This window comes from Bradyrhizobium pachyrhizi (assembly GCF_029714545.1).
In the GTDB taxonomy this organism is placed as follows: domain Bacteria; phylum Pseudomonadota; class Alphaproteobacteria; order Rhizobiales; family Xanthobacteraceae; genus Bradyrhizobium; species Bradyrhizobium pachyrhizi.
On the sequence record NZ_CP121667.1, the window covers coordinates 4,997,442 to 5,110,699 of the forward strand.

At 64.9% G+C, this 113,258-nt stretch carries 106 protein-coding genes, 2 pseudogenes and 1 riboswitch (1 of these 109 only partly in view); of the genes and pseudogenes, 43 read left to right on the plus strand and 65 right to left on the minus strand.

Annotation, left to right across the window (positions count from 1 at the left end; translation table 11 throughout):
* Positions 1–189: 189 nt before the first annotated feature.
* From dctP to QA639_RS23465, 3 genes are read left to right on the plus strand one after another with little or no spacing between them, the layout of a single operon-like run.
* A complete protein-coding gene (dctP, locus tag QA639_RS23455) occupies positions 190–1,212 on the plus strand; it encodes a TRAP transporter substrate-binding protein DctP (protein WP_057016540.1) in 1,023 nt (340 codons plus the stop codon).
* A complete protein-coding gene (locus QA639_RS23460; RefSeq protein WP_028334072.1) occupies positions 1,209–1,763 on the plus strand; it encodes a TRAP transporter small permease in 555 nt (184 codons plus the stop codon). Before dctP ends, QA639_RS23460 begins: the two co-directional genes overlap by 4 nt.
* A complete protein-coding gene (locus QA639_RS23465) occupies positions 1,760–3,118 on the plus strand; it encodes a TRAP transporter large permease (RefSeq protein WP_028334071.1) in 1,359 nt (452 codons plus the stop codon). The genes QA639_RS23460 and QA639_RS23465 overlap by 4 nt, the downstream gene beginning before the upstream one ends.
* Before the next feature lie 39 nt (positions 3,119–3,157).
* On the opposite strand, the gene QA639_RS23470 is transcribed toward QA639_RS23465, so the two are convergent.
* Complete coding sequence (locus tag QA639_RS23470; RefSeq protein WP_283087496.1) at positions 3,158–3,295, minus strand: hypothetical protein; 138 nt, start codon at positions 3,293–3,295, stop codon at positions 3,158–3,160.
* A 62-nt stretch (positions 3,296–3,357) separates the two neighbouring features.
* On the opposite strand from QA639_RS23470, the gene QA639_RS23475 reads away from it, so the two are divergent.
* Positions 3,358–3,582, plus strand: coding sequence for a hypothetical protein (locus QA639_RS23475; protein WP_283087497.1), 225 nt, complete (start codon positions 3,358–3,360; stop codon positions 3,580–3,582).
* 20 nt (positions 3,583–3,602) lie between these two features.
* Here QA639_RS23475 and QA639_RS23480 read toward each other — a convergent pair whose 3' ends face one another.
* Positions 3,603–4,727 (minus strand): SMP-30/gluconolactonase/LRE family protein, encoded by a 1,125-nt coding sequence (locus QA639_RS23480; RefSeq protein WP_283087498.1) that lies wholly within the window; start codon positions 4,725–4,727, stop codon positions 3,603–3,605.
* Positions 4,728–4,750: 23 nt separating this feature from the next.
* On the opposite strand from QA639_RS23480, the gene QA639_RS23485 reads away from it, so the two are divergent.
* Positions 4,751–6,970, plus strand: coding sequence for a lytic transglycosylase domain-containing protein (locus QA639_RS23485; protein ID WP_283087499.1), 2,220 nt, complete (start codon positions 4,751–4,753; stop codon positions 6,968–6,970).
* Between the two features lie 136 nt (positions 6,971–7,106).
* Here the strand turns inward: QA639_RS23485 and QA639_RS23490 are convergent, their stop codons facing one another.
* The 13 genes from QA639_RS23490 to eno all read right to left on the minus strand — a co-directional run bounded on the left by QA639_RS23490 (position 7,107) and on the right by eno (position 19,350).
* Positions 7,107–8,075, minus strand: coding sequence for a tripartite tricarboxylate transporter substrate binding protein BugD (locus QA639_RS23490; protein WP_283087500.1), 969 nt, complete (start codon positions 8,073–8,075; stop codon positions 7,107–7,109).
* 79 nt (positions 8,076–8,154) lie between these two features.
* Positions 8,155–9,396 carry a threonine synthase gene (locus tag QA639_RS23495; protein WP_028334068.1) on the minus strand — a complete coding sequence of 414 codons (1,242 nt, stop codon included), beginning with the start codon at positions 9,394–9,396 and terminating at the stop codon, positions 8,155–8,157.
* A gap of 146 nt (positions 9,397–9,542) precedes the next feature.
* Entirely contained in the window at positions 9,543–10,964 is a 1,422-nt protein-coding gene (gene lpdA, locus QA639_RS23500) for a dihydrolipoyl dehydrogenase (RefSeq protein ID WP_283087501.1), read from the minus strand.
* A gap of 17 nt (positions 10,965–10,981) precedes the next feature.
* Entirely contained in the window at positions 10,982–11,224 is a 243-nt protein-coding gene (locus QA639_RS23505) for a hypothetical protein (RefSeq protein WP_028334066.1), read from the minus strand.
* Positions 11,225–11,401, minus strand: coding sequence for a hypothetical protein (locus QA639_RS23510; protein WP_198400081.1), 177 nt, complete (start codon positions 11,399–11,401; stop codon positions 11,225–11,227).
* A 12-nt stretch (positions 11,402–11,413) separates the two neighbouring features.
* Positions 11,414–12,769: a pyruvate dehydrogenase complex dihydrolipoamide acetyltransferase gene (locus QA639_RS23515; RefSeq protein ID WP_157341215.1), complete on the minus strand. Its 1,356-nt coding sequence runs from the start codon at positions 12,767–12,769 to the stop codon at positions 11,414–11,416.
* Positions 12,770–12,771: 2 nt separating this feature from the next.
* Complete coding sequence (locus QA639_RS23520) at positions 12,772–13,077, minus strand: DUF5076 domain-containing protein (RefSeq protein ID WP_018271806.1); 306 nt, start codon at positions 13,075–13,077, stop codon at positions 12,772–12,774.
* Positions 13,078–13,082: 5 nt separating this feature from the next.
* On the minus strand, positions 13,083–14,477 hold the full coding sequence (locus QA639_RS23525) for a pyruvate dehydrogenase complex E1 component subunit beta (RefSeq protein WP_283087502.1): 1,395 nt from the start codon (positions 14,475–14,477) through the stop codon (positions 13,083–13,085).
* A gap of 45 nt (positions 14,478–14,522) precedes the next feature.
* The gene (gene pdhA / locus QA639_RS23530; protein ID WP_157341211.1) at positions 14,523–15,542 is read right to left on the minus strand and encodes a pyruvate dehydrogenase (acetyl-transferring) E1 component subunit alpha; all 1,020 of its coding nucleotides are present in this window, start codon (positions 15,540–15,542) and stop codon (positions 14,523–14,525) included.
* Positions 15,543–15,708: 166 nt separating this feature from the next.
* Positions 15,709–16,020: an FtsB family cell division protein gene (locus QA639_RS23535; protein WP_028334062.1), complete on the minus strand. Its 312-nt coding sequence runs from the start codon at positions 16,018–16,020 to the stop codon at positions 15,709–15,711.
* Positions 16,021–16,159: 139 nt separating this feature from the next.
* A complete protein-coding gene (locus tag QA639_RS23540) occupies positions 16,160–16,711 on the minus strand; it encodes an NADPH-dependent FMN reductase (protein WP_028339709.1) in 552 nt (183 codons plus the stop codon).
* Positions 16,712–16,882: 171 nt separating this feature from the next.
* Positions 16,883–18,019 (minus strand): zinc-binding dehydrogenase, encoded by a 1,137-nt coding sequence (locus QA639_RS23545; RefSeq protein ID WP_283087503.1) that lies wholly within the window; start codon positions 18,017–18,019, stop codon positions 16,883–16,885.
* Positions 18,020–18,066: 47 nt separating this feature from the next.
* The gene (gene eno, locus QA639_RS23550) at positions 18,067–19,350 is read right to left on the minus strand and encodes a phosphopyruvate hydratase (protein WP_028334059.1); all 1,284 of its coding nucleotides are present in this window, start codon (positions 19,348–19,350) and stop codon (positions 18,067–18,069) included.
* Positions 19,351–19,526: 176 nt separating this feature from the next.
* On the opposite strand from eno, the gene QA639_RS23555 reads away from it, so the two are divergent.
* Positions 19,527–20,519 (plus strand): Vgb family protein, encoded by a 993-nt coding sequence (locus QA639_RS23555; RefSeq protein ID WP_157341205.1) that lies wholly within the window; start codon positions 19,527–19,529, stop codon positions 20,517–20,519.
* A gap of 70 nt (positions 20,520–20,589) precedes the next feature.
* Positions 20,590–21,051: a preQ(1) synthase gene (gene queF, locus QA639_RS23560; RefSeq protein ID WP_157341203.1), complete on the plus strand. Its 462-nt coding sequence runs from the start codon at positions 20,590–20,592 to the stop codon at positions 21,049–21,051.
* Positions 21,052–21,081: 30 nt separating this feature from the next.
* Here the strand turns inward: queF and QA639_RS23565 are convergent, their stop codons facing one another.
* The 3 genes from QA639_RS23565 to kdsA all read right to left on the minus strand — a co-directional run bounded on the left by QA639_RS23565 (position 21,082) and on the right by kdsA (position 24,690).
* A complete protein-coding gene (locus QA639_RS23565) occupies positions 21,082–22,386 on the minus strand; it encodes an adenylate/guanylate cyclase domain-containing protein (protein WP_051376125.1) in 1,305 nt (434 codons plus the stop codon).
* A 222-nt stretch (positions 22,387–22,608) separates the two neighbouring features.
* Complete coding sequence (locus QA639_RS23570; RefSeq protein WP_028334056.1) at positions 22,609–23,817, minus strand: MFS transporter; 1,209 nt, start codon at positions 23,815–23,817, stop codon at positions 22,609–22,611.
* A gap of 15 nt (positions 23,818–23,832) precedes the next feature.
* The gene (gene kdsA / locus QA639_RS23575; RefSeq protein ID WP_157341198.1) at positions 23,833–24,690 is read right to left on the minus strand and encodes a 3-deoxy-8-phosphooctulonate synthase; all 858 of its coding nucleotides are present in this window, start codon (positions 24,688–24,690) and stop codon (positions 23,833–23,835) included.
* Positions 24,691–24,855: 165 nt separating this feature from the next.
* Between kdsA and QA639_RS23580 the strand changes: the two genes are divergently transcribed.
* On the plus strand, positions 24,856–25,191 hold the full coding sequence (locus QA639_RS23580) for a PAAR domain-containing protein (RefSeq protein ID WP_157341196.1): 336 nt from the start codon (positions 24,856–24,858) through the stop codon (positions 25,189–25,191).
* Positions 25,192–25,249: 58 nt separating this feature from the next.
* Here the strand turns inward: QA639_RS23580 and QA639_RS23585 are convergent, their stop codons facing one another.
* Complete coding sequence (locus tag QA639_RS23585; RefSeq protein ID WP_157341194.1) at positions 25,250–25,576, minus strand: NIPSNAP family protein; 327 nt, start codon at positions 25,574–25,576, stop codon at positions 25,250–25,252.
* 168 nt (positions 25,577–25,744) lie between these two features.
* On the opposite strand from QA639_RS23585, the gene QA639_RS23590 reads away from it, so the two are divergent.
* From QA639_RS23590 to QA639_RS23600, 3 genes are all read left to right on the plus strand, one after another.
* Positions 25,745–26,419, plus strand: coding sequence for a response regulator transcription factor (locus QA639_RS23590; RefSeq protein WP_028334052.1), 675 nt, complete (start codon positions 25,745–25,747; stop codon positions 26,417–26,419).
* A complete protein-coding gene (locus tag QA639_RS23595) occupies positions 26,416–27,795 on the plus strand; it encodes a sensor histidine kinase (protein WP_157341192.1) in 1,380 nt (459 codons plus the stop codon). Before QA639_RS23590 ends, QA639_RS23595 begins: the two co-directional genes overlap by 4 nt.
* A gap of 194 nt (positions 27,796–27,989) precedes the next feature.
* On the plus strand, positions 27,990–28,652 hold the full coding sequence (locus QA639_RS23600) for a class I SAM-dependent methyltransferase (protein ID WP_157341190.1): 663 nt from the start codon (positions 27,990–27,992) through the stop codon (positions 28,650–28,652).
* 23 nt (positions 28,653–28,675) lie between these two features.
* Here QA639_RS23600 and pyrG read toward each other — a convergent pair whose 3' ends face one another.
* Together pyrG and secG are read right to left on the minus strand one after the other, a co-directional pair.
* Positions 28,676–30,307, minus strand: coding sequence for a CTP synthase (gene pyrG, locus QA639_RS23605; RefSeq protein ID WP_028334049.1), 1,632 nt, complete (start codon positions 30,305–30,307; stop codon positions 28,676–28,678).
* 167 nt (positions 30,308–30,474) lie between these two features.
* Positions 30,475–30,864 (minus strand): preprotein translocase subunit SecG, encoded by a 390-nt coding sequence (gene secG, locus QA639_RS23610; protein WP_028334048.1) that lies wholly within the window; start codon positions 30,862–30,864, stop codon positions 30,475–30,477.
* Positions 30,865–31,068: 204 nt separating this feature from the next.
* Between secG and QA639_RS23615 the strand changes: the two genes are divergently transcribed.
* Positions 31,069–31,635, plus strand: a complete 567-nt coding sequence (locus QA639_RS23615; protein ID WP_157341188.1) for a helix-turn-helix domain-containing protein — start codon at positions 31,069–31,071, stop codon at positions 31,633–31,635.
* A 3-nt stretch (positions 31,636–31,638) separates the two neighbouring features.
* Positions 31,639–32,169 (plus strand): GNAT family N-acetyltransferase, encoded by a 531-nt coding sequence (locus QA639_RS23620; RefSeq protein ID WP_157341186.1) that lies wholly within the window; start codon positions 31,639–31,641, stop codon positions 32,167–32,169.
* A 112-nt stretch (positions 32,170–32,281) separates the two neighbouring features.
* Here the strand turns inward: QA639_RS23620 and tpiA are convergent, their stop codons facing one another.
* Positions 32,282–33,034, minus strand: a complete 753-nt coding sequence (tpiA, locus tag QA639_RS23625) for a triose-phosphate isomerase (protein ID WP_157341183.1) — start codon at positions 33,032–33,034, stop codon at positions 32,282–32,284.
* A 241-nt stretch (positions 33,035–33,275) separates the two neighbouring features.
* On the opposite strand from tpiA, the gene QA639_RS23630 reads away from it, so the two are divergent.
* The 5 genes from QA639_RS23630 (at position 33,276) to QA639_RS23650 (ending at position 40,520) form a co-directional block, all read left to right on the plus strand.
* Positions 33,276–35,177, plus strand: a complete 1,902-nt coding sequence (locus QA639_RS23630) for a peptidylprolyl isomerase (RefSeq protein WP_198400080.1) — start codon at positions 33,276–33,278, stop codon at positions 35,175–35,177.
* A gap of 70 nt (positions 35,178–35,247) precedes the next feature.
* Complete coding sequence (trpD, locus tag QA639_RS23635) at positions 35,248–36,261, plus strand: anthranilate phosphoribosyltransferase (RefSeq protein ID WP_028334043.1); 1,014 nt, start codon at positions 35,248–35,250, stop codon at positions 36,259–36,261.
* Between the two features lie 15 nt (positions 36,262–36,276).
* Positions 36,277–37,098: an indole-3-glycerol phosphate synthase TrpC gene (gene trpC, locus QA639_RS23640; protein ID WP_157341179.1), complete on the plus strand. Its 822-nt coding sequence runs from the start codon at positions 36,277–36,279 to the stop codon at positions 37,096–37,098.
* A gap of 4 nt (positions 37,099–37,102) precedes the next feature.
* Positions 37,103–37,630, plus strand: a complete 528-nt coding sequence (moaC, locus tag QA639_RS23645; protein ID WP_157341177.1) for a cyclic pyranopterin monophosphate synthase MoaC — start codon at positions 37,103–37,105, stop codon at positions 37,628–37,630.
* Positions 37,631–37,787: 157 nt separating this feature from the next.
* Positions 37,788–40,520: a bifunctional diguanylate cyclase/phosphodiesterase gene (locus QA639_RS23650; protein WP_157341175.1), complete on the plus strand. Its 2,733-nt coding sequence runs from the start codon at positions 37,788–37,790 to the stop codon at positions 40,518–40,520.
* Between the two features lie 295 nt (positions 40,521–40,815).
* Here the strand turns inward: QA639_RS23650 and QA639_RS23655 are convergent, their stop codons facing one another.
* The gene (locus QA639_RS23655; RefSeq protein ID WP_050384517.1) at positions 40,816–42,174 is read right to left on the minus strand and encodes a S41 family peptidase; all 1,359 of its coding nucleotides are present in this window, start codon (positions 42,172–42,174) and stop codon (positions 40,816–40,818) included.
* 153 nt (positions 42,175–42,327) lie between these two features.
* On the minus strand, positions 42,328–43,521 hold the full coding sequence (locus QA639_RS23660; protein WP_244978396.1) for an NADH:flavin oxidoreductase/NADH oxidase: 1,194 nt from the start codon (positions 43,519–43,521) through the stop codon (positions 42,328–42,330).
* Positions 43,522–43,988: 467 nt separating this feature from the next.
* Here QA639_RS23660 and QA639_RS23665 point away from each other — a divergent pair.
* Positions 43,989–44,174: pseudogene (locus tag QA639_RS23665) on the plus strand (hypothetical protein); the annotation flags it as partial.
* 110 nt (positions 44,175–44,284) lie between these two features.
* Here QA639_RS23665 and QA639_RS23670 read toward each other — a convergent pair.
* The 3 genes from QA639_RS23670 to QA639_RS23680 form a co-directional block, all read right to left on the minus strand.
* Positions 44,285–44,434 carry a hypothetical protein gene (locus QA639_RS23670; protein WP_018271828.1) on the minus strand — a complete coding sequence of 50 codons (150 nt, stop codon included), beginning with the start codon at positions 44,432–44,434 and terminating at the stop codon, positions 44,285–44,287.
* Positions 44,435–44,844: 410 nt separating this feature from the next.
* Complete coding sequence (locus QA639_RS23675) at positions 44,845–45,756, minus strand: amino acid ABC transporter substrate-binding protein (protein ID WP_283087504.1); 912 nt, start codon at positions 45,754–45,756, stop codon at positions 44,845–44,847.
* 129 nt (positions 45,757–45,885) lie between these two features.
* Positions 45,886–46,821, minus strand: a complete 936-nt coding sequence (locus QA639_RS23680) for a DUF3280 domain-containing protein (protein ID WP_157341171.1) — start codon at positions 46,819–46,821, stop codon at positions 45,886–45,888.
* Between the two features lie 237 nt (positions 46,822–47,058).
* Here QA639_RS23680 and QA639_RS23685 point away from each other — a divergent pair, with 237 nt between their 5' ends.
* The 11 genes from QA639_RS23685 (at position 47,059) to QA639_RS23735 (ending at position 56,980) form a co-directional block, all read left to right on the plus strand.
* On the plus strand, positions 47,059–48,486 hold the full coding sequence (locus tag QA639_RS23685) for a sensor histidine kinase (RefSeq protein WP_157341169.1): 1,428 nt from the start codon (positions 47,059–47,061) through the stop codon (positions 48,484–48,486).
* Positions 48,483–49,145 (plus strand): response regulator, encoded by a 663-nt coding sequence (locus QA639_RS23690; RefSeq protein WP_157341167.1) that lies wholly within the window; start codon positions 48,483–48,485, stop codon positions 49,143–49,145. Before QA639_RS23685 ends, QA639_RS23690 begins: the two co-directional genes overlap by 4 nt.
* A 210-nt stretch (positions 49,146–49,355) precedes the next feature.
* Positions 49,356–50,048 carry a winged helix-turn-helix transcriptional regulator gene (locus QA639_RS23695; protein ID WP_157341165.1) on the plus strand — a complete coding sequence of 231 codons (693 nt, stop codon included), beginning with the start codon at positions 49,356–49,358 and terminating at the stop codon, positions 50,046–50,048.
* Between the two features lie 101 nt (positions 50,049–50,149).
* Positions 50,150–50,596 carry a YybH family protein gene (locus tag QA639_RS23700; RefSeq protein ID WP_028334032.1) on the plus strand — a complete coding sequence of 149 codons (447 nt, stop codon included), beginning with the start codon at positions 50,150–50,152 and terminating at the stop codon, positions 50,594–50,596.
* Positions 50,597–50,885: 289 nt separating this feature from the next.
* A riboswitch (ZMP/ZTP riboswitch) is annotated at positions 50,886–50,971 on the plus strand.
* Positions 50,972–51,007: 36 nt separating this feature from the next.
* Positions 51,008–52,279, plus strand: coding sequence for a serine hydroxymethyltransferase (locus QA639_RS23705; RefSeq protein ID WP_157341163.1), 1,272 nt, complete (start codon positions 51,008–51,010; stop codon positions 52,277–52,279).
* 79 nt (positions 52,280–52,358) lie between these two features.
* The gene (locus QA639_RS23710) at positions 52,359–52,514 is read left to right on the plus strand and encodes a hypothetical protein (protein ID WP_198400079.1); all 156 of its coding nucleotides are present in this window, start codon (positions 52,359–52,361) and stop codon (positions 52,512–52,514) included.
* A 599-nt stretch (positions 52,515–53,113) separates the two neighbouring features.
* Positions 53,114–53,746 carry an HAD family hydrolase gene (locus QA639_RS23715; protein WP_028334030.1) on the plus strand — a complete coding sequence of 211 codons (633 nt, stop codon included), beginning with the start codon at positions 53,114–53,116 and terminating at the stop codon, positions 53,744–53,746.
* Positions 53,747–53,765: 19 nt separating this feature from the next.
* Complete coding sequence (locus QA639_RS23720) at positions 53,766–54,977, plus strand: molybdopterin molybdotransferase MoeA (RefSeq protein ID WP_028334029.1); 1,212 nt, start codon at positions 53,766–53,768, stop codon at positions 54,975–54,977.
* 243 nt (positions 54,978–55,220) lie between these two features.
* Positions 55,221–55,925, plus strand: a complete 705-nt coding sequence (gene lexA, locus QA639_RS23725) for a transcriptional repressor LexA (protein WP_028334028.1) — start codon at positions 55,221–55,223, stop codon at positions 55,923–55,925.
* A 256-nt stretch (positions 55,926–56,181) separates the two neighbouring features.
* The gene (locus QA639_RS23730; protein WP_026192810.1) at positions 56,182–56,610 is read left to right on the plus strand and encodes a hypothetical protein; all 429 of its coding nucleotides are present in this window, start codon (positions 56,182–56,184) and stop codon (positions 56,608–56,610) included.
* A 145-nt stretch (positions 56,611–56,755) separates the two neighbouring features.
* Entirely contained in the window at positions 56,756–56,980 is a 225-nt protein-coding gene (locus QA639_RS23735) for a hypothetical protein (protein ID WP_028334027.1), read from the plus strand.
* On the opposite strand, the gene QA639_RS23740 is transcribed toward QA639_RS23735, so the two are convergent.
* A complete protein-coding gene (locus QA639_RS23740; protein ID WP_283087505.1) occupies positions 56,977–59,262 on the minus strand; it encodes a ComEC/Rec2 family competence protein in 2,286 nt (761 codons plus the stop codon). The genes QA639_RS23735 and QA639_RS23740 overlap by 4 nt on opposite strands.
* A 433-nt stretch (positions 59,263–59,695) precedes the next feature.
* On the opposite strand from QA639_RS23740, the gene QA639_RS23745 reads away from it, so the two are divergent.
* Positions 59,696–61,024, plus strand: a complete 1,329-nt coding sequence (locus QA639_RS23745) for an MFS transporter (protein ID WP_028334025.1) — start codon at positions 59,696–59,698, stop codon at positions 61,022–61,024.
* Positions 61,025–61,346: 322 nt separating this feature from the next.
* Here the strand turns inward: QA639_RS23745 and QA639_RS23750 are convergent, their stop codons facing one another.
* The 3 genes from QA639_RS23750 to QA639_RS23760 form a co-directional block, all read right to left on the minus strand.
* Positions 61,347–61,709: an SPW repeat protein gene (locus tag QA639_RS23750; RefSeq protein ID WP_028334024.1), complete on the minus strand. Its 363-nt coding sequence runs from the start codon at positions 61,707–61,709 to the stop codon at positions 61,347–61,349.
* Positions 61,710–61,996: 287 nt separating this feature from the next.
* Positions 61,997–62,383 carry a YybH family protein gene (locus QA639_RS23755; protein WP_028334023.1) on the minus strand — a complete coding sequence of 129 codons (387 nt, stop codon included), beginning with the start codon at positions 62,381–62,383 and terminating at the stop codon, positions 61,997–61,999.
* 45 nt (positions 62,384–62,428) lie between these two features.
* Positions 62,429–64,108: a glutamine--tRNA ligase/YqeY domain fusion protein gene (locus QA639_RS23760; protein ID WP_283087506.1), complete on the minus strand. Its 1,680-nt coding sequence runs from the start codon at positions 64,106–64,108 to the stop codon at positions 62,429–62,431.
* Positions 64,109–64,285: 177 nt separating this feature from the next.
* Here QA639_RS23760 and gltX point away from each other — a divergent pair, with 177 nt between their 5' ends.
* Complete coding sequence (gltX, locus tag QA639_RS23765; protein WP_283087507.1) at positions 64,286–65,707, plus strand: glutamate--tRNA ligase; 1,422 nt, start codon at positions 64,286–64,288, stop codon at positions 65,705–65,707.
* A gap of 160 nt (positions 65,708–65,867) precedes the next feature.
* Positions 65,868–67,169: a citrate synthase gene (gene gltA / locus QA639_RS23770; RefSeq protein ID WP_028334020.1), complete on the plus strand. Its 1,302-nt coding sequence runs from the start codon at positions 65,868–65,870 to the stop codon at positions 67,167–67,169.
* Positions 67,170–67,203: 34 nt separating this feature from the next.
* Here the strand turns inward: gltA and QA639_RS23775 are convergent, their stop codons facing one another.
* From QA639_RS23775 to lpxA, 5 genes are all read right to left on the minus strand, one after another.
* Positions 67,204–67,539: an ArsR/SmtB family transcription factor gene (locus QA639_RS23775; protein ID WP_028334019.1), complete on the minus strand. Its 336-nt coding sequence runs from the start codon at positions 67,537–67,539 to the stop codon at positions 67,204–67,206.
* A gap of 6 nt (positions 67,540–67,545) precedes the next feature.
* A complete protein-coding gene (locus QA639_RS23780; protein ID WP_283087508.1) occupies positions 67,546–68,205 on the minus strand; it encodes an SRPBCC family protein in 660 nt (219 codons plus the stop codon).
* A 114-nt stretch (positions 68,206–68,319) separates the two neighbouring features.
* Positions 68,320–69,498 carry a lipid-A-disaccharide synthase gene (gene lpxB / locus QA639_RS23785; RefSeq protein WP_283087509.1) on the minus strand — a complete coding sequence of 393 codons (1,179 nt, stop codon included), beginning with the start codon at positions 69,496–69,498 and terminating at the stop codon, positions 68,320–68,322.
* Positions 69,498–70,355, minus strand: coding sequence for an LpxI family protein (locus QA639_RS23790; RefSeq protein WP_283087510.1), 858 nt, complete (start codon positions 70,353–70,355; stop codon positions 69,498–69,500). The genes lpxB and QA639_RS23790 overlap by 1 nt, the downstream gene beginning before the upstream one ends.
* 19 nt (positions 70,356–70,374) lie before the next feature.
* Complete coding sequence (gene lpxA, locus QA639_RS23795; protein ID WP_028334015.1) at positions 70,375–71,169, minus strand: acyl-ACP--UDP-N-acetylglucosamine O-acyltransferase; 795 nt, start codon at positions 71,167–71,169, stop codon at positions 70,375–70,377.
* A 147-nt stretch (positions 71,170–71,316) separates the two neighbouring features.
* Between lpxA and QA639_RS23800 the strand changes: the two genes are divergently transcribed.
* Positions 71,317–71,640, plus strand: a complete 324-nt coding sequence (locus tag QA639_RS23800; RefSeq protein ID WP_050384864.1) for a KTSC domain-containing protein — start codon at positions 71,317–71,319, stop codon at positions 71,638–71,640.
* A 72-nt stretch (positions 71,641–71,712) separates the two neighbouring features.
* Here QA639_RS23800 and fabZ read toward each other — a convergent pair whose 3' ends face one another.
* The 12 genes from fabZ to QA639_RS23860 all read right to left on the minus strand — a co-directional run bounded on the left by fabZ (position 71,713) and on the right by QA639_RS23860 (position 84,683).
* Positions 71,713–72,171: a 3-hydroxyacyl-ACP dehydratase FabZ gene (gene fabZ, locus QA639_RS23805; protein WP_016841580.1), complete on the minus strand. Its 459-nt coding sequence runs from the start codon at positions 72,169–72,171 to the stop codon at positions 71,713–71,715.
* Positions 72,171–73,232, minus strand: a complete 1,062-nt coding sequence (gene lpxD / locus QA639_RS23810; protein WP_028334013.1) for a UDP-3-O-(3-hydroxymyristoyl)glucosamine N-acyltransferase — start codon at positions 73,230–73,232, stop codon at positions 72,171–72,173. The genes fabZ and lpxD overlap by 1 nt, the downstream gene beginning before the upstream one ends.
* A 32-nt stretch (positions 73,233–73,264) precedes the next feature.
* Positions 73,265–75,805, minus strand: coding sequence for an outer membrane protein assembly factor BamA (bamA, locus tag QA639_RS23815; protein WP_028334012.1), 2,541 nt, complete (start codon positions 75,803–75,805; stop codon positions 73,265–73,267).
* Between the two features lie 175 nt (positions 75,806–75,980).
* Entirely contained in the window at positions 75,981–77,132 is a 1,152-nt protein-coding gene (rseP, locus tag QA639_RS23820; protein WP_283087511.1) for an RIP metalloprotease RseP, read from the minus strand.
* A 43-nt stretch (positions 77,133–77,175) separates the two neighbouring features.
* Positions 77,176–78,402 (minus strand): 1-deoxy-D-xylulose-5-phosphate reductoisomerase, encoded by a 1,227-nt coding sequence (dxr, locus tag QA639_RS23825; protein ID WP_157341145.1) that lies wholly within the window; start codon positions 78,400–78,402, stop codon positions 77,176–77,178.
* Positions 78,403–78,406: 4 nt separating this feature from the next.
* Complete coding sequence (locus tag QA639_RS23830; protein WP_283087512.1) at positions 78,407–79,255, minus strand: phosphatidate cytidylyltransferase; 849 nt, start codon at positions 79,253–79,255, stop codon at positions 78,407–78,409.
* Positions 79,252–80,010 (minus strand): isoprenyl transferase, encoded by a 759-nt coding sequence (locus QA639_RS23835; protein WP_283087513.1) that lies wholly within the window; start codon positions 80,008–80,010, stop codon positions 79,252–79,254. The genes QA639_RS23830 and QA639_RS23835 overlap by 4 nt, the downstream gene beginning before the upstream one ends.
* A 21-nt stretch (positions 80,011–80,031) precedes the next feature.
* A complete protein-coding gene (gene frr / locus QA639_RS23840; RefSeq protein ID WP_028334007.1) occupies positions 80,032–80,595 on the minus strand; it encodes a ribosome recycling factor in 564 nt (187 codons plus the stop codon).
* A gap of 53 nt (positions 80,596–80,648) precedes the next feature.
* Positions 80,649–81,365 (minus strand): UMP kinase, encoded by a 717-nt coding sequence (pyrH, locus tag QA639_RS23845; RefSeq protein WP_028334006.1) that lies wholly within the window; start codon positions 81,363–81,365, stop codon positions 80,649–80,651.
* Positions 81,366–81,436: 71 nt separating this feature from the next.
* Positions 81,437–82,360, minus strand: coding sequence for a translation elongation factor Ts (gene tsf / locus QA639_RS23850; RefSeq protein WP_283087514.1), 924 nt, complete (start codon positions 82,358–82,360; stop codon positions 81,437–81,439).
* A 127-nt stretch (positions 82,361–82,487) separates the two neighbouring features.
* On the minus strand, positions 82,488–83,480 hold the full coding sequence (locus tag QA639_RS23855; RefSeq protein WP_028334004.1) for a 30S ribosomal protein S2: 993 nt from the start codon (positions 83,478–83,480) through the stop codon (positions 82,488–82,490).
* Positions 83,481–83,999: 519 nt separating this feature from the next.
* A complete protein-coding gene (locus tag QA639_RS23860) occupies positions 84,000–84,683 on the minus strand; it encodes a TetR/AcrR family transcriptional regulator (RefSeq protein ID WP_028334003.1) in 684 nt (227 codons plus the stop codon).
* A 113-nt stretch (positions 84,684–84,796) separates the two neighbouring features.
* Here QA639_RS23860 and QA639_RS23865 point away from each other — a divergent pair, with 113 nt between their 5' ends.
* From QA639_RS23865 to QA639_RS23875, 3 genes are all read left to right on the plus strand, one after another.
* Positions 84,797–85,690 carry an NAD(P)/FAD-dependent oxidoreductase gene (locus tag QA639_RS23865; protein ID WP_283087515.1) on the plus strand — a complete coding sequence of 298 codons (894 nt, stop codon included), beginning with the start codon at positions 84,797–84,799 and terminating at the stop codon, positions 85,688–85,690.
* Positions 85,691–85,751: 61 nt separating this feature from the next.
* On the plus strand, positions 85,752–86,552 hold the full coding sequence (locus QA639_RS23870; protein WP_283087516.1) for an SDR family NAD(P)-dependent oxidoreductase: 801 nt from the start codon (positions 85,752–85,754) through the stop codon (positions 86,550–86,552).
* 92 nt (positions 86,553–86,644) lie between these two features.
* Complete coding sequence (locus QA639_RS23875; protein WP_283087517.1) at positions 86,645–87,469, plus strand: class I SAM-dependent methyltransferase; 825 nt, start codon at positions 86,645–86,647, stop codon at positions 87,467–87,469.
* Positions 87,470–87,511: 42 nt separating this feature from the next.
* Here QA639_RS23875 and dnaE read toward each other — a convergent pair whose 3' ends face one another.
* The 3 genes from dnaE to QA639_RS23890 all read right to left on the minus strand — a co-directional run bounded on the left by dnaE (position 87,512) and on the right by QA639_RS23890 (position 92,643).
* Complete coding sequence (dnaE, locus tag QA639_RS23880; protein ID WP_283087518.1) at positions 87,512–91,036, minus strand: DNA polymerase III subunit alpha; 3,525 nt, start codon at positions 91,034–91,036, stop codon at positions 87,512–87,514.
* Positions 91,037–91,511: 475 nt separating this feature from the next.
* Positions 91,512–91,715: a GDCCVxC domain-containing (seleno)protein gene (locus QA639_RS23885; protein ID WP_080667071.1), complete on the minus strand. Its 204-nt coding sequence runs from the start codon at positions 91,713–91,715 to the stop codon at positions 91,512–91,514.
* 193 nt (positions 91,716–91,908) lie between these two features.
* Positions 91,909–92,643, minus strand: a complete 735-nt coding sequence (locus tag QA639_RS23890) for an outer membrane protein (RefSeq protein ID WP_028333998.1) — start codon at positions 92,641–92,643, stop codon at positions 91,909–91,911.
* Positions 92,644–92,882: 239 nt separating this feature from the next.
* On the opposite strand from QA639_RS23890, the gene QA639_RS23895 reads away from it, so the two are divergent.
* Positions 92,883–93,233: a DUF3551 domain-containing protein gene (locus QA639_RS23895; RefSeq protein ID WP_283087519.1), complete on the plus strand. Its 351-nt coding sequence runs from the start codon at positions 92,883–92,885 to the stop codon at positions 93,231–93,233.
* Between the two features lie 114 nt (positions 93,234–93,347).
* Positions 93,348–93,620 (plus strand): DUF3551 domain-containing protein, encoded by a 273-nt coding sequence (locus QA639_RS23900; RefSeq protein WP_028333996.1) that lies wholly within the window; start codon positions 93,348–93,350, stop codon positions 93,618–93,620.
* Positions 93,621–93,731: 111 nt separating this feature from the next.
* Here QA639_RS23900 and QA639_RS23905 read toward each other — a convergent pair whose 3' ends face one another.
* The 10 genes and pseudogenes from QA639_RS23905 to QA639_RS23950 form a co-directional block, all read right to left on the minus strand.
* Positions 93,732–94,430, minus strand: coding sequence for an ABC transporter ATP-binding protein (locus QA639_RS23905; protein WP_028333995.1), 699 nt, complete (start codon positions 94,428–94,430; stop codon positions 93,732–93,734).
* 9 nt (positions 94,431–94,439) lie between these two features.
* Positions 94,440–95,720, minus strand: coding sequence for a lipoprotein-releasing ABC transporter permease subunit (locus tag QA639_RS23910; RefSeq protein ID WP_028333994.1), 1,281 nt, complete (start codon positions 95,718–95,720; stop codon positions 94,440–94,442).
* A 72-nt stretch (positions 95,721–95,792) separates the two neighbouring features.
* Positions 95,793–97,112 carry a proline--tRNA ligase gene (gene proS / locus QA639_RS23915; protein ID WP_283087520.1) on the minus strand — a complete coding sequence of 440 codons (1,320 nt, stop codon included), beginning with the start codon at positions 97,110–97,112 and terminating at the stop codon, positions 95,793–95,795.
* 164 nt (positions 97,113–97,276) lie between these two features.
* Positions 97,277–98,839: a copper resistance CopC/CopD family protein gene (locus QA639_RS23920; protein ID WP_283087521.1), complete on the minus strand. Its 1,563-nt coding sequence runs from the start codon at positions 98,837–98,839 to the stop codon at positions 97,277–97,279.
* 3 nt (positions 98,840–98,842) lie between these two features.
* Positions 98,843–99,369: pseudogene (locus QA639_RS23925) on the minus strand (YcnI family copper-binding membrane protein).
* 8 nt (positions 99,370–99,377) lie between these two features.
* Positions 99,378–99,902, minus strand: coding sequence for a copper chaperone PCu(A)C (locus tag QA639_RS23930; RefSeq protein ID WP_283087522.1), 525 nt, complete (start codon positions 99,900–99,902; stop codon positions 99,378–99,380).
* Positions 99,903–99,937: 35 nt separating this feature from the next.
* The gene (locus QA639_RS23935) at positions 99,938–100,435 is read right to left on the minus strand and encodes a TlpA family protein disulfide reductase (protein ID WP_283087523.1); all 498 of its coding nucleotides are present in this window, start codon (positions 100,433–100,435) and stop codon (positions 99,938–99,940) included.
* Positions 100,432–101,658 carry a sialidase family protein gene (locus QA639_RS23940; protein WP_283087524.1) on the minus strand — a complete coding sequence of 409 codons (1,227 nt, stop codon included), beginning with the start codon at positions 101,656–101,658 and terminating at the stop codon, positions 100,432–100,434. The genes QA639_RS23935 and QA639_RS23940 overlap by 4 nt, the downstream gene beginning before the upstream one ends.
* Positions 101,659–101,669: 11 nt before the next feature.
* Positions 101,670–104,075 carry a TonB-dependent receptor family protein gene (locus QA639_RS23945; RefSeq protein ID WP_283087525.1) on the minus strand — a complete coding sequence of 802 codons (2,406 nt, stop codon included), beginning with the start codon at positions 104,073–104,075 and terminating at the stop codon, positions 101,670–101,672.
* An 82-nt stretch (positions 104,076–104,157) separates the two neighbouring features.
* The gene (locus tag QA639_RS23950; RefSeq protein WP_283087526.1) at positions 104,158–104,529 is read right to left on the minus strand and encodes a DUF2946 domain-containing protein; all 372 of its coding nucleotides are present in this window, start codon (positions 104,527–104,529) and stop codon (positions 104,158–104,160) included.
* A 458-nt stretch (positions 104,530–104,987) separates the two neighbouring features.
* Between QA639_RS23950 and QA639_RS23955 the strand changes: the two genes are divergently transcribed.
* The 4 genes from QA639_RS23955 to QA639_RS23970 all read left to right on the plus strand — a co-directional run bounded on the left by QA639_RS23955 (position 104,988) and on the right by QA639_RS23970 (position 109,215).
* Positions 104,988–105,413: a globin gene (locus tag QA639_RS23955; RefSeq protein WP_028333985.1), complete on the plus strand. Its 426-nt coding sequence runs from the start codon at positions 104,988–104,990 to the stop codon at positions 105,411–105,413.
* Between the two features lie 88 nt (positions 105,414–105,501).
* On the plus strand, positions 105,502–106,539 hold the full coding sequence (locus QA639_RS23960) for a sugar ABC transporter substrate-binding protein (protein WP_283087527.1): 1,038 nt from the start codon (positions 105,502–105,504) through the stop codon (positions 106,537–106,539).
* Positions 106,540–106,548: 9 nt separating this feature from the next.
* Positions 106,549–108,051 (plus strand): sugar ABC transporter ATP-binding protein, encoded by a 1,503-nt coding sequence (locus QA639_RS23965; RefSeq protein WP_157341127.1) that lies wholly within the window; start codon positions 106,549–106,551, stop codon positions 108,049–108,051.
* Positions 108,052–108,180: 129 nt separating this feature from the next.
* On the plus strand, positions 108,181–109,215 hold the full coding sequence (locus QA639_RS23970) for an ABC transporter permease (RefSeq protein ID WP_050384875.1): 1,035 nt from the start codon (positions 108,181–108,183) through the stop codon (positions 109,213–109,215).
* Between the two features lie 401 nt (positions 109,216–109,616).
* Here the strand turns inward: QA639_RS23970 and mtnK are convergent, their stop codons facing one another.
* From mtnK to QA639_RS23990, 4 genes are all read right to left on the minus strand, one after another.
* On the minus strand, positions 109,617–110,921 hold the full coding sequence (gene mtnK / locus QA639_RS23975; protein WP_157341125.1) for an S-methyl-5-thioribose kinase: 1,305 nt from the start codon (positions 110,919–110,921) through the stop codon (positions 109,617–109,619).
* Between the two features lie 177 nt (positions 110,922–111,098).
* On the minus strand, positions 111,099–111,374 hold the full coding sequence (locus QA639_RS23980) for a DUF1467 family protein (RefSeq protein WP_057016477.1): 276 nt from the start codon (positions 111,372–111,374) through the stop codon (positions 111,099–111,101).
* Positions 111,375–111,380: 6 nt separating this feature from the next.
* Positions 111,381–111,785: a methylmalonyl-CoA epimerase gene (gene mce, locus QA639_RS23985; RefSeq protein WP_157341123.1), complete on the minus strand. Its 405-nt coding sequence runs from the start codon at positions 111,783–111,785 to the stop codon at positions 111,381–111,383.
* 70 nt (positions 111,786–111,855) lie between these two features.
* Positions 111,856–113,258, minus strand: the 3' portion of a protein-coding gene (locus tag QA639_RS23990; protein WP_157341121.1) for a ribonuclease J. Its footprint extends 268 nt past the window's final position; only the last 1,403 of its 1,671 coding nucleotides appear in the window; the start codon falls outside the window, past its right edge — the gene reads right to left on this strand; its stop codon occupies positions 111,856–111,858.

Here is a 113,258-nt window from a genome sequence, read left to right on the forward strand (position 1 = left end):
AGCAACGGCAAGGCTTGAACGTCAGGACTTGAATGTCAGGACTTTAATGTCAGGACTTGCAGCCGCGTATCGGCTCGCACTATCAGGGCGCCTCGAACTATCAGACTAGAGAATATTCACGCGAAGACCGGCTAAGCTAAAGCTCCGCGCCGGCCTAACAGCCACTCAAGAAGCTCTCAGGGGAGAACAATGCTCACACGCCGCCACGTCCTCGCTTCCGCCCTCGCCGCACCCGCCGTCCTGCGGATGGGCATCGGGACCGCGCATGCCGCGACCACGCTGAAAATCTCGCACCAGTTCCCCGGCGGCACCATCGACAAGGGCGACTTCCGCGACCGGCTGTGCAGGATGTTCGCGGCCGAGGTCGCCAAGCGCTCGGGCGGCGAGCTGACCGCCGAGGTCTACCCGAACTCGTCGCTGATCAAGACCAACGCGCAGTTCTCGGCGATGCGCAAGGGGGCGCTCGACCTCAGCCTGTATCCGATGCCCTATGCCGGCGGCGAATTGCCGGAGACCAATATCGGCCTGATGCCTGGCCTCGTCACCACCTACGATCAGGGCCTGCGCTGGAAAAAGGAGCCGGTCGGCAAGGCGCTGAGCGACTTCCTCGCCGACAAGGGCATTCTGCTGATCTCCTGGGTCTGGCAGGCCGGCGGTGTCGCCAGCCGCTCCAGGGCGATCGTGGCGCCTGAAGATGCCAAGGGCCTCAAGGTGCGCGGCGGCTCGCGCGAGATGGACATGGTGCTGCAGACCGCCGGCGCCGCCGTGCTGTCGGTGCCGTCCAACGAACTTTACGCCGCGATGCAGACCGGCGCCTGCGACGCCGGCATCACCTCCTCCACCAGCCTGATCTCGTTCCGCCTCGAGGAGGTCGCGAAGTCGCTGACCTCGGGCGCCGGCGCCTCCTACTGGTTCATGCTGGAGCCGCTGATGATGTCGAAGGCGATCTTCGACAAGCTGCCGAAGAACCAGCAGGACATCATCCTCGCCGTCGGCACCGAGCTCGAGGCGTTCGGCCGCAAGGGGGCGCAGGACGACGATACCGAAGTCGCCAAGGTCTACGAGAAGGCCGGCGCCAAGGTCAGCGCGCTCGATGCAACCATCGTCGGCAAATGGCGCGACATCGCGCGCGACACCGCGTGGAAGGACTATGGCGCCAAGACCGCCACCGCCGCCAACCTGCTGAAGCTCGCAAGCGACGTCGCCGCATGATGCATGGTCCGGTCACGGATCAGGCCGAAACCGCAAGCAGCGCCGCGGGCAACACGCCCGTGGCCTTGCTTGGGCGCGCGCTGTCGATCTGCAATAACATCATCGTGGTGTTCGCTTCGCTCGCCCTGGTCGCGGCCTGCGTGATCCTGAGCTACAGCGTGCTCGGCCGCGCCCTGTTCCACAGCCCGAACTACTGGCAGGACGAGGCGGCCGTCTTCCTCCTGGTCGGCGCCACCTTCATGACCTCGGCCTATGTGCAGAGCCAGCGCGGCCATGTCAGCATCGAGGCGTTCGTCGGGCTGCTCTCGGCGCGCGCCAACGCCATCAGGCTGTGGCTGGTCGATGTCGCGAGCTTCGCGTTCTGCGCCTTCTTCGCCTGGAAGTCCTGGACCCTGGCGCATGAAGCCTATGTCGACGGCCAGGTGTCCAACTCGATGTGGTCGCCGCCGCTCGCCATCCCCTACGTGCTGATGGCGTTGGGCATGACGCTGCTCTGCGTGCAGATCCTCCTGCAAATCATCATTCCGCTGACGGGTGGCGCGCGCCGATGACCGTGTTTGGTATTGGTATCTCCTACGGACTTGCCACCCTGTTTGCGATGTTCTCCGGCATGCCGATCGCGTTCGCGCTCGGTGCCGTCGCGGTCGTGTTCATGGCGATCTACATGCCGGCCGCCTCGCTCGATACGGTGACGCAGAACGTCTACGAGGAGATGGCCTCGATCACGCTGCTGTCGATCCCGCTGTTCATCCTGAAGGGCGCCGCGATCGGCAAATCGCGCGCCGGCCAGGATCTCTATTCGGCGCTGCACGCCTGGCTGCACCGCGTGCCCGGCGGCCTCGGCGTCGCCAATGTGTTCGCCTGCGCCCTGTTCGCGGCGATGGCCGGCTCCTCGCCGGCGACCTGCTCGGCGATCGGTTCGGCCGGCATCCCGGAGATGCGCAAGCGCGGCTATTCCGGCGGCTTTGCCGCGGGGATCATCGCCGCCGGCGGCACGCTCGGCATCCTGCTGCCGCCCTCGATCACGATGATCCTGTTCGCCGTCGCAGCCGAGAAATCGCTGGGACGGCTGTTTCTCGCCGGCATCGGCCCCGGCCTGCTGCTGGTGACGCTGTTCGGCCTCTACGCCGTGTTCCGCTTCCGCAAGGAATACGCCATGGCCCGCGCCGTCTATGACGCGACCGGCAAGGATGCGGCGATCCTGCAGCATGACGAATTCACCATGGCCGAGCGCTTCAGCGCGCTGCCGCGCGTGATCCCGTTCGTGCTGCTGCTGACCGGCGTGATGATCGCGCTGTACGGCGGCTACGCCACGCCATCGGAAACCGCCGGCCTCGGCGGCCTCCTGGCGCTCGGCTTGATCGCCGTGATCTACAGCGTGTGGACGCCCAGCGACTTGTCGCCGATCCTGAAATCGACCATCCGCGAGTCCACCATGCTGATGCTGATCATCGGCATGTCACTGCTCTATTCCTATGTGATGAGCTATCTGCACATCTCGCAGTCGGCGGCGGAAGCGATCGTCGCCATGCACCTGCCGCGCTGGGAGCTATTATTTTCGATCCTCGTGATGGTAATCGTGCTCGGCTTCTTCCTGCCGCCGGTCTCGATCATCCTGATGACCGCGCCGATCATCCTGCCGCCGCTGCGCGCGGCCGAGTTCGACATCATCTGGTTCGGCGTCGTCATGACCATCGTGATGGAGATGGGCCTGATCCATCCGCCGGTCGGGCTCAACATCTTCGTCATCCGCAACGTCGCGCCCGACATTCCCTTGAGCGAGGTGATCTGGGGCACGCTGCCGTTCGTGCTGCTGATGATGTTCGCAGTGCTGTTGCTCTGCTTCTTTCCGGAGATCTCGACCTGGCTGCCGAATCTAATCATGGGGCCAGACGGCGGGCGCTAGACCGTTTTCGCGCAGAGGGGACGCGGCAAGACCGGAGTTTCAGGCGGCCTCCTGATCGCGTTCCGCGAGCGCCTTCTCGATCCGGCGGACCAGCACCGCCGTCGGATGCCCCTCGCGCTGCAGCCGGCGTAGCTCGTTCCACAGCCTGATGATTTCGCGGTCTCGCTCGGCGTCCATGGCGGCACTCCCCCGGAGCGCGCCAATATGAACGAAACAAGAACGAAATTCAAGTCACCGAGATGCCGTCAAGCCGCGGTCGCTCGTGCAAGGAACCAGCACGACGCGGCACGATTGGTTCCTTCATGAAAATGGCCAAGGCAATTCGCAAGCAGGCGCAGACCGCGGAGCGGGTTGCATTGACGACGGCCGACGCAATTGTCGCCAACCAGATGCGCTCCCTCGCCCGCGCCTTCAGGAGCCAGGCCGACATCCTGAAGAAGAAAGAGAAGAAAAAGAAGAGGTGAGACGCGCCTGCGGTCGCGGCTCAGGGATAGCCATCACCCGGCGTGTCGACCTCGACCACATCGATCCGCGACGTGGACCTGCCCTTGCGTAGCTCTTCGTAGGACGTTTCCGCGCTCAGGCAGAACAGCATCCTGCGGTCCGCGCCACCGAGCGCGCAGGCAAGCGCGCGGCGGCCGGGCATCTTGATGCGCTCACATTCCACACCGGTGCGATCGATCCGGACAAAAGCATCTTCAGTGAAAGACGCGACCCAGGTCGCCCCGTCGGCATCGAGGCAGATGCCGTCGGGATCGTTGATGCTGCCGAACCGCCCGCGCAGGCTCAGGCCGCCGTCCGGCGCGATGTCGTAATCGGCGAGACCTGCGCCGTCCATTTCGGCAACGACGAGCCTGAGATGGTCGGAGGAGACGGCAATGCCGTTGGGAAAGCGCAAGCCTTCCGCTACGACGCGCGCACTGCCGTCGGGCGTCACGAGGATGATGCGACCGACGGCACCGCGGCGCTCCGGCGGCGGCAGGTTGAAGCCGAGATCGCCGACATAGGCGCGTCCCTGCCCGTCGACGATCATGTCGTCGATCGTGCCGGTCGCGACCTCGGAGAGATCCGCATAGAGCGACAGCGCTCCATCGGAAAACCGCAGCAGCCGCTTCCTGAACATCGTCAGCACAACGATGTCGCCATCAGGCAGTACGCCGAGCCCGCACGGCGTGTCGTCGGTCAGCGCAGCATGCTCCTGCAACTCGCCCGACGGGCTGATGCTCAGAAGCGTCCGCGCCATGCAATCGACGAACCAGAGCCGCCCGCGATGCCAGCGCGGGCCTTCGAAATAGCGGCCGCCGTCGAGGATGGTTCTGAGGCGAGCGGTCATGGCGCACCGGCCGGCGAAAAGTGACGTGGCAGTGACATCGGCAGCCCCACGCTTGCTCGCTATGACGATACAACTCACGCGGAACCGGTCAAAGCACAGTGCTGCCTGTCCGTTTTCACCCACGAAAATCCCGGTTCCCGCGGGTTCCACACGCCATATTCCATATTTCGCCGCGTTTTCCCTGTTGAGTTGCAGCTGCATTAAGACTCGAGAATCGAGGGTAGTGATAATCTGCGGCGGTTGTGCCGCCGTATGACGCGTTCTGTTGTGCCTCATGGTTTCTCAGGGGGGACCAGGGAATGAACCGTTGCCTACGTCCGCTGGCGTGCTTCGCCACCGCCGCCGCGCTCGCGCTGCTTCCGGTCCAGGCGACCGCCAAGCCCCATCATCAGCACCAGGCCAAGAGCGGCCACGGGGACAAGAAGGCGCATGGCGCCAAGGCCGCGCGCGAGAGTGCCTCCGGCAAGCGGCGGCACGCCAGACATGGCGCCGATAAACGAAAATCCGCAAAGGCCAAATCCGCTCCTTTCAAATCCGCTGAGAAGGCGCCCGAGCCGGAGAAATCCGCCGGGCCGCAATTGTCGGGCGATCTCGCCACGATCAGGGACGCGATCCTTGCCGCGCGCAGAGGCAGGACCAGCGACGCGACCGATATCCAGGCCAGAATCACCGACCCGGTCGGGCGAAAACTCGTCGAGTGGTATCTGCTGCGCCACTCGGAATCGAGTGCGCCATTCAGCCGCTACGCGGCATTCGTGACGGCCAATCCGGATTGGCCGAGCGTCACGCTGCTGCGCAAGCGCGCCGAAGCGCGGATCTGGCAGGAGCGCAGCGATCCGGCCACGGTGCACGGCTTCACCCTCGATCAGCCGATCAGCGCAAAGGGCAAGTTCGCGCTCGCCCGCACGCTGCTGGCCGAAGGCGACCGCGACGGCGCCACCCGGCTGGTGCGCGAAGCCTGGCGCTCGGAGGAACTGTCCGATCGCACCGAGAGCGACGCCTATGATGCCTTCAAGGACCTGCTGACGCGGGACGACCATCGCGCGCGCATGGACAAGCGGATCGGCGCCAAGGATCTCGCCGGCGCGAAGCGCGCGGCACAGCGGCTCGGCAGCGACGATCTGGCGATCGTGAAAGCCTGCGGCGCGGTCCGCGGACAATCCAGCAAGGCAGAGGACACACTCAACGATGTGCCGGCCGATGCCCGCCGCGATCTCGGCTACACGCTGTGCCGAATTCAGTGGCTGCTTGCGAAGAACAAGGTCGACGAAGCCGCGCGCGTGACGATCGCGGCTGAGCCCGAGACGATGGCGCAGCAGGACACCGACCAGTGGTGGCGCGAGCGCCGCATCCTCTCCCGCAAGCTGCTCGACCAGGGCGAGTACCAGGCGGCCTATGACGTGATCCGGCCCGCGGCGGCGCCGGACAATCCTTATTACCGCTCCGACATGCACTTCATGCGCGGCTGGATCGCGCTGCGTTATCTCAACGACGCCAAGACCGCCGCGGCGCACTTCGCGCATATCGACGAGGGCCAGACCAATCCGACCGTGCTGGCGCGCGCCGCCTATTGGCGTGGTCGCGCCGCCGAGGCACTCGGCAATTCCGCGGCGATGCGGGCCGACTACCAAGCCGCCGCGCGCTACCCGACGGCCTATTACGGTCAGCTCGCGCTGGCCAGGCTCGGCCGTGATGGTGGCGTCGAGCTGCGCGCGCCCTCGCCGGCGGCCAGCGCCGGCAGCATGGCGGCCGACGAGCGGGTCCGCGCCGCCGATATGCTCTATGCGATCGGCGAGCCCGACGTCGTGCTCTATTTCGTAGCCGACCTCGCCGAGGAAAGCACCGATGTCGGAATGCTCGAGGCGCTCGGCGAGCTGACCGGCCGCCGCAACGATGCCCGCGCCATGCTGCAGATCGGCAAGATCGCACTCGCGCGCGGCTTTGCCTTCGACCATTACGCCTTCCCGGTGATCGGCATTCCCAAGCACACGCCGATCGCGCCCGATATCGGGCGCAGCATGACCTACTCGATCGCGCGGACCGAAAGCGCGTTCGACCAGCGCGACAAGTCGGCGGCCAACGCCGTCGGCCTGATGCAGGTGACGCCGGAAGCCGGTCGTGACACCGCCAAGCGCTTCGGCGTCAGCTATGACTGGAGCCGGATGGTGTCCGATCCCGTCTACAACACCCAGATGGGCGCAGCCGAGCTCAGCGCTTTGCTGTCGGAATATCGCAACTGCCACATCATGACCTTTGCCGGCTACAACGCCGGCCGCGGCCGCGTCCGCGACTGGATCAAGGCCTATGGCGACCCGCGCGATCCCAAGGTCGATCCGGTCGACTGGGTAGAGCGGATCCCGATCTCCGAGACGCGCAACTACGTCCAGCGCGTGATGGAGAATTTCGCGGTCTACCAGGCGCGGTTCGAGGATGCCGGCACGGCGGTGGCCAAGAACGGCGAGCGCGCCGTGACGCAGGAGAGCAACGCGGCGCCGGCTGAGGCAATGCCGTCGCAGTAAGACGCTGTCGTCCCGGCGAAGGCCGGGACCCATAGCCACCGCGTTTGATTGTGATCGGGAACGTGGCCCCAGCGTCGCGCCGCAACCGACATTTGGGGTAATGGGTCCCGGCCTTCGCCGGGACGACGTTGCGCCTTCAATCCACCTTCACATTGGCCGCCTTGATCATCGGCCACCACTTCGCGATTTCCGCCTTCTGCCAGGCGCCGAGCGCTTCCGGCGTGAGCTGATCCTTCGGCGGCATCTGCAAGCCGAGGTTTTCGAGCTGCTTCTGCACAGCCGGATCGGCCATCGCCTCGACCGCAGCGGCGTTGAGCTTGGCCACGATCTCCTTCGGGGTACCCTTTGGCACCCAGAGGCCAGACCACAGCGTCATGTGGAAGCCCGGCAGGCCGGCCTCGTCGACCGTCGGGACGTCGGGCGCATTCGCGACCCGCTTGGAATCGGTGACCGCATAGGCGCGGATATTGCCGGCGCGGACCTGGTTGATCGAGTTCGAGGTCTGGTCGACGATGATGTCGATCTGACCGGCGACGAGGTCGTTCAGCGCCGGGCCGGTGCCGCGATACGGCACATATTGCAGCTTGATGCCGGAGACGTTCTCGAAATAGAGCCCGGCGATATGGCTGCCGCTGCCGGCGCCGGCTGTGCCCGCGGTTGGCGGCGCCGGCCGCGACTTCAGCCACTCGAGCAATTCCTTCAGCGATTTCGCCGGCACCGCGTTCTTGCTGACGATGATCATCGGGTTGCTCGGCAGCAGCACCACCGGCTCGAGATCGGTGACGAGGTCGTAGCCGAGCTTGTAGATCGCGCCATTCGCGACATGGGTGCCGAGATGGCCGAACGAGATGGTGTAGCCGTCGGGCGCCGAGCGCACCGCACGGCCGACGCCGATCGAGCCGCCCGCACCGGTCACGTTCTCGATCAGCAACACCTCGCCCAGCGACTGCTTCATGCGCTCGCCGAGGATGCGTGCCATCGCATCCGAGGGGCCGCCGGCAGCAAACGGCACCACGATGGTGATCGGGTGCGCGGGATAGGTTTCCGCGGAAGCGGTCCCCGTTAACGCCAACATCGCCAACACGGCCAGAACCAGCTTCCGCATCACGCTCTCCCTCAATTTTCTTGTTTCCAATTATTTTTGAAGGGCCACCTCTCGACAAGATGGCCCTTCGGATGAGGCGTCAGAACTGCGAGAAGTCGATCGGCTTGTGCCGGTCGAGCGTGCGGGTGATCGGCGGCAGCGGGTATTTCAGGCCGCTGGCGCAGTTGAACAGCATCACGCGGTCCGTCTTGCTGACGCGGCCGTCGGCGAGGCTCTCCTTGTAGGCGGCATAGGTCGCGGCGCCCTCGGGGCACAGCAACAGACCCTCCTCGCGCGCGACCTCGTTGAGGGCGGCGCTGATCTTGTCGTCGTCGACGGCGATCGCAAAGCCCTTGCTCTCGCGCACCGCGCGCAGGATGAGGAAGTCGCCGATCGCCTGCGGCACGCGGATGCCCGAAGCGATGGTGTGGGCGTCCTCCCAGCGCGCGGCGTGCTCGGTGCCGGCCTCATAGGCCCGCACCATCGGCGCGCAGCCGGAGGCCTGCACCGCGACCATGCGCGGGCGCTTGCTTCCGATGAAGCCGATCTTCTCGAGCTCGTCGAACGCCTTCCACATGCCGATCAGGCCGGTGCCGCCGCCGGTCGGATAGAAGATCACGTCGGGCACGTCCCAGCCGAGCTGCTCGGCGAGTTCGAGCCCCATCGTCTTCTTGCCCTCGATCCGGTACGGCTCCTTCAGGGTCGAGGTGTCGAACCAGCCGACCTTCGCCTTGCCCTCGCCGACGATCTTGCCGCAGTCGTCGATATAGCCGTTGACGCGATACACGGTGGCGCCCTGCAGCTCGATCTCGCTGACATTCACCTCCGGCGTGTCCGCCGGGCAGAAGATCGTGGTCTTGATGCCGCAGGAGGTCGCGTAGGCCGCCAGCGCCGCGCCGGCATTACCGTTGGTCGGCATCGCCATGTGCTTGATTCCGAGCGCCTTGCCCATCGACACCGCCATCACCAGGCCGCGTGCCTTGAACGAGCCGGTCGGCAGCCGCCCCTCGTCCTTGACGATGATCTCGCCGCCGCCAAGCTTTGCGCCGAGCCGCGGCAGCCGGATCAGCGGCGTCGTGACCTCGCCGAGGCTGACGATATCCTTGCATTTACGCACCGGCAGCAGCTCGCGGTAGCGCCACAGATCGGCGGGCCGCTCGGCCAGCGCATCCTTGGTGAGCGCCTTCTTCACCCCGGCGAGATCATAGCGCACCAGCAGCGGCTTGCCGGCCTTGGAGAGGTTGTGCACCTGGTCCGCGGGATAGTGATCGCCCTCCATCGCGCATTCGAGATGGGTGACAAAGGTCGGGCGTTCGATGGTGAGGTTGTCGTTGTCTTTCACTGGCTCTGTTCTTTCTCAGGCTTCTTGCGTCAACGGCTCCTTCCGCTCGTCATCGCCGGCCTTGACCCGGCGATCCATCTGCAAAAAAGCTTTCGCTTGATGGATGCGCGGGTCAAGCCCGCGCATGACGAGCTGAATTCGGCCACTCAGATATTCAGCACGCGCCCATAGGCGTCGAGCACCGCTTCCTTCATCATTTCCGACAAGGTCGGATGCGGGAATACGGTGTGCATCAGTTCCTCTTCCGTGGTCTCCAGATTCATCGCCACCACATAGCCCTGGATCAACTCGGTGACCTCAGCGCCGATCATGTGCGCGCCGAGCAGCTGGCCGGTCTTCTTGTCGAACACCACCTTGACGAGGCCCTGATCCTCGCCGAGCGCGATCGCTTTGCCGTTGCCGACGAACGGGAAGCGGCCGACGCGGATCTCGCGGCCGCCTTCCTTGGCCTTGGCTTCAGTCAAACCGACCGAGGCGACCTGCGGATTGCAGTAGGTGCAGCCCGGGATCATCAGCTTGTCCATCGGATGCGGATGCAGGCCCTTGATCGCTTCGATGCAGATCACGCCCTCATGCTCGGCTTTGTGCGCGAGCATCGGCGGCCCCGCGACGTCGCCGATCGCATAGATGCCCGGAACGTTGGTCTTGCCGAGGCCGTCGATCACGATGCAGCCGCGGTCGGTTTTGACGCCAAGCTTCTCCAGCCCGAGATTCTCGATATTGCCGACCACCCCGACCGCCGAGATCACCCGCTCGAACTCGACCGCCTGCGCCTTCTCCTTGCCGTCGTCGATGGTCGCGACCACGCTATCGGCCTTCTTCTCGAGTTTTGTCACCTTGGTCGAGGTGAGAATCTTGATACCCATCTTCTCGAAGCGTTTGCGCGCAAGCCCGGCAATCTCCGCGTCCTCGACCGGCAGAATCTGCGGCAGCACCTCGACCACGGTGACGTCGGCACCCATGGTGTGGAAGAACGAGGCGAACTCGATGCCGATCGCGCCGGAGCCGACCACCAGCAGCGATTTCGGCATCCGCTCCGGCACCATCGCCTCGAAATAGGTCCAGATCAGCTTCTTGTCGGGCTCGAGCCCGGGCAGCACGCGCGGCCGCGCGCCGGTCGCGATGATGATGTGCTTGGCCTGATAGGTGCCCTCGCCGCTGGCGCCCTTCGGCGCCTCGGCCGCCGACTTCTTCACCGTGATCTTGCCGGGCGCGTCGATCGTGGCCTCGCCCCAGATCACCGTGACCTTGTTCTTCTTCATCAGGAAGCCGACGCCGTCATTGAGGCGCTTCGAGACGCCGCGCGAGCGCTGCACCACGGCCTTCGGATCGAACGAGACGTTGTCGGCAGACAGCCCGTAATCCTTGGCGTGCTGCATGTAGTGATAGATCTCGGCGGAGCGCAGCAGCGCCTTGGTCGGGATGCAGCCCCAGTTCAGGCAGATGCCGCCGAGATAGGATTTCTCGACGATCGCGGTCTTGAAACCGAGCTGCGCCGCGCGGATCGCGGTCACGTAGCCGCCGGGGCCGGAGCCGATGATGATGACGTCAAAGGATGTGTCGGCCATGGCGGCTCCCGTTCAACTCAACGTGTGACGCCGCGGGCGCGGCTTCTTGCGATCAATGACCTGACCAGCCATTCGAGCCCGATCACCAGGGCCATGATGGCCAGGGCCGTCAGCACGATCGGCTGGGCGATGTTCCGCGCCAGCTGTTCGCCGGCGAAGAACGCGGAGTGCAGAAAATCGAACCCGACCGGATTGCAGACCAGCGCGGCCGACAGCAACAGCGAGATCCAGGGCCAGCGCGTGCGAGCCGTGCCGGCCATTCATCCGTACTCCCGCCATACCGCACCGAGGAACACGGACCACGCCAGCGCCAGCACCGCGGCGCCGATCATCATGATCCTGAACTGGATCGTCGATATCAGGTCGCGGTTGACCGCGACCAGCAACGCGACGGCGACGGCGGCGAGCAGGACGTACGGACCGACGATCGCGTACATGGCGGATGCCCGTCACACCATCATCATCACGGGGTTTTCGATCAGCTGCTTGAAGGCGCCGATCAGTTCGGCGCCGAGCGCGCCGTCGATCGCACGGTGATCGCATGACAGGGTCACGCTCATCATGTGCGCGATCTCGATCTTGCCGCCGCGCACCACCGGACGTTCCTCCGAGGTGCCGACCGCGAGGATCGAGGCATGCGGCGGGTTGATCACGGCGGTGAAGTGGTTGATGCCGTACATGCCGAGGTTGGAGACCGCGGTGGTGCCGCCCTGATATTCCTCCGGCTTCAGCTTGCGGGCGCGGGCACGCGCGGCGAAATCCTTCATCTCGTTGGAGATGGTCGAGAGCGTCTTGGTCTCGGCCTTGCGGATGATCGGCGTGATCAGGCCGCCCGGCATCGCCACCGCGACGCCGACGTCGGAATGCTTGTGCTTGAGCATGCCGCCTTCGGTCCAGCTGACGTTGCAGTTCGGAATCTTCTGCAGCGCGACCGCCATCGCCTTGATGACGAAGTCGTTGACCGAGATCTTGTAGAGCGGCTTCTTCTCCTTGTCCTTCGGCGCTGCGGCGTTGATCTCCTCGCGCGCGGCGAGCAGCTTGCCGATGTCGCAGTCGATGGTGAGGTAGAAGTGCGGGACGTTCTGCACCGAGGCGGTGAGACGCTGCGCGATGGTGCGGCGCATGCCGTCATGCGGCACCACTTCGTAGGAGCCCGGCTCGAACAGCGCGAGGATCTGCTTGTCCGACATCGACGGCGCGATGCTCGGTCCCGCGGCGGGCGCGGCCGCCGGCGCCTTCAGGCCCTTGCCGGACTTCGCCTCGTCGACGTCGCGCGCGATGACGCGGCCATGCGGGCCGGTGCCGGTGATGCGGGCGAGATCGATGCCGGCTTCCTTTGCCAGCCGGCGCGCCAGAGGCGATGAGAAGACCCGGGCGTGGCCATTGGCCTGCGCGGCCGGTGCAGCGGCCTGCGGCGCCGCTGTGGCCGGCTTCGGCGCGGGCGCCGCCGCCGGTGCGGGAGCCGCCACCGGCGCGGCCTGTGCGGCGGGCTTCGGCGCTTCGGCGGGTTTCGCCGCCGGTGCGGCGCCCGCTCCGGCGCTGGCCGCCGCCTTCACATCCTCGCCGTCGCCGGCCATGACCGCGATGACATCGTTGACCGGCACGTCCTGCGTGCCCTCCGGCACCAGGATCTTGGCGATCGTGCCTTCGTCGACCGCCTCGACTTCCATCGTCGCCTTGTCGGTCTCGATCTCCGCGATCACGTCGCCGGACTTGACCTTGTCGCCCTCTTTCTTGAGCCACTTGGCGAGGTTGCCCTTTTCCATCGTCGGCGACAGCGCGGGCATGAGAATATTGATCGGCATTGTCAGTGACCTTGTTGCGACCGCGGTTTGGTTTGGCCCATGTCGGTCGGCCGGGCGATTTCGGCTTCGAACATCTCGACGATGCGCGCGAGCGCCTCGTCCTCGGTGTATTCGCTCTCGCGCGCGTAGGCGCGCGCGGCATGGCGGGCGATGTCGACCAGCATCAGCCCCCACATGTCCGGCTCCTCGAAAGCGCGCTGGAATGCGATCGACAGGCCGCCGTCGACGACGAAGGCGCGCAGCACCTCGATGGCGTCGTCGCGGCCCATCACGTCAGGCGGCAGCGGCTGCTCCTTGGGACCGGCCATCGGCGTTACCGGTAGGATACGGCCTTGGCGGCGGCGACCACCTCGGCGACGGAGGGCAGAGCGAGCTTTTCGAGGTTGGCGGCATAGGGCATCGGCACATCCTTGCCGGAGACGCGCGTCACCGGCGCATCGAGATAGTCGAAGGCGTGCTCCATGATGCGCGCAGCGACCTCGGAGCCGACGCCGCTTTGCTGCCAGCCCTCCTCGACCGTGACCGCGCGGCCGGTCTTCTTCACCGAGTTGATGATGGTCTCGGTATCCATCGGACGGATGGTGCGGAGATCGACCACCTCGGCCTCGATGCCTTCCTTGGCGAGTTCGTCGGCGGCCTTCAGCGCATAGGACATGCCCATCGCCCAGGAGACGATGGTGACGTCCTTGCCGGCGCGGGCAATCCGCGCCTTGCCGATCGGCACCACGAAATCAGCCAGCTTCGGCACCTCGCCGGTGTGGCCGTACAGCACCTCGTTCTCGAGGAAGATCACCGGATTGGGATCGCGGATCGCGGCCTTGAGCAGGCCCTTGTAATCGGCGGCCGAATACGGCGCGATCACCTTGAGGCCCGGGATCTGCGAGTACCACGCCGCGTAGTCCTGGCTGTGCTGCGCGGCGACGCGCGCGGCGGCGCCGTTCGGGCCGCGGAACACGATCGAGCATCCCATCTGGCCGCCGGACATATAGAGCGTCTTGGCGGCGGAGTTGATGATCTGGTCGATCGCCTGCATGGCGAAGTTGAAGGTCATGAACTCGACGATCGGCTTCAAGCCTGCCATCGCCGCGCCGACGCCGACGCCGGCAAAGCCGTGCTCGGTGATCGGCGTGTCGATCACGCGGCGGGCGCCGAATTCCTGCAACAGGCCCTGCGTCACCTTGTAGGCGCCCTGATATTCCGCGACCTCCTCGCCCATGATGAAGACGTCGCCGTCGCGGCGCATCTCTTCGGCCATCGCATCGCGCAGCGCCTCGCGAATGGTCTGCGTGACCATCTCGGTCCCCGCAGGGATTTCCGGATCTGGCAGCGGCTCGGTCGCGGGCGCGGCCGGCGCCTTCGCCGCGGGCTGCGGCGCTTCCGCCTTGGCTTCGGCAGGCGCGGCCTCCGCGGCCTTCGGCTGCGGCACCGGTGCCGCCGGCGCCTTGGCGAGGTCGGCGGCGCTTTCGCCGTCGGCGAGAATGGTGGCGATCGGCGTGTTCACCGCAACGTCGGCGGTGCCTTCCGGAATCAGGATCTTGCCGAGCGTGCCCTCGTCGGTTGCCTCGACCTCCATCGTCGCCTTGTCGGTCTCGATCTCGGCGATGACGTCACCGGACTTGATGATCTCGCCTTCCTTTTTCAGCCATTTGGCGAGGTTGCCCTTCTCCATGGTGGGCGACAGCGCAGGCATCAGCACTTGAATGGGCATATCGGCTCCCGAAATCGGTCTTGAAATTCGTCTGCGCGGGTGGGGTCAGCGGTAGATATCGGTGTAGAGCTCGGCCGGATCCGGCTCCGGATCGTGCTGCGCGAAGTCGGCGGCCTCGTTGACGATCTCGCGCACCTCGGCGTCGATCGCCTTCAGGTCCTGCTCGCTGGCGCCTGCGGCCAGCAAGCGGTTGCGCACCTGCTCGATCGGGTCCTGGTCGTGACGCACCTTCTCGACCTCCTCGCGCGTGCGGTACTTCGCCGGATCGGACATCGAGTGGCCGCGGTAGCGGTAGGTCTGCATCTCCAGAATCATCGGGCCGTTGCCGCCGCGGCACCAGGCCACGGCCTCATCGGCGGCGGCCTTGACCGCGCGCACGTCCATGCCGTCGACCTGCTTGCCCGGAATGTTGAAGGAGGCGCCGCGCTTGGAGAAATCCTGCTGGGCCGATGCGCGCGACACCGAGGTGCCCATCGCATAGCGGTTGTTCTCGATCACGTAGATCACCGGCAGCTTCCACAGCTCCGCCATGTTGAAGCTTTCATAGACCTGGCCCTGGTTGGCCGCGCCGTCGCCGAAATAGGTCACGCTGACGTTATCGTTGCCGCGATAGCGGTTGGCGAACGCGAGGCCGGTGCCGAGCGAGACCTGCGCGCCCACGATTCCGTGACCGCCGTAAAAGTGCTTCTCCTTGCTGAACATGTGCATGGAGCCGCCCTTGCCGCGGGAATAGCCGCCGCGGCGTCCGGTCAATTCGGCCATCACGCCCCTGGCTTCCATCTCGCAGGCCAGCATGTGGCCGTGGTCCCGGTAGCCGGTTATGACCTCGTCGCCCGGCTTCAGCGCCATCTGCATGCCGACCACGACCGCTTCCTGGCCGATATAGAGATGGCAGAAACCACCGATCGCACCCATGCCGTAGAGTTGACCGGCCTTCTCCTCGAAGCGCCGGATCAGGAGCATGTCCCGCAGTGCCTTGAGCTCCTGCTCCTTGGTGAATTCGGGGGGAGAGCCGGCCTTCTCCTGCCCTGATTCTTTTGCGACGCTTTTCTTGGGTGCGGCCATGGCAATTCCGGGTGAGAGAAGTCGGAGAACCCTCTCTAACCCAACTCAAATCGCCTTGGAAGGATTGCGTTCGCCCGATGGAATTTTGCTATGCCGCACTGCAGCGCAGCGCGACATTTTTGTGATAGCGCGCGAATGATTTTGAAATTTGAGAACGCGTCGTCAGTTACTTGTTGATCCGAACGAGATCACGCGGATTGGCGTAGTCGAGCTGGAAGCGCGCACGCTCGTCCAGCATGTCGGGATCGACCCGGTCCGACCGCAACAGCGACACCCGCTGCTCGCCCTCGGCCCGCTCCTTCTTCAGCCGCGCCAGCTCGGAAGTCAGCGCGATGATCTCCTGATCGAGCTCCTGCCGCGCGTTCAAGCCGTATTTGCCGGTGTAGGCGTTGACGCCGAAATAGCCGACCATCAGCGCTGCCAGCGTATAGAGGGCGAGCCCGGTCAGAATCGATTTGAGGCGTGTGCGGGAAACCATGGCCGCGAGCATGCGGCCATGGGGTTAACGAACGCTGAACCAGGGTGTTTTCGAGCGAAGTGGATACCGGCTCGCGTGAAGAAAACGCGTCAAAACAAGTTCAGAGCCCGTTCCGATTCAATCGGAACGGGATTCTTGCTCAGCGGTTCTGCTTTTCGATAAAGGCCGCGAAGGCGTCGAGATACTGCTGCAGCACGCCCTTGAGCGACTCCTTGGTGAGTTCGCCGTTGTCGTCGAAGGCATCGCCGACGCCGTTGAGATAGGCTTCCGGCTGACCGAGGATCGGGCCGGAAATGCCCGGCAGGATGTTCTGCAGGTGCTTCACCGCGCTGACGCCGCCGAGCGGTCCGGGCGAATTGCCGATGATGCCGATCGGCTTGCCGATGAACGAGCTCTTGCCGTAGGGCCGCGAGGCGACGTCGATGGCGTTCTTCAGCACGCCCGGGATCGAGCGGTTGTATTCGGGGGTCACGAACAGCACGCCGTTCGACTTCTGCAGCTTCTCGCGGAAGGCAAGCCAGTCCGCCGGCGGCGCGGCCTCGAGGTCCTGGTTGAAGAAGGAAATTTCCTGAAGCGTCGTCACATCGAGCTTCAGCGACGCCGGTGCAAGCTTGGCCAGCGCGTTGGCGATCTTGAGCGAGAAGCTCTGTTTGCGGATGCTGCCGACGATGGTGACGATGTTATAGGCCATAGCAAATTCCCCTCGGGTTGCGCGTGAAACTGGTGGGCCTCACCTACCGGCGCACCAAGAAAGATGCAAGTGCATGGACCGTCCAATTCCGGAAACGCAGCGTTTCGCCGAATTGGTCTATGCAAAGCAAAAAGGGCCGCCCCGATCGGGACGGCCCTTGGGTTTCGATCCTCAGCCCTTGTTCGGGTTGATCAGGAATTTCTCGCCGGTCGCGCGCTTGTTGTAGACGGCGATGTTGTCGAGCTGCAGGGTCTCCTGCAACGACACCACCTTGGTGTAGTGGCTGGCGAAAGTCGTCTTCAACTCGGCCACCACGCGCTGGCGCAGCTTGTTGCCGGCCTCCGGACCGATCTTCATCAGGAACGGGAACAGCAGCCAGCCGCCGACGCCCCAGGCCATGCCGAAGCCGCGCGGCAGTTCGATCGAGCGGGTGTCGAGGCTGCCATAGACATAGACCTGCTTGTGCACATTCGAGCCGTAGCGGCTGTAGGCCTTGGCGGTCTTGTTGATCGCGGTCTCCATCGCGACCAGGATCTGGCCCGCGAGCTTGCCGCCGCCGATCGCATCGAAGGCGATGGTCGCGCCGGTCTCGACCAGCGCGCCGGTGAGCTTGTCCATGAAATCGGGCGCGGAGGAATCGACGACATGCTTGGCGCCGATCTTGTGCAGGATGTCGGCCTGCTCCTTGTTGCGCACGATATTGACGAGGCCGATGCCGTCCTTGAGGCAGATCTTGTTGAGCATCTGGCCGAGGTTGGACGCTGCCGCCGTGTGCACCAGCGCCTTGTGCCCCTCGCGCCGCATCGTCTCGGTCATGCCAAGCGCGGTCAGCGGATTGACGAAGCAGGACGCGCCTTCCGCCGGCGTGGTGCCGTCGGGCAGCGGCAGGCATTCGTTGACGCGCAGCGTGCGGTATTGCGCATACATCGCGCCACCGATCATCGCGACCGTGCGGCCCATCAGCGCTTTGGCCGCATCCGATGAACCGGTCCTGATCACGACGCCGGCACCTTCATTGCCGACCGGCATGGACTCGTCGAGCCGCGCGGCAAGGCCCGGCAACGCCGCTTCCGGCACGCGCGCGGTCACCACGGGCAATTCCTTGCTGCCGGAAACCTTGGCGACCGACATGTCGGCCGGGCCGATCAAAAGACCGAGATCGGACGGATTGATCGGGGTCGCCTCGACCCGGACCACGACCTCGTCGGGGCCGGGCTCGGGGGTCGGGACATTGACCAGCGATATCTCGAGTTCGCCATTCTTCTTGAGCAGCGAACGCAGTTGCAGACCGCTCTTGCCGTCGCTCATCCCGACCTCCCGTTTTGCGTGTGTTGTGTCCCGATCAAGTTGGGGCGTTACGCCAAGGCCTTCAAGGCCGCCCTGCCCGCGTATTTCGCCTGCGTGCCGAGCTGCTGCTCGATGCGCAGCAGCTGGTTGTACTTGGCGGTGCGGTCGGAGCGCGCCAGCGAGCCGGTCTTGATCTGCCCGCAATTGGTGGCGACCGCGAGATCGGCGATCGTGGAATCCTCGGTCTCGCCGGAGCGGTGCGACATCACGGCGGTGTAGCCGGCCTTGTAGGCCATCTCGATCGCCGCAAGCGTCTCGGTCAGCGTGCCGATCTGATTGACCTTGACCAGGATCGAATTGGCGCGGCCGTTCTTGATGCCGTCGGCAAGCCGGGTGACGTTGGTGACGAACAAATCGTCGCCGACCAGCTGGCACTTCTTGCCGATCGCATCCGTCAGCTCTTTCCAGCCATCCATGTCGTCCTCCGACATGCCGTCCTCGATGGTGACGATCGGATAGCGGCCGACGAGATCGGCGAGATACTTCACCTGCTCGGAACGCGAACGGGTCTTGTTCTCGCCACCATAGACGTAGGAGCCTTCCTTGAAGAATTCGGTGGAGGCGCAGTCGAGGCCGAGCACGACGTCGTCGCCCGCCTTGTAGCCGGCCTTGCCGATCGCGTTCATGACGAACTCGAGCGCGGCGTCGGCCGACGGCAGGTTCGGCGCGAAGCCGCCCTCGTCGCCGACATTGGTGTTGTGGCCGGCCTTCTTCAGTTCGCCGCGCAGCGTGTGGAAGATTTCCGAACCGCAACGCAGCGCCTCGGCGAACGACGTGGCGCCGACCGGCAGGATCATGAATTCCTGGAAGTCGATCGGGTTGTCGGCATGCACGCCGCCATTGATGATGTTCATCATCGGCACCGGCAGCGTCCGCGCCGAGGTGCCGCCGACATAACGATACAACGGCATGTCGAAGGATTCGGCGGCGGCCTTGGCGCAGGCCAGCGAGACGCCGAGAATGGCGTTGGCCCCGAGCCGGCTCTTGTTCGGCGTACCGTCGAGCTCGATCATGATCTGGTCGATCGCGACCTGTTCCTCGACGGCCTGGTCGCTGAGCGCCTCGAAGATCTCGCCGTTGATGGCGGCGACCGCCTTCTCGACACCCTTGCCGAGATAGCGCGACTTGTCGCCATCACGCAGTTCCACCGCCTCATGCGCGCCGGTGGATGCTCCCGACGGCACCGCCGCGCGACCGATTGACCCATCCTCCAGCACCACATCGACCTCGACCGTGGGGTTGCCGCGGCTATCAAGGATTTCGCGGCCGATGATGTCGACGATGTCAGTCATGACGTGCTCTTTCTCGATATGGGGTGGGCTTGATGGGCCGCGTCATACACGGCGCGCAAGCAAATGTGAACGGTCCGCCTGCCCGGCCCATCTGACGATGCAATGTGGTGGGTTTATGCTACTCAGGAGTTACCTGCGCGTGCTAGCCCATTGTTTCATGAAGCCGGGATAACGCAATGAATCGCCGCCAGTTTCTTGCCTCGACGACTGCCGCAATTTTGGCCATTACCGCCCGGCCGCTGGTCGCGTCGGCGCAGGATGGTCCGTTCCGGACAAGATATTTCAGCCTCGACCAGGGCACCGGCCCTCACGACGTCACGCCCGCCCCGGATGGCAGCGTGTGGTTCACCGGCCAGCGCAACGGAACGCTGGGGCGGCTGAACCCGCGCGACGGCTCGTTCAGGCTGGTCGACCTCGGGAAGCGCGCCTCCCCGCACGGCGTCACGATCGGCCCCGACGGCGCGCCCTGGGTGACCGAGGGCGGGCAGAATGCGATCGCCCGCGTCGACCCCGGCGATCACAAGGTGACGCTATTCCCGCTGCCCGACAAAGCCGCCTACGCCAATCTCAACACCGGAGTGTTCGACAAGCGCGGCACCTACTGGTTCACCGGCCTGTCCGGCTTCTACGGCCGGCTCGATCCGAAGTCCGGCGAACTGAAGGTATTCGAGGCGCCCCGCGGCGTCGGGCCCTACGGCATCACCGTCACGCCGAACGGCGACATCTGGTACGCCTCGCTCGCCGGCAGCCACATCGCGCGTATCGACCTTGCGACCGGCAATGCCAGCGTGGTCCAGCCGCCAACACCGCACCAGGGGGCCCGGCGGGTCTGGTCGGACTCCCGGGGGCGGATCTGGGTCAGCGAATGGAACAGCGGCAACGTGTCCGTGCACGATCCCGCCGACGGCTCCTGGAAAGCCTGGAAGCTGCCGGGCAAGAGCCCGCGCAGCTATGCCGTCTATGTCGATGACAAGGACAAGGTCTGGCTCACCGACTTCTCCGCCAATGCCATTGTGCGGTTCGATCCGGTAAGCGAAAACTTCAACGCATTCCCGAGCGATCGGCCGGGCGCGAATGTCCGGCAGCTTGACGGCCGGCCTGGCGAGATCTGGGGTTGCGAGTCCGGCCAGGATCGCCTGGTCCTGATCCAGACGGCCGCGCCCGCGTAGCACACCCTGTCCCCGCGCGCGGACGGTTGACGAACCGGCCGGCTTGCGTCCATTTCGGCCTCCCATAAGGATGAGGCCCATGGCGAAGAAAACCCTGCAACTCGGTCGTGCCGTCGCATGGCCGGACAGTCCGGACAAGGCGGTGCTCGACCGCGTCCCCAATCCGCAAGGAGGGACCGACTATCTGGTGCGCTTCGCCATCCCGGAATTCACCTCCGTTTGCCCGATCACCGGCCAACCGGATTTCGCCCATTTGGTGATCGACTACGTGCCCGGCCGGTGGCTGCTGGAATCCAAATCGCTGAAACTCTACGCCGCAAGCTTCCGCAATCACGGCGCGTTCCACGAGGATTGCACGGTCACGATCGGCAAGCGCATTGCCGGCGAGATCAAGCCGAAATGGCTGCGCATCGGCGGCTACTGGTATCCGCGCGGCGGCATCCCGATCGACGTGTTCTTCCAGACCGGCAGGCTGCCAAAGGGCATCTGGGTTCCGGACCAGGGCGTCGCGACGTATCGCGGCAGGGGTTAGGTTGGGCGCTACCCCCACCCTCGCATCGAATTAGTCGGGCAGGACGCCGTCTTTCCTAGATGCGTCATTTGGAGAAACGAAGAAGCTGCGCATTGAACCAAAGCCCCTAACCTCAACCGCCTGGCGCTCTTCGAACTTAAAGAAATCTCTCACCCGCCAATACGTCGCTTCAGATATGTGCACGCGGTTCGGCTCGCTAAGCGATTCAAGCCGACTCGCCAGGTTTACAGTGCGCCCCCAATAGTCGTAGGTCATCTTGTGGCGCCCAATCACGCCACCAATCGTAGATCCGGTATGGATCCCAACTCGAATTTGCAACGGATAGCCGGTCTTTTCTGCGACGCGCCTCACGATATCAATGGTATGCAAGGCGAATTCGACCATCGCCTTCGCATGGTTCACCGAGCTGGCTGATTTCCCGGCAATGGCCATGTAGGCGTCACCGATTGTCTTGACCTTCTCGACTCCATATTTGTCAGCGGCTTCGTCGAATTCGGTAAAGATCATGTCCAGGATTTCGAGGACGTGCTTGGGGGCAAGATGCTCCGTCAGAGTGGTGAATCCAACCAGGTCCGAAAAGAGGAGTGTAACTTCACCAAACGCTTCCGCACTCCTATCGGCCTGATCAGCTACAAAATTCAGGGGGATGTAGGAGGACAAGAAATTAGAGAGCTTATTGCGCTCCTTCTCCTGCAGAATGTGCCGGGCAAACTCCTCACGCGCGAAGCGCTCGCGCCCATAACTTGTGAAGATGAGGATCAGAAAAATAAGAGTCAGGTTGAAAATGTAAGAAGAAACTTCGGCGAACTCGATTTTCGTGAATGCGGAAACACCGCCTCCGTAGACAAGAATGATTATCGCGCCAACAGCACAAGACCAACCGACACTTATCGGAAACAAGCCAATACAGAAGACAAGGATCAACGCGAAATTGAGCGCGCTCGAACCTGAGGACAGATAATAGGGACTTCCCTCGCCGTACTCGAGAAGCTGTTTGATCGCAAGCAAGCTTGCCGCGGCGACGAAAAAAAGCAGGCAAAGGTTTGGCCAGCGCCGAAAGGCAGGCGTAAATGTTAGAGCGAAAAAACCCAGCAAGATAGGGATGGCTACCATGAACCGGAAGCGCGTCAGTTCGACCGAGTTGGTATTCGTGGCCGAATCCCAGACGCCGAATGCGCCCCAGAGCAGTGCACTAAAAGCTATTGCATTTGCGGTGAATCGGGCGGTCCGCGCCTGACGATCGCGCTGATATTCAAGCTCAAACGCACCATCATCGAACCGCAAATCGAGCCAAACGGCTGCTTGAGCGAAACGACCAGCGATAAAACTCGCCATATTCCCTCGCAATATCAATAAAAGCCTACAAAATTGTTTCTCCGATATTCCGAATGCGCCCTGGCAGGCAATCGTCAACAATGTCCAACGCCTTGGAACTATGACGCAAGCGGCTCAGCACAACAAGCCTGGGATCAAGTTAGCTATCGGGCAAATGCCGTCGATATTGGCGGGCTCGCGATTTCCACTTCGCTCCAGAAACCGCCCGATCCAGAGGATTCGCTAAGACTCGACGTCCGGTCGCGCCGCGGCATCCGCCGGCCGGGTCTGCTTCAGAAATCTCGCGCAGATGAAGCCGAGCACGACCATCACGGCGGCGGCCGAGACCAGCGTCGCGGTCTTGCCGACGTGTTGCAGCCCGAAGCCATAGGCGATCGGGCCGACGGTCTGGCCCATGAAGAAGAAGAACGAGTGCAGCGACAGCGCGGTGGCGCGCGCCTCGACCGACAGCTCACTGGCGAACACCTGCAGGCAGCCGTGGATCATGTAGAAGCCGAGGCCCATCACCAGGAGGCCCGCCATCTGCAGCTTCCAGTGCGGTCCGAAGGCGACGCCGACCAATTGAATCGCGACCAGCGTCGCGCCGACGACCATCATGCCCCGCACCCCGATCCACGGCAGCAGGCGCGACACCGTCAGCGTGTAGAGCAATCCGCCGATCGCAAAGCCCGCGATCACGATGCCGGCGATCGACAGCGAGGTCTCACCGAGCTCGAACAGGAACGAGGCGATGAAGGGAAACAGCCCGAGCACGCAGCAGCCTTCGATGAAGACCGCCGAGTAGCAGATGCGGGCGTTCGGATTGGTGAAGATGGTGCGATAGCCGTGGCGAAGCGCCTTCAGGCTGGTGCGCGGCGGACGGTTCAGCGCGGCGCCGCGGAAGCCGGCCGCGACCGCCAGTGCGACGATGATCACAAGGCCGCCGAGCACCGCGAGCACGCCGCGCCAGCCGAGAAAGTCGCCGATCAGGCCGGAGGCCGTGGCGCCAAGCAGATTGCCGGTCATCGACCCCGCGAGCGTTCGCCCGATCGCGAGCTGCCGCTTGTCCGGACCGACCAGATCGCTGGTCAGCGACAGCGCCACCGGAAACACGCCGCCCGAGCCGATGCCGGCGAGGATGCGGGTCACGAACAGCATCGGGAATGAGGTCGAGAGCGCACCGAGGATGTTGGCGACGCCGAGCAGTCCGAGGCAGATCGTCATCAGCCGCGCCTTGCCGAACAGATCGGCGGCGGCGCCGATCGCCGGCTGCACCGCGGCAAAGGTGAAGGCGAACACCGCGGCGAAGCTCGCGGCGGTCGCGATGCTGACGCCGAAATCATCCGCGACATGCGGCAGCACCGGATCGAGCGCGCGCACCGACAGGCTCGCGGCGAAGGTCGCCAGCGTGATCACGTTGAGGGCCGGCGGCATGCCGCTGGTTGCGGTCATGTCGTTGTCCGCCGGTCAGGCTGCCGTCTTCGCCAGCGCGTCGAACTGCATCAGCCGCTTGACGAGGGACTCGAATTCACGGAGCGGCACCATGTTGGGGCCGTCGGACGGCGCGTGGTCCGGATCGGGGTGAGTCTCGATGAACACGCCGGCGACGCCGACCGCGACCGCGGCCCGCGCCAGCACCGGCACGAATTCGCGCTCGCCGCCCGACGAGGTGCCCTTGCCGCCCGGCTGCTGCACCGAATGGGTGGCGTCGAAGATGACAGGCGCGCCGGTGGTGCGCGACAGGATCGGCAGCGCGCGCATGTCCGAGACCAGCGTGTTGTAGCCGAACGACGCGCCACGCTCGGTGACCAGCACATTGGCGTTGCCGGCGCCGGTGATCTTGCTGACCACATTGGCCATGTCCCACGGCGCCAGGAACTGGCCCTTCTTGACATTGACGACCTTGCCGGTCGCGGCCGCGGCCAGCAAGAGATCGGTCTGCCGGCACAGGAAGGCCGGGATCTGCAGCACGTCGACCGCCTGCGCCACTTCGGCGCACTGGGTCGCCTCATGCACGTCGGTGAGCACAGGCAGCCCGAGCGAAGACCGGATCTCGGCGAAGATCGGCAGCGCCTGCGCCAATCCGATGCCGCGCGCCGCCGTCGCGCTGGTGCGGTTCGCCTTGTCGAACGAGGTCTTGTACACCATACCGATCTTGAGCCTGGCCGCGATCTCCTTCAGCGCGGACGCCACTTCAAGCGCATGCGCGCGGCTCTCGAGCTGGCAGGGGCCGGCGATGATCGAAATGGGCAAGGCATTGCCGAATTTGGCCGATCCGACGGCAACGATCGGCGCGGCGCCTTGCGCGGAAACCTGATTGGTCAAAATGCTGCATCCTTTTGCCGGCGACCATGCAGTCCCGCGCGGGACGGATCAAGCCATCCCGCACGATGAGGGGGTTGCGCTGACGCCGTGGGTGCGCCGTGCTAACACAATCCCGCCCAAACAGCGCCTATAAACTGGCGCGGAACAGATTCCCATGAGGAAGACATGCGCATCCCGCTGATGATCGGAGCCGTCGCCGCCCTGTCGGCGATGTCGGGCCTCGCTTATGGCCAGTCCAGCAGCCAGCCCGGGGTCGTCACCAGCGGAGCCACCGGTGTCACCGTCAATGGCAAGCCGGCGGCGCGCAGCGGCGACACCACCAGCAATGGCGGCCCGCTCGTCGAGGGCGTGCCCAATGTCCTGATCAACGGCAAGCCGGCGGTGGTCATGGGCGATCGCACGCATTGCGGCGGCAAGACGACCTCCGGCAGCCACGGCGTCTTCATCAACGGCAAGCCGATGGTGACCCAGGGCGATCAGACCTCGGGCTGCCCGCAATAACTGTCCGGTGATCGGGCGCGACGAGGCCTCGTCATCGCGCCCCTAAGCGACACCCGCGTCACTTGATCGACGAAAACGCCGTCGGCACCAGAAGCTGGTTGACGATGTTGAGAACGATCTGGCCGTCCTCCTCGGTCTTGGCGCGCGCGGTGATCCACTCCGGATCGGTCTGGAACGCGGTCCACTTCTTCTCGCGCTCGGCGAGCGATTCCCAGGCCAGCAGATAGGTCAGCTCCTGGTTAGATTCCCCGACCAGCGTCGTGAAGAAGCCGGCCTGCCTGATGCCGTGCTTGTCCCAGAGCTTCAGCGTGATGGTCTCGAAGCGCTTGAGCAGCGCCGGCAGCCGTCCCGGCAGGCAGCGATAGACGCGGGTCTCGTAGATCATTGGCAGTCCTCCCAGATTTGTGTGCGGGCGGTTATAGCCAGTGCCTTCCGGACTGTCTTGAGGGGGTGACAACATGGCACCCCTGCTCGCGACAGGCGGCCATTTCCGCAATGTTGTTGCAATGTTACTTGCCCTAAACCTGCCGTTCAGGAGCCGGACCCAAAGGACATGCGGATACTGCTGGTTGAGGACGAGGCCGAAATGGCGGCGGCGCTGTCGCAGGCGCTGAAGGGTTACGACATGGTGGTCGACCACGTGCCGAACCTTGCCGAGGCCGAGGAAGCGATCTGCGCCGACGTGCATGGCGCGGTCCTGCTCGACCGCCAGCTTCCGGACGGCGATGGCCTCACGCTGATCCCGAAGCTGCGCGCCAAGGCCGACGGCGTTCCGATCATCGTGCTGACCGCGCGCGGCGATCTCACCGACCGCATCACCGGCCTCGACAGCGGCGCCGACGACTATCTGGCCAAGCCGTTCGCGGTCGAGGAGCTGATGGCGCGGCTGCGCGCCGTGCTGCGCCGTCCGGCCGGCCTGCAGCTTGAGATCATCAGGGCCGGCGGCGTGGCGTTCGATTGCAGCCATCGCGAGGCCAGTGTCGACGGCCGTCCGCTCGACCTGCCGCGGCGCGAGCTGCTGGTGCTGGAGACGCTGCTACGCCGCATGGGCCGCACCGTGCTACGCGCGACGCTGGAGGAAGCCGTCTACAATTTCGAGGACGAGATCCAGTCCAACGCGCTCGATGCCCACGTCTCGCGTCTCAGGCGCAAGCTTGCCGACGCCAACGCCGGCGTCGAGATCCACAGCATCCGCGGCGTCGGCTATCTCTTGAAGCAAACGTCATGAGCGAACAGGCCGAGCACTATTGCCTGCGCTCGAAACTGAGCTGGCGGCTGGTGACGCTACAGGCGCTGCTGCTTGCCATGCTGATCGTTTGCCTGATCAGCGCATTGTGTGCCACCGGCTTCCTGATCGTTCCGCGCGATGAGGATCATGTCATTTCCATCGTGCAGGGCGCGGTCGCACGCGATGGCAAAGGCGACCTGATTTTGCGCCCGACGACCGAACTGCAAAAGCTTCGTGACGACACGCCCGACCTCTGGTTCCTGGTGCGCGACCGGCAAGGCCGTTCGCTGACGGAAGGCGCGGTGCCGCCGGAATTTGCCAGGATTGGTGACGCACTCGACCAGATCAGCCAGGCGCGACTCGGCTGGCAGATGTTCGAGGATGATCCGCGCAAGCCGCCGGCGCGGCTGAAGCGCGTCAATTCCGACGCCGGCCCCGTGCAGGTGCTCACAGCGACGCAAGGGCCAATGTCGAGCGTCAAGACCGCGCTCGCCACGACGCTGGCATTCCTCGCCATTGCCCTGCCCGGCCTTTTCCTGATGGCATGCGCCACCTTCATCGCGACGCCGATGGTGGTGAAGCGCGCCTTCGCCGGTCTCGATACCACCGCCGACGAAGCGCGCCGGATCGATTTCCGCCAGCGCGGCAGCCGGCTGTCGGCGGACCATCTGCCGCTCGAGGTGGCGCCGCTGGTGACCGCCATCAACGATGCGCTGAAGCGGCTCGACGACGGCTATTCCCGACACCAGCGCTTCGTCGCCGACGCGGCGCATGAATTGCGCACGCCGATCGCGATCCTCAACACGCGGCTGGAGTCGCTGCCGCCAGGCCCGGAGAAAACCCGCCTGCTCGAGGATTCGGCGCGGCTTGCGACATTGGCCGAGCAACTGCTCGACATCCAGCGCTTCGACCAGTGCCGCAATCCGTTCGTCCGCGTCGATCTCGTCGCGGTCGCACGCAATGTCGCGGCCGACCTTGCGCCGCTCGCGATCGCGGCCGGCTATGAGCTGTCGCTCGATACCGCAATCGATCGGGTCGAAACCTTGGGCGATCGGGCGGCGCTGGAGCGCGCGCTCACCAACCTGGTGCAGAACGCCATCCAGCATGGCGGCCGCCGCGGCACCATCACCATCCATGTTGGCAGCGCCGCCACGATCGACGTATCGGATGAAGGCGACGGCATTCCCCAGGATCAGCGCACCCGGATCTTCGACCCGTTCTATCGGCTCGCGCCGCTCGATCGCGGCGCCGGCCTCGGCCTCAACATGGTGCGCGAGATCGCAAGGCTGCACGGCGGTCACGTCTCCGTGCTCGATGGCCCCAAGGGCGGCGCGTGCTTCCGCCTCACCTTACCTCCGGCGCCGTTCGCGTCGTGATGCCAACGCGTTTTCGAGCGAAGTGGACACCGGTTCGTGTGCAGAAAACGCGTCAAAGCTAGAGTCGAGAGCCCCGTTCCGATTCGATCGGAATCGGGGCTCTCGCGCAATGTTGTCGCAATGCAGCTCCCGCAAACAAGGCGTCACGCTTCGCATCTGAGTCGAAGTGCCGCGACACTTTGCTGGGAATCCCAATGTCACATGATCTGCTGTCTTTCTTCACGGCGTGGATGGCGGCCCCGGGCCGCGTCGGCGCCATCGCGCCGTCGGGCGCCGCGCTCGCCGAACTGATCACGCGCGACATCAGCGCCGACACCGGCCCGGTGCTCGAGCTCGGTCCGGGCACGGGCGCGTTCACCTATCAGCTGTTGAAGCGCGGCGTGCGCCAGCAGGATCTGACGCTGATCGAATACGGCTCGGATTTCATGCGGCTGTTGCAGCTGCGCTTTCCCGGCGCGCGCGTGCTGTGGATGGACGCGGCGCGCCTCGCCTCGGAGCGGCTCTACGAGGGCGCGCCGGTCGGCGCCGTCGTCAGCGGACTGCCGCTGCTCAACATGTCGCCGCGCAAGGTCATCTCGATCGTCGGCGGCGCGTTTAGCTATCTGCGTCCCGGCGGCGCCTTCTATCAATTCACCTACGGCATGCGCTGCCCGGTGCGGCGGCCGATCCTCGACCGGCTCGGCCTGCGCGCCACATTGGTCGACCGCGCCATCCTCAACGTGCCGCCGGCCGCGGTCTACCGGCTGACGCGACGCCCGCAATACAAGCTGATGACGCGCGACGGCACGCCGGCGGCTGGTGCAAACGTTTCACCGATCAAGAAAGAACGCCGGGCCAGCGAGGACTGCGCCGTGTAACGGCGCAGCTGGCAGCGGCTTGGTTAGACCAGCCGGCTCTGCTTCGCTGCCGCCTCGATGAACGACGCGAAGAGGGGATGCGGTTCAAAGGGCCGCGACTTCAGCTCGGGATGGAACTGGACGCCGATGAACCAGGGATGGTCCTCGTACTCCACGATCTCGGGCAGCACGCCGTCGGGCGACATGCCGGAGAAGCGCAGGCCGTGCTGCTCGAGGCGGTCCTTGTAGGCGGTGTTGACCTCGTAGCGATGGCGGTGCCGCTCGGAGATCTCGGTCGCGCCGCCATAGACCTGCGAGACGCGGCTGCCGCGGTTCAGCGCCGCGGGATAGGCCCCGAGCCGCATCGTGCCGCCGAGATCGCCGCTCTGCGAGCGCTTCTCGAGCTCGTTGCCGCGCAGCCATTCCGTCATCAGGCCGACCAGTGGCTCCTTGGTCGGGCCGAACTCGGTCGAGTTGGCGTCCTCGATGCCGACCAGATTGCGCGCCGCCTCGATCACCGCCATCTGCATGCCGAAGCAGATGCCGAAATACGGCACGTCACGCTCGCGCGCGAACTGCGCCGCGCGGATCTTGCCCTCGGCGCCGCGCTGGCCGAAACCGCCGGGCACGAGGATGCCGTTGACGTGCTCGAGGAACGGCGCCGGGTCCTCGTTCTCGAACACCTCGCTCTCGATCCAGTCGAGATTGACCTTCACCTTGTTGGCGATGCCGCCGTGCGACAGCGCCTCGATCAGCGATTTGTAGGCGTCCTTCATGCCGGTGTACTTGCCGACGATGGCGATCGTCACCGCGCCTTCCGGATTGCGGACGCGCTCGTTGATGACGTTCCAGCTCTGCAGCGCCGGCGGAATCTTCGCGGTGATGCCGAACGCGGCCAGCACCTCGTCGTCGAGGCCGGCGGCGTGATAGGCCTCCGGCACGGCGTAGATGTTGTCGACGTCGCGCGCCTCGATCACCGCGCTCTCGCGCACGTTGCAGAACAGGCCAAGCTTGCGCCGCTCCTCCTTGGGAATTTCGCGGTCGGTGCGGCACAGCAGGATGTCCGGCTGGATGCCGATCGAGCGCAGCTCCTTCACCGAGTGCTGCGTCGGCTTTGTCTTGAGTTCGCCGGCACTTGGAATGTACGGCAGAAGCGTCAGGTGAATGTAGACGGCGTGATCGCGCGGCAGCTCGTTCTTGAGCTGGCGGATCGCCTCGAAGAACGGCAGGCCCTCGATGTCGCCGACGGTGCCGCCGATCTCGACCAGCACGAAATCGAACTCGTCGTTACCCGACAGCACGAATTCCTTGATCGCGTTGGTGACGTGCGGGACCACCTGGATGGTGGCGCCGAGATAATCGCCGCGGCGCTCCTTGGTGATGATGTCCTGGTAGATTCGCCCGGTCGTGATGTTGTCGGCCTTGGTGGCCGGACGACCGGTGAAACGCTCGTAATGGCCGAGATCGAGATCGGTCTCGGCGCCGTCGTCGGTCACGAACACTTCGCCGTGCTGATACGGCGACATCGTTCCGGGATCGAGGTTGAGATAGGGATCGAGCTTGCGAAGGCGGACTTTGTAGCCCCTGGCCTGCAGCAAAGCGCCGAGCGCCGCTGAAGCCAGACCCTTGCCGAGCGAGGAGACCACGCCGCCGGTGATGAATATGTACCGCGCCATGGGACTTTACCTTTAATCCGACTCCGGCGATTCGCAAAACGAATCGGCTGTTCCCGGCAAACAATTCGCCGGGCTGTGGGTTGCATCAAACTGGAAGCGATTTCAAAGCATTGATGGGGGTTTCTGATGCAGGATGCCAGCGGGGCATCCTGCATGGCCACCCTGCTTTATTGCGACCGTGGCGCCTGCGGGCCGCTCGGGGCCTGCTGCCCCTGCTGCTCGTCGGCCTTCTTCAGCGAATCGAGGATGCCACCCGAGGTCGGCGCGTTCATCGGCGTGCCGCCGGCCGGCTGCGTCTGCGCCGGTGCGCCGGTGCCGACGATCGAGCTCGGCTTGCGGTCGTAGCCCGCGTACCAGGACAGGAACAGGCTGGTGATGAAGAAGCCCACCGCGAGGATCGCCGTGGTCCGCGTCAGCAAATTGGCGGTGCCGCGGCTCGACATGAAGCCGGCGCCGCCACCCATGCCAAGGCCGCCGCCTTCGGATTTCTGCAACAGCACGGCGCCGATCATGACGGCGACAATCATGAGGTGGACAATGATAACGACAGTCTGCATCGCAAGCCTTCCGTCACAAGCCGCCAAGCGGCCAGACAAACGGCGCTATCGGCTTTACGGTTTTCGTGAAGTCGCGCCCTGTTACACGATTGCACCGGGCATTGTCACCCCCGAGATAGTCGCACTGTCGACGATCACAAGCAGCGCCGATCGCGACCCGGCCAGGCCTTGCCGGGAATTGGTGATTTCTACTATAGTAGACAAATGGATACTTTGGTAGACGACCTGAGCCAACGCCTGGCGCAGCGGATCAGGCTCGAACGCGATGGCCGGGGCTGGTCGCTGGCCGACCTTGCAGAGCGCGCCGGCGTCTCGAAGGCCACGATCAGCAAGATCGAGCGCGCCGAGGTCAGCCCCACCGCGGTCGTGCTGGTGCGCCTCGCCTCGGCGTTCGATCTCACCCTGGCCGGCCTGATGTTGCGCGCCGAAGGCCAGGGCGAACGGCTGTCGCGCGCCGCCGCGCAACCGGTCTGGCGCGATCCGGAAACCGGCTATCTGCGCCGCCAGGTGTTCAGCCGTCCCGACCATCCGGTCGAGCTGGTGCGGGTCGAGCTGCCGCCGAAGCAGACCGTGACCCTGCCCGCCTCCTCCTACGCGCATATCCGCCAACTGGTCTGGGTGCTCAGCGGCAGCCTCGTCATCACCGAAGGCGGCGCACGCCACATGCTCGCCGCCGGCGATTGCCTCGGATTCGGACCGCCGGCGGAAACGACCTTCGCCAACGAGACCAACGCCTCCTGCACCTATGTGGTCACCCTGGCCCGGAGCTGATGCATGTCGCACTTTGCCATCAAGCCGCTCGTGGATGCGCCTGGAATTCGCAGCGCGCTTAGCGAGCTGTTGGTCGAGACCGTCGCCGGCGGCGGCTCGGTGAGCTTCATGCATCCGCTGTCGCCGGATGACGCCGATGCATTCTGGCAGGACTCCCTCGGCGCCGCCGCGCGCGGCGAGCGCATCGTGCTCGGCGCATTCACCGGCAGTGATCTGATCGGAACCGTGACGCTGCTGCTCAAACTGCCGCCGAACCAGCCGCATCGGGCGGAAATTGCAAAAATGATGACGCGCGTCGCCCACCGCCATCGCGGCGTCGCGACGGAATTGATGCGTGCGGCCGAGCAGCTTGCGATCGCGCACGGCCGCACACTGCTGGTGCTCGACACCGCCGAAGAGGATGGCGCTGCGCCACTCTATGAAAGACTGGGATTTCAGCTCACCGGCATCATCCCGGACTACGCGCTGAAGCCGCATGGCGGCCTCACCGGGACGATGATCTACTGGAAGCGGATCGGCGCGGCGGAGGTCTAGCCCGAACCGTCATTGCGAAGAGCGAAGCGACGAAGCAATCCATAGTTCTGCAGATGCGGAGCCATGGATTGCTTCGCTTCGCGCGCAGTGACGTGGATAGAACGCCGACCGCCTAACACCCCGCGGCGATCGCGAGGAAGTCCGACGCCTTCAGGCTAGCGCCCCCGACCAGTGCGCCGTTGACATTGGCCACGGCCATCAGCTCGGCCGCGTTCGACGGCTTGACCGAGCCGCCGTAGAGGATCCTGATCCTATTTCCCTCGTCCTTGAAGCGATCGGTCAGCTGACCTCGGATAAACCTGTGAACTTCCTCGACATCCTTGGCCGTCGGGGTCAGGCCGGTGCCGATCGCCCAGACCGGCTCATAGGCCACCACCAGGTTGGCCGCGGTCGAGCCGTCGGGCAGCGAGCCCGCAAGCTGGGTGCCGCAGACATCGAGCGTCTTGCCGGCGTCGCGCTGCTCGCGTGTCTCGCCGATGCAGACGATCGCGGTCAGCCCGGCGCGCCACACGGCCTCCGCCTTCTGCCGAATCAAGGAGTCGGTCTCGCCGTGGTCGGCGCGCCGCTCGGAATGGCCGACGATGATCGCGACCGCGCCGAGATCCCTGAACATCTCCGCCGAGAGATCGCCGGTGTGGGCACCCGATGCCTTGGGATGGCAATCCTGGGCGCCGACCACGACCTTCGAGCCGCGCGCCTTGTCGGCAAAGGCCCCGACCAGCGTCGCCGGCGGACAGACCAGGAGATCGGCCTTTCCGGCGACATCGCCGGCGCCCGCCAGCATCGCGTCGAACTCGACAAAAGAGGATTTCAGGCCGTTCATTTTCCAGTTGCCGGCGATCAGCGGCCGGATGGCGTCGGTCATGTCGGATTTCCCATCGTTCAAGCGTGTCCCTGCGCTACCAGAGCCGGGCGGCGACTTCCAGAGCGCGGCTTCGCGCACACCGTGCGACGCTTCCACCCGCGCGGCCAAGGTTGCGGGGGCGCTTCGGCCACTTTATGATGGGTTTTCAATCCGGTGACGCCCTGCTGCGGGACAAAAGCCTCGACTTTCAGCTCCCCATTGGGCACGACCCGGTTCCCCTCCTGTAAAACAAGTTGGACCCATGCTTCGAGGAATGCGGAAAGCCTCATCAAACTGGCTCGGCAAGACGATTATGGCCGTGGTGATGGGCGTTTTGATCGTCAGTTTCGGAATTTGGGGCATTGCCGACATTTTCAAGGGGTTTGGCCAGTCGACCTTCGCCAAGGTGGGCGGGACCGAGATTTCGGCCGAGCAGTTCCGCCAAATCTATACCGACCGCCTGCAGCAGCTAGGCCGCCAGTTCGGCCGTCCGCTGACGCCGGACCAGGCGCGCGCCTTCGGCATCGACCGCCAGGTGCTGCAGCAGACGCTTGCGGAAGCCGCGATGGACGAGGAAGCGCGCCGCATGGGCCTCAATGTGTCCGACGCCGAGGTGCTGCGCGCGATCTACAACGATCCGAACTTCAAGGGCCTCAACAACCAGTTCGACCCACAGCGTTTCCAGGCCGTGATCCGCAACTATGGCTATACCGAAGGCCGCTACATCGCCGAGCAGCGCCGCGTTGGCCTCAGGCGGCAGATCGCCGGCACCATCTCGTCCGGGATCGAGCCGCCGAAATCGCTGGTCGAGGCGCTGACCCGGTTCCAGAACGAGCAGCGTTCGATCGACTACATCACGCTCGGCGCCGCGCAGGCCGGCACCATCGATCCGCCCTCGCCCGAGGCGCTCGCCGCCTATTTCGAGGACCACAAGGCCCAGTTCCGCGCGCCCGAATACCGCAAGATCTCCTTCGTCGCCATCACGCCCGAGGAGATCGGCAAGTGGGAAACGGTGTCGGACGAGGACGCCAGGAAGATCTTCGAGGAGCGCAAGGACCGGCTCAGCACGCCGGAGAAGCGCGAGGTCTCGCAGATCGTGTTTCCGGACGCCGGCGAGGCGCAGGCCGCACGCGGGCGGATCGCGTCGGGCACGTCGTTCGACGACATCGCCAAGGAGCGCAACCTCAATCTGGCCGACGTCAATCTCGGCCTGGTCGCGAAGTCGGCGATCCTCGATCCGGCAGTCGCCGATGCCGCCTTCTCCCTGCCCGCCGGCGAAGTCAGCCAGCCGGTGCAGGGCCGCTTCGGCGTCGCGCTGGTCAAGGTCGGCAAGGTCGAGCCCGGCGCGACCCCGAGCTATGAGAGCCTCGCCCAGCAGGTGAAGAACGAGATCGCCTCCGAGCGCGCCCGCACCAAGGTCGCCGACCTGCGCGACAAGATGGAAGACGAGCGCGGCGGCGGCGCCAGCGTCGTCGAAGCCGCACAGAAGCTGAAGCTGACGCCCGTCACCATCGACGCGGTCGATCGCTCCGGGCGGCTGCCGAACGGCCAGGTCGCGACCAACATCCCGCGCGGCCTCGACGTGGTGTCGCAGGCCTTCAGCAGCGACGTCGGCGTCGACAACGACCCGATCCAGTTCAACGGCGGCTATGTCTGGTACGACGTGCTCGGCGTCACGCCGTCGCGCGAGCGCAGCCTCGACGAGGTTCGCGATCAGGTCGAGGCCAAGTGGCGCGAAGACCAGATCTCCACCAAGCTGCGCGCCAAGGCGACCGAGATCGTCCAGAAGCTCGACAGCGGCGCCAAGCTCGCCGACGAAGCCGCCGCTGCCGGCGTCAAGGTCGAAACCGCCGCGAATTTCAACCGCGAGGCCTCGCTGCCTGCCGTGCCGGCCGGCGTGATTGCGGCCGCATTCCGGACCGCCAAGGACGGCGACGGACAGACCTCCGTCGCCGGCGGCAGCCAGTGGGTGGTCTTCCGCGTCACCAACGTGACGGTGCCGCCGGTGGACTTCGCGTCGGATGCGGCCAAGCAGCTCACCGAGGCGCTGCGGCGGTCGCTCAGCGACGAGCAGGTCGCGCAATATGTCACAAAGATCGAGTCCGATATCGGTGTGACCATCAACCAGGCAGCCTTCGCACAGGTGACAGGCGCAAATAATTGAGCATGATCGGGACATCGCGACGACGCGCTGCACGCCGATCAAGCTCCAACAACAGACCCTGAGCCAGCGAATGGACGACCTGAAATCGATCATCGGAAAAGTCGCCACCGGCGCCACGTTGACGCGTGAAGAGGCGGCGTCCGCCTTCGACAGCATGATGTCGGGCGAAGCCACGCCCTCGCAGATGGGCGGCCTGTTGATGGCGCTGCGGGTGCGCGGCGAGACCGTCGAGGAGATCACGGGCGCCGTCACCGCGATGCGCGGCAAGATGCTGCCGGTCACGGCGCCGGCGGAGGCCGTCGACATCGTCGGCACCGGAGGCGACGGCTCCGGCTCGGTCAACGTCTCGACCTGCGCGGCCTTCATCGTGGCCGGCGCCGGCGTGCCCGTGGCGAAGCACGGCAACCGCGCATTGTCGTCGCGCTCGGGCGCCGCCGACGTGCTGGCCTCGCTCGGCGTCAAGCTCGATTTGACGCCCGAACAAGTCGGGCGCTGCGTCAAGGAAGCCGGCATCGGCTTCATGTTCGCGCCCGCGCATCATCCGGCGATGAAGAATGTCGGTCCGACCCGGGTCGAGCTCGCCACCCGTACCATCTTCAACCTGCTCGGCCCGCTGTCGAATCCCGCCGGCGTCAAGCGGCAGATGGTCGGCGTGTTCTCGCGGCAATGGGTGCAGCCGCTGGCGCAGGTGCTGAAGAACCTCGGCTCGGACAAGGTCTGGGTCGTGCACGGCTCCGATGGCCTCGACGAGATCACCCTCACCGGCCCGACCTTCGTTGCGACGCTCGAGAACGGCGAGATCAGGACATCAGAGGTGACGCCCGAGGATGCCGGCCTTGGCCGCGTCGGCGGCGAGGCGCTGAAGGGCGGTGACGCAGATGCCAATGCGATCGCGCTCTCCAGCGTGCTGCAGGGCAAGCCGAGCGCCTATCGCGACGTCGCCCTGCTCAACGCCGCCGCCGCGCTGATCGTGGCCGGCCGCGCCAAGGACCTCAAGGAAGGCGTCGCGATCGGCGCACAGTCGCTCGACAGCGGCGCTGCCGCCGCGCGGCTGAAGCATCTGGTCGCGGTTTCGAACGGTTAAGCAAGGCGTTAAGCGATGTCCGACATCCTGACCAAGATCGAGGCCTACAAGCGCGAGGAGATATCAGCCGCGAAGCGCGCCCATCCGCTCGCCGAGGTCGAGACGCAGGCGAAATCGGCCTCGGCCCCGCGCGGCTTCGTCCGCGCCCTCAAGGACAAGCATGCGCGCGGCGACTACGCGCTGATCGCGGAAGTGAAGAAGGCTTCGCCCTCGAAGGGCTTGATCCGGGCCGATTTCGATCCGCCCGTGCTCGCGAAAGCCTATGAGGCCGGCGGCGCGGCGTGCCTGTCGGTGCTGACCGACGCGCCCTCGTTCCAGGGCCATCTCGACTTCATGGTCGCGGCCCGCGCGGCGACCAGCCTGCCGGTGCTGCGCAAGGATTTCATGTTCGACACCTACCAGGTGGCGGAAGCGCGCGCCCACGGCGCCGACTGCATCCTGATCATCATGGCCGCGCTCGACGACGCGGCGGCCGGGGAGATCGAGGACGCCGCGCTCGGCTACGGCATGGACGTGCTGGTCGAGATCCATGACCGCGCCGAGCTTGACCGTGCCTTGAAACTTCGCTCGCCGATGATCGGCGTCAACAACCGCAATCTGCGCACCTTCGAGACCACGCTCGCGACCAGCGAGGCGCTGGCGCCGCGGATCCCGCCCGACCGCCTGATGGTCGGCGAGAGCGGCATCTTCACGCCGGACGACCTCGCCCGCCTCGAACGGGTCGGGATGTCGACCTTCCTGGTCGGTGAAAGCCTGATGCGCCAGCAGGACGTCACCGCGGCCACCCGCGCCTTGCTGACGCGGCAGGCCGCCTCGCGCGCCACCGCAACGCGCTGACGCAATGGCGCGGAACAGCAAGGGCAAGACCAAGGCCGAGCCGTCCGGCTCCGGCACCGCCCTCACCCATATCGACGCCAAGGGCGAGGCGCGGATGGTCGACGTCTCGGCCAAGCCCGCGACCGAGCGGACCGCGGTCGCCGAAGGCCGCGTCGTGATGAGCAAGGCGACGCTTGCGCTGATCGAGACCGGCCAGGCCAAGAAGGGCGACGTGCTGGCGACGGCGCGCATCGCCGGCATCATGGCGGCGAAGCGGACGTCGGAATTGATCCCGCTCTGCCATCCACTGGCGCTGACCAAGGTCACGATCGACATCACACCCGACCGCAAGCTGCCCGGCTGCACCGTCCGCGCCAGCGTCAAGGTGACAGGGCCGACCGGCGTCGAAATGGAGGCGCTGACCGCGGTCTCGGTCGCTTGCCTGACGATCTACGACATGGTCAAGGCGGTCGATCGCGGCATCCGCATCGAGGGCATCCACCTCGTCGAGAAGATCGGCGGCAAGTCCGGGCACTATCGCGCCAGCGCTTGATCGCCGGTGCGCAAGCGACGGCCTGTCGCGAATCTTCGCAAGGCTTCGTTAACCAATCTCGCTAACCCGCGCTCCATTTCGATTGGGTACGACTTCCGCGGGCCGGGGGTGCACGAAAACTACTTCCGGGTGAAGCACCTGGAAGCGATTGCGGCACATGAATCCAAACGGCAGCGCCTCGTTCAACGTCAAATCGGTGATCGGCAGCGGCCCGATCCGCTGGCTGATCCTCGGCGGCGCCGTGCTGATGGCCGCGATCGCGATCGGCGCCACGCTGATGGCGGAGAATTTCCGCGATCGCGCGCTGCACAACAGCGAGCGAGAGCTCGAGAACACCGTGCTACTGCTGGCGCGGCATTTCGACCAGCAGCTCGACGATCTCGAGGTCGTCCAGCGCGACCTGATCGCGTTCATGCGCGACAATGCAATCGCGACGCCGGAAAATTACAAGCGCCGGATGTCGGCCGCCGACATCCACGCGATGCTCAAATCCAAGATGGACGCGCTGTCCAATGTCGGCAGCCTCAACGTGTTCGACGCCGATGGCGTTCTGATCAACAGCTCGGGCGCCTGGCCGCTGCCGCAGGCCAGCATTGCCGACCGCCCCTACTTCCAGATCTTCAAGTCGAGCCCCTATTCGCCTGACATGCAGGTCGCGCCGGTGGTCAGCCGCATCACTGGAAACTGGACCACCGTCATCGTCCGCAAGGTCACCGGTCCGCACGGCGAATTCCTCGGCGTGGTCGGCCGCGGCATCGAGCCGGCGGCCTTCGAGAAGTTCTTCTCCACGGTGGCGCTCGGCGACGGCGCCGCGATCTCGATGCATCATCGCGATGGCACGCTGCTGGCGCGCTATCCCCATGTCGAGGAGCTGATCGGGAGGAATTTCCGCAACGGTCCGGTCAATCAGCAGCAGGTGTTCGAGCTGCCGCAGAGCACGACGCGGCTCGCCAGCCCGGTCGACGGCAAGGACCGTCTGGTGTCGTCGCGGGCACTGACCAAATTCCCGATCGTCGTCGTCGCGACGAGCACCACGGAGGCGGCGCTCGCCAACTGGCGCGAGCAGATCGGCATCCTGATCGCGGTGACCAGCATCTCGGTGCTGGCGATCGCGATCCTGCTGACGCTGGTGGTGCGCAAGCTGGTGCAGCAGCATCGCGCCCAGCAGCAGCGCCTGACGCTGGAGAAGCTGCGGCTCGACACCGCCGTCAACAACATGACGCAGGGCCTGTTGCTGTTCGATGCCGCGCAGTGCCTGGTGATCTGCAACAGGCGCTATATCGAGATGTACGGGTTGTCGGCCGACATCATCAAGCCCGGCTGCAGCTTCCGCGACGTCATCGTGCATCGTCACCGAACCGGCTCGTTCCAGGGCGACGTCGAGCGCTACGTCAATCTCGTGCTGCGCGACGTCGGCATCCGCAACACCATGGTGATCACGACGCCCGACGGGCGCTCGATCCAGGTCGTCAACGAGCCGCTGGCCGACGGCGGCTGGCTTGCGACCCACGAGGACGTTACCGAGCGCCGCCGCGCCGAGGAGCGCATCACGCATCTCGCCCACTACGATGCTCTCACCGACCTGCCGAATCGCGCGCTGTTCCACGAGGAGATCAGGCGCGAGCTGCCGCATGTCACGCCCGACAGCCAGCTTGCGGTGCTCTATATCGACATCGACGAATTCAAGGGCGTCAACGACTCGCTCGGCCACATGGTCGGCGACGAGCTTCTCAAGTCCGTGGCGCGGACGCTGAGCGGCGTGATCGGCGAAGGCGATTTCGTCGCCCGCCTCGGCGGCGACGAGTTCGCGATCGTGCAGACCGGAGTGAAGAGCGAGGCCGAGGTCGCCGACCTCGTCGCGCGCATCTACGAGGTGATCCGCGCGCCCTATCAGTGCCTCGGCCACCAGGTCACGACCGACGCCAGCATCGGCATCGCGCTGGCGCCGAAGGACGGCACCGATCTCGACCAGATCATGAAGAATGCCGATCTTGCGATGTACGCGGCGAAGTCGGCCGGCCGGCGCGTCTTCCGCTTCTTCGAGCCGGCGATGGATGCCGACGCCCGCGCCCGCCGCGAGCTCGAGATGGAGTTGCGGCAGACGATCGCCGCGGGCAGCGGGCTCGAAGTGCATTACCAGCCCTGCGTCGACCTGCGCAGCAACGAGATCACCGGCTGCGAGGCGCTGGTGCGCTGGCGCCATCCACAGCGCGGCATGATCTCGCCGGCCGAATTCGTGCCGATTGCCGAAGAGACCGGCCTGATCAACCAGCTCGGCGAATGGGTGCTGATGACGGCCTGCAAGGAAGCCGTGAACTGGCCCGACTACGTCAGGCTCGCCGTCAACGTCTCGCCGGTGCAGTTCCGCAGCGGCACGCTGGCGCTCAAGGTGATCGCGGCGCTTGCATCGTCGGGGCTGTCAGCGAGCCGGCTCGAGCTCGAGATCACCGAGGCGGTGCTGATCCGCGACGACGAGACGGCGCTGGCCGCGCTGCACCAGCTGCGCGCCATCGGCATCAGGATCGCGCTTGATGATTTCGGCACCGGCTATTCGTCGCTGAGCTACCTGAAACGATTCCCGTTCGACAAGATCAAGATCGACCGCTGCTTCGTCACCGACATCGCCGATCCGCAAGGCTCGGCCGGCATCGTCGAGGCCGTCGTCAACATCGCCGCCGAGCGCAGCATGACGACGACGGCGGAAGGCGTCGAAACCGCGCAGCAGCAGCAATTGCTGCGCGAGCTCGGCTGCTCGGAAATGCAGGGCTATCTGTTCAGCCCGCCAAAGCCCGCCGCCCAGATCCGCGAGCTGCTGGCCGGGCACCGCCGCGGCCCCGTTGCGGGCGCGAGCACGACGCGCCGGCGCAAACCCGTCGCCGGCGCGGCTTAAGGCCGCTCGGAAGTCGCGAGCCCGAGGGGGCGTCTGCACAATTTCGGAATATTGGAAGAATACCCTGAAATTGCCCGACGTGTCAAATTGCCTGGTCGACCGCCTGCCACCGGCTACTTTGCATGGGGTTGTTTTCGATATTTTGGCAGCACGCGCCTGCGACGGCGCCCGGATGGAGCCAACAGGTCGCGCAAACGCGCGCCCGATCACAGGCCCCGCGAATCCGGGGACCTTGCAAACGCGCAGACAGCTCCCGGATTTCGCTTCGCTCCATCCGGGCTACATGTGTCGGGTTCTAGTTCGGCACCGGCCGCTTCTGCGCGGCCTTGGTGTCGGCATTCTTGGCGTCGGCGTTGACGGTGACGCCGCGCAGCTGGTTGAACGCCGCGGCTAGCGCCTTGTCGTTCTTCTCGTCCGGCGGGACATAGGACTGCGAGCCGGTCTGCTCGGCGCCCTCGGCCGCGAGATGGCCGCGCATCGAGGCCTCGCCCTTGATCTCCGACCGGGTCTTGAACTCGTCCGGCACATCCTGCAGCACCTCGATGTCGGGCTTGATGCCGAGTGCCTGGATCGAATGGCCCGACGGGGTGAAATAGCGCGCCGTGGTCAGCGCCAGCGCGCCATTGCCGGTGCCGAGCGGAATGATGGTCTGCACCGAACCCTTGCCGAACGAGCGGGTGCCGATCAGGGTTGCGCGCTTGTGGTCGTGCAGCGCGCCGGCGACGATCTCGGAGGCCGAGGCCGAGCCGCCGTTGATCAAGACGACGAGCGGCTTGCCCTTGGTCATGTCGCCGCCATGCGCGGTGAAGCGCTGGGTTTCCTCGGGATTGCGGCCGCGGGTCGAGACCACCTCGCCGCGCTGCATCAGGGTCGAGGTCACCGAGACCGCCTGGTCGAGCAGGCCGCCGGGATTGTTGCGGAGGTCGACGACGTAGCCGGTGAGCTTGTCCTGCGGGACCTGCTTCTGGATATCGCCGATCGCCTTGCGCAGCCCTTCGGTGGTCTGCTCGTTGAACGAGCTGATCCTGATATAGCCGATGTCGCTGCCCTCGACGTGATACTTCACCGGACGGACGCGGATGATCTCGCGCGTAATCGAGACCTCGATCGGCTTGTCGGCGTCCTTGCGGATGATCTTCAGCCGGATCGAGCTGTTGGGCGCGCCCTTCATCTTGTTGACGGCCTGGTCGAGCGTCATGCCCTGGATCTGGTCATCGTCGATCGAGGTGATCACGTCGCCCGACATGATGCCGGCGCGGGAGGCCGGCGTGTCGTCGATCGGCGCCACCACCTTGACGAAGCCGTCCTCCATGGTGACCTCGATGCCGAGCCCGCCGAACTCGCCATGCGTGGTCTCCTGCATCTCCGCCCAGCCCTTCTCGTTCATGTAGCGGGAGTGCGGATCGAGCGAGGAGATCATGCCGTTGATCGCACCCTCGACGAGCTTGGAGTCCTCGGGCTTCTCGACGTAGTCGGTCTTGACCTTCTCGAACACCTCGCCGAACAGGTTGAGCTGCGAATAGGTGTTGCTGTTGTCGGAATGCGCGGCGGCGTTGGCGACGGCGAAGAGATGCGCGCCCTGCGGCGAGGCCACGAGCAGGGTGAGACACGCGCCCGCGACCGTCCCGAGCAAGAAGCCAACATGTTTGCGCATTATCCGTGATCCCTTCGCTAACGGCCGGCAACGTTTCGCAACATTCGGCCCCACCCCGACGCGGGGCACCACACAACGGCTTTTTGGTCGGATCAAGGCCGCCCCGTCACCGGACCATTACGGTCCTGTCACGGTGCCCGGATCGGCCTCTTGTCAGGCCCCTGTCAGCCTTTCGTCGGCCTCTGGCCCAGTCTCCCGCAACCCGTTCTGCCAGGTCGACGGCTGGGTGCCGAATCCGCGCTTGGCCCGCGTGCCCAGCCAATAGCCGAACTGCGGAGGAACGTTGCGGAACGGCCCCTCGACGCCGAGCTTGAGCGCGGCGTCCATCGGCCAGTTCGGGTTATTGAGGATTTCCCGGCCGACCGCGATCAAATCTGCTTGTTTATCACGCAGGATTTGTTCGGCCTGGTCCCCGTGGATGATCAGGCCGACCGCCATGGTCATGATATCGGCATGGGCGCGGACATATTCCGCGAGCGGCACCTGATAGTTGTATTTGATCTCCTTGCCCAGGATCGGCGCCATCTCGCTGATTCCGCCCGATGAGCAGTCGATCACGTCGACGCCCTTCGCTTTCAGGATCCTGGCGAGCCGCGCGCTCTGCTCCGGGCCCCAGCCGGCGTTGTCCTCGACCGACAGCCGCACGAACAGCGGCTTGTGATCCGGCCAGTGCGCCCGCACCGCCTCGGTGACCTCGATCAGGAAGCGCATCCGGTTGGCTTCCGAGCCGCCATATTCGTCGCCGCGCTGGTTGGAGCGCCCGGAGAGGAATTCGTGCACCAGATAGCCATGGGCGCCGTGCAGTTCCAGCACCTCGAACCCTGCCGCATGGGCGCGTCGTGCCGCCTGCCCCCAGGCTGCGACGAGGTCCTTTACCTCGTGCGTGTCCAGCGCGCGCGGCACCGGCCAGCGCTCGCTATGGGCGATCGCGCTCGGCGCCACCGGCATCCAGGCATCCCAGTCCTCGATCTCGGCGGTGCGCTCGAGCGGACGATCGCCCTCCCAGGGCCGGCTCGCACGGGCCTTCCGGCCGGAATGACCGAGCTGGATGCCGGCGACCGCGTTCTGCTGCTTGATGAAGCCAACCAGGCGACTCAGCGGCGCGATGAACTTGTCGTCCCAGATGCCGAGATCGCCGATCGTGCCGCAGCCGCGCCGCTCGACCTTGGTCGATTCGACGATCACGAGACCGGCGCCGCCGGCGGCGAACTTGCCGGCATTCATCAGATGCCAGTAGGTCGGAAAGCCCTTCTCGGCGGAATATTGATGCATCGGCGGCACCACGATGCGGTTCTTCAGCGTGACGCCGCGGATGGTCATTGGCGAAAACAGCAGCATGTCGGACATCGCTTCCTCATTATGCGTCGTTACCCAGCGCGCGGGACCGATCTTGTGTTTGGCGCGGACGATATACGCGCCGCGCGATGGCCGATAGAGGCACGCGGGCGGCCACTCAAACGGATCGCGGCATGGCAGCGCTGTAGCGGGCCGCGGCACCTTCGCGATGCCTGTTCCCTCGCGGCGATTTTTCGCGCGCACAGGAAATGATGATCGCGAAGCGTGTTGTCCCCCGGTAACCCAGAGGAGGGACACTCATGAGGACCCGCACAATCGCACTGCTCATCGCCGGTGCCATGGCAACCGGCCCGATACTGGCGCAACACGCGGTTGCCCAGAACCTGCAAAACGAGGCCGACAAGGGCGCCAAGACCCGCAACTCCGGTGAATCCGGCTATGTCGGCGATCAGGACAGGCCCGGCGCGGCCGCAACGCCTCCGGGGCGCCCCGACACGGCCGCCGGTTCCCCAAACGCCACGACGTCTCCGAGCGCTCAAAGTTCCGGAACCGGGATCGCCGGCGCGCCCGGCAACAAGAGCGGGCCGCCCGCCAAGCAGGGCACGGTCGGTTCGAACTCGCAGAACCTGCATGTCCAGGAACAGGATCCGTCGAACATCAAGGGACAGCCCGGCAACAAGAGCGGCCCACCCGCAAAGCGCTAGGCTGCGCGCGATGCTGACCAGGTGGCCGTGAACCGGAATGGCGCCGGCAAAGCTCGCTGGGCCCGATCGGCGCCGGTTCGAAACCGGCCGCCGATCGAGTCGTTCAGATATTATTGTGCGGCCTTCCGGCTCGCGGAGAGATCGGTCGGGCAATTTGCCCCGCATTCAATCGATTTCTTCTGGTCGGCAACGCGCCACACCAGCAACGCGACCAGGACAATGATGGTGACGGTGAGCTTGGCCAATGCGTCGTGGTTCAATGTCGGCTCCGCAGAACAATCGGCATAACGAAAAAATCAGCTGCAAGCAGAAATGTGACCCCGGCATCCTCTGAGGCCGAAGGCCGAATGCTGGGACGTCCACCAGGCCCGCATTCGATTCGGGCCGGCCGACGTCATGATGGTACGGTCCTGGCGCGGTCTGCAAGCTTCTCAGTCTGCATGGCAGCATGGCACGGCCGGCCGCAGCCGGTTGGAACATTGTCATCGGTGTGCGGTTCAGTGGCTGTCCTCTGATTCATTGCCCCAGAGGCACACACCACCTCCTACGGCCCCAGCCGTCACGCTGGGGCCGTAAATCATTGGAGTTGCACGCGGGGACTGCTGCGCGGGGTGAGCGCAGCGGCTTCCGAGAACCACAATCGATTTGCACGGGCGCGCCCGCAATGCGGCTACTTGCCGACCTCGTACACGTCGGGATCGAAGCTCGAGGTCGGATTGGCGAACGCGTGGCGCAGCGCCGGCGACATCGGGACGTTGTAATTGATACCTTTCGGCGGGGTCGGCGCTTCCAGCCATTTCCTGTACATGACCTCGATCTCGGGGCTCTTGTAGAGCTCCGCCGTGGCGCGGTCGGCGAGCGCCTTGAACGGGGTGTCCTCCCTGCGCAGCATGATGCCGAACGGCTCTGCCTTCGAGAACGCCTCCTCGCTGATCATGTAGAGCGAAGGCTGCTTCGACCGCGCGATCGCAACCGCAAGCTGGACATCGTCGAGCGCGTAGGCCTGGGCGCGATCGGTCTCCAGCATCAGGAACGCCTCGGCTTGGTCCTTGGCCGGGAGAACGTTGATGCCGAGCTTGCGTTCGGTGTTGACCTTGATGAGCTGCGTGAGGTTTACCGAACCCGCAACGGCGGTGACGGACTTGCCCTTGAGGTCGTCGATCGTGTTGATGCCTGCGGATTTCTTGGCGGCAAATCGTGTCGCGCTGAGGAAGTGCGTGTTGGTGAAGGTCACCTGCTTCTGGCGGTCCGCGCTGTTGGTGGTCGCCGAGCAATGCAAGTCGATCGTGCCGTTGACCATCAGCGGAATGCGGTTCGACGAGGTCACCGGGAGGTAATCGACGGCGATGTCGGATACGCCGAGCTCCTTCTTCACGGCGTCGACGATCTTCAGGCAGATGTCGAGCGCAAAGCCGATCGGCCGCTGATTGTCGTCGAGATAGCTGAAGGGAACGGAAGCTTCCTGAAAGCCGAGCGTGACCTTCTTCGTCTCCTTGATCTTCTGCAGCGTGCCCGACAGCTCCTCGGCCGCCGCGGGGCTTGCGGCGAGCGTGAGGGCGAAGAAGATGGCGGGCAAACGCATCGGCGGCTCCTGTGGGGTGATCAGGCGGCGGTGATAGCGCACGCATGAGCCCGGAGCCAGATGACGGTGTGAAGCAGCTATCGCACTTTGCTATCGTCCGCCTGCCAAAGCCGCAGCCGCGAAGCATCCCTAGCGCTGCGCCCCACCCTCGAGCAGGCGATCGCCGATCAGGCGGACCGCGCCGCGGGTCCAGGAATAATCGGCGCCCATCCGCAGGCCGCTGTCGCCGCGTGAGAGGACCGCGCCGCTGCGGGCGTCGCGCAGCTGGAAGCCGATCGTGTATTCGGTCCGGCTGACCCGCCTGATCACGCCGATCAGCGATTGATCGGCGCCGAGTTGTTGCGCGATCGCCGCCTCGCAGCCGTCACAGTCGCGCAGCGCACGCGCCTTGACGGGCTCGGCGGTCACGCCGCCGGTATCGACCAGGTGGTAGCGGCCCGACTGCGCAAGCCGGTCACGCACGCCCTTCGTGACAACGGCGAGGTAGACCGCATCGGAGGCGGCAAGGCCGGACGCGGTTGCCGCGGAGGTGTCCTCAAGCTCGAATTCGAACACCGCAAGCCCGATCGGCGCCGCAGTGGCGGACTGCGCCGGCGGCAGCACGCCCGCGAGAACGCCGCGCACCTCGCGCGACACGAACATCCGCGCATGGTCCCATGCCTCGTCATTGTCGCCGCGAAACGTGTAGAGCTTTTCGTACAGCACGCGGCTCCCTTCAACATCGATGACCGCCACCTTGGCCCACTGCACCAGCGTGCTCATCTTCTGCACGCCGCCGACCACCTTGATCCGGGCCTCGCCTGCGGGCGCCGCTGCTGGCACCAGGCGATAGCGCGGCTCCGCGGCGACGTCGGCGCGCAGCGCGCGCATGAACGCGTCGAGGCGCTTCTGGTGCGCGACTGTCTGATCGATGACCTCGCCCGAGGTGTCGACATAGCTGAAATCGTCGATGCTGACGCCAAGCGGGGATGCCACCGCCGTGCCGGCTTCGGCGCGCAGCGGACAAGGTCCGGCCAGAAGGCCGATCAACGCGAGGGCGTGCAAGACAAGACGGGATTGACGCATAGTCTGGGCCTTTCGAATGCGGGCGCGGGCGGGTCGGTCCCATCCTGGGCCAATAGGCCTCCGCGCCGCAGCGGAGTGCCTCCCGCCCGGTGCCGGGAAAATTTCACGACGATGGTCCGCGCCGAAAGAACGCCTATGGCAGCGCTTCTCGGCGCCTCCGTTCTGCCGTTTAATGAGCGTGGCGGCCCTGCCCGCGATCGCGCGCCGAAGCCCGCCTTCGATCTTGAGGATACGCCAATGTGGAATTGGTCCGGAAGCGATCTGAAACTGCGGCTGACGTTGCGCGTGGCGATCGTCTCGACGCTCTGCTTTGCCGTCATCTCCGGCTATTTCCTGATCGAAGCCGACCGCTCGGTGCGCGGGCGGATCGCGGCCGTTGCCGATGTCGCCGCCAAGACGCTGGAGCTGCAGCAGAGCAAGATCCAGTGGCTGAACAATGCGCGCTCCGAATTTCCCGATCTCGACAGCGTTGCCGCCTCGGTCATGACGCCGGGACTGTGCCTCGCCTTTCGCAGCAATAGCGGCGAGATCAGCCAACGCTTCTGCGGCGGCGCGCAGACTGACACGGCCGCGCCGCCGCTGGCCTTCGCGGCGCTCTATCGCCGCCTGTTCGATCCCGGACGCGAGGCGGTGCAGCAGGTCGTTTCGCGCGGCAACGCCATCGGCGAGGCCGTGGCCTGGATTGATCCGGCCGTGCCGACCGCCGAGGCCTGGCACGATGCCGGCCGGCTGATGGCGGTGTTCATGATCGCGCTGCCGCTGCTCTGCGCCCTGGTCTATGCGGCGCTGGCGCGGGCGCTGCGTCCGACGCGGCAGATCCGCGACGGACTCGAGCGGATCGCCGCAGGCGATCTCGCCGCGCGCCTGCCGCCGTTCGATCTCGCCGAACTGTCGGCGATCGGCGACGTCTTCAACCAGCTCGCCGAGCGCCTCGCCGCCGCGCTCTCCGACCGCAACGCGCTGACGCAGAAGCTGATCCTGGTGCAGGACGAAGAGCGCCGCCACCTCGCGCGCGAGCTGCATGACGAGTTCGGGCAGTCGCTGGCCGCCATCCGCGCGCTCGCCGCCTCGGCGCGCCAGACCGCGGCGGCGGATTGCCCGCCACTGCTCGCCGAATGCGACGGAATCGCGCGGACCGCGACCGACATGATGGAGACATTGCGCGGCGCCCTCTTCCGACTCCGCCCGCCCGATGTCGACGAACTCGGACTTGCGGCCAGCCTCGAGGGCCTGGTCGCCGGCTGGAACGGCCGCGCGCGCGGACAGCCGCGGTTCGAGATCACCATATCGGGATCGTTCGAGCGCCTCGCCGCCTCCGTCAGCGCCAATCTCTACCGCATCGTACAGGAGGCGCTCACCAACGCCGCCAAGCATGCCGGCGCCACGCGCGTGATGCTGCGGCTTGAGATGCGCGAGCCGCCGCCCGGCGGCGGCGACAGCACGATCGTGCTCGCGATCGACGATGACGGCCAGCCCGGCGATCCCGATCCCAAAGGCGATCCCCAGCTCAGATCCGGCCTCGGCCTGCTCGGCATGCGCGAACGGGTCGCCGCGCTGGGCGGGCGGCTCAGCTTCGAGACCGGACAGCCCAGCGGCTCCTCGCTCCGCGTCATCGTTCCCGTCGCCGCCAGCCGAGAAGCCGCACAGGTGGAGCGCGCGGCATGAGCCACGCTGCGCGAACCATCATGCTCGTCGACGACCACGCCGTCGTGCGGGAGGGCTACCGGGCGATGCTGCAGAAGCAGCCGGGCCTCTGCGTCGTCGCCGAAGCCTCCGACGGCGTCGAGGCCTATCGCCTCTACAAGGAGACCGGGCCCGACCTCGTCATCATGGACCTGTCGATGCCCGGCATCGGCGGCATCGAGGCCATCCGCCGCCTCCGGCGGTGGGACAGGCGCGCAAAAATCCTGGTGTTCACCATGCACCAGAACGCGGCCTTTGCCGTGCAGGCGATCCGCGCCGGCGCGAGCGGCTATGTCACCAAGACCAGCCCGCCGGAGACGCTGGTGCACGCCGTGATGGATGCGCTGTCGGGCAAGATCGCGATCAGCCCGGATATCGACCACGAGCTCGCGCTCAGCCACCTTGCCGGCGAGACCAAGGCGGCCGACCTCCTGACCGCGCGGGAATTCGAGGTGCTGCGGATGCTGCTCGCGGAAAACACCACCGAGGAGATCGCCGAGGCGCTGCACCTCAGCCCCAAGACGGTCGCGAACCTGCATTCCCTGATCAAGGACAAGCTCGGCGTCGGCACCGATATCGAGCTGGTCCGCCTCGCGCTGCGGCAAGGCATCCTGACGCAGATCGATCTCGGCGAACGCTGAGCCCGCGGTGGCACCAGCCAGGCCGCGTACTGGCAAATCGAGCCGCATCTGCCTTCGGGCAAACCGAACATCGAGCCGGCATCGTCGAATGGCCGAGTCTCGAGAAAATCGCGTAACAGACGTCCAGGACAGCCTCGATGCTGGCTCGTCTGGGACATAGTCCAGAACCTGGACTACCTTGGTGGCCCTCGTGATGCTAAAGTTCTCGTCATGAAAGGCTATGGATCATTTTGCCCCGTAGCCAAAGCTGCGGAAATTCTCACGGAGCGGTGGACCCCGCTCCTGCTCCGCGAACTGTTGCTGGGGTCCCACCACTTCAACCAGCTTCGCCGCGGCATCCCGCAGATGTCGCCGACCCTCCTCTCCAAGCGCCTGCAAACGCTAGAAGAAGCCGGGCTAATCTCACGCAGATCAGGCGATAACGGGCATTGGGAGTACCATCCAACCCAGGCAGCCAGGGAAGCCAGGCCAATTATCGATGCAATGGGCTATTGGGGCCACAAATGGGCTCGCAGCCAGCTCACACCCAACGAACTTCACGCGGGCCGGCTCATGTGGAATATGCGCCGTTCGTTCGATCTAAGGCACATTCCATGCGACTTCGTTCTGTACATCGAGATTGCGGACGCTCGGCCGAAGCGCTGGTGGTTTGTTGTGAAGAAGGAGGAAGCCGATCTTTGCTGGGATGACCCCGGCTTCGAGGTCGATATCAGCCTCTATGCGAGTCTGCTGACGCTCGTGCAGATTTTCGTAGACGAGATGCCGCTGCTACGGGCGCGTGAGCTCGGCAAAATCGAGATCGACGGTCCCAGGCATCTTGTGAACAGCATGCGGGCTTGGTTCCCACGCAGCAAATATGCCGATGAGGCGCCGGCGGCCGCAGATCGAGTCTCAGCCAGTTGAGGATATCCAGTCCACTTTCTGGACTAGTGGTTCTGCTTGCCTCGGCTATAGCGTTTGCGAATGCGCTCCCGCGCTAAGCATCTCAGCTAAAGGAGGCAAAGATGAGCCGCCCTTCTCTTCTTTCATGCACCCTGTTGTTGATCTTTACTTGTACTTGCGTCAGTCCCGCAGGGGCAGCCCCACCTGCCGACGAACTTTCCTCGGCGGCTGCCAAATGGGATGCCGCCATCAACAACGCAGACTTCGATGCCCTGTTACCGTTGTATGCCGCTGACGCCAGATTGATGCCGCCTGGTGCGCAGCCAGTCACCGGCCCTTTGGCAATCCGTAATTTCTTTGCCGGGCGGGGAAGAAGCGTCAGAGATCACAAGGTTGAGCTGCTCGATGTGTTGCCCATGGGAAACTACGCCTACACCACCTCGCATTTCACGGCCACGCTAGTAGTAAATGAGAAGGCGGCGCCAATTTCTGGCAGCACCGTGAGACTGCTTGAACGCCAACCCGACGGGCAGTGGAAGATAAAGTCTCATATCTTCGTCAAGGAATAGATTCGCGGGTGCCACAGCCACACGGTCAGCCACCCCGCAAGCCTGACGGGCCGCAAGTGACGGATGGTCATGCGCCTTATTGGCCCTCAGCCGAAGACGGCATTGATCATCGGGACATCGGTTCATTGGGTAAGCCGGACGTCCCTCGGTTTGGTCGCCATTGCCGTGGCTGTCGCCAGATGTTCGATCTCGCCCAACGCTGGGCCCGCGGCGACGCCCGCGATCAACCCTTGCGAGCCCGCCGGGGATTGGATAGCCTTCTGCTCGCGATGAGCTTCGCAGGCTCATTCGCCCCTCGCGCGACTGGCGAGCTTACGTGGAATTGACCACGGTGAAGCGCGAAGGGTTCCAACGCCGTTCGCCTGGGCAACCCGTTCAGCTGATGATCCAGCGTCTTAGGGAGCCCGGACCATGCCGTCATTCCGCAATGAACTCCATCTCAACGATTTGGAAGTTGCCCTTGCGCTCGAGGGCGAAGAGCGCCGCCAGCAAGACGGCGTCGAGCTGATTCCGTCGGAGAACTACACCTATCCCGAGGTTCTCGAGCTACTGGGATCGGTGTTCACCAACAAGTATTCCGAGGGCTATCCGGGACGCCGCTATTACGGCGGCCAGGAATTTACCGACCAGATAGAGAACCTTGCCCGACAGCGCGCTTGCGCGCTGTTCCGCGCCGAGCATGCCAACGTTCAGCCTCTGTCCGGATCGCCAATGAACCAGGCCGTGTATCTCGGCCTGCTGCAGCCCGGCGATACGATCTTGGCGATGGACCTGTCACACGGCGGCCATCTCACCCATGGCGCACCGGTGTCGCATATGGGGCGGCTCTTCAACTTCGCCCGCTACAAGACGCAGCCGTCAAACGGCGGCGCCATCGATTTCGATGAGCTCCGCGCCATGGCCCGGAACGTCCGCCCGAAGCTGGTGCTGTGCGGCTACAGCTCTTATCCGCGCGATCTGGATTATGCGTCCTTCAAGAGCATCGCCGATGAGGTGGGTGCACTGACCATGGCCGACGTCAGCCATTACGGCGGCCTGATCGCCGGCAACGCCTTGCGCAATCCGCTCGATGCGGGTTTCGACGTGATGACGACGACATCGCACAAGACGCTTCGCGGGCCGCGCGGCGGCATCGTTCTCTGTCGCCGGGAGTTCGCCGGCAAGATCGACGCGTCGGTGTTCCCGGGTTTGCAGGGAGGTCCGCACATGAACGTCGTGGCCGGAACCGCGGTCACGCTGAAGAAGGCATCGACGCCCGATTTTCACGCCTATGCAAAGCTGGTCATGCGCAACGCGAAGGTCCTGGCCGAAGCGTTGATGGAACACGGCATGACGTTGATCACCGGCGGAACCGACAATCACATGATGGTCGTGGATACGGTGGCCAGCGTCGGCCTGGACGGCGGCGCGGCCGAGAACATCCTCGACGCCGTCGGGGTCACCGCAAACAAGCAGATCATTCCCGACGATCCGCGTCCGCCGCTCAAGCCGAGCGGCATTCGCCTCGGGACACCGGCGGCGACCACGCGCGGCATGGGCGAGCCCGAAATGCGCCTCATCGCCGAACTCATTGCGGAGTCCCTCCGGTCGAAGGGAGATGCAGCGGTCGTCAAGCGATTGAGGTCGAACAGCGTCGAGATGTGCCGCGCCTTCCCCGTTCCGGGGATCGCGCCGCCCTCATAGGCGGCCGACCCACGTTCCGTTCGTCGCGTCACTCGGCAGGTCGTGAAGGTTCCCGGGGGAAGGACCGGAACGGAAATTGATGCTGTTCGTTGGACCGCATGATCTCGAAGACGGAGCGTCCAACGCCGTGAACCGGAAAACCTTGCAAGCACGCTCGGAACAGGCGCTCGTCGTCATCATTCTCAGCACCGGTGCGCTGATCGGTTACCTCGGCCTGGCGCTGTCCAGGATGTGAGAGCTACGCCCGGCGGGCACCAAAGCCGCCGGCGGGCATGCAGGCATCAAGTCGCTTGGTGCTGGCGCCCTGAAAGTTCGCGCGCGCGCCACTGAGTTGCTCGAAGTGGCAAACCCCCGCAGCAAAATTAGAGGGTGAATCGAAGAGCAAAGCTCGGACAAATCATGTCGCGAGAATGCGGATGTTTGACGCACAAGCGACAACACACTCGGCGTCGTCCCGGCGAAGGCCGGGACCATTACCCCAAATCTCAATTGTTGCGCGAGCTGGGGCCACGATCCCGTTCCTGATCAAATGCGGTGGTTATGGGTCCCGGCCCCCGTGCGCAATTGCGCACTAGGCCGGGACGACGGCGGTGGATATGGCGCGAGCTGGAGTTCTTTCTTCCTTCTGGAAGGGTAGCAAATCACGCCTTCCACTTCGCCGCGGCCTCTCGGCTCAAGCACAAGCGTCTCTGGAATACTGGATCACCCGCTTGCGCGCGGGTGATGACACCCGCGCGTGCATGGACGACGGCGCGCTTAACGCCCGTCGCACACCTGCCGCACAAATCGAGGACATTGCCGCCCGCCCGCAATTCTCGTACACGGTTTCACGCAATGACCTCGCAATTCACTCCCAACTCCGTCGACGTGCTGCTGTTCGATATCGGCCGCGTCGTGCTCGACATCAACTTTGACAAGGTGATGGCGCACTGGGCGCAGCATGCCGGCTGTGCGCCCGCCGAGCTCGCCACGCGCTTTGTCGTCGACGACAGTTTCAAGCATCACGAGATCGGCCGGATCGACGACGCGGCGTTCTTCGAAAGCCTGCGCCGGACGCTCGGCATCAACATCACGGACGCCCAGTTCCTCGAAGGCTGGAATGCGATCTTCACCGGCGAGATGCCGGGCATCGCCCCGCTGGTCGCGGCGGCCGCCAGGCAAATGCCGCTTTACGCCTTCTCCAACACCAATCCGGCCCATGTCGCGCATTTCTCGGTCACCCATGCCGAGCTGCTCAGCCATTTCCGCAACGTCTTCCTGTCGTCGAGCATCGGCTTCCGCAAACCCGACGCCGAGGCCTATGATCATGTGGTAAAAGCCATCGGCGTGCCGGCGTCGCGGATCCTGTTCTTCGACGACCTGGCCGCCAATATCGAAGGTGCGCGGGCGCGCGGCCTTCATGCTATCCACGTGACATCGACGGATGACGTGGCAAGGGCTTTGACCGCACTTGGTATTGAACATTAGGAATTGAGGAGCTCTGAGCGTGGCCCTGATGCCGGTTGCCGATGCCCTGTCCGCCGTCCTCGCCGGCGCCGAACCGCTGCCGGAGGAGATGGTCGCGCTCGATGCCGCCTACCACCGCACGCTTGCGCACGACCTCGCGGCGCTGCGCACCCAGCCGCCGCAGCCGATGTCGGCGATGGACGGCTATGCGGTGCGCGCCGCCGATGCGGCCGATCTAAAGGCCCGGCTCAAGGTGATCGGCGAAGTCGCCGCCGGCCGGCCGTTCGAGCGGACGGTCGGCGCCGGCGAGGCGGTGCGGATCTTCACCGGCGGCGTGATCCCGAGCGGCGCCGACGCCGTGATCATCCAGGAAGACACCGCCGTCGACGGCGACCACATCACGATCTCGGAGGCCGCCAGCGTCGGGCGGCACATCCGCCAGGCCGGGGTCGACTTCCGTGAGGGCGAGGTGCTGCTCGCCGGCGGCAGCCGCCTGTCCGACCGCGCGCTGTCGCTGGCGGCCGCCATGAACTATCCGGAACTGACGGTGCGCCGCCGCCCGAAGGTCGCGGTGCTGGCGACCGGCGACGAGCTGGTGATGCCGGGCTCGCAGCCCGGTCCCGGCCAGATCGTCTATTCCAACGGCTACGCGCTGCGGGCGCTGGCGCGCGCCGAAGGCGCCGAGACCGTCGACCTCGGCGTTGCCGCCGACACGGTGGAGGCGACCACGGCCGGCATCCGCCGGGCACGCGAGGCCGGCGCCGATATCCTCATCACGACAGGCGGCGCCTCGGTCGGCGACCACGATCTCGTCAAGCGGTCGCTGGAAGCCGAGGGCGTCGAGATGGCGTTCTGGCGGATTGCGATGCGGCCCGGCAAGCCGATGATGCACGGCCGGCTCGGCGCGATGCGGGTGATCGGCCTGCCCGGCAATCCGGTGTCGTCCTATGTCTGCGCCTTCCTGTTCCTGGTGCCGTTGATTCGGGCGCTGAGCGGCCGGAAAGTGATTCATCATCGCCGCGCAAGCGCCCTGCTCGGCCGCGACCTCGCCGCCAACGACCAGCGCGAGGACTATCTGCGTGCGCGTCTCGAAGCGCGCGAGGACGGCACGCTGGTCGCAACCCCGGTGACGCAGCAGGACTCGTCGCTGCTCGGGAATCTCGCTGCGGCACGGGCGCTTCTCGTGCGTCCGCCGTTTGCGGCGGCTGCCGTCAAAGGCAGCGAATGCGAAATTCTGACACTGCCCGAATAGGGTTTTCGCGCCCCGCCGATTGTGCGTTGCCCGACACGTTCACCGGAAATTAAGTGGTTGCGGAACACATATCGAACATATAGTGTCCGTTCATGATTTGTTTCGAGTACTGGTGTCTACAATCGGGAAGCCGCGTGGAAGCAGGTGCATTGAGCACATGCTCCTGAGGTCAGGCCCGGCCTGCAGGCCCCACCAGAAGAGTCTCGGAATCGAACGACGCTATCAACCGGGGGAATACTCGAGATGCTCACGCGCAAACAGTACGAACTACTGCGTTTCATCAATGAACGTTTGAAAGAGGCCGGCGTACCGCCCTCCTTCGACGAGATGAAGGATGCGCTCGACCTGCGCTCGAAGTCCGGTATCCACCGCCTGATCACTGCGCTGGAGGAGCGCGGCTTCATCCGCCGCCTGCCGAACCGCGCCCGCGCCATCGAGGTCATCAAGCTGCCCGAACTCTCGGCCGGCGCCGGCAACGGTCGCCGCGGCTTCACGCCCAGTGTCATCGAAGGCACCCTCGGCCGGCGCGCCAGCACGCCGCCGATTGCCGAGGACGACGGCAACCGTCCAGTCGCGGTCCCCGTGATGGGCCGGATCGCCGCCGGTACGCCGATCGAGGCGCTGCAGACCCGCAGCCACACCATCAGCGTGCCGCCCGACATGCTCGGCGCCGGCGAGCACTATGCGCTCGAGGTGCGCGGCGACTCGATGGTCGATGCCGGCATCCTCGACGGCGACATGGCGCTGATCCAGCGCAACGACGTCGCCAATACCGGCGACATCGTGGTGGCGCTGATCGACGAGGAGGAAGCCACCCTGAAGCGCTTCCGCCGCCGCGGCGCATCGATCGCGCTCGAGCCGGCCAACACCGCCTATGAAGTGCGCATCCTGCCGCCGAACCGGGTCCGCATCCAGGGCAAGCTGATCGGCCTTTATCGCAAATACTGAATTGCAAATACTTGCGGCGGCCGGGAACGAGCAACACGTCGGATCGTTCCTTGCATGATAGTGTAGCGTACGGCCTGCCCGATGCGCTCCGATACCTCTCGCGCAGCGTCGCGTGTTTGTGATCGGAGCGATCTCGGACCAGTCGTACAATCGCCCAGAAACGAGCAGACGCTCGTTCGCTATCGTCCACTCTGGTAGAGGCCCTAATGCCTCAAGGAGAGGCACGGGTCGCTACCTCGAAATGAGGAGCCATCCGATGTGTGACTATAGTCTGCACGCCGTGGCATCGCGCCCCGCCATTGTCGGAGAGACGCTGATCACGACGACGTTCCGCGGCACGTCGACCCGCGGCTTTGCCTCGGAGAACGATCCCACTGTCGCGGTCTGCATGCTGCCGGGCACCGAGCTCGCTTTCGCCGAGAACGTTCGCTACGACAGCCGCTGGATCTGGACCAAGACGCTGAACTATCGCGTCGGCGTGTTCAACGAAGTCGAGCCCGACGTGCCCGATCGGCATCATGACGCGGTCGAATTCCCCGACGGCAGCCATGTGCTGGTGACCCAGCTGGTCGAGGGACAGCGCGTCAGCGTGCTGCAATTGCCGGCGCTGCATCCGCCGGTCGAGCAGAAGCCGAAGGTTGTGGAGCGGCGGCCCTCCGCATTCGCAACGCTGTTTTTGGGTTGAGCGCATCGTCGCCGCGGAATGAGCTGTTCGGCGGCGAATGACCTAAGCAATTTCGGGCGACCCCGGACTCCCGCTTCCGGGGCGCAGAAGGAGATTTGCGTCGGCCGGCGCCTTGGCGCATCATCGGGCACGGAGGACGTGCGCGGTGGTCGATAAGGTCACATGGCAAAAGGCTGGACGCGTCACGGAACCGGGCCGCTACCTGTTCCGGTTCGGTTGGCTGACGGTAACGGCCGACGACCTGAAAGTCTGGGAGCAATTTCCCGAGGCTTCCTTTACTCTCGTCAAGAAGCCCGACGCCCCCGACTCCGACGAATATCATCTCGGCCTGTTCGAGCTGCCAAGCGGCCCCTCGCCAGACCACAGCTAATCATCGCCCTGCAGATCGGTCTCAGCCGGCGTCGCATCCACCGCAGGCCGCGGCGCGGCGGCGGGCGCGCGTAGCGTCGTCTCGCTCTCGCCGTCGCCGGGAACCGCCGGCGACCACGGCCGGTCGATCCCGCCGGGCTTGACTGCATCGACGGCGTAGCCGTCCCTGATCCGTCGCAGCACCAGCGCGCCGTGGCGGCGCAGCCGCTCGGCATCGATCACCGATGCCGCGCAGCCCTGCGGCGCCGGCCGCGCCGTCACGATCAGGGCTGCGCGCTCGCAGTCGTCCGCCAGCGCCTCCGGCCGGGTCGCCAGCGCGACGAAGGCGCCGCCGGGTGCCTGGGTCACGCAGCCGCCGGCATCGCAGGAGACGCCCTCGCCGAGCGACGCATCGGTGGCGGTGCGCGCGTCGGCGTCCGCCGCCAGCCACTCCTTGACCAAAAATGCATCCTTGGCGCTGTGCATCAGATGCAGCCGTCCGTCACCGCCACGCACCGCGACGTTGCGGCCGTCGCCCGACACCAGCACGTCCGGCTGCGGCACCCTGAGCGCCCAGACCGAGGCCACCAGCAGCAGCACCGCGCCTGACCAGCGCAGCGGCGTGCGCAGCAGCCCGAGCAGGATGATGCCGGCACTCGCGGCGATCAGCGGCCCGATGCCGAACGCCGCCATCCGGCCGACCGCGCCCGGGAGTGCGGCGACCCATTGCGTCACCAGGATCATCCAGTCGATGCCAAGACCCATGATCGCCCAGAACAGTCCGTCGAAGCCGAACGGCATGGCGACGAGCCCGAGCAGGCCGGCCGGCATCACGACCGCCGAGACGACAGGCATCGCCGCGAGGTTGGCGAGCAGCCCGTAGGGCGTCACGCGATGGAAATGGAACGCGGCATAGGGCGTCGTCGCCAGCCCCGCCACGAGCGAGGCCAGCATCAGCATCGTGAGCTCGCGCCCGCCCCACAGCGCGACCCGCGCGGTCGCCGAATGGTCGGGCGACGCCAGCAGGTTCGGTAGCCCGATCTGCACCAGCGCCACCAGCCCGAGCGTCGCGGCGAACGACATCTGGAAACTGGGATGCACCAGCGCCTCCGGCGCGATCGCGAGCACGATCAGCGCCGCCACCGCAAGCGTACGGAAGGTGATCGCGCGGCGGTCGACGATCACGGCGAGCAGCACCACGGCGGTCATGAAGAACGACCGTTGCGTCGCGACCTCCGCGCCCGACAGCAACAGATAGAACGCCGCGGCGACCAGCGCGGCCGCCGCGGCCCATTTCTTGATCGGATGCGCCGCCGTCAGCGCCGGAAACAGCGCAAGCAGGGCGCGCACCGCGAAGAACACGACGCCGGCGACCACGGCCATGTGGTAGCCGGAGATCGACAGCACATGGCCGAGCCCCGAGATGAACATCGCATCGTTGACCGGCGTCGAGATCGCGTCGCGCCGGCCGGTGAGCAATGCGGTTGCGATCGCGCGCTGGTCGCCGTCGAGCGTGGTGCGAATCCGCGCGTCGATGGCGTCGCGCAGGCCCTGCATGAAGGCGGCGTAGCGCAGCCCAAAGCCGCCGGTCGCCGGAGGCTCCCTGGTCTTGACGGCGCCCATCACGAAGCCGGAGGCGCCGATGCCCTGGAAATAGAGGTCACGGCCGAAATCATAGGAGCCCGGGCGCTGTGGCCCGAGCGGCGGCATCAGCCGTGCCTTCAATTCAACGAAGCTGCCGACATCGGGCGCGGTGCCCTTCTTCACCGAGAGCCGGACCCGATCGAGCTTCGTCATGTCGCGCGGGCTCTCCATCGAAACCACGCGCAGCACGAAACGATCGGTCTTCTCGCGGATGTCGCGCGTCTCGACGAAGCCGGTCAGCGCCACCGAGAACATCGGCCGCGCCAGCACCGTGTGAGCGACGCGCGCCGTCTTCCAGGTCGCCGTCGCAAAACCCGCGGCCACCGCGGCCAAGAGCGCGATGACGGGAAACACGCTGCGCCGCCGCAGCAGCAGCGCCAGCAGGCAGAGCAGGATTGCGACGGTGGCCGCGACCGACAGCACCGGCTCGTGCTCGGCCGCGAAATAGAACGCGATGCCGGTGCCGAACGCCACCGGCACCCAGGGCAACAGGCGGCCCGCGCCCGCCTCGGCGCGGGCCGACTGCCGCAATGTCTCGACGAGAGGCTTCCAGGTGCCGACGCGGGTCGGAAGAAAGCCGCCGGCCGGCGCGGCCGCGCGCGGCGGCCACGTCCCCGCGTAGCCGCGTTTGCCGCCCGGCGTCGTGCCCTGCTCCGCCATTCCGCTTGCGATCCCTGCCGGGCGGCAGGCTAGCGGATGGCCCCGTCACCCGACTAGCGGAACGGATGCAGAATACGGGCCGGCAACGCCCGGGTATCTGGATCGTCCTGCACCTTGCCTAGCTCGCGCCGGGCCGCAGCTGCCGCCTGCGTCAAATCGATCGAGCCGAAAGTCTCACTAAGATGCAGATCACATTAGGAATAGACTGTCCCGATGCCTCCGCTCCCAAAGAGACCGGGATGAGGCAGTGACGGCTCGCGGCACTTGAAGGCCGCTGGAGCTCCTCTCAGGTGGCCACAACTCCCCTGAGATCAGGCGTTGCGGACGAACGCACAAAATCTCGCCTGTAACGCCGTGCACCACGCGCACTCCGCGAGCGGATAGATCGCTGAAAAACGCGAGGAGTAGCGTTCGCATTTGAGAGGAGCAGCACATGGCAATTCAAGTACCAAGCGATTTTCGCCGCGTGATTGTCGCTGCGTCAGTGGGAAACATCATTGAATGGTACGACTTTTATATTTTTGGCAGCCTGGCCGCGGTTCTGTCGGTCAAGTTCTTTGAGCAATCCCACCCCGTCGCAGCCCTGCTGAGCACGATCGCGCTGTTCACTGCGGGATTCCTGATCCGCCCGCTGGGGGCCTTCCTGTTCGGATGGATGGGCGATCGGGTCGGCCGCAAATATACATTCCTCATTACGCTGAGCGGAATGGGCCTGGGAACGGGAGCGATCGGACTGATCCCAACGTATCAGTCGATCGGCCTGACGGCCGCATTCATTCTGTTCGGCTTGCGGATGATCCAGGGTCTGTGCCTGGGCGGCGAATATGGCGGCGCCATCACCTACGTCGCCGAACATGTTCCGGACGACAGGCGCGGCTACTACACGGGCTGGCTACAAACCTCGCCGACGCTGGGGATCGTGGTGTCGCTTGCGGTGATCGTTCTGACCCGAACCTGGGCCGGCAATCAGGCCTTTGACGAATGGGCCTGGCGCGTACCATTCCTGCTCTCGTTCCTGCTGGTGGCGATCGCCATCTACATCCGCCTGCAGCTCCAGGAGACGCCGATCTTCCAGGAGATCAAGGCACAGGGACAGATGACCAGGAATCCCTGGCGGGAAGCTTTCCTCAGCGCCAACATCAAGTACATCCTGATCGCTATCGTCGTCCTGATTGGACAGGGCGTGGTCTGGTACAGTGGTCAATTCTGGGCACTGTACTTCCTGCAGCAGGTCTCCAAGGTCGATGCGGTTACCTCGGCCTACATCGTGGGAGCGGCATTGTTGATCGCAACGCCGAGCCTGATCTTCTTTGGTTGGCTGTCGGACCAGATCGGCCGCAAGTCCGTGATCCTCGGAGGAATGCTGCTTGCCGCGATCACCTACTATCCGCTGTATCTGTGGCTCGGCATGGTCACGCAGCCGGGACACATCAACTATCCGGTGGCCGTCTTCATCATCTTCATCCTCGTCTGCTACGTCGGGATGGTGTACGGGCCGGTCGGCGCGTTCCTGGCGGAGTTTTTCCCGGCCAGGATCAGGTACACCTCGGTCTCGGTGCCGTATCATATCGGCAATGGTTGGGGCGGCGGATTGGTGCCGTTCATCACATCGGCCGCCTTCGCAGCGACCGGCAGCATCGGCTACGCGCTGATCTACCCGATTGTCGTTCCCGCGGTGTGCTTCGTGATCGCCGTTTTCATCATGCCCGAGACGCGCAAGACCAGAATCTGGGAGCAGATCGAGGCGAAAGCCGCATCGTGACGGAGTCACCTTGCTGACGGGCGACTAGGACCCCGTTCCGATGGGATCGGAACGGGGTCCTAGAATCTTGTTTTGACGCGTTTTCCTTACGCGAACGGTATCGACGTCGCTCGAAAACGCTCTCACCCTGCAGCAGGCGCCATGGCCGCCGTCCAGCGAGTGCGGGACGACGCTTCTGAATCGTCCCGTACCCGCCGTCTCTGGCGTGATGTGTCTGCAGAACCTGCATCGGTCGGCATGGAGGGGATCCCGCGCCACGCAGTTCCAACCTCTCCGGCCGCCTTTGGTTGGCGGTCAGGCCAACGTCTCAGTCAGCTTCCTCTCAGCCAGCTCGGTGATGCCAGCGATCGTGCCACCAGGTGGCGAAATCACGATCCATCGCCAGCTCCCAGCACGCGAGCACGATCACCACGATGCCAGCGAGCACGCTGCTCGTCGTGACCGATCCCTGCTGGTAGCTGAACGTCCAGGGTGCCACCACCAGAGCCAACCCCATCAGCATCTCGCCCCATTCCTCCAGATAGGACGGAATGATGAATGCCTCCAGGGCGAACAGCACGACGCCCAATCCGAGCGCGATGGAGATCCAGAGAGCTGCCCCGGAAAAGCCCAGTGCAAACGGCGATGCGACCAGCCAGGCGCCTACCAACAGGCTGGCAGCATCCTGCCAGTGTTGAATGCGCATGATCCTCACCTCCTTCTTCCGAAGACATGGTGCGGCGCGGACAAAAAAGCATCTGTCCGACCTGCGATGTGTTGCCGCTGCTGATCCGCGGGCCGACGACCATGCTGCCGTCCGGGCGCCCGGAAGCCGCGCTCCGCAGCCTACGACCTTGGTCCCTCGTCGCAATGCAGCGCGATCCGGATAGCCTGCGAGTTGGGTGCAGCCGCGAGGCGCCCGGCCCCGCGCACCCTCCCTGACTACGAGGGCCCGCCGGCCCTCGACTTTTTGTGTCAGCTCCAGCGCTGAGCCTAGATCAGCGGTGTCTGCGACGAGACGTGGTGGCAGACGATCTTCCAGTCGCCGTCCTCGCGCGCGATCACCCAGGTGATCTTGACGGCGAGCGAGAGCGCATCGCCGTCAAGGAAGAATGACGCGATGCCCGCCATGTTGACGAGATCGGCGTTGACCCGTTCTGCGCTGACATCGCTGAACTGAACGCGCGGCGCGAGCCAGCGCGGCAGACCGTCAAAGTAGGCTTTGACGCCGTCGCGGCCGCGATACAGCGTCGGGTTCGAGCCGAAGAAGAACGCGCTCTTCGAATAGAGCGCGCTCAACGCATTCGCATCGAGCCTGCTGAAACCCGCCGACCATCTGGCGATGATGGCGGAGACGATCTCGTCGGATTCATCAGGCATCGATCCCCCCGTCTGCTTGTCCGCGCGGGACGCGCTTCCTCTCGGCTAGCCCTTGCCGCCGACTTCCTTGGCGAAGGTGTCGCGCAGGCCAATGGCGCGGTTGAACACCAGCCGGTCCGGCGTCGAATCCGCGTCGCGCACGAAATAACCCTGCCGCTCGAATTGCACCGGATCGGGCGAATTGCTCTCGGCGATCGCCGGCTCGACGCGCGCATCCTTCAGCACTTCGAGCGACTGCGGATTGAGGTCGGCGGCGAAATCGGCCGCGTTCGGGCTCGGATTGGCGAACAGCTGGTTGTAGATACGGATCTCCGCCGGCTTCGACTGCGCCGCCGGCAACCAGTGCATCGTCGCCTTGACCTTGCGGCCGTCGGGCGCATTGCCGCCCTTGGTCAAGGGATCGTAGGTCGCGCGGAGCTCGACGATCTCGCCGGCGTCGTTCTTCACCACGCCGGTGCACCTGATGAAGTAGGCATAGCGCAGCCGCACCTCATTGCCGGGCGAGAGGCGGTAGAACTTCTTCGGCGGATTCTCCATGAAGTCGTCGCGCTCGATATAGAGCTCGCGGCCGAACGCGATCTTGCGGGTGCCGGCTTCCGGATTGTCGGGATGGTTGATCGCCTCGATCTCCTCGACCTGCCCTTCCGGATAATTCTCGATCACCACCTTGAGCGGCCGCAGCACCGCCATCCGGCGCAGCGCCGTGCGGTTCAGCTCCTCGCGGATGCAGAATTCGAGCATCCCGACATCGACCACGCTGTTGGCCTTGGCGACACCGATGCGCTTGATGAATTCGCGCACCGCCGCCGGCGGCACGCCGCGCCGCTTCAAGCCGGCAATGGTCGGCATGCGCGGATCGTCCCAGCCCGAGACGTGGCCGTCACGGACGAGCTGGGTCAGCACGCGCTTGGACAGCAGCGTGTAGGTCAGGTTCAGCCGTGCCATTTCGTACTGGCGCGGCTTCGAGGGCACCGGCAGCTTGTCGAGCAGCCACTCATAGAGCGGGCGGTGATCCTCGAACTCCAGCGTGCAGATCGAATGGGTGATGCCCTCGATCGCGTCCGACTGGCCGTGCGCGTAGTCGTAGCTCGGATAGATCGACCACTTGTCGCCGGTGCGCGGATGATGGGCGTGCAGAATGCGGTAGAGCACCGGATCGCGCAGGTTGATGTTGCCGGCGGCCATGTCGATCTTGGCGCGCAGCACGCGGGCGCCGTTCGAGAATTCTCCGGCCTTCATGCGGCGGAACAGGTCGAGGTTCTCCTCGACCGAGCGGTCGCGGAACGGCGAGTTCTTGCCGGGTTCGGTCAGCGTGCCGCGGGAAGTGCGGATCTCCTCCTGCGACTGATCGTCGACATAGGCATAGCCGGCCTTGATCAGGCCCTCGGCCCAATCGTACAGGCGCTCGAAATAGTCCGAGGCATAGAACAGGTTGGCTCCCCAGTCGTAGCCGAGCCAATGGACGTCGGCCTGGATGGAGTCGATGTACTCCTGCTCCTCCTTGGTCGGATTGGTGTCGTCGAAGCGCAAATTGCACTGGCCGCCGAACTCCTGCGCGATGCCGAAATTCAGGGCGATCGACTTGGCGTGGCCGATATGCAGGTAGCCGTTCGGCTCCGGCGGGAAACGGGTCACGATCCGGTTGTGCTTGTGGGAGGAGAGATCGGCCTGGACGATGTCGCGGATGAAGTCGCGCCCTGCCTCTGCCGTCGTGTCAGTCGTCATCAAAGGGTTCCCTGGAGGAGTCAGCTCAACCTTCTGCCAAATTCGTGCCGTCCGGCCAAGCCTGGTTTCAAGTCTGGTTTGAGGCCTGGTTTGGTGGGCAAAAGGTCAGCCGGGGGTTTAGTTATGTTCGGTTCCTGATATACACCACCGCCGTCTCAGCATACGTCTCGCTCGATCATGACCAAACCCGTCGTTACCCGCTTCGCCCCCTCTCCGACCGGCTTCCTCCATATCGGAGGTGCCCGCACCGCGCTGTTCAACTGGCTCTATGCCAGGAAGCTCGGCGGCAAGATGCTGCTCCGGATCGAGGACACCGACCGTGAACGCTCGACCAAGGAGGCGATCGACGCCATCCTGGACGGCCTGAAGTGGCTGGAGCTCGATTGGGACGGCGAGGTCATCTACCAGTTCAGCCGCGCCGCCCGCCATCGCGAGGTCGCCGAGAGCCTGCTCGCCGCCGGGCGCGCCTATTACTGCTATGCCTCGTCGGAAGAGCTCACCGCGATGCGCGAGAAGGCGCGCGCCGAGGGCCGCACCCGCCTCTATGACGGTATGTGGCGCGACCGCGATCCGGCGACCGCCCCCGATGGCATCAAGCCGACCATCCGCCTCAAGGCGCCGCAGACCGGCGAAACCGTGATCGAGGACCAGGTGCAGGGCCGCGTGGTCTGGCAGAACGAGAACCTCGACGACCTCGTCCTGCTGCGCGGCGACGGCACCCCGACCTACATGCTCGCGGTCGTGGTCGACGACCACGATATGGGCGTCACTCACATCATCCGTGGCGACGACCACCTGATCAACGCCGCGCGTCAGAAGCAGATCTACGACGCGCTGGAGTGGGAACTGCCGAGCATGTCCCACATTCCGCTGATCCACGGTCCCGACGGCTCGAAACTGTCGAAGCGCCATGGTGCGCTCGGCGTCGACGCCTACCGCGCGCTCGGCTACCTGCCGGCCGCCTTGCGCAACTACCTGGTCCGGCTCGGCTGGAGCCATGGCGATCAGGAAATCTTCTCGACCCAGGAAATGATCGACGCGTTCGACCTCTCGGGTATCGGCCGCTCTGCGGCGCGGTTCGATTTCGCCAAGCTGGAGAACCTCAACGGTCACTATATCCGGCAGAGCGACGATCAATCCCTCGTGACCCAGTTCGAGAGCGTGCTGGATTATGTTCCCGAGGGTGCCGCGCTGAAGGCCAAGCTCAACGACACCACCCGCGCGCAATTGCTGCGGGCGATGCCGAGCCTGAAGGAGCGCGCCAAGACGCTGATCGAGCTGATCGCGGGCGCCTATTTCATCTTCGCCGATCGTCCGCTCGCGCTCGATCCGAAAGCTGTGGCGCTGCTGACGCCGGAAACGCGCGCGTTGATCGGCCGCCTGCGCACCGCGCTGGAAGCCGTCAACGACTGGACGGCGGAAACCACCGAGACCGCGATGCGGAATTTCGCCGAGCAGAACAACCTGAAACTCGGCGCCGTCGCCCAGCCGCTGCGGGTGGCGCTGACGGGACGTACGACGTCGCCGGGCATATTCGACGTGCTGGCCGTGCTGGGACGCCGGGAGTGCCTTGCCCGCCTCGCCGATCAGGCGGCGTGATCCTGCATGGACCCCCTCCAGGGTCCATCTTGCAGCGCACATGGCAATGAGCTACCCAATCCCGGACGCTTTCTCCACAAGCCGTTCCGCCCCGCCATGGGCCGCAATTTAGCGACTGGGCAAGGTCGGTTTTCGCAACGAATTCATCGGGGATATCACGATGGACGCAAAATCCAGCAAGACAGCCACACTCACCATCGGCAACAAGAACTACGATTTCCCGATCCTGAGCGGCACGGTTGGGCCTGATGTCATCGACATCGCCAAGCTCTACGGCCAGGCCGGGGTGTTCACCTACGACCCCGGCTTCACCTCGACCGGCAGCTGCCAGTCGAAGATCACCTACATCGACGGCGACGCCGGCGTGCTCGAATACCGCGGCTATCCGATCGAGCAGCTCGCCGAGCACGGCGACTTCCTCGAGACCTGCTACCTGCTGCTGTACGGGGATCTTCCGACCCCGGCGCAGAAGAAGGACTTCGACCATCGCGTGATCCATCACACGATGGTGCATGAGCAGATGGCGCGGTTCTTCCAGGGCTTCCGCCGCGACGCTCATCCGATGGCGATCATGGTCGCCGCTGTCGGCGCGCTGGCCGCGTTCTATCACGACTCCACCGACATCAACGATCCGCGGCAGCGGATGATCGCCTCGATGCGCATGATCGCGAAGGTGCCGACGCTGGCGGCGATGGCCTACAAGTACACCGTCGGTCAGCCCTTCATCTATCCGAAGAACTCGCTCTCGTTTGCCGAGAACTTCCTCAACATGTGCTTCGCGGTGCCCTGCGAGGACTACAAGATCAACCCGGTGCTCGCCGACGCACTCGACAAGATCTTCATCCTGCACGCGGACCACGAGCAGAACGCCTCGACCTCGACGGTGCGCATTGCCGGCTCCTCGGGCGCCAACCCGTTCGCCTGCATCGCGGCCGGCATCGCCTGCCTGTGGGGCCCGGCGCATGGCGGCGCCAACGAAGCCGCGCTCAACATGCTCTACGGCATCGGCAAGGTCGAAAACATTCCGGACTTCATCGCCAAGGTGAAGGACAAGAACAGCGAAGTTCGCCTGATGGGCTTCGGCCACCGCGTCTACAAGAACTACGATCCGCGCGCCAAGATCATGCAGAAGATGTGTCACGCGGTGCTGAAGGAGACCGGCCACGGCGACGATCCGATGCTCAAGGTCGCGATGGAGCTCGAGAAGATCGCGCTCAGCGACCCCTACTTCATCGATCGCAAGCTCTACCCGAACGTCGACTTTTATTCGGGCATCACGCTGAAGGCGATGGGCTTCCCGGTCTCGATGTTCACCGTGCTGTTCGCGGTCGCCCGCACCGTCGGCTGGATCAGCCAGTGGAGCGAGATGATCGAGGATCCGCAGCAGAAGATCGGCCGTCCGCGCCAGCTCTACACCGGCGTCGCACGCCGCGACTATGTGCAGATCGACAAGCGCAAGTAAGCTGCATCGCTGAAGAGAATCCGGGACGGCGCCATCATTCCTGTTGGCGCCGTTTTCGTTTGCCCCGCGCAACTTCGGTCGCGATCGCGTCAAGGCGCGGCAGCCAGAACGCCCTGAACCGGTCGAGCCAGTCGTCGACCTCGCGCAGCCGCGCCGGCTCCACGGCATAGATGCGGCGCGTGCCCTCGGCGCGCACCGACGCGAAACCGGCGTCCCGCAAGATCCGCAGCTGCTGCGAGACCGCCGACTGGGTGATGCCGAATTCGCGCTGCACGACGGCGACGACATCACCCGAACTGTGCTCGCCGGTCGCAAGCAGTTCCAGGATGCGGCGGCGGACGGGATCGCCGAGGATGTCGAAGGCGTGCACCTTTCGCTAGCCTCCGCTCCCCGGCTCCGGCTCGCCGCAATAGGCCGCCGTGGTGTTTGCGGCCGATCTGCGCGCCGCAGTCTCCTCGGTGCCCGCCGCGATCGAGGCGCTGCACCAGTCCTCGCTGGCGCGGCGGATGAATTCCTTGCCGTCGTCGGTGGCTGGCCACGCCGACGCGGCGGCGCGGTCGAATTCCTCGCCGGGCGGCATGGCCAGATAGAGCGCGAGCCCGAGCAGCGCGAGATCCCAGCCGACGCCGACCGCACCGGCCCCGTAGCGATCCCAGAAGTCGCCCTCGATCACCGAGAGGTGTTCCAATTCCAGGCGCGTGGCGTCCGGGCCATTCTCGGCCAGCGTCACGGTAACCCAGCTGACCGTGCCCATGGACTCCCAGGTGACGGCAAGCCGGCGCAGCGGCTCACACGTCGTGATCTCGCCGCCCGCATGGCCATGGAACTGATAGCGGCCGCCAAGCTTCAGGTCGCCCGAGATCGGCAGGAACCAGCGCGGAATGCGTTCGGGGTTGGTCAGCACATCCCAGAGATCGGCGGTGTCGGTGTCGTAGCTGCGGGTCGCGATCACCGCCCGCGCCGGCTTGCCGTCGCGTTCCCGGAACGCGACTTCGCGAATGACGGCTCCGACATAGGCGACCGGGTCGATCTTCATGGCAGGCTCCGTATCTATATTAGTTATTACTAATATTAGTACGGTCTAAATATTCAGCGCAAGCGGGATCGTTGCGGCGGGATGTCGCCACTGAACGCGGACACCACCGATTGGCTAGGTCGAACGGCGCCCCATCTCCGCCAGCACGATGTCGGCGGCACGGACGCTCGGCGGCTGGTCGCCGGTCGACATCTTCCCGTCCATCGTCGCGAACCCCACGAGCTGCCGCAGACGATCGGGCGAATCTGCAAGCACGTCGCCCAGCGCCGCCGCGAGCTTGTCCGGCGTGCAATCCTCCTGCAGGAACTCGGGAATGATATCACTGCCGATCACGAGATTGGCGAGGATCACCGAGGACACCCGGATCGCGCGGCGCAGGATGAACGCCTCGGCGGCGCCGACGCGATAGGCCGTCACCATGGGAATCCCCGACAGCGCGAGCTCCAGCGTCACCGTGCCCGACTTCGCGAGCGCAGCGCGGGCGACACGGAACGCGGCGCGCTTCTCGGTCTCGCCGATCGCGAGCCGCGGCGCGACGGGCCACGACGCGACACCCTCGCGCACCATCGCCTCGAGATGCGGCATGGTGGGAAGCACAAGCTCGAACGGCGTTTGCTTGTTGAGCTGGCCGAGCGCCGTGCCGAACAGTGCGAGATGATGCCTGATCTCGCTGCGCCGGCTTCCGGGCAATACCAGCAGCACCGGAGGCTGCGCATCGCGCCGCTTCTGCTCGTCCTCGTTCGGCCGCAGCGAGGCGAGCTGCTCGGTCAGGGGATGGCCGACATAGCTGCACGGCGGACCCTGCAGCTTGCGATATTCCTCCGGCTCGAACGGCAGCAGCGCAAGCACATGATCGACATAGCCCCGCATCGCGCGCGCCCTGCCCGGCCGCCAGGCCCAGACCGACGGCGACACGTAATCGACGATCGGAATGTTCGGGTTGCGGGCGCGGACGCGACGGGCGACGCGGTGGGTGAAATCGGGGCTGTCGATAATGACGAGCATGTCAGGCGCGTCGGCGAGCACGGCATCGGCCGTGCGCCGGATCAATCGCAGGATTTTCGGCAACTGCTTCACGACGGCGGCAAAGCCCATGATCGAGAGCTCTTCGATCGGAAACAGCGGGGCGATTCCCTGAGCAGTCATCGCCCGGCCGCCGACGCCGGAAAACTGCACGGCATCGCCGAGCCGTTGGCGCAGCACCTGCATCAACGCCGCGCCGAGGCGGTCGCCGGATTCCTCGGTCGCGATGAGGAAGATCTTGCGAGCGGTGCTGGGGCTGCGCACCTGCATCAGCCCGCCAGCCCGATGACAAACAGCCCCCTGGCGTCGGCGGCCTCGACCAGGGCCTGCGGCTCGGCGGCCAGCGTGTTGCCGGCGATCACGGCGATGCCGGCGATACCGGCTGCTGCCGCGCCCTCGACCGTCCGCGGGCCGATGGTTGGCAGATCGAAGCGCAGATCCTGCCGGCTCTTCGGCGCCTTCACCAGCACGCCGCGGCCGGCCTTGGCGCGAATGCGGCCCTCGGCGCGCAGCCGCCCGACGCGCGCGAGCAGCCCGTCGGTGCCCTCGATATCCTCGACCGCCACTACATGACCGTCGATCACCACGGCCGCCTGACCGATGTCGAACGGGCCGAGCGCGTCGAGCACGCCGCGTCCGCGGGCGATATCGGCGAGCGCCGTGCTGTCGGGCGCCGCGCGCGTCACGGCGCCCTCCGGCATCAACAGATCGGGCGCGACATCCTTGATCCCGACCATGCGAAAGCCCTGCTGCTCGAGGATGCGGCCGACGCTCGACAGTAAATGATCGTCGCCGCCGCGAAATGCGCGCACGACGTGGCCGAGCAGGCGCAGCGTGCCCCAGTCGAGCCGGATCTCCGACAGCGCGGGCCGCACCAGAGTGCCGATGAAGATCAGATCGCGACAGCCTTCGTCGCGGAACAGCCGGGTCGCCCGCCCGAGCTGGCCGACCGAGATCCAGCGGTGACGAAACCGCTGCGCCCGCGCCGGATCGCAGGCGCCGCGCAGCGCGAACAGCACCGGCGTGATGCCGCGCGCAACCAGGGAGTCGGCGACCGCGAACGGCATGGCGCCGCCGCCGGCGATGACGCCGACCGGCGAGGAAAGCGAGGGAGCCGCTGACGTCATGCTGGCGGCCATCCCCTGCTCAATTGGTATCGGCGGGAAGGCAGAGCGGGCGCAGCTTGCCGCCCTCGATGAAGGCCAGGATTTCCGCAATCGCGGGATCCTCGCCCGCCAGCGGCTGCACCGAAGCCAGCCGCTCGGCGAAGATGCCGGGACCGTGGAACAGCTTTTGATAGAACGCGCGCACCGTCGCCAGCCGCGCCTTGGTGAACTGGCGGCGCCGCATGCCGATGATGTTGAGTCCTTCGAGAACCGCGTACTGACCGTTGGCGAGGCCGAAGGGGATGATGTCGCCGCGGACGCCGCAAACGCCACCGATCATCACCTGCGAGCCGACGCGGGTGAACTGGTGCACAGCCGACAGGCCCCCGATGTAGACGAAGTCGCCGATCTCGCAGTGGCCGCCGAGCGTCGCCGACGTCGCGAAGATCACGCCATTGCCGACCATGCAGTCATGGCCGACATGGCTGTTGTTCATGAAGAAGCCGCGATCGCCGACGCGCGTGAGCCCGCCGCCCTTGACCGTGCCGACATTCATCGTCACGCCCTCGCGGATCGTGCAGGCTTCGCCGACTTCGAGGCGGGTCGGCTCGCCGCGATAGCTGAGATCCTGCGGCGGCCCGCCGAGCGCCGCGAACGGGGAGATGATGCAGCCGGCGCCGATCCTGGTATGCCCGCTGATCGTGACATGCGCGATCAGCTTGCAGTTCTCACCGAGCACGACATTGGGGCCGACGATGCAGTACGGACCGATCTCGGTGCCGGCCCCGATCACAGCGCCATCGGCAATCCGCGCAGTCGGGTCGATCATGCTCATGAAGTTTCGGTCCGGAATTCGTTAATGGCGCCAAGGTGCTATCGAGGCGCCAGGCTGTCGATTGGGGCGGTCGTTAGCGCGACTTTGCCCGCCCTGTCCAGTGACGTATGATGACGGCCTGTTGCAAGAGAAGGTCGCAACCGATCCATGGTCCGGGCCGCCGCGCTGATCCTCAGCCTGCTCTCTGCGCCAATCGGCCCGGAGACGGTCGATCTCGGCCACAGCACGGCGGTCGATCTCTCGAGCTTCGAATGCCGCGATATCAACCGCAGCACGATCGTCCAGCGGGTCTGCTACAGCACGAATCAGCGCACGCTGCTGGTCGCGGTCAGAGGCAGCTACCAGCACTATTGCGGCGTCCCTGCCGAAACCTACGATGCGCTGATGAACGCGCCGTCGATGGGCGTGTTCCTCAATCGCGTCCTGCGGATCGCGGGCGCGGACGGCCGCTACACCTGCACAACGTCATGAGCTCGGCGCGGCCAGGGTTTTCTTGACGCGTTTTCTTCACGCGAACCGGAATCCACTTCGCTCGAAAACGCTCTAATCCGTCAGCATCGCACCGACATCGGCCTCGGCGACGACCTGGCCGTTGACCTTGGCATCGCCGTGAAACCACCACATCGTCTTGCGCCGGCCGAGCGAGCGCATGTGATACTCGATGGTGTCGCCGGGCATCACCGGCTTCCTGAACTTGCACTTGTCGATGGTGAGGAAATACACCGCGCGCGGCTTCTCGGTGCCCTCGACCGACTTGATGCCGATGACGCCGGCGGTCTGGGCCATCGCCTCGATCATCATCACGCCGGGGTAGACCGGGCGGTCCGGGAAGTGGCCCTGGAACGGCGGCTCGTTGAAGGTGACGTTCTTGATGCCGATGCCGCTGTAGTCGGTGCGGATCTTGATCACACGGTCGATCAGCAACATCGGAAAGCGATGCGGAAGCGTCTTCAGGATATCGTTGATATCCACGAGCTCGAATTTGACCGGTGCCTCCTCCATCACTCCTGTTCCTTGCCTTTGGCTTCGTTGTCGCGCACCAGGCGCTCCACCGCGAGAATCTCCCTGAACCACTGCCTGGTCGGCTTGGCGAAATGCCCGCCCCACCGACCGTTAGCCGGGATGTCGTCCTTGACCGCGCTCATTGCCGTCACCTGGGCGCCGTCGCCGATCTTCAGGTGGTTGTTGATGCCCACCTTGGCGCCGAGCGCGACATTGTCGCCGATGGTCAGGCTGCCGGCGAGCCCGATCTGGGCTGCCAGCAGGCAGTGCCGGCCGATCGTCACATTGTGGCCGATCTGGACCTGGTTGTCGATTTTGGTGCCCTCGCCGATCACGGTGTCGCGCAGGGAACCGCGGTCGATGGTCGAGGCTGCGCCGACCTCGACATTGTTCTGGATCACCACGCGGCCGGTCTGCGGCACCTTCACGTGGCCGGCCGGCCCGAAGAAGATGAAGCCGTAGCCGTCCTGGCCGATATTGCAGCCGGGATGGATCAGGACGTTGTTGCCGATCAGCGCGAACTGGATGGTGGTCTTGGCGCCGACATTGCAGTCGCGGCCGATCTTGACGTCGGCCCCGATCACCGCGCCGGCGCCGATGATGGTGCCAGAGCCGATCTCGACCCGCGGACCGATCACGACCAGCGGATCGACGATGACGCCGTCCTCCAGGCGCGCGGTGGGATCGATGATCGCCGACGGCGCGATGCCCTCGGTGTCGAACCAGGATTGCGGCCGCAGGGCATCGGCGTGCCATTCACGGGCGAGCTCGACGAACACCTGGAACGGCTTCGCCGCCCGCAGCACGGCGGTGCCCTTCGGCACTTGTGCCTCGAAGCGCGGGCTGACCAGACACGCCCCGGCCTTGGTCGCGGCAAGCTGGTCGGCGTATTTCAGATTGTCGAAAAAGGCGAGATGCATCGGACCGGCCTCGTCGAGCGAGGCCAGCCCCCTGATCTGAAGCGCACCCCTTTCGGGGTCGACCAGTTGCGCCTTCGTCAGCGCGGCTATTTCAGCCAGCGATGACGAAGGAGGACTCTTGAAGAAGATCGGCTGCGCCATTCCATCCGTCGCAGTCCGGTCGGCAATCGGTCTTAGAACGTCGTACCGCCGCCAAACCGGAATTCTTGCGTGCGGTCGAACGCACCCTTGGTCAGCGGCACCGCGTAGTCGAAGCGCAGCGGGCCGAACGGTGACTGCCAGATCAGGCCGACACCGACCGAGGTACGGACAACCTTGCTGTCGTCGTAGCTCAGGCCAAGGCACGTACCCGGAGACGGCGGATTGTTCGTCGGCCTGACACAGCCAGGCACGTTGACTTCGCCGGTCGCCGCCCACGAGGTCGGGCCCTGGTAGTCGTACAGGCCGCCGGCGTCGGCATAGACCGCGCCCTTGAGCCCGACTTCCTTCGGCAGGAACCAGAACGGCATCTGCAGTTCCGCCGACACGCCCCAGTACTTGGTGCCGCCGATGGCGTCCATGGTGCCGTACGGGTTGATGTCGCGCGGACCGATACCGTTCGGCGCGAAGCCGCGGACCAGGTTCGGGCCCATCTGGAAGTGATCGAGCATGCGCAGATCCGAGGTCCCGAGCTTGTTCAGGATGCCGCCCTGGGCGTGGATCACGCCGACGATGTCGGAGACCAGCGGGGTGTAGTACTTCGCGTCGATCGCGGTCTTGATGTAGCTGACGTCACCGCCAACACCGGCGAAGTCCTGCTTGAAGTCGACGATCAGACCGTCGGTCGGGTTCTTGTTGTTGTCGAGCGTGTTGTAGTTGAGCGTGTAGCCCAGCGCCGACGTGAGGGTCTTGCCGCCCGCCAGCTCCTTGCGGACCGGCAGCGAGGCTTCACCGTCAAAGAAGCAGCCGAGACCATTGGTCGACACCAGGCTGATCCCGTTCAGGTTCGCATAGGCCGGGCTCGGATTGAACGCGGGATTGGGCGTTCCATCCGGCAGGAACGGCACGTTGTTACAGTTGTTCAGCGTCGACGGCAGGGTGATTTCCTGCTGATAAATCGAGTAGCGCAGCTGCAGCGAGAGATCTTCCCGCAGGCTGAAGCCGAGCCGCGGGCTGAAGCCCAGTGTCTTGGTGCCGTACGCGATGTAGCTGTTGGACAGCTGCTGGCGCTGATAGAGGTCGAGGCCGAGCGCGACGCGGTAGTCGAGCAGATAGGGCTCGACGAACGACAGCGAGTAGCCGCGGGCATACTGGCCGTAGGTCACCGACGCCTTCGCGAACAGGCCACGGCCGAGCAGGTTGCGCTCAGAGACGCTGACTTCGGCCAGCGCGCCGTCGGTCGTCGAGTAGCCGCCCGACACCGAGAAGTCGCCGGTCGACTTTTCCTCGAGATCGACGATCAGGATGACGCGATCGCTGGAGGAGCCCGGCTCGGTGGTGATCTTCACCGTCTTGAAGAAGTCGAGGTTCTTCAGCCGGCGCTCGGCACGGTCGACCAGCGCCCGGTTGTAGGCGTCGCCTTCCGAGATATCGAACTCACGGCGGATCACGTAGTCGCGGGTACGGCTGTTGCCGCGGATGTTGATACGCTCGATATAGGTGCGCGGACCTTCGTCGATCGCGAAGGTGATCGACACCGTGTGATTGTCGAAGTTGCGATCGCCGCGCGGCCGGACCACGGCGAAGGCGTAGCCGCGGCGCGATGCCTCGATCTGCATCTCCTCGACCGACTTCTCCAGCGCCTCGGCGTTGTAGAGCGAGCCGACGTTGACGCGCGAGTAGGTGCGCAGCGCGTTCGGGTCGAGCGTTGCGATCGACGACGTATAGTTGACGGACGCGACGCGGTACTGCTGGCCTTCCTCGATCTTGAAGGTAACCAGGAAGCCCTTCTTGTCGGGATCGTATTCGGTCAGCGCGGCCACGACCTGGACGTCGGCATAGCCGTTCTTGAGGTAGAAGCGACGCAGCAGGTCACGGTCGGCCTCGACCCGGTCGGGATCGTAGACGTCGTTGCCGCCGAGGAAGCTCAGAATGTTCGATTCGCGGGTCTTGATAACGTCGCGCAGACGGGACGCCGAATAGGCGCTGTTGCCGATGAACTCGATCGACCGGACGCCGGTCTTCACGCCTTCATTGACCTCGAAGATCAGGTCGACGCGGTTGTTCGGCTGCTCGATGATCTGCGGATTGACCCGCACGTCATAGCGGCCGGACCGACGGTAGATTTCGGCGATGCGCAGGGCGTCCGACTGGACCATCGGGCGCGAGAACGTGCCGCGCGGCTTGGACTGCACTTCAGCGGTGAGCTGCTCGTCCTTGATCTTCTTGTTGCCCTCGAAGGCAACGCGGCCGATCACCGGGTTCTCGACCACGACTACGACGAGGCGCCCGCCCCGCTGATCGATATGGACGTCCTGAAACAGGCCGGTCTCGATCAGCGCCTTCAGACCGTCGTCGATCTGGGCCTGGCCCAGCCGACCGCCCGGTCCAGGATGGAAGTAGGAGCGGATGGTTTCAAGCTCGACACGGCGGTTCCCCTCCACCGTGATCGAATCCACGGTCTGCGCCGACGCGGGCACAGACACAGCTACGGTCGCCAAGGTGGCAACCACCGGCGCGGCGAACATGACCAAGGCGGCGAACAGCCCCCCCCTCACTCGCATTCCAAACATCATGCGCAACGCGCCCTTATCTTAACGATGCCAGATCGTTCCCCAACGACCCGACAGATTCCCAACCTGCCGCTCAGCTTGTAACCAAATTTGCCAAGGGGGCAAACTTACTAGAGCTGAACATTTCCATTTTCGTTCCAAGACGTTGCCCATTGGCAACGCCACAAAAAAGCCCGTTTCAGGACCCGGCGATCCTGAGGATGTCGTTATACGTCGCAAACACCATCAGCATCAGGACCAGACCCAGCCCGATTCGGAAACCCACCTCCTGCGTCCGCTCCGACAGCGGGCGTCCCCGCAGTGCCTCCGCGCTGTAGAAAAGCAGGTGTCCGCCATCCAAAAGCGGGATCGGAAACAGGTTCAGCAGGCCGATCGAGACCGACAGGATGGCGCAAAGGTTGATCACGAACTGGAACCCGGCGCTCGCGGCCTGCCCCGACAGCTTCGCGATTCCAATGACGCCGCTCACCTCAGCCGGATTGCCGGTCCCAACGAACAGCGACCCCAGGAACTTGAACGTGCTGGAAATGATGTACCAAACCTGCTCGACGCCGATCTTCAGGGCCTCCAGCACGCCGACCGAGGCGCTGGTCGCTTCGCCGACCTGAGCCTTGTGCTCGATTCCGAGCACGCCGATTCGGTGGGCATTGCCGAAGGGGTCCTTGACCTCTCTGAGCGCCGGCGTCGCCGTGAGCGCGACGATCGCGCCATCGCGCTTCACCTTGAACCCAAGCTCTGAACCAGCATTCGAAGCTACAATCCGCTGCATGTCGGCGAAGCTCTGGATCGCGCTGCCGTCGATATCCACGACGACATCGCCGACCTTGAAGCCGGCGTTCGCGGCGACGCTTTCGGCCACTAGGCCGTCGACCCGGGCAATCGTGCTCGGCTTGCCGTAGTAGAGCGCCATGCCCGCGAAAATCAGGGCGCCGAGGATGAAGTTCGCCACCGGGCCGGCTGCGACGATGGCGGTGCGCTTTCCGACCGATTTGTGATGGAAGCTGCCTTCACGCTCTTCCGCCGTCATGGCGGCGAGCGTCTCGGTGGACGGCGTCGAAGCCTCGCTGTCGTCGCCGAAGAATTTGACGTAGCCGCCGAGCGGAATCGCCGAGATCTTCCAGCGCGTGCCATGCCGGTCGTTGAAGCCGGCCAGCTCCGGCCCGAAACCCAGCGAGAACGTCAGCACCTTCACGCCGGCCCAGCGCGCGACCAGGAAGTGGCCGAGCTCATGGAAGAAGACGACAATGGTCAGGACGAAGAGGAAGGGAACGATGGTACCGAGAAGCCCATGACTCAACGCATTGATACTATGAATGAAATACTCGGGCATTCGATTTCCCTCGACAAGAGCCAAAGGCTCCGCCCCCAACCCTCTAGGTTGCCTTTAAGGCAATTTGAGGCAATAGGGCGGCAGCTTTATTTCGCGCGATATGGTCAACGGAAATCGCATCATCCGCCGAGTGCAGTGGTGGCTGATTCCCTGACTTGATCCAATCGTTCATCGTCGCCTCGACCAGCCGGGCGATCGCGCCGAACTTGATCTTGCCGGCGATAAACGCGGCGACCGCGATCTCGTTCGCGGCGTTGTAGACCGTCGTCGCGCCGTGCCCCATCCGTAGCGCCTCGTATGCCAGCCGCAGCCCCGGGAAGCGTTCAAAGTCCGGCGCCTCGAAGGTGAGCTGTCCGATCTTGGCGAGGTCGAGCTTGGCGGACGGGCCGACGACGCGGTCGGGCCAGCCGAGGCAATGCGCGATCGGGATCCGCATATCGGGCGTGCCGAGTTGGGCGACCACCGAGCGATCGGAGAACTCGACCATGCCGTGGATGATCGACTGCGGGTGCACCAGCACGTCGATTTCATCGGGCGTCAGAGCGAACAGATAGGACGCCTCGATCACCTCGAGACCCTTGTTCATCATCGACGCGGAATCGATCGTGATCTTCTGCCCCATGCTCCAATTGGGATGTTTCAGCGCCTGTTCCAGCGTCGCCTGCTCGATGTCGGCGGGCGCCCAGGTCCGGAACGGCCCGCCGGACGCGGTGATGATCACCCTCGTCAGTTCCTCGCGATTGCCGGAGGCCAGCGCCTGGAACAGCGCATTGTGCTCGGAGTCCGCCGGCAGAATGCAGGCGCCGGCCTTCTTGGCCCGCTCCATGAAGATATCGCCGGCGCAGACCAAACATTCCTTGTTGGCCAGCGCGACGGTGGCGCCACGATCGACCGCGGCAAGCGCGGGCTTCAGCCCGGCCGCCCCGCTGACCGCAGCCATCACCCAATCGGCAGGCCGCGCGGCCGCCTCAATGATCGCGCTCTCCCCGGCCCCGCATTCGATCCGGGTTCCGGTCAGCGCGTCCTTCAACTCCGAAAGCTTCGCCGAATCGGCAATGGCGGCGAACCGCGCGCTGAATTCCTTCGCCAGCTTGGCGAGGCCCTCGACATTGCTGTTCGCGGTCAGCGCCTCGACCCGGTAGCGGTCGCGCGCGCCACGCAGCAGATCCATGGTGCTGTCGCCGATCGAGCCGGTGGCACCGAGGACGGTTACGGTCCGCGCGGCGGATGCCGCCGCGGCCTTGTTGTTACGCAACGGAACTGCGCTCATCTCATCACCAAACCATAAGACCGCGCCCGACGCCATCGGCGCCACCACGGAGAAAGCCGAAAATCGCCGCCACAATGACGGCCGCGACAAATCCGTCCAGGCGGTCCAGCAGGCCGCCATGACCGGGAATGATGTGACTCGAATCCTTCACACCGAACCGCCGCTTCACCGCGGATTCGAAGAGATCGCCAAGTTGCGAGACCACCGACAACACGGCGCCGAGCATCAAGAGCGGACCGGTCGAGCCGATCTCAAAGGCGGCAAAGCCGGCAGCGACCAGCAAACTCGCCACGAAGCCGCCAACCGCACCCGCCCACGTCTTCTTCGGGCTGACCCGCATCCAGAGCTTCGGCCCCCCGATGCTGCGGCCCGCGAAGTAGCCGCCGATATCGGTGACCCACACGATCAGCAACACGAACATCAGCGCGGCAAAACCCTTCGCCGTGTCGAGGCGCAGCAGGACCGATGCGATCTCGGCCGCTGCCGCATAGAGCAATCCCGCAATGGCCCAGTTGCGCCGCGCGCCGGACGTCAGTGCCACAACAACCGCACCGACGGCGAGCACGATCAGGGCCGCATCGATACGGCCGGCCATCAGGCACAGTCCGGCGAGCAGCAACGCGACCACGCCGGGCACCACGATACGGAACTCGCGTCCGAGTCCGGTGACAACAAGCCATTCCGCGAACAATCCGGCCGCCGCCAATGTCACGAGGAGCGACCAGGCGACGCCGCCCATATAGGCCAGCGCGATCGCAACCGGCGCCAGCACCAGCGCAGCCGCCACGCGCATCACGAGATTGCGCGAACCGTGCTCGCTTGCGGCCGCCGGCGCGGCTTCGTCGTCGGTCACGATCCGGTTTTCGCAGCGAGCCCGCCGAACCGGCGCTCACGCTTGCCGTATTCCGCAATCGCGCCTTCGAGCGCCGCCTTGTCGAAATCCGGCCAGTGAATCGGCACGAACACGAGTTCGCTATAGGCGGCCTGCCACATCAGGAAGTTGGACAGACGCTGCTCGCCGCTGGTGCGGATAATCAGATCCGGATCCGGAATGTCGGGCGCATCGAGATATTGCCCGAGCGTGTCGGCATCGATGGAGTTGGCGTCGCGCGTGCCTTCGGCGACCTCGCGCGCAAGGCGCCGCGCCGCGGCGGCGATCTCCGCCCGCGAGCCATAATTGAAGGCGACCACAAGGCTGAGCTTGACGTTGTTCTTCGTCAGCTCCTCGGCCTCGTTGAGCAGCGCGCAGATGTCGGCGTCAAGCCCGTCACGCTCGCCGATCACGCGCACCCGCACCCCGTCACGATGCAGCGTCGCCAGATCGTTGCGGATGAAGCGGCGCAAAAGGCCGAACAGATCGCCGATCTCGCTCGCGGGCCGCGACCAGTTTTCCGAGCTGAAGGAAAAAATGGTGAGATAGACGATGCCGAGTTCATGGGCCGCACGCACCACGCGGCGCAGCGCTTCGACGCCGCGGCGATGGCCCTCGACGCGCGGCAAGCCGCGCGAAGCTGCCCAGCGCCCGTTGCCGTCCATGATGATGGCCACATGCAACGGACTGCCGGAGCGATCCGGTCCGTCGGTTGCTGGGGCGGCGGCGTTCGACATCGGCTCGTTCCCGTAGCGCCTTCAGACCGTCAGGATTTCCTTTTCCTTGGCGGCAAGCAGCTGATCGACTTCGGCGATCACGCCGTCGGTCGCCTTCTGGACCTCGTTCGACAGGCGCTCCTGATCGTCCTCGGAGATCTCGTGATTCTTCTCGAGCTTCTTGATCACGTCGAGGCCGTCGCGGCGCACGTGGCGTACCGCGACCTTGGCCGCTTCCGCGTATTTATGCGCGACCTTGACGAGCTCCTTGCGGCGCTCCTCGTTGAGTTCGGGAATTCGCAAGCGCAGCACCTGTCCTTCGGTCGCCGGCGAAAGGCCGAGGTTGGAGTCGACGATTGCCTTCTCCACGGCCTTGACCATCGTCTTGTCCCAGACCTGCACCGAGAGCAGGCGCGGCTCGGGCACGCTGATGGTGGCAACCTGGTTGAGCGGCATATGCGAGCCGTAAGCCTCGACCTGGACCGGCTCCAGCATGGACGCCGCGGCGCGGCCGGTGCGCAGGCCGCCGAGCTCGTGCTTGAGCGATTGCGTGGCGCCCTGCATGCGGCGCTTCACGTCGTTGATGTCAAAACCAGCTGCGGCCATGACGTTTCTCCCTTTCACTAGAAACCGGCTGTCGACGCCCGGAGGCGCGGCAATCAGCCGGCGACGACGGTGCCGTGTCCGGTACCGCGCAGAATCGCACCGATCGAACCGGGCTCCGCGATAGAGAACACGATGATAGGCAGCGACGTCTCGCGGGCAAGTGCGAAAGCGGTCGCGTCCATGACCTTGTAGCCGCCCTCGATCGCCTGCGAATGGGTCAGGCGGTCGAAGCGCTTGGCTTTGGGGTCCTTCTTCGGATCGGCGCTGTAGACGCCATCGACATTGGTGGCCTTCAGCACCGCCTGAGCACCGATTTCGGCCGCGCGGAGCACGGCGGTGGTGTCGGTCGTGAAGAACGGGTTGCCGGTTCCACCGCCGAGCAGGACGATGCGTCCCTCGGCGAGATATTTGTGCGTTGCACTACGGGTGAACAGCTCGGAAATCTCCGGCATCACGAATGCCGACAAGGTCCGCGCCGGGGTTCCCTTGCGCTCGATCGCCGCCTCCAGCGCGAGGCAGTTCATCATGGTGGCAAGCATGCCCATGGTATCGCCGGTCGGCCGGGAGACGCCGCGCGAGGACACCTCGACGCCGCGGACGATGTTGCCGCCGCCGATCACGACGGCGACCTCGATGCCGAGCTTGCGGGCCGCGATCAGGTCGTCGGCGATGCGATCGACCGTCGGTTGATCGATACCGAACCCGTGGGAGCCGGCCAGATATTCGCCGGACAGCTTGATCACCACGCGACGATAGATCGGCTCAGCCATGATGCGATCGCTTTCTTATTCCGCGCAGGCAGGCTTCCGGCGCAGAGCGCCGGACGCCTTGGTGTCAGCGGTTACTTCTTGCCGCTGGCGGCCGCGACTTCGGCGGCGAAGTCGCTTTCCTGCTTCTCGATTCCCTCACCGAGAGCATAGTTCACAAAGCCAGCGATTTTGATCGGCCCGCCGACCTTACCCTCAGCTTCCTTCACCGCCTGGGCAACCGACTTGCCGCTATCGTGGATGAAGGCCTGATCGAGCAGGCAGACCTCCTTGTAGTAAGTCTTCAGGCCGGAATCGACGATCTTCTCGATGACGTTCTCCGGCTTGCCCTGCTGGCGGTACTTGTCGGACAGCACGTCCTTCTCGCGCTTGACCGTCTCCGGATCGAGCCCGGCCGGGTCGAGCGCCAGCGGTTTGGCCGCCGCCACGTGCATCGCGAGCTGGCGGCCGAGCACCGCGAGCTCGTCGGCCTTGCCGGTGGACTCCAGCGCCACGATCACGCCGATCTTGCCGGCGCCCTCGACGACCGCGTTGTGGACATAGCTCGACACCACGCCCTTGCTCACCTCGAGCGAAGCGGCGCGGCGCAGCGTCATGTTCTCGCCGATGGTCGCGATCGCGTCGGAGATCGCGGTCTCGACGGTGACGTCGCCGACCTTGGCCGCCTTGATCTTCTCGACGTCAGCGCCGTTGTGCAGCGCGACCTGGGCGATCATCTTGACCAGGCCCTGGAACTGCTCGTTGCGCGCAACAAAGTCGGTCTCCGAGTTGACCTCGACCAGCACGCCCTTGGTGCCGGAGGTCAGCGCGCCGATCAGGCCCTCGGCGGCGACGCGGCCGGCCTTCTTGGCGGCCTTGGAGAGGCCCTTCTTGCGCAGCCAATCCTGCGCTTCCTGCATGTCGCCGTTGTTCTCGGTCAGCGCCGCCTTGCAATCCATCATGCCCGCGCCAGTCGACTCGCGGAGCTCCTTGACCATCGCTGCTGTGATCGTTGCCATCGTTCAATGCCCTTCTTGCCTGTACAGAAACCGCGGCGCCCGATGGCGCCGCCGTCTGCGACAGGGAAATCGTTGTTCGTGGAATAGAAGCGGCGGCCGGGCGAGACCCGGCCACGCCGCGTAACTTTTATTCCGCTTCGGCGAGCGTCTTGGCCTGGGCGACCCAGGCATCGGCACGGCTCGGCAGACCGACTTCTTCGCCGATCTTGTGCGCGGTGTCGTGATCGAGCTCGGCGAGCTGCCAGTAGTGGAAGATGCCGAGGTCGTTGAGCTTCTTCTCGATCGCACCGGACACGCCGGTGAGCTTCTTGAGGTTGTCGGCGGTGCCGCGCGGGCCGGCAAGGCCCTGGAAGCCGGACGGCGCAGCCGCCGGAAGGTCTTCCTGCACGGGCGTCGCCGACGCACCGATGTCGATTCCGGACTCGCCCTGAGCGCGCGAGATGCCATCGATGGCGGCGCGCGCCACGAGATCGCAATACAGCGAGATCGCGCGGCCGGCGTCGTCATTGCCCGGCACCACATAGGTGATGCCCTTCGGGTCCGAATTGGTGTCGACGATCGCCGCGACCGGGATGTTGAGCCGCTGGGCTTCCTGGATCGCGATGTCTTCCTTGTTGGTGTCGATCACAAAGATCATGTCGGGAAGGCCGCCCATATCCTTGATGCCGCCGAGCGAACGGTCGAGCTTGTCGCGCTCGCGCTGCAGTGTCAGCCGCTCCTTCTTGGTGTAGGAGTTGGCTTCGCCCGACGACAGCACGTCGTCGAGATGACGCAGACGCTTGATCGAGGCCGAGATCGTCTTCCAGTTGGTCAGCGTGCCGCCGAGCCAGCGCGAGTTGACGAAGTACTGGGCCGAACGCTTGGCAGCGTCGGCAACGCCGTCCTGGGCCGAGCGTTTGGTGCCGACGAACAGGATGCGGCCGCCCTTGGCGACGGTATCGCTGACCGCCTGCAGGGCACGGTGCAACATCGGCACGGTCTGCGCGAGGTCGATGATGTGGATGTTGTTGCGGGCGCCGAAGATGTAATCCTGCATCTTCGGATTCCAGCGGTGGGCCTGGTGGCCAAAGTGAACGCCAGCTTCAAGCAACTGGCGCATAGAAAAATCGGGTAGCGACATAGTGATAATTCTCCGGTTGGTTCCTCCGGAAACGTGTGAGCAAACGCGCCTGAATGGCCCGGTTGCCACCGGACGGCCTTGAGAGCCATGTTTCCGTGTGAGATGGCGCGCTATATAGCGCGATTTGCGCGAGAAGCAAGGAAATACGGCCGGTTACACCGGCTGGATGGGCCCAAATCGTGCCGAAACGGCCCTGTTTGGCGGCCCAGGAGCTATCCCAGGTCGGCGCGGCCAAAATATCGAAAAACAACCCCATGCAAAGGAGCAAGCCGGCGACCGGGGGCTGGACAAGCCGCTTGACCCGCCGGGCAAATCACGGCTACATTTCCAATATTCCGAAATCGCGCGCCGCGCGCGGGCAAGGCCTTTTGCATGTTCCAGGCGATCGCATGTGAGAGGCCTTCATGCAGAAGGCGACTGAGGCTGCCGCCGAGTTCGCCTTCAACGCCGCGGTGAAGCCTCGGAAGCCGAAGGGATGAGGCCTGCCTTGACCTGCTGGCCGACGCGGTCACGCACGATTCAAATTTTGTCTTTCGACCTTCGGGCAGGCAAATATCCGCCCACGTTGTCGTTGCCACCGTGCGCGGCGATGAACATCGCGACGGCCGACCGGCAATAGGACTCGATTTCGTTGTCGTCCTCTGCTCTCGCCTCATCGAAGCGTGCGATCATCAGGAGATCGGATCCTTTGAAAAGCGCAGCAAACAAGCGGGCGGACCGGAGAGGATCGGGCACGTTCAGAACCGCCTTCGCGTGCAACTGACGCAACAGGGCCTCGATTTGGGCGATGACATGGGCGGGGCGCGCTTCGTAATGGAGCTTGCTTAACGACTTTTGATTCGTCTTGTCCGCCATGATCATGTCTTCAACACTGCGGACGTCCGGCCTCAACAGCGTGCGAAGCAGGGATGATCCCACCGCCATGAGCTGATCTTCGACCGAACCGTCGACGCCTTCAAGAAGGGCCTGTGGTGCAAACAACTGATGGCAGCCGGCCGCCATGGCCGCGCTGAACAGCGCCTCCTTGTTCTCGAAGTGCCGATAGATGCTGAGCTTGGATATCTTCGCCCGCTGGGCGACCTTGTCCAATGTCGTCGCTTGAAAACCCAACTCCACAAAGAGTTCGCGCGCGGCGTCGACGATCGTTTGGCCAAGCGCCTCGTTGGTAGGCCGACCGCGCCGGCCCTGGCTGTTTTCGGTCACGGAAATTCCAGTACTTGACAGTATCTTAATTCTTGAATTACGATACCATGGAGTTTCTGAAATATGCAAGCCAATGGGTAGGTTCCAACCTGTCCTCCAAACGGAGCCCGAACATGGATGACGTCATCATCATCGGCGGCAGCTTTGCCGGTCTCGCCGGCGCCCTGCAGCTCGGCCGTGCCCGCCGCAAGGTCACCGTTCTCGATACCAGCCTGCCGCGCAACCGCTTCGCCGGCCACTCGCACGGCCTGCTCGGGCACGATCACAAGCCGCCGCTGGACATCCTGGCCGAGGCGCGACGGCAGCTGGCGCGTTATCCCACGATCAAGCTGGTCAGTGCCCGTGCCGAAAGCGTCTCGGGTGCCATCGACGATTTCAACGTCCTCACTTCCGATGGCGAAAGCTTTCGGGCGCGTCGTCTGATCCTGAGCTATGGCGTCGCCGACCAGATGCCTGATGTTCCGGGCTACGCCGAAACCTGGGGCACGTCCATCGTGCCCTGCCCGTATTGCGACGGCTTTGAAGTCGCCGGCCAGCATTGGGGCCTCGTCTGGTCCGGCCCGCAGTCGCACAATCAGGTCAGGCTGTTCCACGATTGGACCGACAGGTTGACGCTCTTCGCTGATGGTCACGACATTCCGCCCGATGTCCAGGCCGATCTGGCGCGCCGCAGCGTACCTGCCGTCGTTGGCCGGATCATCGAGATCGCCCATCACGAGGGCCATATCACCACCGTCAATGTCGATACCGGCCGCAATGTCGCGGTCGACATCCTGTTCGCCAGTCCTCGCAACAAGCCGTCCGCAAGCCTGCATGAATCGCTGGGCCTTGCCACCGTGGCTACGCCCGCCGGCATCGTCCTCAAGGTCGACGAGCGCCGCCAAACCAGCACGCCTGGCATCTACGCCGCCGGCGACCTCACCACGCCCTTCTTGCCCTCGGTCACCCAGGCATCATCGCAGGGTGCGATGGCGGGTATCTTCGCCCAGCAGTCGATGGTGGTTTGAGAGCGCAGATTCCCTTCTCCGGTTGCCGCTCGCCATCAAATTGGAGTTGAGGAAGAGAAAGATGTCGAAAGAACCAATGAACAGCTTCGCCGGAAAATGGGCTCTGATCACCGGGGCGTCGAGTGGCCTCGGCCTTGAATTTGCAGATCTGCTGGCTGCGCAGAAAGTCAATCTCGTATTGGCGGCCCGACGGCAGGAGTCGATGGAAAAGCTTGCCGCCGATCTGCGCCGCAAATACGGGGTGGATGTGCTGGTCGAGGCGATCGATCTTGCCGCGCCAGGCGCGGCCAGCCGCTTGAAAAGCAGTCTCGATGCGAGGTCGGTGACGATCGACATCTTGCTGAACAATGCCGGATACGGCTTGCACGGCGCTTTGTTGGACACGCCGATCGAGCGCACGACAGACATGATCCAGCTCAACATCACGACGCTCACAGAGCTTACCAATCTCTTCGGCCGCGATATGGCCAAGCGGCGGTCTGGACATATCCTTCTCGTCGCCAGCCTCTTGGCCTTTCAAGCCGTTCCCAGCTACGCGGCCTATGCGGCGACCAAGGCGTATGTACTCGCCCTTGGCGAGGCCCTGTATGAAGAGCTCCGCCCGCACGGTGTCGTCGTCACCACTCTCTGCCCGGGACACACCGCGACGGGTTTCGATGCGGCAGCCGGCGCAACCACGTCGGCCTTGCTGCGGCTCCTCACCATGCAGCCGCGTCCGGTCGCCGAGACCGGAATTCGGGCGCTCTTGCAACGAAAGGCTATGGCGATCCCGGGCCTGGCCAACAAGATGGCTGCCTTCTCAAATCGCCTGACGCCGCGTTCAATGCAACGGGCCACGATGAAAAGAATTATGGACGCTTAACTTCTGGAGCGCTGGCGTGTGGGCTCATCGAACAAGCGGGGCCTCTGGCATCAGACAGCCTAGTTAAGAACCAATTAGAGCAAGGATATGTCATGGCACAGCACAATGCCGATCGGGTCGCCGGCTGGAATGGCCAAAGCGGGGAGCGCTGGATCGCCCACCAGGCCCGGCTCGACGCCAGGCTGGAGGTGTTCGGCCAGGCCGCGATCGAAGCCGCCGCGCCGGCGGCGGCCGAGCGCGTGCTGGACGTCGGCTGCGGCGCGGGGGGCAAAGTGCTGGGCGTGGACATATCCGAACCGCTGATCAGCCGAGCGCGCGCGCGTGCGCCACAGGATACGCAGGTCCTGTTCCGGGTGGCCGACGCCAGCGGCGCCGTGCTGCCCGAGGGCGCGTTCGACATCCTGTTCTCGCGTTTCGGAGTGATGTTCTTCGCCGATCCGACAAAGGCGTTCGCCCATATGCGCCGTGCGCTCAAGCCGGGCGGGCGGGTCGCTTTCGTCTGCTGGCGCGGCGTGGCCGAGAACGATTGGATGCGCCTGCCGATGGACGCGATCAAGGGCATCGTCCCGCCGACGGCGCCGCCCGATCCCGAAGCGCCCGGTCCATTCTCGTTCGGCGACCGGGGGCGGGTGGCTCGGATCCTGACGGTGGCCGGCTTCACTGATATCGCTATCGCGCCCTTCGATGCTTCCGTCCCGCTTGGCGAGGGCGCGACGCGGGACGCGGCGATCGACGACGCGGTGAAGATGACGTTGGAGGTCGGCCCGCTGTCGCGCGCGCTCGTTGATCAGCCCGACGACATCCGCGCCCGCGCCTCGGCCGCGGTTCGTGCCGCCTTCGCGGGCCGCCCCGGCGAGCAGTCGGTGATGATCGATAGCGCGACGTGGATCGTCACGGCGCGCAATCCCGCAAGCTGAGGCATTAACAGGGGAGACGCCCCCGCTCGGATCGCCCTGCCCCTACAGCGTCTGCACGTCGACCACGCCGACGACCGCCTTGATCGCGCCGGCGATCTGCGGCGAGACCTTGTAGCGGCCGGGCAGCTTCATCTCCACCTCGGTCTCGAGGTCGAGCATCATGACCAGCGAAACGTCGCCATCGGTTCCTGCCACCGGCGGCGGCGCTGTTGCCACCGGCTTTGCCGCCGGCGCCTTTGCCGCGCCGCCTGGTGCGGGCGCGGCGTCCGGCATGTTGAGCCGGCGGGCGATCGAATCCAGCGGCTTGGTGTCGCGCACGAAGATGCGCAGGCCCTTTTGCGTCTTGGCCGCGGCGTGATCGAGCGGTTCGGCGTGCAGCACCCGCGCCCGCACGTCCTCGCCCTGCAACTCGGCGCCGAGCTGCAACAGCACGGCCGCGCCCGGCTCGAGCACATCGCGGTATTGCGCGAGTCCCTCCGAGAACAGCACCGCCTCGAAATGGCCGGTTGGGTCCGACAGGCCCATGATGCCCATCTTGTTGCCGGTCTTGGTGCGCCGCTCCATGCGCGACACCACCGTCGCCGCGACCTTGCCCGCCGTGGCGCCTGTCTTCACCGCGCGCGAAAACTCCGCCCAGGATTGCACGCGAAGCCGCTTCAGCGCGGTCGCGTAGTCGTCGAGCGGATGGCCCGACAGGAAGAAGCCGATCGCGTCATATTCGCGTCGCAGCCGGTCCGCGGGCAGCCACGGCTCGACCTGCGGCAGCATGATGCTGGGCGCGTCGGGCGCGCTGCCGAACATGTCGTTCTGGCCCGAGGTCGCGGCTTCATGACTGCGCTGGCAGGCAGCGAGGATCGCATCGGCGCCGGCGAACACGCGCGCGCGATTGGGCTCCAGCGTGTCGAAGGCGCCGGCCGCCGCAAGGGACTCGATGATCCGCTTGTTGACGGCGCGCGGGCTCACCCGCGCGGCAAAATCGGCGAGCGAGGTGAAGGCGCCCTTCTTGCGCTCCGCAATGATCTGCTCGACCGCCTGGATGCCGACGCCCTTCAGCGCAGCGAGCGCGTAATAGATCGTGTTGTCGCTGACCTCGAAGGTCGCACCCGAGCGATTGATGTTGGGCGCCTCGACCTTGATGCCGAGCCGCTGCGCCTCGGAGCGGAATTCGGACAGCTTGTCGGTGTTGTTGAGTTCGAGCGTCATCGACGCCGCGAGGAACTCGACCGGATAATGCGCCTTCATATAGGCGGTGTGGTACGACACCAGCGCATAGGCCGCCGCGTGGCTCTTGTTGAAGCCGTAGTCGGCGAACTTGGCGAGCAGCTCGAAGATGGTTTCCGCCTGCCCCTTCGCCACGCCGTTCTTCATCGCGCCGGCGACGAAGATGTCGCGCTGCTTGTCCATCTCGGCGCGGATCTTCTTGCCCATCGCGCGACGCAGCAGGTCGGCCTGGCCGAGCGAGTAACCCGCCATCTGCTGTGCGATCTGCATCACCTGTTCCTGATAGATGATGACGCCGAAGGTCTCCTTCAGGATCGGCTCCAGGATCGGATGCAGATATTCCGATTCCTCGTCGCCGTGCTTGCGCGCGCAATAGGTCGGGATGTTCGCCATCGGGCCCGGGCGATACAGCGCCACCAGCGCGATGATGTCCTCGAAACGGTCCGGCCGCATGTCGATCAGCGCGCGCCGCATGCCCTGGCTTTCCACCTGGAACACGCCGACCACATCGCCCCGCGCCAGCATCTGGTAACTCGCCGCATCGTCGATCGGCAGCGTGGCGAGATCGACATGGACGTCGCGCTGCTTGAGCAACTTCACCGCGACATCGAGCACCGTCAGCGTCTTGAGGCCGAGGAAGTCGAACTTCACGAGGCCGGCCGGCTCGACCCATTTCATGTTGAACTGGGTGACCGGCATGTCGGATTTCGGATCGCGATACATCGGCACCAGCTCGCTGAGCGGCCGGTCGCCGATCACGATACCGGCGGCGTGCGTCGAGGCGTGGCGGGTCAGGCCCTCGAGGCGCTGCGCGATATCGAAGGCGCGCGCCACCACCGGATCCTCGTCGCGGAACGCCTGTAGCTTCGGCTCGCCCTCGATCGCCTGCGCCAGCGTGACGGGGGCTGCGGGATTCTGCGGCACAAGCTTGGTCAGCTTGTCGACCTGTCCGTACGGCATCTGCAGCACGCGCCCGACGTCGCGCAGCACACCGCGCGCCTGCAGCGTACCGAAGGTGATGATCTGCGCCACCTGGTCGCGGCCGTAGCGCTCCTGCACATACTGGATCACCTCGCCGCGGCGGTCCTGGCAGAAGTCGATGTCGAAGTCCGGCATCGAGACGCGTTCGGGATTGAGGAAGCGCTCGAACAGCAGCGCAAAGCGCATCGGGTCGAGGTCGGTGATGGTGAGCACCCATGCGACCAGCGAGCCGGCGCCGGAGCCGCGGCCCGGTCCGACCGGAATGCCCTGCGCCTTCGCCCATTTGATGAAGTCGGAGACGATCAGGAAGTAGCCCGCATATTTCATGCGGGTGATGACGTCGAGCTCGAAGGCGAGACGCTTGGCGTAGTCCTCTTCCGTCATGCCGGGCGAGAGACCATGCACCCGCAGCCGGTTGGCGAGCCCCTCCTCCGCCTGGCGCTTCAGCTCGGCGGCCTCGTCGGCGGCGGCATCGACGCTCGACGCGGCACCGACGGTGAAGAACGGCAGGATCGGCTTGCGGGTCTTCGGCCGGAACGAGCAGCGCTCGGCGATCTCGACCGTCGAGGCCAGCGCCTCCGGAATATCGGCGAACAGCACCGCCATTTCGGCGCGGGTCTTGAAGCGGTGATCGGGGGTCAGCTGCTCCCGATTGGTCTCGGCGATCAGATGGCCGCCGGCGATGCACAGCAGCGCGTCATGCGATTCGTAATCGTCATTGCTGGCGAAATACGGCTCGTTGGTCGCAACCAGCGGCAGGCCCTTGCTGTAGGCGAGATCGATCAGGCCGGCCTCGGTGCGGCGCTCCTTGTCGACGCCGTGGCGCTGCAATTCGATGTAGAGGCGATCGCCGAACAGGCCGGCCAAACGTTCACAGCGGGTCGCGGCCAATGCCGCCTGTTCGGCACGCAGCGCCAGCGCGATCGGCCCGTCGGGGCCGCCGGTCAGCGCGATCAGGTCCTCGGCGTCGTCGGTGAGCCAATCGAACTTGATGTGCGGGGTCTGGTTGACCGGCGTCTCCAGGAACGCCCGCGAGTTCAGCCGCATCAGGCTGCGGTAGCCGCGCTCGCGCGCCGCCAGCAGCACGATTCGCGCCGGGCCCGTCGTCGCAAGGATGCTGCGCGTATTCGGATCGACGTCGCCGAAATCCACCGCCAGCTCGCAGCCGACGATCGGCTGGATGCCGTAGCCGGCCATCTTGTCGGAGAATTCCAGCGCGCCGAACATGTTGTCGGTATCGGTCAGCGCCAGCGCGGGCTGGCGGTCGGCCTTCGCGAGCTCGCCCAGCTTGGCGATCTTGATCGAGCCCTTCAGCAGCGAATAGGCGGAATGAACGTGAAGATGAACGAATCCGGCATTCGGCATGGCTGCTTAGGGAATCTCTTGAGTCAGGGATGGAGCGAGCGCCAGGGCCGGAACTCGAAAGCGTCAGACCCGACTCGCAATCCCATGGTGGGGCCTGAACCCTGCCAAGTCCACGCCGAACGCGGCGTGGCGGCAAGTCCTCCTGCTTTTCCCCAAGGGCAAGCCACGCCGCTGGTGATGCCCCTGTCCCGCGGGCGAATTTTCAGAATTGGGTGATCAGCTGGGCCCACACCGCGATCATCCCGACGAACAGCGTGATCGATGCCAGCGCTGCAGCTTCTTGCACGAAAATCTTCAACATGGCCGCTCTCCCTGAACCGGAACGTATGCAGAACATTGTTCCTTTTTTGTTCTAGGAGTCAAGCAACGCCAGCAACCCCGTTCGAGAAGTGACCCCTGTGGTTAATTCCCGGCCGGCCGACGTCTCGGCGCCATCAATGATCCGATGGCGAGCGTGTCTTGAGGCTCCGGGAAGCTAGTTACCGCAGCAATTCCCCGCCTGCCTGGGCGGGCACGGGACCGTTCCGTATGAGCAAAACACGCAGCAATCTCCTGCTTTCGGTTTCAGGCGAGTGCCGCAGCCCTTGCAATCATGGAAGAACCGGCAGGCGTCGGTCGGCATCGTCTCGACGGAGACATGGCCGCAGGATGGGCACGTCAGTTGGGAGATCAGCTGCAGGTCCGTCATGCCGCGAATATGCGGCGTTGACCGATCGGTTGGAAAGCCCCGCCCAATCAAATCCGACCCGAATCCCGGAGCGGACGGGCAAAGCCGGTCTCCTGCTCCTGGCCAACGGGCGGCGGCGCCAGGTCAACAAAAAACCCCGGGCCGAGGCCCGGGGTTTTCGATGTCGCTTGGATCAAGCGAGCGATCAGTACTTCGCGATGACCGGGCCACCGAACTTGTAGTTCAGACGGCCGAGGACCATGTCGGTGTCGCCACCGGTGTGGAAGCCGGTCACGGCAACACCCGCCGGGGTCACGAAGGTCGCGCCATGGGTGTCTTCGAAGATGTGATTGTACTCGACGCCGAGCGACCAGCCCTGCGAGAAGGCGAATTCGAGGCCAACGCCCACCGTCGGGCTCCAACGGGTGTCGAAGCCGGTCTCGGACGCCAGATTGCCGGCCGCGTTGAGGAACTGGAAGTTGCGATCGGTGACCGCAGCACCGCCCTTGGCGTACAGCAGGACGTTGTTCCAGGCGTAGCCGATCTGACCGGTGAACAGGCCGAACGCATCGGTCTTCGAGCGAACGATGCCGCCCGGGACGACCAGGTTGCCGGTGCTGCCGGAGAAGTCAGCCCAGTTGCCCTGAGCTTCCAGACCGAACACCCAGCCGCCGGCCTGCCAGCGGTAGCCGATCTGGCCACCGACGGTGCCGCCGTTGGCGTCGAAGCTTCCGACGCCACCGAAGCCGTCGACCGAACGGTTGTCGTGGCTCTGGCCCCAACCACCGTTGATACCAATGTAGAAGCCAGTCCAATCATAAACTGCGGCAACCATGGGCGGCGGAGCCTTGGTGTAAGGGCGAGCCGCGAGGTCAGCCGCGGAGGCAGCAGTCGCGCTGAGCGCGAGCATGCTGGCGGTGACAAGCAAAATCTTTTTCATTTTCCCGTTCCAACTTTTTCTACAGGCCCCCAAGGCCGCGAGACACCGTCATAGCAGCCCCCGGCGGAATTGCTGTAACTTCGCGGCAACAGGCAGGGCCAAACGACTTCGCTCAAATTTGAAGTTAATACTGTATTACGGGCACTTCCCGGAGCTTTTGCCACATAGTCGCCGCACAATCTTCACAATTCGGATCTGCATGCGCAGCTGCGCGCAAGATCGTGTTGACCGGAACCGGCTTGTCCGATCTGGATCGTCGCCAAGGTCGAATCTTCGCAGCAAAAGGAATGCACATGCGGACGATGATTCTTGCTGCTGCGGCGTCTGTGGTTGCATTCGCAGCGCTGGGGACTGCGCCCGCACATGCCGTCGGCGTGCGTTACCCGTTCTGCATTCAGGGCGACCGCTATCCCGGCCTGAGCAACTGCTCCTATCCATCGTATGAGGCGTGCCTGGCCACCGCTTCGGGCATCGGGCAGAACTGCATCGCCAACCCCTATTATGCCGGCGACAACGACCCGCGCTCGTATCTTAACGTCCCCCCGCGAAACCGCCGTGAGGGCAATTTCTTCGACCTGTTCATCCACTGACGCCCGATCCAGCAAACACCGGCGCGGGAATGTGAATTGATCCGGCGCTGCGCGCAGGTGCCTATTCGCGTGCGCTCGGCATCAGCATTGCCGGCGCCGACGAGGAGATTTCTGATGCGCAGTCTGATTCTGGCACTCTTGCCGACACTCCTGGCCTTGGCAGCCGCGCCGGCCAGCGCCCAGAAATACGATTCGACCTCGCCGGTCTGCAAAACCAACTACCGATGGGGCGGTGAGGATACCGATTGCGGCTACACGTCGATCGCGCAGTGCCAGGCCTCGGCGTCCGGCCTCGCGGCGATCTGCATCAACAACCCCTATTATGCCGGGCCGCCGATCGACGGTCGGCCGAGAGCATCCGGCAGACGGCCTCGCCCCGCTTATTGAAAGCCAGAAGCATTTCGTTCCGATCGAAGCGACACGGAAAAAGGCTCTGGATTCTCTTACCTTAGGGCGACTTCTTCACGCGCACCGCTAGCCAGTTCGCGCGACGGCGCACTATTCCAGCTCGACAACCTGTCCGTTCGACAGCGACACCCGGCGATCCATTCGCGCGGCAAGATCGAGATTGTGAGTCGCGATCAGCATCGCGACCCGGGTCGCCTTCACGAGTTGCATCAGCGCGTTGAAGACGTGATCGGCCGTGCCGGGATCGAGATTGCCAGTCGGCTCGTCCGCGAACAGCACCCGGGGCGCGTTGGCAACCGCGCGCGCGATCGCGACACGCTGCTGCTCGCCACCCGAGAGCTCGGCCGGACGATGGGTGATGCGATCGCCGAGCCCGAGATAGGAGAGAATCTCGGTCGACCGTTTCACGGTTTCGGAGCGTTTGAGGCCGCGAATCATCTGCGGCAGCATGACGTTCTCGAGCGCCGAGAACTCCGGCAGCAGCCGGTGCGATTGATAGACGAAGCCGATATCGGAACGGCGAATCTGGGTGCGGTCGACGTCGGACATCTGCGAGGTCGGCGTGCCCGCGACATAGACTTCGCCTTCATCAGGGGTCTCCAGCAGGCCCGCGATGTGCAGCAATGTCGACTTGCCGGACCCCGACGGCGCCACCAGCGCCACCGATTGACCGGGCCACAGCGCGAGCTTGGCGCCGTTCAGGACCGTCAGCGTCGCTTCGCCCTGCCGGTATTCCCGCTTGATGTCATGAAGATAGACGACCGGTGTGTCTTCCGCCCCCTCCGCCATGTGCGCTCCTTATTCGTACCGGAGCGCGTCGACCGGATCGAGGCGCGCGGCGCGCCACGACGGGTAGAGCGTCGCAAGGAAGGACAGCGTCAGCGCCATGATCACGACGGCGAGCGTCTCGCCAAAATCGATTTCAGCAGGCAGCTTCGACAGGAAATATAGCGTGGGATCGAACAATTCCGTGTTGGTCAGCCACGACAGGAATTGCCTGATGGTTTCGATGTTGAAGCAGATCAGCAAGCCGACCAGCAGACCGACCAGCGTACCGACGACGCCGATCGATGCGCCGGTGATCAGGAATATCCGCATGATCGAGCCCTGCGAGGCGCCCATGGTCCGCAGGATCGCGATGTCCTGACCCTTGTCCTTCACCAGCATGATCAGCCCCGAGACGATGTTGAGCGCCGCGACCAGCACGATCATGGTCAGGATCAGGAACATCACGTTGCGTTCGACCTGAAGCGCGTTGAAGAAGGTCGAATTGCGCTGCCGCCAGTCGACCAGGAACACCGGACGGCCGGCCGCCTCGGTCACCAGCTTGCGATAGGTTTCGATCTTGTCCGGATTGGTGGTGAACACCTCGATCGAGGACACGTCGTTGTTGCGGTTGAAATAGGCCTGCGCCTCGGTCAACGGCATGAACACGAAGGTCGAATCATATTCCGACATGCCGATCTCGAACACCGCGGTGATCTTGTAGGGCTTGATGCGCGGCGTGGTGCCCATCGGCGTCACCGCGCCCTTCGGCGAGACCAGCGTGATCATGTCGCCGGCATGCAGCGATAGCTGGTCGGCGAGGCGGCGACCGATCGCGACGCCCTGTCCCTCATCAAAGCCCTCGAGCGAGCCTTGTTTGATGTTCTTTGCGATCGACGTGAGGTTGTTGAGATCGTCGGCGCGGATGCCGCGGATGAAAACGCCGGCGGCGTTGAACGGCGATGAACCGAGCCCCTGCCCGTCGACCACCGGCGCGGCGAGACGGATGCCCTGCACCTGGCTGATGCGGTCGGCGACATCCTTCCAGTCGGTCAGCGGCGATTCCAGCGGCTGCACCAGAATATGTCCGTTGAGGCCGAGGATCTTGTCCAGCAATTCCTTGCGGAAGCCGTTCATGACCGCCATCACCACGATCAGCGTGGCGACGCCGAGCATGATGCCGAGGAACGAAAAGCCGGCGATGACCGAAATGAAGCCCTCCTTGCGGCGCGCGCGCAGATAGCGTCCGGACAGCAGCCATTCGAATGGCGCAAAAGGCGGGGTACGGACTGGCTCGTTCATGGTCTCATCCATTTGTCGATAATCCCATGATTCGGGCCAAATGTGGCCGGATTACCCCGTCGATCAGCGCGGCGTGAATAAACTTTAACCCGCGAGCTTCGCGACCACGTCGGCGGGGCTCATGTTGTCGCGTGAGCCGTCGCTGCGACGCTTCACTTCGACCTTGCCGTCCGCAAGCCCCTTGGGTCCGACCAGAATCTGCCACGGGATGCCGATCAGATCGGCCGCGGCGAACTTGGCGCCGGCACGCTGGTCGGTGTCGTCGTACAGTACGTCGACGCCCTTCGCCAAGAGCTCGCGATAGAGCTGCTCGCAGGCGCCATCGACCGCAGCATCGCCCTGCTTGAGATTGAGGATCGCGGCGCGGAACGGCGCGACGGCCTCGGGCCATTTGATGCCGGCGTCATCGTGACACGCTTCGATGATCGCGCCGACCAGGCGCGACACGCCGACGCCGTAGGAGCCGCCATGGATCGGCACGTCGACGCCGTCGGGACCGGCCACCATCGCCTTCATAGTCTCGGAATATTTGGTGCCGAAATAGAAGATCTGGCCGACCTCGATGCCGCGGGTGTTCAGCCGCTTTGCCTCGGGCACTTCCTGTTCGAAGCGCGCGGCCTCGTGGACGTCCTCGGTCGCGGCGTAGACCGAAGTCCACTGCTTGATGATCGGCGTCAGATCACCGTCATAATCGACGTCCGCGCCCGGCACCGGCAGGTCCAGCACATCGCGGTTGATGTAGACGCCGGACTCGCCGGTCTCCGCGAGCACGATGAATTCGTGGCTGAGGTCGCCGCCTATCGGGCCGGTCTCGGCCCGCATCGGGATCGCCTTGAGGCCCATCCGCGCAAAGGTGCGCAAATAGGCCACGAACATCTTGTTGTAGGAGCGCCGCGCGCCGGCCTCGTCGAGGTCGAACGAATAGGCGTCCTTCATCAGGAACTCGCGGCCGCGCATCACGCCGAAGCGCGGACGCTGCTCGTCGCGGAATTTCCACTGGATGTGGTAGAGGTTGAGCGGCAGGTTCTTGTAGGACTTGATGTAGGAGCGGAAAATCTCCGTGATCATTTCCTCGTTTGTCGGCCCGTACAACAGCTCGCGCTTGTGACGGTCGAGGATGCGCAGCATCTCCGGGCCATAGGCGTCGTAGCGGCCGCTTTCGCGCCAGAGATCAGCGAGCTGCAGCGTCGGCATCAAGAGCTCGAGCGCGCCGGCGCGGTCCTGTTCCTCGCGAACGATCTGCTCGATCTTCTTCAGCACCCTGAAGCCGAGCGGCAGCCAGGCATAAATGCCGGCAGCCTCCTGCCGCATCATGCCCGCGCGCAACATCAGCCGATGCGAGACGATCTCCGCCTCTTTCGGGTTTTCTTTCAGGATGGGCAGGAAAAACCGCGACAATCGCATGGCGTTACTCGGGAATCAGGAAAGCGTGGGAAGAGCTGCAGTGAAACCGGATCGGCTGTGAAAACACAAGGCCGCCAAATAAGAAAAACCCTTCAAATCAGGCGATTTTCGGCCATTTGAACGAATTGCGCGCCGTCGAAGTGCCGAGCGCGCCGACCGCGGCTTTACCTGACCTCGAAATCGTCTTCCAGCGTCACTTTCTTGAAATCGGTCACCAGGGCGTCGATCTGCATGTGCCAGCGGCCCGGGACCGGCAGCGGCACCTTGCGCACGTGCCAGTAGCCATCGGCACCGCGCGCGGCGGCGCGTTCCATCGGTTCGATGCCGCGCTCGGGCAGGCTCAGCGTCAGCGTCGCCTCCTTGGCCGCGAACGGGCTGGCATCGCCGTTCATCAGCTGCAGCACGAAGTCATTCGGCCCGACCTTGCCCGGCGCGATCAGCACCTGGAACATCGCGGCATCGGTGTGGATATGGACCGCGAGCGGAACATCGGCCGACATCGCCAGCACGCGCGGCGGCGGCGTGAAACGCCAGAGTGCAACGAGGCCGAGAATGGCGATCATCAGCACGAATTCCAGCGCGATCGAGCGCTGCAGCGGCCGTGTCCGATGAAATTCGCGCGCGATGGCCGGCGTGAACACCAACCGGTTCAGCGCAGCGAGCCCGAGCAGCAGCACCACCAGCACCAGTTTCGCAACAAGGATGTTGCCGTACCCGGTGTCGATCAGCGCGCGAAAGCTTTCGAGCTGGACGACGGCGAGCGCCAGGCCCGACAAGGCGATCAAGGCGACGACCGGCACTGCGAGCGTCGAAAAATGCCGCAGCACCCGCAGCAGCGAATCCTTGCGCTGCCAGGCAAGCACCGCCAGCGGCGCCAGCGCGCCCATCCAGAACGCCACGCCAATGCCGTGGATGAACAGCGCGGTCCGCGTCAGCCATTGCGGCGAGGCCGTGGCGGCATGGCCGCTAACCGCAAACGACAGCCCGACACAGATCATTGCTATCGCAGTGCGGGTGAAGGCTGCACCGAACGACGGGCTGCGCCAGGCAATCGCCGCGATCAGCATCGCGGCAATCGCGAGCAGCAGCGTGGGGAACAGGCTGGTGCCGGCGGCACCGGCCCATGCCGCCCGCGTCACGATGCCCGAGAGCGGCAGGTTCAAGAGGTCGACGCCCTGCAGTCCAAGCGACGCGATCGCGCCGACAAGGCCGATCTTCAGCGACCACATGATCAGTCGTTCGCCGGCCGGGCCCTGCCCGATCCAGGCGGCAAAGAACACGCCGCCGACGCCGACAAACAAGCCCACATAGAGCCCGAGCCGCGCCAGCCAGATCAGTGCATGGAGCGCGCCGTCGGCCGATGGCGCCGCCGAGCCGGTGACGACGCCGATCGAAAACAGCAGCGAGCCGGCGACCGGATGGCCATCCTGCGACACCACGCGATAGCTGACCACCTGCGTGCCCTGTGGCAGGCCCGCCGGCAGCGTCACCACCACCGACTGGTCGACGGCGCGGATCGCGACGTCGCGCGGCTTGCCCGCAGCGTCGAGCAGGCTGACGGCCGTCGGCGCCACCACTTCGTTGAAGCGGAGCACCACCGTCCTGGGTGCTTCAGCCACCACACTGCCGTCGGCCGGCTCGGCCCCGATCAGGACGGCATGCGCATGGGCCGAGGTCGCAAGACACAGCGCCACGAGCAGCGCTGCGAGGTTTGCGACCAGCCGCATCGCTTACGACTTCGGCAGCAGCTTGACGCCGGGCGCCGGTGTCTTGCTGCCATGGTCGTGCCCGCCGCCCTGCCCGTCGGCCGGGATATCGATCCAGCGGCTGACGCCCTGCTCGCACTCCTGCACGACCGGAAAATACAACGTGGTGTTGGGCTTCAAGGTATCGGTGAGAAACGTCTGCATCACGAACTCGTCGTAGTTCTGGTCCGCGAGCTTGCCACCGCTCCAGGCGACTTCCTTGACGCCCTCGGAAAGCTTGGCGCCGTGATAGTCGTATTGGGCGGCGTATTTGCCGGTGACCGTATCGAGAGTCCAACCCGCCTTCGGCATCGGCTTCACTCCGATCACGCCCTCCGGAATCTGCACCCGGATCTTGATCGTCGCCGAGCCCGCGCAGCCATGCGGCACGGCGAACACCGCCTTGTAATACGATCCGACCGCCGCCTGCTTCCTTCGAGCGTGATATGCGCGATCGCCGGCTGCGCTGCGAGCAGCGCCACCATGGCAATAAGGAGCGTCTGTGATCGCATGGTTCCCCTCACATCTTCTTCATGTCCATGTGACCGGAATGGTCGCCACGGCCGGAATGACCGCCGCCCGGTGCCTGCGCGCCGACGGCCTGCACGTCCAGCGAGACCGAGACCTTGCCGGCCTTTTCGAATTCGAGCGTGACCGGCACCTTGTCGCCCTGCTTCAGCGGATTCTTCAGGTCGAACAACATCAGATGATAGCCGCCCGGCGCGAGCTTCACCGTCTTGCCGGGCTCGATGGTGAGGCCCTTGTCGAGCGCGCGCATCTTCATCACGCCATTGTCCATCGACATCTCGTGGACTTCGATCTTGCCGGCAACATCGCCGGAGCCCGACACCAGCCGGTCGGGCGTCGTCCCCTTGTTCTCGATCGTCAGGTAGCCGCCGCCGATCTTGGCGCCGTTCGGCGTTGCGCGCGTCCAGGCCTGCGTGATCACGAGGTCGCCGGCCTTGACGTCCTCGGCGCGCGCGGACGTCGAGACGAGTGCAGCGGTCAGCACTGCGAGGGCAAGGATGCGGGAAAGCGTCTTCATGGCGGCGGATTTCCTTTCAAGTTGAAATTGAGGTGTTATCGGGTTGCTGCCGACTGGGCGCTGGACCATTTGTCCAGATCGGCAATTTCGGCCGACCCTTCGATCGTCGTGATCGTTCCATCCCGGGCAATCAGCATGGTTCGCGGGATATCGCCTTGCCAGGCCGGATCAATCTCAAATCTTAACCGCTCGGCAAAGCCGTCGTCGAAAATCCAGTTTTCGGCCGCGCCGAGGCCGGCGCGATCCAGCATCGATCGCGTCGCCTCCGGAAGGTTGGGAACCAGATCCGCGCTGATCGTGACGACATCGATTCCGGTATGATCCTTCATGAACTGGCCAAGCTCTGGCAACTCGACCTTGCATGGTCCGCAGGTCACTCCCCAGAAGTGCACCAGGGTCGGATGACCGGCATGCGCATGTAGCAGCTTTTGCCAGCTGCCCCGTTCGAACGGTTTTGGCGCGCCCTCGCCCGCCGCCAGTGCAGACGGCAGCGTCGCGAGCAGAATCAGCACAGCCAGCAGATGACGCTTCATGGTTCGCCCTCGATCGCTTGAAAATGGTAGCCGTCGGCCTTCGTCATCCACGACAGATAGGTCTGCCGGCTGTCCGAGACGAGCAGCGGATGGTCGGAACTGTCGGCGGTGTCCGCGATCACCGTCGGCTTCGACCATGTCGCTCCATCGTCGTGCGACGTCATGAGGTCGATTGTCGTCTTCTGCCCGTCGAATTCCTTCCAGGCCATCACGAGCCCCTGCGGCCCCGCGACGATGTGCGGCCGTGAAGGGCTGCGGTTCGGCTGACCGACCGGAAGCGGATCGGAGAAGGTTTTGCCGCCGTCGCGCGAGCGCGCATAGAACAATCCCTTGCGCGCCTTGCCGTTGGTGTACCACGTCACATGGTAGGTTCCTTCGGGCGATATGGTCAGGCTCGGACCGTGATGCGGACAGGCCGCGATCTGCCAGTCGTCGCGGCTCACCCGATGGATCTCGCCGGGCGCAGCCAGGTCGGAGAACGTCACGATCGCATGGTCGCGCACGCCGCCCTCAAAGATGTTCCGGAACACGACCACCGGATGGCCCGCGCCATCGAACGCCAGCCCGAGGCGGCAGCACTCGCAGGTGTTGTCGGCGACGAGCCGCGCGTCGGAATAGGTTGCCCCGCCATCTCCGGATGACGCGAAAAACAATCCGGCACCGTCATATTTCTGGCCGCGCTGCTGCGCCGGCACGCGGTTGCGCTTGTCGAGCCACGCGGCAAACACCGCCCCCGCAGGATCGAAACCGATCGCCTCGAACCGTTGGCTCTCATTGCTCGTGGTGATCGGCTTCGGCGCATCGAAGCTGCGCCCGCCATCGGTCGATCGCGTGGTCAGCACCTGACCGTTGAAATTCTGATCGCGGAAGATCGAGAAGGCCACAGCGATGTTGCCCTTGGCATCGATCGCGAGCTTCGGCCGCGCATCCGGTCCCCAATCGAGATTGAGCCGCTCCCGGGTGACCTGCACCGGCGTGGAAAAGCTCTTGCCCTGGTCTTTTGAGCTCGCGACGGAGATCCGACCTCCGGCCATCCACGCCAGCCACAATGTCCCATCCCGCCCAAAGGCGGGCGTGACCTTGGTCGCGCAGCGCAGGTCCGTCTCTTCGCAGGCCGCTTCGGAGGCGTGCTGATGGCTCATCTGTGCGACGGCAAGGTTCGGCAACGCCGCGAGCATGAGCGTTGCAAGCAGCGTCAGGGCGACCGGTTTGCGATAGGTCATCGATGCGCTCCTCATTTGAACGCAATCTTCATGCCCGCCACGAAGGCGCGCGGCGATCCGGCATAGATCGAGTTGGTCGTGTTCGCCAGTACGCTCGCGGGATTTTGAATGCCTGCCGCGGTCACCGAATTTGAGATATTGTTCGCCGACGCCACGTAGGTCCGGTCGAAGACGTTCCTCACCTCGATGTAGAGGTTCAGCGCCTTGAAATAATCGGAGACGAGATCGGTCTTGTAGTGCAGGTTGAGGTTGACCAGCTCATAGCCCGGCGCCTTCAAGAGGTTGGCGTTGTCCATGTAAAAGCTGTCCTTCCACTGCACTTCGACGAACCCGCCAAGTCCCTGAAACGGACCCGACAGCTGGTCATAGCCCAACCGCGCCGTGAGCTCGTTCGGTGAAATGCCGGGGATCTTGTTGCCGGCGCGATTGAAGCTGAACACCGCGCCGTTCGTGATGTTCTCGACGTATTCCGTGTAGACCTCGTCGAGATAGGTGTAGGCCGCCGAGAACCGCCAGCCCGGCAGGAATTTCCAGTCGGCAGCCAGCTCGACGCCGCGATGCTCCGATCGCGGCGCGTTGAACGTGTAGGAGATGCCCGCAAGCGGCGTGGCCTGGGAAACGAGCTCGTCCTTGAAGAACTCGTAGAAGCCGGTGACGCTGACCTTGAGCGCGTTGTTCGGTGTCCAGTCGGCACCGACATCGTAACCGAGATTCTTTTGCGTCCGCAGCTGGGTGTTGTTGCCCGAGGCGCCACTCGGCAGGACGAACAAATTGCCGACCTGCGGCGTGCCGTATCCGGTTGCCACCCGCCCACGGACTTGCCACTCGCTGCTCAGCCGGTAAAGCAATGCGAGCTCGGGCGCGGTATTCTGGAATTGCCGGTCCGCCGTCGTGATCGCCGTGGTCGTGGCTCCGGCCGCGCCGACGTAGCTATAGGCGGTGTTCCGCCCGGTGAGGTTGGTGGTCTCCCAGCCAATGCCAGCAACGGCCGTCAGCGCAGACGTGAGCTTCAATTCCTCGCGTGCGCGAACACCGTAATTTGTCGTCGTGCTGAACAAATTGCTCGACAGGCTTCCGAGCGTCGCATTTCCGCCCGGCATCACATTGCGCGTATCGCTCGAGGCGGTGAGCGTATTGTAGAAGCCGCCGAAATAGGTGGTCGAATCCAGTCCGAACACATCGCCGCGTCTGACGACGTCGCTCATGTAGTTGTAGGACGGGAAGTCGCCGATCGCGCTGGTCGATCCCGTCGGCTGGTTGATGTTGCGGTCGTCGAACACGAACTGGTTGCGCCAGGTGGTCTGGTTGTCGAAGTCGTGCTCCCAGCGGCCGCCGACGATGGTGCGGCGGTCGTCGCGCCCGAGACCCGCCTGAACCGCTGTCTCCCTGTCGGTCCCGGCCGCCGCGTTGAATCCGTTGTTGAACAACGTCACGGTGGCGCATCCCGGCGCGGCCGTCGCGCCGGTCGTGCAACCCTGCTGGAACGGGTTCTGGTAGAACTGGTTCAGCGAGGAGCGGATCGGCAGGCGCGTCGTCAGGTCATTGTTGATCAGCTTCACCGTGAAGCGATCGTCCGGCGTGACCTGCAGCGTGCCGAGGAAATTGACGGTCTGGGTGTTGAACCAGCTGTTGCCGATGTAGCCGTCGCCGCGCGCGTCGCTCGCGAACAGCGAGCCCTCGAAATTGCCGACCTTCTTGCCCGCGGCGAGATAGTTGTTGAGGTAACCGAAGCTGCCGCCGTCGACGCCATACTCAACGCCGTCGATCGTGCCGCCCGGCCGGGTCCGGAAATTCAGCGCGCCGCCGGTCGCATAATTGCCGTAGAGCGCCGATGACGGTCCGCGGACCACGTCGATCGCGCCATAGGCACGCGGATCGATCAGGTCGCTGCGCGACAGGCCGTCCGGCTGGGTCACCGGGAAACCGTCGTCGAATATGACGAGGTTGCGGATACCGAAGCCGTTCCGCGCATTCGACCCGCGGATGGAGATACCGAAATCACGCGGGCCGTTGCCCTGCTTGATCGAGATGCCCGGACTGTCCCGCAGCACATCGGCGACGGAGAACGCCGGTCGGTCGTCGAACTGGCTGCGGTCGATGGTCGTCTGCGTCTGGCCTGTGGGCGCCCGGTTCAAACCGTCGCGGGTCGCGGCAAGCGTCTCCCCCGGCCTCGCGCCGCCCGCCGGGGCCGCCGTCGCGGCCGGCGCGGTCGCCGGCTTCGGTGGTCGCCGGACTGACGCGGCACGAACGCGCGGCTTCTGCGCCGGCTTGGCGCGCACCGCCGTCCGGGGCGCCTCGACGGTGACGGAGGGTAGCTCTGTGCTGGGCGCCTGGGCTTCGGCAGCGGACGGCAATGCGCAAAGCGTCGCGCTCAGCGCGAGCACGCTTGCCGCCTCCAGCGGGTGATGGCGAAACATGGATGAATCCTGACACCGGCGCTTCGGCCGGCTTGCTCAAGGGCACTTGCCGGCGCGGGACGCATCGGCAGCGACAAGGTCGTCAGGAAAACAGCGGCGGCGCGCGGGCTTGCGCCGAGAGGCCGGCGCGCGAACGATCGAGCTCGGAGGCGAAATCAAGCCAGGTGATCCGGCTCGGCAGGCGTTCGACGGCCTGGGCAGTAACTTGCGGGCTATCAACGGGCGCACCGGTCTGCAGCACGCTGCACGCCGAGCAGCAGCCATCATGGGCGTCGTGACCGGTCTGGTCGCCCTGCCCGGCTCCGGAGCCGGCATCGCCGTGGCAGATGGTGGCGGCCGCGAGCGGATCGGACGCGGCAAGGCTCGCCGCCCAGCAGGCCCCGATCGGTGCAAGAATCTGCACCAGCAGGGCAACCAGGACGATGGGCAGAAAATTCTTCAGCCGCCGGCGCATCGCAAATCCATCCGGGACGGAACTAACCACCATGGGCGCCGGAAGTCGAGATCGCCGATGCGTTCCCGTTTCTTCCAGCCGACGGAAATAACCGAGCGTGGCACTTGCGTCACGGCGACTCCAAAATCAGTCGTATCCCCTTACTTTGCCACGTGTTTTGCATCTCCCGTCACAACCGCCAGTGGCGCCATCCCAATCATTTCGCAAATTGCTCGAAAATTGAACAATCGTTGCCGAAAATGATGACAAGCCTGGAAAGATAGTCTACCAATCCGGGCTCAGGCCAGCCGCGAGGTGTGTCCTGGTGGTCCAAGTCTCGGGAGGAGCCCGACGCGCACAAGCAGCGTCACCCCATCAATCAAGATCAAATCGAATTTTTGGGGCAAATAGGGTCGACACAATTTTTGGAGCAGGGCTTTGAGCCCTGCTCTTTTTTTATGTGATGATCGCAATCCGCTATGACTCCATCATCGAATCCGATCGAACGCAGCTTTGAACTCGCAGCCGCGGCTTGCGATGATCTGACACCGTCAGTCTATCGCCGCCTGTTTCGCGATCATCCCGAAGCGCAGGCGATGTTTCGCACCGAAGGCAGCGAGCCGGTGAAAGGCTCGATGCTGCAGCTGACGATCGAAGCCATCCTCGATTTCGCCGGCGAACGCCGCGGACATTTTCGCCTGATCGAATCGGAAGTGTTCTCGCACGACGCCTACGGAACGCCGCGCGAACTGTTCGTCGCGTTCTTCGCCGTGATCGCCGACAGCTTGCGCGAAATTCTCGGCGAGCAGTGGACTGCGGAGATCGATGCTGCGTGGCACAAGCTGCTCGGCGACATCGAAGCCATCGTGCTGCAGCAGAAACATCTCGTGGACGAGAGGCCGTAGCGTCACCGTTCCGATTGTGACACACTCGCTTTATCCGCGGCGCGTGCAATTGACGCCGACGGTCAGAAAAACAAAGAGGGAGCAAGCAATGCCAGGGACCGACAAGGGGATGGACAAGGCGTCGACGACGCGGCGCGACCTTCTGCAAATGGCGGCGGCGGGTGGAGCTGCGGCCGGCCTGTTCGGCGGAGTGGGCATGACAACGTCGGCGCTCGCCGCTGAAATGGGACGCTCGGAAAAGCCGTTGAAGGCGGCATTCTCCAATGCCGGACTGCAGGCGACATGGTGCGCGCAAGGCAAGCAGGCCGCCGAGTTCTGGGGCAAGCTGTTCAACGTCGAGGTGACCTGGTTCGACGGCCAGCTCGATGCCGTCAAGCAGCGCGCCGCGATCGACAACATGGCCTCGCAGAAATGGGACTTCGTCGCGATCCAGGCGTTCGGCATCGGCACGCTGACCCAGCCGGTGCAGAAGATGATCGACGCCGGCATCCCCGTGATCGACATGGACACGCTTATTGCTCCTCTCGATCAAATTAACGTCCACTCGTTCCTCGCGCCCGACAACGAGTTCATGGGCGCCTCGGTGACCCAGGCGCTGTGCAACGCGATCGGCGGCAAGGGCAAGGTCATCATGACCCAGGGCGCGCTCGGCCACACCGGCGCGCAGGGCCGCGCCAAGGGCTTCAACTCGGTCATCAAGCAGTTCCCGAACATCGAGGTGCTGGATACCCAGCCCGCGGACTGGGACGTCTCGAAGACCGCCCGGCTCTGGGAAACCTATCTGACCAAATACTCGCAGATCGACGCCGCCTTCTTCCACAACGACGACATGGCGCTCGCCGCCTACAACATCATGAAGGCGCGCAACCGCACCAACATCCTGATCGGCGGTGTCGACGCCATGCCGCCTGCGATCCAGGCGGTCAGCGAAGGCCGCATGTTCGCGACCGTCCGCAATCCGTCCTGCCGCATCCATGGCGGCGCGATCGTCGCGGGCGTCGCCGCCGTGGTCGGCGGCGAGAAGAGCGGCCAGGGCATTCCGAAGAACGTCGTGACCGATGGTCCGGTCGTGACCAAGGCCAACGCCGCCGGCATGCAATGGATGGAGGATCACTTCCTGATCTGAGCGGGCCTCATGACCCAGGGACGCTCGGCGATCCTCGAGTTGCACCAGATCACGAAGGCCTTCGGCGGCGTCGAAGCCCTTCGTGGGGTCGACTTCGCGCTGCACGCCGGCGAGATCCATGGTCTCGTCGGCGAGAACGGCGCCGGCAAAAGCACGCTGATGAAGATCATCGCCGGCGTGCATCCGGAGTTCTCCGGCCGCTTCATGCTCGACGGCAAGGAGACCCGCTTCCGCTCCACCCGCGACGCGCACGCCGCCGGCATCGGCATGGTGCATCAGGAGCTCAGCGTCGCGCCGGATCTCACGGTCGCCGAGAACGTTTTCCTTGGCAACCAGCCGACCAACCGCCTCGGCTTCGTGCAATGGCGGCGGATGGCGCGCGAGGCCGGCGAGCAGCTGGCCCGGTTTGGCATCGACGTCGATCCGATGACGCGGCTCGGCGATTTGCCGATCGGCCTGCAGCAGCTGATCGAGATCGCCCGCGTGCTGTTCTCCGGTGCGCGCATCATCATCCTGGACGAGCCGACCTCCGCCCTCTCCCCGCCCGAGGTCGAACGCCTCTTTGCGACGCTGCACAAGCTGCGCGACGAAGGCACCAGCATCGTCTTCATCTCGCATTTCATCGAGGACATTTTGCGGGTCTCCGACGTGGTCACCGTGTTCCGCAACGGGCGCAAAATCGCCGAGACCGCATCCGCCGACACCAGCAAGGGGGCGCTGATCGAGGCCATGATCGGCCGCGGCGGCGAGGCGCTGGAACACAGCTACACCGATGACCTCATGCTCCCGCAATCGAGCGGAGGCGCGGCGGTGCTGAAGGTCGATCAGCTCTCGCTGCGCCGCAGCCTGCAGGACGTCTCGTTCGAGGCCCGCTCCGGCGAAGTGCTCGGCATCTACGGCTTCATGGGCTGCGGGCAGCTGGAGCTGTCGCGGATCCTGTTCGGCAAGCTGCGACCCGACGGCGGAACGCTTGCGGTCGACGGCGCCGCGAAGACGTTTCGCAGCACCGCGGCGGCGCGACGGGCCGGCGTCGCGCTGGTGCCGGAAAGCCGGCGCGCCATGCTGTTCCACCAGGAGCCGGTCTACAAGAACATCTCGATCAGCATCCTCGAGCGGATCTCGGCGCTGCTGCTCAAGCCGGTGCGCGAGCGCGCGATCGCCCAGCGCCAGGTCGAGCAATTGCAGATCCGGCCGCCGGTGGTCGGCCTCGATCTCGGCATGCTGTCCGGCGGCAATCAGCAGAAGGTGGCGCTGGCGAAATGGCTCGCCTACCCGCCGCGCGTGCTGGTGCTGTGCGAGCCGACCCGCGGCATGGATGTCGGCGCCAAGAACGACGTGATCAACATCGTGCGCGATCTCCGCGCCAAGGGGCTGGCGATCATCGTGCTGTCGACGGAGCCGGAGACGGTGCTGTCGCTGGCCGACCGGATCCTGGTGCTCAAGCGCGGCGCGGTGGTCCGCGAATTCGCGGGCGAAGCGGTCAGCAAGGATCGGCTGCTGGAGGCGGCCTAGAGCATGATCCGGAAAAGTGCGAAGCGGTTTTCCCTCGCGACAAACGCAAAAGCGTTTGCGCGGGAGATCATGCTCGAACAAACAGAGAAAGCGCAATGACCACCTCATCGCGCTTGATGGAGAGACATGATGGCAAGCAGTGACGGCGCGACGGCGCGAGCGGATCACCAGCGGTCGCGCGGGCTGGCGCCCTTCCTGCGCTCGCAGATGCGCAACATCGCACCGTTCCTGACGCTGATCTTCCTCAGTGGGTTCTTTGCGATCGCAAGCCCGTCGTTTGCCACCATTGACAATGTCGGCAACATCCTGACCCAGGTGTCGGTCACCGGCATCATCGCCGTTGGCCTCACCTTCGTGATCCTGTGCGCCGAGATTGACCTGTCGATCGCCAGCATCGCCAACGTCACCGGCATTGCGGTGGCGTACTTCACGCTGCAGGAATCCTACGTCAACATCGCCAATGTCCCGATGCCGGGTATCGTCGCGATCCTGCTGGCGCTGGCGCTGTGCGCACTGCTCGGCCTCGTCAACGCGCTGGGGCTAACCATGATCGGCATCCCCTCCTTCATCATGACGCTCGCCATGATGCAGATCGCGGCCGGCGTCTCGGCCCTGCTGGTGCGCGGCCAGATCGCCTACAAGGTACCGCCGCTGATCACGACGCTCGGCTCCGGCTCGATCGGCGGCATCCCCTGGATCGTGATCGTCGCCGCGGTGATGCTGCTCGGCGGCCATCTGGTGCTGACCTACACGCGGTTCGGCCGCTACGTCTACATGGTCGGCGGCAACCGCGAGGCCGCGGAATTTGCCGGCCTCAACGTCAAGCTCATCCTCGGCAGCGTGATGGTGATCTCGGCGGTGTGCTCCGGGATCGGCGGCATGCTCGGCGTCGCCCATTTCGGCAGCGCCCAGCAGAACGAGTTCGACACCTATCTGCTGGATTCGATCGCGGCCGTGGTGGTCGGCGGCACCAGCCTGTTCGGCGGCCGCGGCGGCATCGGCAACACCATCGTCGGCCTGTTCGTGCTCGGCGTGCTCAACAACGGCCTCGACCACGTCAATATCGACAGCTTCCTGAAAATCCTGATCCGCGGGTTGATCCTGCTCGCGGCGCTGATCATCAACGTGTATGCGCAGCGTCTGCGGGAGCAAGCGGCGGATTGAGTGGGCTGGGTCGATCTAAATGCCTCGCCAGTATGAGCTGGACAAGGTTGCACACGCGCCTCTCTCCACGCGTCGTCCCGGCGAAGGCCGGGACCCATACGCCGCGGCGGGTGTTGTTGAAGGGGCTCGTCATTCCAGCATCGCTCAACAATGATCATTGGTGGTTATGGGTCCCGGCCTTCGCCGGGACGACGCCGAGTGTGTATCGCTTGTGAGTCAAACATCCGCCTTCTCGCGACATGATTTGTCCGAGCTTTGCTGTTCGTTCCGCCCTCACGTTTAAGAGGGCACAGGGAAAGCCGAGCTGCGTAGGATGGGTAGAGCGGAGCGAAACCCATCAACCCTTGTCGCGCGGTCAGAACGATGGGTATCGCTCCGCTCCACCCATCCTACATTCCCGGCTACCTCGCAAAATCCGGCTGCCAGTGACGCAGCTCGCGGGCGGCGTAGGTGACCGCGCCGATTGTCGTGTAGGACGGGGCCTCCAGCATCATGTTGCGCGCGAGCTTGAGGGCCCGCGCCTCGCAGATCGCACGCTGCTTCTCGTCGGCGATCCACTCGAAGTCGATGTTGTGCGCGAGGCCGAGGATGCGCCGGATGGTCTTGGCCGCGGCGAAGCCGACCCCGTCCTGGAACAGCCGCGCCATATAGGCCTGCCGTTCCACCTCCAGCCGCGCGGCGCCCGCTTCGCCCGTGAACAGCGACGGCGGATAACCGTCGCCGTTCGCCTCGCTGCGCCACAGCGCGAGGAACTTTCGGGCAAACTCGCCCCAGACACCCTCGATGGTTTCCAGCAGCCACACCTCGAATGACGCGCGCTCGCCTTCCGTGCGCTCGTGGCCGGCGGAAGCCAGATAGGCCATCAGCAGGTTGCCGATGACGGCGCCGATATCAAAACCCATCGGGCCGTAGAAGGCGAACTCGGGATCGATCACCCTGGTCTCGCTGTCCGTGACCATGATCGAGCCGGTGTGCAGGTCGCCGTGCAGCAGCGCCTGCGGGCTCACCATGAATTTCAGCTTCAGCCTGGAGATCGCGACATGGAGGTCGAGGTCCTCGCGGAAGGCTGCCGCGGCCGCGTCGAGATACGGTGCGGTCCAGCGGTTCTGCTCGGCGATGCGATAGGGATCGGTGAAGATCAGATCCTCGGTAATCTTGCACAGCGCGTGGTTGCCGGCGAAATCGGCGATGCCCTGCTTCTTCTCCGCGGCCGACAACGCAAGGTCGGACGTGAAGAACAGCGTTTGCGCCAGGAAGGTCGAGATATCCTCGACAAAGCGCGGGTACCGCGTGGCCTCGATCAGGCCCTTGCGCATGATGATGTGCGGCTCGAGCAGCTCCATCGCGGTGAGCGCGAGCGGCGCATCATGATGCAGCACCGCCGGCACGAGCATCGGCGCCAGCCGCGCCTGATGTACCAGCGCCATGTGCTCGTAATGCGCCCGCGACAGCGGCAGCGGCCAGCTCTCGCCGACGAGCCGCACATAGGGCAGCGCCTGCTTGACCGCGAGGCCGCCGCTTCCGCTCTTGACGATGAAAACGAGATTGAGGTTGCCGTCGCCGACCTCGCTGATCGACCAGTCGGCCGGCGCGCCGCCGAGCTGTGCGACGATGGCAGGAAGGCTCGCGAGATAATCCCGCAGATCGGCTTCCCGCAGGATCCGATATGCGCTCGGCCCGGAGCCCGGCTGGGACTGCAGGTTCATCGTGGTCGCCTCCTCCGCATCGCCAGGGCAAGGTTGATCCCCACTCCATTGGCATCAGTTTCTAAAACAGCATCCCCATCGGTACGTAGCCCGGGTGAGCGAAGCGATACCCGGGAAAGTGATCCCGCATGTCGCTTCGCTCATGCGGGCTACTTCTGATCCAACGAAAACTGCGTATCAGAACGGCATCCCCATCAGTTTCGACAGCCGCTCGATCGAGAGATAGCCGGAATGATAGGCCCACATCGCGATCGCGAAGATCACGGCGGAAATCAGCGTGGTCCATAGCAGCTTGCGGCCCATCCGCGCCAGAATCGGCGCGCCGGGGTCGGTGCCGGGCGCGCCGACATTGTCCTCGTGCTGGCTGCGCACGCCGAACGGCAGCGTCAGGAACAGCACGAGCCACCAAAGGACGAAGTAGATCGCAAGCCCGGTGGAGATTTGGTAAGCCATGCGGCCTCAGGCCTGTTCGATCTCGACCAGGGCGCCGGAAAAGTCCTTCGGGTGGAAGAACAGCACCGGCTTGCCATGCGCGCCGATCTTCGGCTGGCCGTCGCCCAGCACCCGCGCCCCCTCGGCGATCATGCGGTCACGGGCCGCGATGATGTCGGGCACGTCGTAGCAGACATGGTGGATGCCGCCGTCGGCATTGCGCTCGACGAATTTCGCGATCGGCGAGGCCTCGCCGAGCGGCTCGATGAACTCGATCTTGGTGTTCGGCAGCGTCACGAACACGGTGATCACGCCATGTTCCGGCAGCGGCACCGCATCGGAAACCTCGGCATTGAAGGCAGTGCCGTAGATCTTCGCAGCCTGCTTGGCGTCCTTGACCGCGATCGCGACGTGATTGAGCCGGCCCAGCATCTCTTTCTCCCTTTAGTTGAGCTGATCTTTTCGGAAAACCGCTTCGTACTTTTCCGGATCATGCTTAGGCTCAAACCGTCAGAACGTGCACGACGCAGATCGGCTTCTTGCCCCATTGCTCGTTCAGCGCGGCCCGCACCGCGCGGCGCACCGATTCCCCCAGCGCGTCTGGATCGCGCCGCCGCGGCTTCGGCAGGCCCTCGATCGTCGATACCACCACATCGAACACGATGTCGTCGAGCAATTCGCCCGCCGCATTGTTCTCCGGCATGCCGACCAGATCAACCTCGGGATCGTCGGCGATCTCGCCCTGCTCGGTCATGACGATGGCGACGAAGGCGCAGCCGGCAAAGCCCATCCGCCGCCGCTCCACCACGGCGCGCGACTTGGCGTCCTCCAGGATGGTTCCGTCCTTGTAGAGCCGGCCCGCCGGCACCTCGCCGATGATGCCGGGCTCGCCGGGCCCGAGCTTGACGAGGTCGCCGTTGCGGCAGGTCAGGACCTTGGGCACGCCGGCGGCGCGCGCCAGCTTGGCGTGTTCGGCCAGATGCAACGCCTCGCCATGGACGGGGATCAGGAGCTGCGGCCGCACCCAGGAGATCATGTCCCGCAGTTCGTCGCGGCGCGGGTGGCCGGAGACGTGCACCAGGTGCTCACGGTCGGTGATGATCTCGACGCCCTGCATGACCAGGTTGTTGATGATCGAGCCGACCGCCTTCTCGTTGCCGGGAATGGTGCGGGAGGAGAAGATCACGGTGTCGCCCTTGTTCAGGGTGACCTGCGGATGGTCGTCATTGGCGATCCGCGCCAGCGCCGCGCGCGGCTCGCCCTGGCTGCCGGTGCACAGCGCCAGCACCTTGTCGGCCGGGAAATGGCCGTAATAGTCAGCGCTGCGGAATTTATGCGAGCCGTCGAGATAGCCGCATTCGCGCGCCACCTGCACCACGCGCTCCATGGCGCGGCCGACCACGACCACCTCGCGGTCGGCGGCGTTAGCCGCATCGGCTACTGCGCGCACCCGGGCGACGTTGGACGCGAACGTCGTGACCGCGACCCGGCCCTTGGCCGCCTTGACCAGTTTCTTGATGGTGGCGGCGACCTCGGTCTCCGAAGGCGAACGGCCGTCGCGCACCGCGTTGGTGGAATCACCGACCAGCGCCAGCACGCCTTCGTCGCCGAGCTCGCGCAGCCGCCGCTCGTCGGTCGGCTGGCCGATGATCGGGGTCGGATCGATCTTCCAGTCGCCGGTGTGCAGCACGGTGCCGACATCGGTCTTGATCGCCAGCGCGTGCGATTCCGGAATCGAATGCGCGACCGGGATGAACTCGACATTGAACGGACCGATATCGACCCGCCCGCCCGACGGAATCACCGTGACCGGGATTTTTGGCGGGTTGCGCTCGGCGGCGCATTTGGCCTCGAACAGTGCGGCGCTGAATTGCGTCGCATAGATCTTGCAGCCGAGCTTCGGCC

What these genes read in the sequence shown, in the direction of transcription:
- dctP (WP_057016540.1), top strand. Translation starts at nt 190, where the DNA reads ATGCTCACACGCCGCCACGTCCTCGCTTCCGCCCTCGCCGCACCCGCC.
- QA639_RS23460 (WP_028334072.1), top strand. Translation starts at nt 1,209, where the DNA reads ATGATGCATGGTCCGGTCACGGATCAGGCCGAAACCGCAAGCAGCGCC.
- QA639_RS23465 (WP_028334071.1), top strand. Translation starts at nt 1,760, where the DNA reads ATGACCGTGTTTGGTATTGGTATCTCCTACGGACTTGCCACCCTGTTT.
- QA639_RS23470 (WP_283087496.1), bottom strand. Translation starts at nt 3,295, where the DNA reads ATGGACGCCGAGCGAGACCGCGAAATCATCAGGCTGTGGAACGAGCTA.
- QA639_RS23475 (WP_283087497.1), top strand. Translation starts at nt 3,358, where the DNA reads ATGCCGTCAAGCCGCGGTCGCTCGTGCAAGGAACCAGCACGACGCGGC.
- QA639_RS23480 (WP_283087498.1), bottom strand. Translation starts at nt 4,727, where the DNA reads ATGAGGCACAACAGAACGCGTCATACGGCGGCACAACCGCCGCAGATT.
- QA639_RS23485 (WP_283087499.1), top strand. Translation starts at nt 4,751, where the DNA reads ATGAACCGTTGCCTACGTCCGCTGGCGTGCTTCGCCACCGCCGCCGCG.
- QA639_RS23490 (WP_283087500.1), bottom strand. Translation starts at nt 8,075, where the DNA reads ATGCGGAAGCTGGTTCTGGCCGTGTTGGCGATGTTGGCGTTAACGGGG.
- lpdA (WP_283087501.1), bottom strand. Translation starts at nt 10,964, where the DNA reads ATGGCCGACACATCCTTTGACGTCATCATCATCGGCTCCGGCCCCGGC.
- QA639_RS23505 (WP_028334066.1), bottom strand. Translation starts at nt 11,224, where the DNA reads ATGGCCGGCACGGCTCGCACGCGCTGGCCCTGGATCTCGCTGTTGCTG.
- QA639_RS23510 (WP_198400081.1), bottom strand. Translation starts at nt 11,401, where the DNA reads ATGTACGCGATCGTCGGTCCGTACGTCCTGCTCGCCGCCGTCGCCGTC.
- QA639_RS23515 (WP_157341215.1), bottom strand. Translation starts at nt 12,769, where the DNA reads ATGCCGATCAATATTCTCATGCCCGCGCTGTCGCCGACGATGGAAAAG.
- QA639_RS23520 (WP_018271806.1), bottom strand. Translation starts at nt 13,077, where the DNA reads ATGGCCGGTCCCAAGGAGCAGCCGCTGCCGCCTGACGTGATGGGCCGC.
- QA639_RS23525 (WP_283087502.1), bottom strand. Translation starts at nt 14,477, where the DNA reads ATGCCCATTCAAGTGCTGATGCCTGCGCTGTCGCCCACCATGGAGAAG.
- pdhA (WP_157341211.1), bottom strand. Translation starts at nt 15,542, where the DNA reads ATGGCCGCACCCAAGAAAAGCGTCGCAAAAGAATCAGGGCAGGAGAAG.
- QA639_RS23535 (WP_028334062.1), bottom strand. Translation starts at nt 16,020, where the DNA reads ATGGTTTCCCGCACACGCCTCAAATCGATTCTGACCGGGCTCGCCCTC.
- QA639_RS23540 (WP_028339709.1), bottom strand. Translation starts at nt 16,711, where the DNA reads ATGGCCTATAACATCGTCACCATCGTCGGCAGCATCCGCAAACAGAGC.
- QA639_RS23545 (WP_283087503.1), bottom strand. Translation starts at nt 18,019, where the DNA reads ATGAGCGACGGCAAGAGCGGTCTGCAACTGCGTTCGCTGCTCAAGAAG.
- eno (WP_028334059.1), bottom strand. Translation starts at nt 19,350, where the DNA reads ATGACTGACATCGTCGACATCATCGGCCGCGAAATCCTTGATAGCCGC.
- QA639_RS23555 (WP_157341205.1), top strand. Translation starts at nt 19,527, where the DNA reads ATGAATCGCCGCCAGTTTCTTGCCTCGACGACTGCCGCAATTTTGGCC.
- queF (WP_157341203.1), top strand. Translation starts at nt 20,590, where the DNA reads ATGAGGCCCATGGCGAAGAAAACCCTGCAACTCGGTCGTGCCGTCGCA.
- QA639_RS23565 (WP_051376125.1), bottom strand. Translation starts at nt 22,386, where the DNA reads ATGGCGAGTTTTATCGCTGGTCGTTTCGCTCAAGCAGCCGTTTGGCTC.
- QA639_RS23570 (WP_028334056.1), bottom strand. Translation starts at nt 23,817, where the DNA reads ATGACCGCAACCAGCGGCATGCCGCCGGCCCTCAACGTGATCACGCTG.
- QA639_RS23580 (WP_157341196.1), top strand. Translation starts at nt 24,856, where the DNA reads ATGCGCATCCCGCTGATGATCGGAGCCGTCGCCGCCCTGTCGGCGATG.
- QA639_RS23585 (WP_157341194.1), bottom strand. Translation starts at nt 25,576, where the DNA reads ATGATCTACGAGACCCGCGTCTATCGCTGCCTGCCGGGACGGCTGCCG.
- QA639_RS23590 (WP_028334052.1), top strand. Translation starts at nt 25,745, where the DNA reads ATGCGGATACTGCTGGTTGAGGACGAGGCCGAAATGGCGGCGGCGCTG.
- QA639_RS23595 (WP_157341192.1), top strand. Translation starts at nt 26,416, where the DNA reads ATGAGCGAACAGGCCGAGCACTATTGCCTGCGCTCGAAACTGAGCTGG.
- QA639_RS23600 (WP_157341190.1), top strand. Translation starts at nt 27,990, where the DNA reads ATGTCACATGATCTGCTGTCTTTCTTCACGGCGTGGATGGCGGCCCCG.
- pyrG (WP_028334049.1), bottom strand. Translation starts at nt 30,307, where the DNA reads ATGGCGCGGTACATATTCATCACCGGCGGCGTGGTCTCCTCGCTCGGC.
- secG (WP_028334048.1), bottom strand. Translation starts at nt 30,864, where the DNA reads ATGCAGACTGTCGTTATCATTGTCCACCTCATGATTGTCGCCGTCATG.
- QA639_RS23615 (WP_157341188.1), top strand. Translation starts at nt 31,069, where the DNA reads ATGGATACTTTGGTAGACGACCTGAGCCAACGCCTGGCGCAGCGGATC.
- QA639_RS23620 (WP_157341186.1), top strand. Translation starts at nt 31,639, where the DNA reads ATGTCGCACTTTGCCATCAAGCCGCTCGTGGATGCGCCTGGAATTCGC.
- tpiA (WP_157341183.1), bottom strand. Translation starts at nt 33,034, where the DNA reads ATGACCGACGCCATCCGGCCGCTGATCGCCGGCAACTGGAAAATGAAC.
- QA639_RS23630 (WP_198400080.1), top strand. Translation starts at nt 33,276, where the DNA reads ATGCTTCGAGGAATGCGGAAAGCCTCATCAAACTGGCTCGGCAAGACG.
- trpD (WP_028334043.1), top strand. Translation starts at nt 35,248, where the DNA reads ATGGACGACCTGAAATCGATCATCGGAAAAGTCGCCACCGGCGCCACG.
- trpC (WP_157341179.1), top strand. Translation starts at nt 36,277, where the DNA reads ATGTCCGACATCCTGACCAAGATCGAGGCCTACAAGCGCGAGGAGATA.
- moaC (WP_157341177.1), top strand. Translation starts at nt 37,103, where the DNA reads ATGGCGCGGAACAGCAAGGGCAAGACCAAGGCCGAGCCGTCCGGCTCC.
- QA639_RS23650 (WP_157341175.1), top strand. Translation starts at nt 37,788, where the DNA reads ATGAATCCAAACGGCAGCGCCTCGTTCAACGTCAAATCGGTGATCGGC.
- QA639_RS23655 (WP_050384517.1), bottom strand. Translation starts at nt 42,174, where the DNA reads ATGCGCAAACATGTTGGCTTCTTGCTCGGGACGGTCGCGGGCGCGTGT.
- QA639_RS23660 (WP_244978396.1), bottom strand. Translation starts at nt 43,521, where the DNA reads ATGTCCGACATGCTGCTGTTTTCGCCAATGACCATCCGCGGCGTCACG.
- QA639_RS23675 (WP_283087504.1), bottom strand. Translation starts at nt 45,756, where the DNA reads ATGCGTTTGCCCGCCATCTTCTTCGCCCTCACGCTCGCCGCAAGCCCC.
- QA639_RS23680 (WP_157341171.1), bottom strand. Translation starts at nt 46,821, where the DNA reads ATGCGTCAATCCCGTCTTGTCTTGCACGCCCTCGCGTTGATCGGCCTT.
- QA639_RS23685 (WP_157341169.1), top strand. Translation starts at nt 47,059, where the DNA reads ATGTGGAATTGGTCCGGAAGCGATCTGAAACTGCGGCTGACGTTGCGC.
- QA639_RS23690 (WP_157341167.1), top strand. Translation starts at nt 48,483, where the DNA reads ATGAGCCACGCTGCGCGAACCATCATGCTCGTCGACGACCACGCCGTC.
- QA639_RS23695 (WP_157341165.1), top strand. Translation starts at nt 49,356, where the DNA reads ATGAAAGGCTATGGATCATTTTGCCCCGTAGCCAAAGCTGCGGAAATT.
- QA639_RS23700 (WP_028334032.1), top strand. Translation starts at nt 50,150, where the DNA reads ATGAGCCGCCCTTCTCTTCTTTCATGCACCCTGTTGTTGATCTTTACT.
- QA639_RS23705 (WP_157341163.1), top strand. Translation starts at nt 51,008, where the DNA reads ATGCCGTCATTCCGCAATGAACTCCATCTCAACGATTTGGAAGTTGCC.
- QA639_RS23710 (WP_198400079.1), top strand. Translation starts at nt 52,359, where the DNA reads ATGCTGTTCGTTGGACCGCATGATCTCGAAGACGGAGCGTCCAACGCC.
- QA639_RS23715 (WP_028334030.1), top strand. Translation starts at nt 53,114, where the DNA reads ATGACCTCGCAATTCACTCCCAACTCCGTCGACGTGCTGCTGTTCGAT.
- lexA (WP_028334028.1), top strand. Translation starts at nt 55,221, where the DNA reads ATGCTCACGCGCAAACAGTACGAACTACTGCGTTTCATCAATGAACGT.
- QA639_RS23730 (WP_026192810.1), top strand. Translation starts at nt 56,182, where the DNA reads ATGTGTGACTATAGTCTGCACGCCGTGGCATCGCGCCCCGCCATTGTC.
- QA639_RS23740 (WP_283087505.1), bottom strand. Translation starts at nt 59,262, where the DNA reads ATGGCGGAGCAGGGCACGACGCCGGGCGGCAAACGCGGCTACGCGGGG.
- QA639_RS23745 (WP_028334025.1), top strand. Translation starts at nt 59,696, where the DNA reads ATGGCAATTCAAGTACCAAGCGATTTTCGCCGCGTGATTGTCGCTGCG.
- QA639_RS23750 (WP_028334024.1), bottom strand. Translation starts at nt 61,709, where the DNA reads ATGCGCATTCAACACTGGCAGGATGCTGCCAGCCTGTTGGTAGGCGCC.
- QA639_RS23755 (WP_028334023.1), bottom strand. Translation starts at nt 62,383, where the DNA reads ATGCCTGATGAATCCGACGAGATCGTCTCCGCCATCATCGCCAGATGG.
- QA639_RS23760 (WP_283087506.1), bottom strand. Translation starts at nt 64,108, where the DNA reads ATGACGACTGACACGACGGCAGAGGCAGGGCGCGACTTCATCCGCGAC.
- gltX (WP_283087507.1), top strand. Translation starts at nt 64,286, where the DNA reads ATGACCAAACCCGTCGTTACCCGCTTCGCCCCCTCTCCGACCGGCTTC.
- gltA (WP_028334020.1), top strand. Translation starts at nt 65,868, where the DNA reads ATGGACGCAAAATCCAGCAAGACAGCCACACTCACCATCGGCAACAAG.
- QA639_RS23780 (WP_283087508.1), bottom strand. Translation starts at nt 68,205, where the DNA reads ATGAAGATCGACCCGGTCGCCTATGTCGGAGCCGTCATTCGCGAAGTC.
- lpxB (WP_283087509.1), bottom strand. Translation starts at nt 69,498, where the DNA reads ATGCAGGTGCGCAGCCCCAGCACCGCTCGCAAGATCTTCCTCATCGCG.
- QA639_RS23790 (WP_283087510.1), bottom strand. Translation starts at nt 70,355, where the DNA reads ATGACGTCAGCGGCTCCCTCGCTTTCCTCGCCGGTCGGCGTCATCGCC.
- lpxA (WP_028334015.1), bottom strand. Translation starts at nt 71,169, where the DNA reads ATGAGCATGATCGACCCGACTGCGCGGATTGCCGATGGCGCTGTGATC.
- QA639_RS23800 (WP_050384864.1), top strand. Translation starts at nt 71,317, where the DNA reads ATGGTCCGGGCCGCCGCGCTGATCCTCAGCCTGCTCTCTGCGCCAATC.
- fabZ (WP_016841580.1), bottom strand. Translation starts at nt 72,171, where the DNA reads ATGGAGGAGGCACCGGTCAAATTCGAGCTCGTGGATATCAACGATATC.
- lpxD (WP_028334013.1), bottom strand. Translation starts at nt 73,232, where the DNA reads ATGGCGCAGCCGATCTTCTTCAAGAGTCCTCCTTCGTCATCGCTGGCT.
- bamA (WP_028334012.1), bottom strand. Translation starts at nt 75,805, where the DNA reads ATGATGTTTGGAATGCGAGTGAGGGGGGGGCTGTTCGCCGCCTTGGTC.
- rseP (WP_283087511.1), bottom strand. Translation starts at nt 77,132, where the DNA reads ATGCCCGAGTATTTCATTCATAGTATCAATGCGTTGAGTCATGGGCTT.
- dxr (WP_157341145.1), bottom strand. Translation starts at nt 78,402, where the DNA reads ATGAGCGCAGTTCCGTTGCGTAACAACAAGGCCGCGGCGGCATCCGCC.
- QA639_RS23835 (WP_283087513.1), bottom strand. Translation starts at nt 80,010, where the DNA reads ATGTCGAACGCCGCCGCCCCAGCAACCGACGGACCGGATCGCTCCGGC.
- frr (WP_028334007.1), bottom strand. Translation starts at nt 80,595, where the DNA reads ATGGCCGCAGCTGGTTTTGACATCAACGACGTGAAGCGCCGCATGCAG.
- pyrH (WP_028334006.1), bottom strand. Translation starts at nt 81,365, where the DNA reads ATGGCTGAGCCGATCTATCGTCGCGTGGTGATCAAGCTGTCCGGCGAA.
- tsf (WP_283087514.1), bottom strand. Translation starts at nt 82,360, where the DNA reads ATGGCAACGATCACAGCAGCGATGGTCAAGGAGCTCCGCGAGTCGACT.
- QA639_RS23855 (WP_028334004.1), bottom strand. Translation starts at nt 83,480, where the DNA reads ATGTCGCTACCCGATTTTTCTATGCGCCAGTTGCTTGAAGCTGGCGTT.
- QA639_RS23865 (WP_283087515.1), top strand. Translation starts at nt 84,797, where the DNA reads ATGGATGACGTCATCATCATCGGCGGCAGCTTTGCCGGTCTCGCCGGC.
- QA639_RS23870 (WP_283087516.1), top strand. Translation starts at nt 85,752, where the DNA reads ATGTCGAAAGAACCAATGAACAGCTTCGCCGGAAAATGGGCTCTGATC.
- QA639_RS23875 (WP_283087517.1), top strand. Translation starts at nt 86,645, where the DNA reads ATGGCACAGCACAATGCCGATCGGGTCGCCGGCTGGAATGGCCAAAGC.
- dnaE (WP_283087518.1), bottom strand. Translation starts at nt 91,036, where the DNA reads ATGCCGAATGCCGGATTCGTTCATCTTCACGTTCATTCCGCCTATTCG.
- QA639_RS23890 (WP_028333998.1), bottom strand. Translation starts at nt 92,643, where the DNA reads ATGAAAAAGATTTTGCTTGTCACCGCCAGCATGCTCGCGCTCAGCGCG.
- QA639_RS23900 (WP_028333996.1), top strand. Translation starts at nt 93,348, where the DNA reads ATGCGCAGTCTGATTCTGGCACTCTTGCCGACACTCCTGGCCTTGGCA.
- QA639_RS23905 (WP_028333995.1), bottom strand. Translation starts at nt 94,430, where the DNA reads ATGGCGGAGGGGGCGGAAGACACACCGGTCGTCTATCTTCATGACATC.
- QA639_RS23910 (WP_028333994.1), bottom strand. Translation starts at nt 95,720, where the DNA reads ATGGATGAGACCATGAACGAGCCAGTCCGTACCCCGCCTTTTGCGCCA.
- proS (WP_283087520.1), bottom strand. Translation starts at nt 97,112, where the DNA reads ATGCGATTGTCGCGGTTTTTCCTGCCCATCCTGAAAGAAAACCCGAAA.
- QA639_RS23920 (WP_283087521.1), bottom strand. Translation starts at nt 98,839, where the DNA reads ATGCGGCTGGTCGCAAACCTCGCAGCGCTGCTCGTGGCGCTGTGTCTT.
- QA639_RS23930 (WP_283087522.1), bottom strand. Translation starts at nt 99,902, where the DNA reads ATGAAGACGCTTTCCCGCATCCTTGCCCTCGCAGTGCTGACCGCTGCA.
- QA639_RS23935 (WP_283087523.1), bottom strand. Translation starts at nt 100,435, where the DNA reads ATGAAGCGTCATCTGCTGGCTGTGCTGATTCTGCTCGCGACGCTGCCG.
- QA639_RS23940 (WP_283087524.1), bottom strand. Translation starts at nt 101,658, where the DNA reads ATGACCTATCGCAAACCGGTCGCCCTGACGCTGCTTGCAACGCTCATG.
- QA639_RS23945 (WP_283087525.1), bottom strand. Translation starts at nt 104,075, where the DNA reads ATGTTTCGCCATCACCCGCTGGAGGCGGCAAGCGTGCTCGCGCTGAGC.
- QA639_RS23950 (WP_283087526.1), bottom strand. Translation starts at nt 104,529, where the DNA reads ATGCGCCGGCGGCTGAAGAATTTTCTGCCCATCGTCCTGGTTGCCCTG.
- QA639_RS23955 (WP_028333985.1), top strand. Translation starts at nt 104,988, where the DNA reads ATGACTCCATCATCGAATCCGATCGAACGCAGCTTTGAACTCGCAGCC.
- QA639_RS23960 (WP_283087527.1), top strand. Translation starts at nt 105,502, where the DNA reads ATGCCAGGGACCGACAAGGGGATGGACAAGGCGTCGACGACGCGGCGC.
- QA639_RS23965 (WP_157341127.1), top strand. Translation starts at nt 106,549, where the DNA reads ATGACCCAGGGACGCTCGGCGATCCTCGAGTTGCACCAGATCACGAAG.
- QA639_RS23970 (WP_050384875.1), top strand. Translation starts at nt 108,181, where the DNA reads ATGGCAAGCAGTGACGGCGCGACGGCGCGAGCGGATCACCAGCGGTCG.
- mtnK (WP_157341125.1), bottom strand. Translation starts at nt 110,921, where the DNA reads ATGAACCTGCAGTCCCAGCCGGGCTCCGGGCCGAGCGCATATCGGATC.
- QA639_RS23980 (WP_057016477.1), bottom strand. Translation starts at nt 111,374, where the DNA reads ATGGCTTACCAAATCTCCACCGGGCTTGCGATCTACTTCGTCCTTTGG.
- mce (WP_157341123.1), bottom strand. Translation starts at nt 111,785, where the DNA reads ATGCTGGGCCGGCTCAATCACGTCGCGATCGCGGTCAAGGACGCCAAG.